The organism is Citrobacter europaeus (assembly GCA_020099315.1).
Taxonomy (GTDB): Bacteria; Pseudomonadota; Gammaproteobacteria; order Enterobacterales; family Enterobacteriaceae; genus Citrobacter; species Citrobacter europaeus.
In genome coordinates this window covers 4,953,694-5,069,036 of record CP083650.1, presented here as the reverse complement: position 1 = coordinate 5,069,036, position 115,343 = coordinate 4,953,694, and the positions used below count along the sequence as shown (strand labels likewise).

99 protein-coding genes, 5 tRNA genes, 3 rRNA genes, 3 pseudogenes and 1 other annotated feature (2 of these 111 only partly in view) are annotated in these 115,343 nt (G+C 51.7%); of the genes and pseudogenes, 58 read left to right on the top strand and 52 right to left on the bottom strand.

Annotation, left to right across the window (positions count from 1 at the left end; genetic code table 11):
- The 13 genes from rpoC to LA337_23715 all read right to left on the bottom strand — a co-directional run.
- A protein-coding gene (gene rpoC / locus LA337_23775; protein UBI16118.1) for a DNA-directed RNA polymerase subunit beta' crosses the window boundary here: on the bottom strand, positions 1–1,162 show its start. It extends 3,062 nt beyond the left edge of the window; the window shows 1,162 of its 4,224 coding nt (coding positions 1–1,162); it begins with the start codon at positions 1,160–1,162; its stop codon lies off the left edge, out of view.
- 76 nt (positions 1,163–1,238) lie between these two features.
- Positions 1,239–5,267: a DNA-directed RNA polymerase subunit beta gene (gene rpoB / locus LA337_23770; protein ID UBI16117.1), complete on the bottom strand. Its 4,029-nt coding sequence runs from the start codon at positions 5,265–5,267 to the stop codon at positions 1,239–1,241.
- 320 nt (positions 5,268–5,587) lie between these two features.
- Positions 5,588–5,953 carry a 50S ribosomal protein L7/L12 gene (gene rplL, locus LA337_23765; protein UBI16116.1) on the bottom strand — a complete coding sequence of 122 codons (366 nt, stop codon included), beginning with the start codon at positions 5,951–5,953 and terminating at the stop codon, positions 5,588–5,590.
- A 66-nt stretch (positions 5,954–6,019) separates the two neighbouring features.
- Positions 6,020–6,517 (bottom strand): 50S ribosomal protein L10, encoded by a 498-nt coding sequence (gene rplJ, locus LA337_23760; protein UBI16115.1) that lies wholly within the window; start codon positions 6,515–6,517, stop codon positions 6,020–6,022.
- A 414-nt stretch (positions 6,518–6,931) separates the two neighbouring features.
- Positions 6,932–7,639 carry a 50S ribosomal protein L1 gene (gene rplA / locus LA337_23755; protein UBI16114.1) on the bottom strand — a complete coding sequence of 236 codons (708 nt, stop codon included), beginning with the start codon at positions 7,637–7,639 and terminating at the stop codon, positions 6,932–6,934.
- Positions 7,640–7,642: 3 nt separating this feature from the next.
- Positions 7,643–8,071, bottom strand: a complete 429-nt coding sequence (gene rplK / locus LA337_23750) for a 50S ribosomal protein L11 (protein ID UBI16113.1) — start codon at positions 8,069–8,071, stop codon at positions 7,643–7,645.
- Positions 8,072–8,226: 155 nt separating this feature from the next.
- Positions 8,227–8,772: a transcription termination/antitermination protein NusG gene (gene nusG / locus LA337_23745; protein UBI16112.1), complete on the bottom strand. Its 546-nt coding sequence runs from the start codon at positions 8,770–8,772 to the stop codon at positions 8,227–8,229.
- Between the two features lies 1 nt (position 8,773).
- Positions 8,774–9,157 carry a preprotein translocase subunit SecE gene (gene secE / locus LA337_23740; GenBank protein ID UBI16111.1) on the bottom strand — a complete coding sequence of 128 codons (384 nt, stop codon included), beginning with the start codon at positions 9,155–9,157 and terminating at the stop codon, positions 8,774–8,776.
- Between the two features lie 230 nt (positions 9,158–9,387).
- Positions 9,388–10,572 (bottom strand): elongation factor Tu, encoded by a 1,185-nt coding sequence (gene tuf / locus LA337_23735; GenBank protein ID UBI16110.1) that lies wholly within the window; start codon positions 10,570–10,572, stop codon positions 9,388–9,390.
- Between the two features lie 118 nt (positions 10,573–10,690).
- Positions 10,691–10,766 (bottom strand) — tRNA-Thr (locus LA337_23730).
- A gap of 5 nt (positions 10,767–10,771) precedes the next feature.
- Positions 10,772–10,846 (bottom strand) — tRNA-Gly (locus tag LA337_23725).
- A 114-nt stretch (positions 10,847–10,960) separates the two neighbouring features.
- Positions 10,961–11,045: transfer RNA gene (locus tag LA337_23720), tRNA-Tyr, on the bottom strand.
- A gap of 8 nt (positions 11,046–11,053) precedes the next feature.
- A tRNA-Thr gene (locus tag LA337_23715) sits at positions 11,054–11,129 on the bottom strand.
- A gap of 19 nt (positions 11,130–11,148) precedes the next feature.
- Between LA337_23715 and LA337_23710 the strand changes: the two are divergent.
- Together LA337_23710 and coaA are read left to right on the top strand one after the other, a co-directional pair.
- Positions 11,149–11,217, top strand: a pseudogene (locus LA337_23710) (hypothetical protein).
- Positions 11,218–11,519: 302 nt separating this feature from the next.
- The gene (gene coaA, locus LA337_23705) at positions 11,520–12,470 is read left to right on the top strand and encodes a type I pantothenate kinase (protein UBI18546.1); all 951 of its coding nucleotides are present in this window, start codon (positions 11,520–11,522) and stop codon (positions 12,468–12,470) included.
- A gap of 32 nt (positions 12,471–12,502) precedes the next feature.
- Here coaA and birA read toward each other — a convergent pair whose 3' ends face one another.
- From birA to LA337_23675, 6 genes are all read right to left on the bottom strand, one after another.
- On the bottom strand, positions 12,503–13,465 hold the full coding sequence (gene birA / locus LA337_23700) for a bifunctional biotin--[acetyl-CoA-carboxylase] ligase/biotin operon repressor BirA (protein ID UBI16109.1): 963 nt from the start codon (positions 13,463–13,465) through the stop codon (positions 12,503–12,505).
- Positions 13,462–14,490: a UDP-N-acetylmuramate dehydrogenase gene (murB, locus tag LA337_23695; GenBank protein ID UBI16108.1), complete on the bottom strand. Its 1,029-nt coding sequence runs from the start codon at positions 14,488–14,490 to the stop codon at positions 13,462–13,464. Before murB ends, birA begins: the two co-directional genes overlap by 4 nt.
- Positions 14,491–14,624: 134 nt before the next feature.
- Positions 14,625–14,740, bottom strand: a 5S ribosomal RNA gene (gene rrf / locus LA337_23690).
- A gap of 199 nt (positions 14,741–14,939) precedes the next feature.
- A 23S ribosomal RNA gene (locus LA337_23685) occupies positions 14,940–17,847 on the bottom strand.
- Between the two features lie 211 nt (positions 17,848–18,058).
- Positions 18,059–18,134, bottom strand: a tRNA-Glu gene (locus LA337_23680).
- An 84-nt stretch (positions 18,135–18,218) separates the two neighbouring features.
- Positions 18,219–19,760, bottom strand: a 16S ribosomal RNA gene (locus LA337_23675).
- Together the 16S, 23S and 5S rRNA genes with 1 tRNA gene alongside form the textbook arrangement of a ribosomal RNA operon.
- A gap of 479 nt (positions 19,761–20,239) precedes the next feature.
- Here LA337_23675 and LA337_23670 point away from each other — a divergent pair.
- Positions 20,240–20,944, top strand: coding sequence for a FadR family transcriptional regulator (locus LA337_23670; protein UBI16107.1), 705 nt, complete (start codon positions 20,240–20,242; stop codon positions 20,942–20,944).
- Position 20,945: 1 nt separating this feature from the next.
- Positions 20,946–22,373 carry a multidrug transporter subunit MdtD gene (gene mdtD / locus LA337_23665; protein ID UBI16106.1) on the top strand — a complete coding sequence of 476 codons (1,428 nt, stop codon included), beginning with the start codon at positions 20,946–20,948 and terminating at the stop codon, positions 22,371–22,373.
- Here the strand turns inward: mdtD and rbsR are convergent.
- From rbsR to kup, 7 genes are all read right to left on the bottom strand, one after another.
- Positions 22,339–23,331 carry a ribose operon transcriptional repressor RbsR gene (gene rbsR, locus LA337_23660; protein ID UBI16105.1) on the bottom strand — a complete coding sequence of 331 codons (993 nt, stop codon included), beginning with the start codon at positions 23,329–23,331 and terminating at the stop codon, positions 22,339–22,341. The genes mdtD and rbsR overlap by 35 nt on opposite strands.
- Before the next feature lie 3 nt (positions 23,332–23,334).
- A complete protein-coding gene (gene rbsK / locus LA337_23655) occupies positions 23,335–24,264 on the bottom strand; it encodes a ribokinase (protein UBI16104.1) in 930 nt (309 codons plus the stop codon).
- Positions 24,265–24,405: 141 nt separating this feature from the next.
- Positions 24,406–25,296 (bottom strand): ribose ABC transporter substrate-binding protein RbsB, encoded by an 891-nt coding sequence (gene rbsB, locus LA337_23650; protein UBI16103.1) that lies wholly within the window; start codon positions 25,294–25,296, stop codon positions 24,406–24,408.
- A 24-nt stretch (positions 25,297–25,320) separates the two neighbouring features.
- Entirely contained in the window at positions 25,321–26,286 is a 966-nt protein-coding gene (rbsC, locus tag LA337_23645) for a ribose ABC transporter permease (protein ID UBI16102.1), read from the bottom strand.
- A 5-nt stretch (positions 26,287–26,291) separates the two neighbouring features.
- A complete protein-coding gene (gene rbsA, locus LA337_23640) occupies positions 26,292–27,797 on the bottom strand; it encodes a ribose ABC transporter ATP-binding protein RbsA (GenBank protein UBI16101.1) in 1,506 nt (501 codons plus the stop codon).
- Between the two features lie 7 nt (positions 27,798–27,804).
- The gene (gene rbsD / locus LA337_23635) at positions 27,805–28,224 is read right to left on the bottom strand and encodes a D-ribose pyranase (GenBank protein UBI16100.1); all 420 of its coding nucleotides are present in this window, start codon (positions 28,222–28,224) and stop codon (positions 27,805–27,807) included.
- Positions 28,225–28,416: 192 nt separating this feature from the next.
- Entirely contained in the window at positions 28,417–30,285 is a 1,869-nt protein-coding gene (gene kup / locus LA337_23630) for a low affinity potassium transporter Kup (protein ID UBI16099.1), read from the bottom strand.
- A gap of 330 nt (positions 30,286–30,615) precedes the next feature.
- Between kup and ravA the strand changes: the two genes are divergently transcribed.
- Together ravA and viaA are read left to right on the top strand one after the other, a co-directional pair.
- The gene (ravA, locus tag LA337_23625) at positions 30,616–32,112 is read left to right on the top strand and encodes an ATPase RavA (protein ID UBI16098.1); all 1,497 of its coding nucleotides are present in this window, start codon (positions 30,616–30,618) and stop codon (positions 32,110–32,112) included.
- On the top strand, positions 32,106–33,557 hold the full coding sequence (viaA, locus tag LA337_23620; GenBank protein UBI16097.1) for an ATPase RavA stimulator ViaA: 1,452 nt from the start codon (positions 32,106–32,108) through the stop codon (positions 33,555–33,557). Before ravA ends, viaA begins: the two co-directional genes overlap by 7 nt.
- A gap of 3 nt (positions 33,558–33,560) precedes the next feature.
- Here viaA and asnA read toward each other — a convergent pair whose 3' ends face one another.
- Positions 33,561–34,553, bottom strand: coding sequence for an aspartate--ammonia ligase (gene asnA / locus LA337_23615; GenBank protein UBI16096.1), 993 nt, complete (start codon positions 34,551–34,553; stop codon positions 33,561–33,563).
- A gap of 151 nt (positions 34,554–34,704) precedes the next feature.
- Here asnA and asnC point away from each other — a divergent pair, with 151 nt between their 5' ends.
- The 20 genes from asnC to phoU all read left to right on the top strand — a co-directional run bounded on the left by asnC (position 34,705) and on the right by phoU (position 55,274).
- Positions 34,705–35,163 (top strand): transcriptional regulator AsnC, encoded by a 459-nt coding sequence (gene asnC / locus LA337_23610; protein UBI16095.1) that lies wholly within the window; start codon positions 34,705–34,707, stop codon positions 35,161–35,163.
- An 88-nt stretch (positions 35,164–35,251) separates the two neighbouring features.
- The gene (mioC, locus tag LA337_23605) at positions 35,252–35,701 is read left to right on the top strand and encodes an FMN-binding protein MioC (GenBank protein ID UBI16094.1); all 450 of its coding nucleotides are present in this window, start codon (positions 35,252–35,254) and stop codon (positions 35,699–35,701) included.
- A 372-nt stretch (positions 35,702–36,073) separates the two neighbouring features.
- Positions 36,074–37,963, top strand: a complete 1,890-nt coding sequence (gene mnmG, locus LA337_23600; protein ID UBI16093.1) for a tRNA uridine-5-carboxymethylaminomethyl(34) synthesis enzyme MnmG — start codon at positions 36,074–36,076, stop codon at positions 37,961–37,963.
- Positions 37,964–38,065: 102 nt separating this feature from the next.
- The gene (gene rsmG, locus LA337_23595; GenBank protein ID UBI16092.1) at positions 38,066–38,689 is read left to right on the top strand and encodes a 16S rRNA (guanine(527)-N(7))-methyltransferase RsmG; all 624 of its coding nucleotides are present in this window, start codon (positions 38,066–38,068) and stop codon (positions 38,687–38,689) included.
- Positions 38,690–39,303: 614 nt separating this feature from the next.
- Positions 39,304–39,684 carry a F0F1 ATP synthase subunit I gene (atpI, locus tag LA337_23590; protein UBI16091.1) on the top strand — a complete coding sequence of 127 codons (381 nt, stop codon included), beginning with the start codon at positions 39,304–39,306 and terminating at the stop codon, positions 39,682–39,684.
- Between the two features lie 7 nt (positions 39,685–39,691).
- Complete coding sequence (gene atpB / locus LA337_23585) at positions 39,692–40,507, top strand: F0F1 ATP synthase subunit A (GenBank protein UBI16090.1); 816 nt, start codon at positions 39,692–39,694, stop codon at positions 40,505–40,507.
- 46 nt (positions 40,508–40,553) lie between these two features.
- Positions 40,554–40,793, top strand: coding sequence for a F0F1 ATP synthase subunit C (gene atpE, locus LA337_23580; protein UBI16089.1), 240 nt, complete (start codon positions 40,554–40,556; stop codon positions 40,791–40,793).
- Between the two features lie 59 nt (positions 40,794–40,852).
- Positions 40,853–41,323: a F0F1 ATP synthase subunit B gene (gene atpF, locus LA337_23575; protein ID UBI16088.1), complete on the top strand. Its 471-nt coding sequence runs from the start codon at positions 40,853–40,855 to the stop codon at positions 41,321–41,323.
- Between the two features lie 14 nt (positions 41,324–41,337).
- On the top strand, positions 41,338–41,871 hold the full coding sequence (gene atpH / locus LA337_23570; protein UBI16087.1) for a F0F1 ATP synthase subunit delta: 534 nt from the start codon (positions 41,338–41,340) through the stop codon (positions 41,869–41,871).
- Positions 41,872–41,883: 12 nt separating this feature from the next.
- Complete coding sequence (atpA, locus tag LA337_23565; GenBank protein ID UBI16086.1) at positions 41,884–43,425, top strand: F0F1 ATP synthase subunit alpha; 1,542 nt, start codon at positions 41,884–41,886, stop codon at positions 43,423–43,425.
- Between the two features lie 50 nt (positions 43,426–43,475).
- Entirely contained in the window at positions 43,476–44,339 is an 864-nt protein-coding gene (atpG, locus tag LA337_23560) for a F0F1 ATP synthase subunit gamma (protein UBI16085.1), read from the top strand.
- A 26-nt stretch (positions 44,340–44,365) separates the two neighbouring features.
- Positions 44,366–45,748, top strand: a complete 1,383-nt coding sequence (gene atpD, locus LA337_23555; protein ID UBI16084.1) for a F0F1 ATP synthase subunit beta — start codon at positions 44,366–44,368, stop codon at positions 45,746–45,748.
- 20 nt (positions 45,749–45,768) lie between these two features.
- Positions 45,769–46,188 (top strand): F0F1 ATP synthase subunit epsilon, encoded by a 420-nt coding sequence (gene atpC / locus LA337_23550; protein UBI16083.1) that lies wholly within the window; start codon positions 45,769–45,771, stop codon positions 46,186–46,188.
- A gap of 673 nt (positions 46,189–46,861) precedes the next feature.
- Complete coding sequence (gene glmU, locus LA337_23545) at positions 46,862–48,232, top strand: bifunctional UDP-N-acetylglucosamine diphosphorylase/glucosamine-1-phosphate N-acetyltransferase GlmU (GenBank protein ID UBI16082.1); 1,371 nt, start codon at positions 46,862–46,864, stop codon at positions 48,230–48,232.
- 224 nt (positions 48,233–48,456) lie between these two features.
- Positions 48,457–50,286 carry a glutamine--fructose-6-phosphate transaminase (isomerizing) gene (gene glmS / locus LA337_23540; GenBank protein ID UBI16081.1) on the top strand — a complete coding sequence of 610 codons (1,830 nt, stop codon included), beginning with the start codon at positions 48,457–48,459 and terminating at the stop codon, positions 50,284–50,286.
- Between the two features lie 335 nt (positions 50,287–50,621).
- Complete coding sequence (gene pstS, locus LA337_23535) at positions 50,622–51,662, top strand: phosphate ABC transporter substrate-binding protein PstS (protein ID UBI16080.1); 1,041 nt, start codon at positions 50,622–50,624, stop codon at positions 51,660–51,662.
- A gap of 192 nt (positions 51,663–51,854) precedes the next feature.
- Positions 51,855–52,814, top strand: a complete 960-nt coding sequence (gene pstC, locus LA337_23530) for a phosphate ABC transporter permease PstC (GenBank protein ID UBI16079.1) — start codon at positions 51,855–51,857, stop codon at positions 52,812–52,814.
- Positions 52,814–53,704 carry a phosphate ABC transporter permease PstA gene (gene pstA, locus LA337_23525; GenBank protein UBI16078.1) on the top strand — a complete coding sequence of 297 codons (891 nt, stop codon included), beginning with the start codon at positions 52,814–52,816 and terminating at the stop codon, positions 53,702–53,704. The genes pstC and pstA overlap by 1 nt, the downstream gene beginning before the upstream one ends.
- A 46-nt stretch (positions 53,705–53,750) precedes the next feature.
- Entirely contained in the window at positions 53,751–54,524 is a 774-nt protein-coding gene (gene pstB, locus LA337_23520) for a phosphate ABC transporter ATP-binding protein PstB (protein UBI16077.1), read from the top strand.
- 24 nt (positions 54,525–54,548) lie between these two features.
- Positions 54,549–55,274 carry a phosphate signaling complex protein PhoU gene (gene phoU / locus LA337_23515; protein ID UBI18545.1) on the top strand — a complete coding sequence of 242 codons (726 nt, stop codon included), beginning with the start codon at positions 54,549–54,551 and terminating at the stop codon, positions 55,272–55,274.
- A gap of 84 nt (positions 55,275–55,358) precedes the next feature.
- On the opposite strand, the gene yieH is transcribed toward phoU, so the two are convergent.
- Positions 55,359–56,024 carry a 6-phosphogluconate phosphatase gene (gene yieH, locus LA337_23510; GenBank protein ID UBI16076.1) on the bottom strand — a complete coding sequence of 222 codons (666 nt, stop codon included), beginning with the start codon at positions 56,022–56,024 and terminating at the stop codon, positions 55,359–55,361.
- Positions 56,025–56,191: 167 nt separating this feature from the next.
- On the opposite strand from yieH, the gene adeP reads away from it, so the two are divergent.
- From adeP to LA337_23485, 5 genes are all read left to right on the top strand, one after another.
- Entirely contained in the window at positions 56,192–57,529 is a 1,338-nt protein-coding gene (gene adeP / locus LA337_23505; protein ID UBI16075.1) for an adenine permease AdeP, read from the top strand.
- Between the two features lie 308 nt (positions 57,530–57,837).
- Entirely contained in the window at positions 57,838–59,544 is a 1,707-nt protein-coding gene (locus LA337_23500) for an aromatic amino acid lyase (protein ID UBI16074.1), read from the top strand.
- Entirely contained in the window at positions 59,541–61,121 is a 1,581-nt protein-coding gene (locus tag LA337_23495; protein ID UBI16073.1) for a flavocytochrome c, read from the top strand. The genes LA337_23500 and LA337_23495 overlap by 4 nt, the downstream gene beginning before the upstream one ends.
- Position 61,122: 1 nt before the next feature.
- A complete protein-coding gene (locus LA337_23490) occupies positions 61,123–61,536 on the top strand; it encodes a cytochrome c3 family protein (protein UBI16072.1) in 414 nt (137 codons plus the stop codon).
- Positions 61,537–61,593: 57 nt separating this feature from the next.
- On the top strand, positions 61,594–63,150 hold the full coding sequence (locus LA337_23485) for a thiosulfate reductase cytochrome B subunit (GenBank protein ID UBI16071.1): 1,557 nt from the start codon (positions 61,594–61,596) through the stop codon (positions 63,148–63,150).
- 40 nt (positions 63,151–63,190) lie between these two features.
- Here LA337_23485 and LA337_23480 read toward each other — a convergent pair whose 3' ends face one another.
- From LA337_23480 to LA337_23455, 6 genes are all read right to left on the bottom strand, one after another.
- Entirely contained in the window at positions 63,191–64,651 is a 1,461-nt protein-coding gene (locus LA337_23480) for a sigma 54-interacting transcriptional regulator (GenBank protein ID UBI16070.1), read from the bottom strand.
- A 217-nt stretch (positions 64,652–64,868) separates the two neighbouring features.
- Entirely contained in the window at positions 64,869–65,435 is a 567-nt protein-coding gene (locus LA337_23475; GenBank protein UBI16069.1) for an NAD(P)H-dependent oxidoreductase, read from the bottom strand.
- 30 nt (positions 65,436–65,465) lie between these two features.
- On the bottom strand, positions 65,466–66,215 hold the full coding sequence (locus LA337_23470) for a 4'-phosphopantetheinyl transferase superfamily protein (GenBank protein ID UBI16068.1): 750 nt from the start codon (positions 66,213–66,215) through the stop codon (positions 65,466–65,468).
- 166 nt (positions 66,216–66,381) lie between these two features.
- On the bottom strand, positions 66,382–67,341 hold the full coding sequence (yidZ, locus tag LA337_23465; protein ID UBI16067.1) for an HTH-type transcriptional regulator YidZ: 960 nt from the start codon (positions 67,339–67,341) through the stop codon (positions 66,382–66,384).
- The gene (locus LA337_23460) at positions 67,310–68,491 is read right to left on the bottom strand and encodes an MFS transporter (GenBank protein ID UBI16066.1); all 1,182 of its coding nucleotides are present in this window, start codon (positions 68,489–68,491) and stop codon (positions 67,310–67,312) included. Before LA337_23460 ends, yidZ begins: the two co-directional genes overlap by 32 nt.
- Positions 68,492–68,609: 118 nt before the next feature.
- Complete coding sequence (locus LA337_23455) at positions 68,610–70,241, bottom strand: hypothetical protein (protein UBI16065.1); 1,632 nt, start codon at positions 70,239–70,241, stop codon at positions 68,610–68,612.
- Positions 70,242–70,578: 337 nt separating this feature from the next.
- Here LA337_23455 and LA337_23450 point away from each other — a divergent pair, with 337 nt between their 5' ends.
- Positions 70,579–70,902, top strand: coding sequence for a hypothetical protein (locus tag LA337_23450; protein ID UBI18549.1), 324 nt, complete (start codon positions 70,579–70,581; stop codon positions 70,900–70,902).
- A gap of 24 nt (positions 70,903–70,926) precedes the next feature.
- Entirely contained in the window at positions 70,927–71,193 is a 267-nt protein-coding gene (locus tag LA337_23445) for a hypothetical protein (protein UBI16064.1), read from the top strand.
- 111 nt (positions 71,194–71,304) lie between these two features.
- Here LA337_23445 and mnmE read toward each other — a convergent pair whose 3' ends face one another.
- From mnmE to rpmH, 5 genes are all read right to left on the bottom strand, one after another.
- Complete coding sequence (mnmE, locus tag LA337_23440; protein ID UBI16063.1) at positions 71,305–72,669, bottom strand: tRNA uridine-5-carboxymethylaminomethyl(34) synthesis GTPase MnmE; 1,365 nt, start codon at positions 72,667–72,669, stop codon at positions 71,305–71,307.
- 107 nt (positions 72,670–72,776) lie between these two features.
- Positions 72,777–74,423 (bottom strand): membrane protein insertase YidC, encoded by a 1,647-nt coding sequence (gene yidC, locus LA337_23435; GenBank protein UBI16062.1) that lies wholly within the window; start codon positions 74,421–74,423, stop codon positions 72,777–72,779.
- A 2-nt stretch (positions 74,424–74,425) separates the two neighbouring features.
- Entirely contained in the window at positions 74,426–74,683 is a 258-nt protein-coding gene (gene yidD, locus LA337_23430; protein UBI16061.1) for a membrane protein insertion efficiency factor YidD, read from the bottom strand.
- Positions 74,647–75,006, bottom strand: coding sequence for a ribonuclease P protein component (gene rnpA / locus LA337_23425; GenBank protein UBI16060.1), 360 nt, complete (start codon positions 75,004–75,006; stop codon positions 74,647–74,649). Before rnpA ends, yidD begins: the two co-directional genes overlap by 37 nt.
- A 17-nt stretch (positions 75,007–75,023) precedes the next feature.
- On the bottom strand, positions 75,024–75,164 hold the full coding sequence (gene rpmH / locus LA337_23420) for a 50S ribosomal protein L34 (GenBank protein ID UBI16059.1): 141 nt from the start codon (positions 75,162–75,164) through the stop codon (positions 75,024–75,026).
- Positions 75,165–75,770: 606 nt separating this feature from the next.
- Between rpmH and dnaA the strand changes: the two genes are divergently transcribed.
- The 5 genes from dnaA to yidA all read left to right on the top strand — a co-directional run bounded on the left by dnaA (position 75,771) and on the right by yidA (position 82,891).
- Positions 75,771–77,174: a chromosomal replication initiator protein DnaA gene (gene dnaA, locus LA337_23415; protein UBI16058.1), complete on the top strand. Its 1,404-nt coding sequence runs from the start codon at positions 75,771–75,773 to the stop codon at positions 77,172–77,174.
- A gap of 4 nt (positions 77,175–77,178) precedes the next feature.
- Positions 77,179–78,279 (top strand): DNA polymerase III subunit beta, encoded by a 1,101-nt coding sequence (dnaN, locus tag LA337_23410; protein ID UBI16057.1) that lies wholly within the window; start codon positions 77,179–77,181, stop codon positions 78,277–78,279.
- Between the two features lie 138 nt (positions 78,280–78,417).
- Positions 78,418–79,491, top strand: coding sequence for a DNA replication/repair protein RecF (gene recF / locus LA337_23405; GenBank protein UBI16056.1), 1,074 nt, complete (start codon positions 78,418–78,420; stop codon positions 79,489–79,491).
- 28 nt (positions 79,492–79,519) lie between these two features.
- A complete protein-coding gene (gene gyrB, locus LA337_23400) occupies positions 79,520–81,934 on the top strand; it encodes a DNA topoisomerase (ATP-hydrolyzing) subunit B (protein UBI16055.1) in 2,415 nt (804 codons plus the stop codon).
- A 144-nt stretch (positions 81,935–82,078) separates the two neighbouring features.
- The gene (gene yidA, locus LA337_23395) at positions 82,079–82,891 is read left to right on the top strand and encodes a sugar-phosphatase (protein UBI16054.1); all 813 of its coding nucleotides are present in this window, start codon (positions 82,079–82,081) and stop codon (positions 82,889–82,891) included.
- A gap of 4 nt (positions 82,892–82,895) precedes the next feature.
- On the opposite strand, the gene cbrA is transcribed toward yidA, so the two are convergent.
- Positions 82,896–84,014: a colicin M resistance lipid reductase CbrA gene (cbrA, locus tag LA337_23390; protein UBI16053.1), complete on the bottom strand. Its 1,119-nt coding sequence runs from the start codon at positions 84,012–84,014 to the stop codon at positions 82,896–82,898.
- A gap of 100 nt (positions 84,015–84,114) precedes the next feature.
- On the opposite strand from cbrA, the gene LA337_23385 reads away from it, so the two are divergent.
- On the top strand, positions 84,115–85,341 hold the full coding sequence (locus LA337_23385) for a DUF3748 domain-containing protein (GenBank protein UBI16052.1): 1,227 nt from the start codon (positions 84,115–84,117) through the stop codon (positions 85,339–85,341).
- 1 nt (position 85,342) lies between these two features.
- On the opposite strand, the gene LA337_23380 is transcribed toward LA337_23385, so the two are convergent.
- The gene (locus tag LA337_23380) at positions 85,343–85,675 is read right to left on the bottom strand and encodes a YceK/YidQ family lipoprotein (GenBank protein UBI18544.1); all 333 of its coding nucleotides are present in this window, start codon (positions 85,673–85,675) and stop codon (positions 85,343–85,345) included.
- A 238-nt stretch (positions 85,676–85,913) separates the two neighbouring features.
- Positions 85,914–85,986, top strand: a sequence feature (ROSE (Repression Of Heat Shock gene Expression) occurs in the 5'-region of heat shock genes and acts as an RNA thermometer to modulate expression.).
- Here LA337_23380 and ibpA point away from each other — a divergent pair.
- The 3 genes from ibpA to LA337_23365 all read left to right on the top strand — a co-directional run bounded on the left by ibpA (position 85,980) and on the right by LA337_23365 (position 88,700).
- Positions 85,980–86,393 carry a heat shock chaperone IbpA gene (ibpA, locus tag LA337_23375; GenBank protein ID UBI16051.1) on the top strand — a complete coding sequence of 138 codons (414 nt, stop codon included), beginning with the start codon at positions 85,980–85,982 and terminating at the stop codon, positions 86,391–86,393. It overlaps the preceding feature by 7 nt.
- A 92-nt stretch (positions 86,394–86,485) precedes the next feature.
- Positions 86,486–86,914 (top strand): heat shock chaperone IbpB, encoded by a 429-nt coding sequence (gene ibpB, locus LA337_23370; protein UBI16050.1) that lies wholly within the window; start codon positions 86,486–86,488, stop codon positions 86,912–86,914.
- 124 nt (positions 86,915–87,038) lie between these two features.
- A complete protein-coding gene (locus LA337_23365; protein UBI16049.1) occupies positions 87,039–88,700 on the top strand; it encodes a putative transporter in 1,662 nt (553 codons plus the stop codon).
- Here LA337_23365 and LA337_23360 read toward each other — a convergent pair.
- The 3 genes from LA337_23360 to LA337_23350 are packed head-to-tail and all read right to left on the bottom strand — an operon-like array spanning position 88,697 to position 91,873.
- Positions 88,697–90,181, bottom strand: coding sequence for a sulfatase (locus LA337_23360; protein ID UBI16048.1), 1,485 nt, complete (start codon positions 90,179–90,181; stop codon positions 88,697–88,699). The genes LA337_23365 and LA337_23360 overlap by 4 nt on opposite strands.
- 9 nt (positions 90,182–90,190) lie before the next feature.
- Complete coding sequence (locus tag LA337_23355; GenBank protein ID UBI16047.1) at positions 90,191–90,520, bottom strand: PTS sugar transporter subunit IIB; 330 nt, start codon at positions 90,518–90,520, stop codon at positions 90,191–90,193.
- Between the two features lie 27 nt (positions 90,521–90,547).
- A complete protein-coding gene (locus LA337_23350; protein UBI16046.1) occupies positions 90,548–91,873 on the bottom strand; it encodes a PTS sugar transporter subunit IIC in 1,326 nt (441 codons plus the stop codon).
- Positions 91,874–92,314: 441 nt separating this feature from the next.
- Between LA337_23350 and LA337_23345 the strand changes: the two genes are divergently transcribed.
- A complete protein-coding gene (locus LA337_23345; GenBank protein ID UBI16045.1) occupies positions 92,315–93,730 on the top strand; it encodes an aryl-sulfate sulfotransferase in 1,416 nt (471 codons plus the stop codon).
- A gap of 98 nt (positions 93,731–93,828) precedes the next feature.
- Here LA337_23345 and LA337_23340 read toward each other — a convergent pair whose 3' ends face one another.
- A complete protein-coding gene (locus tag LA337_23340; GenBank protein ID UBI16044.1) occupies positions 93,829–94,692 on the bottom strand; it encodes an AraC family transcriptional regulator in 864 nt (287 codons plus the stop codon).
- A gap of 166 nt (positions 94,693–94,858) precedes the next feature.
- Between LA337_23340 and LA337_23335 the strand changes: the two genes are divergently transcribed.
- Complete coding sequence (locus LA337_23335; protein ID UBI16043.1) at positions 94,859–96,574, top strand: solute:sodium symporter family transporter; 1,716 nt, start codon at positions 94,859–94,861, stop codon at positions 96,572–96,574.
- A pseudogene (locus tag LA337_23330) lies at positions 96,571–97,527 on the top strand (sulfatase-like hydrolase/transferase). The gene LA337_23335 and the pseudogene LA337_23330 overlap by 4 nt, the downstream one beginning before the upstream one ends.
- Here LA337_23330 and LA337_23325 read toward each other — a convergent pair.
- Positions 97,432–97,686 (bottom strand): annotated as a pseudogene (locus LA337_23325) (hypothetical protein). The pseudogenes LA337_23330 and LA337_23325 sit on opposite strands and share 96 nt — an antisense overlap.
- Between LA337_23325 and LA337_23320 the strand changes: the two are divergent.
- Complete coding sequence (locus tag LA337_23320) at positions 97,654–98,064, top strand: DUF4976 domain-containing protein (GenBank protein ID UBI18543.1); 411 nt, start codon at positions 97,654–97,656, stop codon at positions 98,062–98,064. The pseudogene LA337_23325 and the gene LA337_23320 overlap by 33 nt on opposite strands.
- A 49-nt stretch (positions 98,065–98,113) precedes the next feature.
- Here the strand turns inward: LA337_23320 and LA337_23315 are convergent, their stop codons facing one another.
- Complete coding sequence (locus LA337_23315) at positions 98,114–98,563, bottom strand: hypothetical protein (protein UBI16042.1); 450 nt, start codon at positions 98,561–98,563, stop codon at positions 98,114–98,116.
- A 107-nt stretch (positions 98,564–98,670) separates the two neighbouring features.
- Between LA337_23315 and LA337_23310 the strand changes: the two genes are divergently transcribed.
- Genes LA337_23310 through LA337_23300 form a run of 3 tightly spaced genes read left to right on the top strand, consistent with a single transcriptional unit; the run spans position 98,671 to position 100,479 of the window.
- The gene (locus tag LA337_23310; protein UBI16041.1) at positions 98,671–99,018 is read left to right on the top strand and encodes a DUF202 domain-containing protein; all 348 of its coding nucleotides are present in this window, start codon (positions 98,671–98,673) and stop codon (positions 99,016–99,018) included.
- A complete protein-coding gene (locus tag LA337_23305; protein ID UBI16040.1) occupies positions 99,008–99,370 on the top strand; it encodes a DUF202 domain-containing protein in 363 nt (120 codons plus the stop codon). The genes LA337_23310 and LA337_23305 overlap by 11 nt, the downstream gene beginning before the upstream one ends.
- Positions 99,367–100,479, top strand: coding sequence for an anaerobic sulfatase maturase (locus tag LA337_23300; protein ID UBI16039.1), 1,113 nt, complete (start codon positions 99,367–99,369; stop codon positions 100,477–100,479). Before LA337_23305 ends, LA337_23300 begins: the two co-directional genes overlap by 4 nt.
- Positions 100,480–100,491: 12 nt before the next feature.
- Here LA337_23300 and dsdA read toward each other — a convergent pair whose 3' ends face one another.
- Complete coding sequence (dsdA, locus tag LA337_23295; protein UBI16038.1) at positions 100,492–101,814, bottom strand: D-serine ammonia-lyase; 1,323 nt, start codon at positions 101,812–101,814, stop codon at positions 100,492–100,494.
- A 17-nt stretch (positions 101,815–101,831) separates the two neighbouring features.
- A complete protein-coding gene (gene dsdX, locus LA337_23290; protein UBI16037.1) occupies positions 101,832–103,169 on the bottom strand; it encodes a D-serine transporter DsdX in 1,338 nt (445 codons plus the stop codon).
- Positions 103,170–103,398: 229 nt separating this feature from the next.
- On the opposite strand from dsdX, the gene dsdC reads away from it, so the two are divergent.
- Both dsdC and LA337_23280 read left to right on the top strand, forming a co-directional pair.
- Complete coding sequence (gene dsdC / locus LA337_23285; GenBank protein ID UBI18542.1) at positions 103,399–104,325, top strand: DNA-binding transcriptional regulator DsdC; 927 nt, start codon at positions 103,399–103,401, stop codon at positions 104,323–104,325.
- Between the two features lie 78 nt (positions 104,326–104,403).
- Positions 104,404–105,486 carry a cellulase family glycosylhydrolase gene (locus tag LA337_23280; GenBank protein ID UBI16036.1) on the top strand — a complete coding sequence of 361 codons (1,083 nt, stop codon included), beginning with the start codon at positions 104,404–104,406 and terminating at the stop codon, positions 105,484–105,486.
- On the opposite strand, the gene emrD is transcribed toward LA337_23280, so the two are convergent.
- The 3 genes from emrD to tisB form a co-directional block, all read right to left on the bottom strand.
- Entirely contained in the window at positions 105,413–106,597 is a 1,185-nt protein-coding gene (gene emrD / locus LA337_23275) for a multidrug efflux MFS transporter EmrD (GenBank protein UBI16035.1), read from the bottom strand. The two genes, LA337_23280 and emrD, sit on opposite strands and share 74 nt — an antisense overlap.
- A 192-nt stretch (positions 106,598–106,789) precedes the next feature.
- Complete coding sequence (locus LA337_23270) at positions 106,790–107,623, bottom strand: DMT family transporter (protein UBI16034.1); 834 nt, start codon at positions 107,621–107,623, stop codon at positions 106,790–106,792.
- 123 nt (positions 107,624–107,746) lie between these two features.
- The gene (tisB, locus tag LA337_23265; GenBank protein ID UBI16033.1) at positions 107,747–107,836 is read right to left on the bottom strand and encodes a type I toxin-antitoxin system toxin TisB; all 90 of its coding nucleotides are present in this window, start codon (positions 107,834–107,836) and stop codon (positions 107,747–107,749) included.
- Positions 107,837–108,357: 521 nt separating this feature from the next.
- Here tisB and ivbL point away from each other — a divergent pair.
- The 7 genes from ivbL to uhpT form a co-directional block, all read left to right on the top strand.
- Positions 108,358–108,459 (top strand): ilvB operon leader peptide IvbL, encoded by a 102-nt coding sequence (ivbL, locus tag LA337_23260; GenBank protein UBI16032.1) that lies wholly within the window; start codon positions 108,358–108,360, stop codon positions 108,457–108,459.
- A gap of 107 nt (positions 108,460–108,566) precedes the next feature.
- Positions 108,567–110,255: an acetolactate synthase large subunit gene (gene ilvB / locus LA337_23255; protein ID UBI16031.1), complete on the top strand. Its 1,689-nt coding sequence runs from the start codon at positions 108,567–108,569 to the stop codon at positions 110,253–110,255.
- A 3-nt stretch (positions 110,256–110,258) separates the two neighbouring features.
- Entirely contained in the window at positions 110,259–110,549 is a 291-nt protein-coding gene (gene ilvN / locus LA337_23250; protein UBI16030.1) for an acetolactate synthase small subunit, read from the top strand.
- Between the two features lie 73 nt (positions 110,550–110,622).
- Complete coding sequence (gene uhpA, locus LA337_23245) at positions 110,623–111,216, top strand: transcriptional regulator UhpA (protein ID UBI16029.1); 594 nt, start codon at positions 110,623–110,625, stop codon at positions 111,214–111,216.
- Positions 111,213–112,715 carry a signal transduction histidine-protein kinase/phosphatase UhpB gene (gene uhpB, locus LA337_23240; GenBank protein UBI16028.1) on the top strand — a complete coding sequence of 501 codons (1,503 nt, stop codon included), beginning with the start codon at positions 111,213–111,215 and terminating at the stop codon, positions 112,713–112,715. The genes uhpA and uhpB overlap by 4 nt, the downstream gene beginning before the upstream one ends.
- A gap of 9 nt (positions 112,716–112,724) precedes the next feature.
- On the top strand, positions 112,725–114,053 hold the full coding sequence (locus LA337_23235; GenBank protein UBI16027.1) for an MFS transporter: 1,329 nt from the start codon (positions 112,725–112,727) through the stop codon (positions 114,051–114,053).
- Positions 114,054–114,195: 142 nt separating this feature from the next.
- Positions 114,196–115,343: the 5' portion of a hexose-6-phosphate:phosphate antiporter gene (uhpT, locus tag LA337_23230; protein ID UBI16026.1), read on the top strand. The gene runs 244 nt beyond the window's last position; the window shows 1,148 of its 1,392 coding nt (coding positions 1–1,148); its start codon is at positions 114,196–114,198; its stop codon lies off the right edge, out of view.

Genomic DNA, 115,343 nt, shown 5'->3' with positions numbered 1-115,343 from the left:
GCAGTTCCAGCTTGCCGTAGATGAACGGTTTGAACAGTTCCAGTGCCATTTTCTTCGGCAGACCGCACTGATGCAGACGCAGGTATGGACCTACGGTGATTACAGAACGACCGGAGTAGTCAACACGCTTACCGAGCAGGTTCTGACGGAAACGACCCTGTTTACCTTTGATCATGTCGGCCAAAGATTTCAGAGGACGTTTGTTAGAACCGGTGATCGCACGACCGCGACGACCGTTATCCAGCAGGGCGTCAACCGCTTCCTGCAGCATACGTTTTTCGTTGCGTACGATGATGTCCGGCGCAGCCAGATCCAACAGACGTTTCAGACGGTTGTTACGGTTGATAACGCGACGATACAGATCGTTCAGATCCGATGTTGCGAAACGACCACCATCCAGCGGAACCAGCGGACGCAGATCTGGCGGCAGAACCGGCAGAACGGTCAGGATCATCCACTCTGGCTTGTTGCCAGACTGTACGAAGGCTTCCAGCAGTTTGATACGCTTGGTCAGCTTCTTACGCTTGGTTTCGGAGTTGGTTTCGTTCAGCTCTTCGCGCAGAGTTTCACACTCTTGCTCCAGATCCATGCTCTTCAGCAGGGCCTGAATGGCTTCCGCACCCATCTTCGCGTCGAATTCGTCACCGAACTCTTCCAGCGCGTCCAGATACTGCTCTTCAGTCAGGATCTGTTGACGTTCCAGGTTAGTCATACCGCCTTCGATAACAACATAAGATTCGAAGTACAGTACACGTTCGATATCGCGCAGCGGCATATCGAGCAGCAAACCGATACGGGACGGCAGAGATTTCAGGAACCAGATGTGAGCGGTCGGAGACGCCAGCTCGATGTGGCCCATACGCTCACGGCGTACTTTGGTCTGGGTCACTTCAACGCCGCACTTCTCACAGATCACACCACGGTGTTTCAGGCGCTTGTACTTACCGCACAGGCACTCATAGTCTTTTACCGGCCCAAAGATACGGGCGCAGAAAAGGCCGTCACGTTCAGGTTTGAACGTACGGTAGTTGATGGTTTCCGGCTTCTTAACTTCACCGAAAGACCATGAACGGATCATGTCTGGCGAAGCCAGAGCAATTTTGATCGCATCAAACTCTTCGGTTTTAGTCTGCGCTTTCAGAAACTTTAATAAATCTTTCACGGATTTGCTCCCGTCGGAGTTAGCACAATCTGGCGCTGGCTGTTACGCCAGCACCAGTGACCTGTTTGATCGAGAGTTACTCGTCTTCCAGCTCGATGTTGATACCCAGCGAACGAATCTCTTTCAACAGTACGTTGAAGGATTCTGGCATGCCTGGTTCCATCTGATGGTTGCCGTCCACGATGTTTTTATACATCTTAGTACGACCGTTCACGTCATCAGACTTAACGGTGAGCATTTCCTGCAGGGTGTATGCCGCGCCGTATGCTTCAAGCGCCCATACTTCCATCTCCCCGAAGCGCTGACCACCGAACTGCGCCTTACCACCCAGCGGCTGCTGAGTAACCAGGCTGTAAGAACCGGTAGAACGCGCATGCATCTTGTCATCAACCAGGTGGTTCAGTTTCAGCATGTACATGTAGCCAACGGTAACCTGGCGCTCGAACTGCTCACCGGTACGACCGTCGAACAGTGTGATCTGACCGGAAGTCGGCAGGCCACCCAGCTGTAACAGTTCCTTGATTTCAGACTCTTTCGCACCGTCGAATACCGGCGTTGCGATCGGCATACCTTTTTTCAGGTTTTCAGCCAGACGCAGAACTTCTTCATCGCTGAAGGTATTCAGGTCAACTTTCTGACGAACATCTGAACCCAGATCGTAAGCACGCTGGATGAATTCGCGCAGTTTCGCGACTTCTTGCTGCTGTTTCAGCATGGCGTTGATCTTATCGCCGATACCTTTAGCAGCCATACCCAGGTGGGTTTCAAGGATCTGACCGATGTTCATACGCGATGGTACGCCCAGCGGGTTCAGAACGATATCTACCGGCGTACCGTTAGCATCGTGTGGCATATCTTCGATCGGGTTGATCTTAGAGATTACACCCTTGTTACCGTGACGACCTGCCATCTTATCACCAGGCTGGATCCGACGTTTAACCGCCAGATAAACCTTAACAATCTTCAGCACACCCGGTGCCAGATCGTCGCCCTGAGTGATTTTACGGCGTTTCGCTTCGAGTTTTTTCTCGAACTCGTGTTTCAGTTCGTCGTACTGCTCAGCCAGTTGTTCCAGCTGATTCTGTTTCTCTTCGTCGGTCAGGCCGAGTTCTAACCAGCGGTCACGCGGCAGTTTGTCGAGCTTCTCAGCTTCAACACCACCGGAAACCAGCACAGCGTAGATACGGCTGAACAGGCCAGCTTCGAGGATCTGCAGTTCTTCAGACAGGTCTTTTTTCGCCTGCTTCAGCTGCATCTCTTCGATTTCCAGCGCACGTTTGTCTTTTTCTACGCCATCGCGAGTAAAGACCTGAACGTCGATAATCGTACCGGAAACACCGTTTGGCACGCGCAGAGAAGAGTCTTTAACGTCAGACGCTTTCTCACCGAAGATCGCACGCAGCAGCTTCTCTTCTGGCGTCAGTTGGGTTTCACCTTTCGGCGTTACCTTACCAACCAGAATGTCGCCACCGGTCACTTCCGCACCGATATAAACGATACCGGATTCATCCAGTTTGGAGAGCGCAGCTTCACCCACGTTCGGGATGTCAGCGGTGATCTCTTCTGGCCCCAGCTTGGTGTCACGGGACACACATGCCAGTTCCTGAATGTGGATGGTGGTGAAACGATCTTCCTGGACAACACGCTCGGATACGAGGATGGAGTCTTCGAAGTTGTAACCATTCCATGGCATGAATGCCACGCGCATGTTCTGACCCAGCGCCAGTTCACCGAGGTCGGTGGACGGACCGTCAGCCAGCACATCACCACGTTCAACCGGCTCGCCCAGAGATACGCAAGGCATCTGGTTGATACAGGTGTTCTGGTTAGAACGGGTGTATTTGGTCAGGTTATAGATGTCTATACCCGCTTCGCCCGGATACATCTCGTCTTCGTTAACTTTGATAACGATACGGGATGCGTCAACGTACTGTACGGTACCGCCACGTTTAGCAACTGCAGTAACACCGGAGTCAACGGCAACAGCACGTTCCATACCGGTACCAACCAGCGGCTTATCAGCACGCAGAGTCGGAACCGCCTGACGTTGCATGTTCGCACCCATCAATGCACGGTTGGCGTCATCGTGTTCCAGGAACGGGATCAGGGACGCACCGACGGATACCACCTGCTGGGTGGATACGTCCATGTAGTCAACCTGGTCACGGCTGAACAAGCTGGATTCGCCTTTGCTACGGCAGGTAACCAAATCTTCTACAAAGTGGCCTTCGTCATCCAGGTTGGAGTTCGCCTGAGCGATAACGTAGTTGCCTTCTTCGATAGCAGACAGGTAATGAATTTCGTCAGTTACAACACCGTCGGTCACTTTACGGTACGGAGTCTCGAGGAAGCCGTATTCGTTAGTCTGGGCGTACACGGACAGGGAGTTGATCAGACCGATGTTCGGACCTTCAGGCGTTTCGATTGGACATACGCGACCGTAGTGAGTCGGGTGTACGTCTCGAACTTCGAAGCCTGCGCGCTCACGGGTCAGACCGCCCGGGCCGAGTGCAGAGATACGACGTTTGTGCGTAATCTCAGACAGCGGGTTGTTCTGGTCCATAAACTGAGACAGCTGGCTGGAACCAAAGAACTCTTTCACTGCTGCAGAAATCGGCTTGGCGTTGATCATATCCTGAGGCATCAGGGTATCCAGATCGCCCAGAGACAGACGCTCTTTCACCGCACGCTCAACACGTACCAGGCCAACGCGGAACTGGTTTTCCGCCATTTCGCCTACGGAACGGATACGACGGTTGCCGAGGTGGTCGATATCATCGACTTCGCCCTTACCGTTACGGATATCGATGAGCTTCTTCATCACTTCGATGATGTCGTCTTTGCTCAGGATACCGGAACCTTCGATTTCGTCGCGCAGCAGAGAACGGTTGAACTTCATACGACCAACCGCAGACAGGTCATAGCGGTCTTCGGAGAAGAACAGGTTCTCGAACAGGCTTTCAGCAGCTTCACGAGTCGGCGGCTCACCAGGGCGCATCATGCGGTAGATTTCTACCAGCGCGCTCAGACGATCGTTGGTTGGGTCGACGCGTACAGTTTCTGAAATGTACGGACCGTGGTCCAGATCGTTAGTGAACAACGTTTCGATACGCTTGTGACCAGACTGGCTCAGCTTAGCCAGCAGATCCAGGCTCAGCTCCATGTTAGCTGCGCAGATCAGCTCGCCGGTAGATTCGTCAACGTAGTCTTTAGCCGCAACTTTGCCAGCAATGTATTCAACCGGAACTTCGATATGTTTGATATCGTCTTTTTCCAGTTGGCGAATGTGGCGCGCAGTGATGCGACGGCCTTTTTCGACGTAGACTTTGCCGTTAGCTTCAATGTCAAAGGAGGCGGTTTCACCACGCAGGCGTTCCGGCACCAGTTCCATCTGCAGCTTGTTGTCACGAATTTCGAAAACAACTTTCTCAAAGAACAGGTCAAGGATCTGCTCAGTGGTGTAGTTCAGCGCACGCAGAATAATGGTCGCAGGCAGTTTGCGGCGACGGTCAATACGTACGAACAGGTTGTCCTTCGGATCGAATTCGAAGTCCAGCCAGGAACCACGGTAAGGAATGATGCGCGCGTTATACAGCACTTTACCCGAAGAGTGGGTTTTACCTTTGTCGGAGTCAAAGAAGACGCCAGGACTACGGTGCAGCTGAGAAACGATAACACGCTCAGTACCGTTGATAACAAAGGTACCGTTGTCGGTCATGAGCGGAATTTCGCCCATGTAGACTTCTTGTTCTTTAATGTCTTTTACGGTGCCTTCCGGCGCTTCGCGCTCGTAGATCACCAGACGCAGTTTTACGCGCAGCGGTGCGGAATAGGTCACGCCACGGATCTGACATTCCTGAACGTCAAACACCGGTTCGCCAAGACGGTAGCTGACGTATTGCAGCTCGGAATTACCGCTGTAGCTCTGAATCGGGAAAACGGAACGGAAAGCTGCTTCCAGACCATACTGCCCTTCAGGATCTTGCTCGATGAACTTCTGAAACGAGTCAAGCTGGATAGAAAGGAGATAAGGTATGTCCAACACTTGTGGACGTTTACCAAAATCCTTACGAATACGTTTTTTCTCGGTATAGGAGTAAACCATTAGGGTTCCTCAGCTCGCTGACAAGTCGACCCATCTGTCCGACGAAGGGACAGTTTGTGCAACACTATTTTGTTGACCGGAAAATCGAATACTTTCCGCAATGCCTGTTGCTATCACGCTTAAACCATTTCATTGCGATTTACACAGAACTGACGCTCTGTCGCAGTATATTAAGACGTCGATAGAAACAAGCATTGAAAGGCACAGCAGTAGTCAAACAGTGTGAAATGCTACTGGCGCCTTACAGCGCAAAAAGGCTGGTGACTAAAAAGTCACCAGCCATCAGCCTAATTTCTTAGGCTGCAACCAGAAAAGTTGGCTTATTTAACTTCAACTTCAGCGCCAGCTTCTTCCAGAGATTTTTTCAGTGCTTCTGCGTCGTCTTTGCTCACGCCTTCTTTCAGCGCAGCCGGTGCAGATTCTACCAGGTCTTTAGCTTCTTTCAGACCCAGGCCAGTTGCGCCACGTACTGCTTTGATAACAGCAACTTTGTTAGCGCCAGCAGCTTTCAGAATTACGTCGAATTCAGTTTTTTCTTCAGCAGCTTCAGCCGGGCCTGCAGCTACAGCTACAGCAGCAGCAGCAGAAACACCGAATTTTTCTTCCATTGCAGAAATCAGTTCTACAACGTCCATTACGGACATAGTGGATACTGCTTCAATGATTTGATCTTTAGTGATAGACATTTAAATTGTTCCTGAAAATCAGAATAAGTTTATACGTAAGCAGATGCTTGAGAAAGATAACTGCGATTAAGCAGCTTCTTTCGCATCGCGTACAGCAGCCAGAGTACGAACCAGTTTGCCAGCCGAAGCTTCTTTCATGGTTGCCATCAGGCGTGCAATTGCTTCTTCGTAGGTCGGCAGAGTTGCCAGGCGATCGATATTCGATGCCGTAATCAACTCACCTTCAAAGGCTGCGGCTTTGACCTCAAATTTTGCATTCGCTTTCGCGAACTCTTTGAACAGACGAGCAGCAGCGCCCGGGTGTTCCATAGAGTATGCAATCAGGGTCGGACCAACAAACGTGTCTTTCAGGCACTCGAACTGAGTACCTTCAACGACGCGGCGCAGCAGGGTGTTACGAACAACACGCATGTATACGCCAGCTTCACGACCTGCTTTACGCAGTTCAGTCATTTTATCTACAGTTACGCCACGGGAATCCGCAACTACTGCAGACAGCGCGCCTTTGGCTACTTCGCTGACTTCAGCAACAATCGCTTGTTTGTCTTGAAGATTTAAAGCCATTAGCTTTGCTCCTGGATGTTTGCCGGAACTCATGTTCCGGAACTCACTTCACTCCCCCCAACGGAGAGAGCGTCTAAATACGGTGAGCAGAAACAAGCCAGAGTATCAGAAATAATCTTAGCGTTCTGTCACCGTCTACGCAGGGCATTAAGTTTCTTACGAAACACCTGCGGTCTTCGACGGAGGCCTGGATAGGCCAGGCTCCAACGAACAAATCTTGTCTATCTGTCGCTATTCAATCTGTGCCGGCGTTGACTGCCTTCGTTCACACCAGCCACATAGTTGACTATGCTCTCGGCGATTCACTCAGTTGTCGCCTTGCCACAGCCTGAATATCTCGGATATACGTCTGCAATTAGCAGAAACGTGGGGGTAAGATTGTAGACAAAATCACCGCCCACGTAAAGGCGAATATTAGTTCGCCACAGTCGCAGTCAGACCGGACTGATCAACGGCAACACCAGCACCCATGGTGGTGGAGATGCTAACTTTCTTGATGTACACGCCTTTTGCCTGAGTCGGTTTTGCTTTTTTCAGCGCAACCAGCAGAGCTTCCAGGTTTTCTTTCAGTTTGTCAGCGTCAAAATCCACTTTACCGATGGTGGTGTGGATGATGCCGTTTTTGTCGTTACGGTAACGAACCTGACCAGCTTTAGCGTTCTTAACTGCTTCAGCAACGTTAGGAGTTACAGTACCAACTTTCGGGTTTGGCATCAGGCCGCGCGGACCCAGAACCTGACCCAGCTGGCCAACAACGCGCATTGCATCCGGGGAAGCAATAACAACGTCAAAGTTCATTTCGCCTTTCTTGATCTGTTCAGCCAGATCTTCCATACCTACCAGCTCAGCGCCTGCAGCTTTAGCAGCTTCAGCGTTTGCGCCCTGGGTAAATACGGCTACGCGAACGGAACGGCCAGTACCGTGCGGCAGTACAGTTGCACCACGTACGTTCTGGTCAGATTTACGAGCGTCGATGCCGAGGTTAACAGCAACGTCCACGCTTTCTACGAATTTAGCAGTGGCCAGCTCTTTCAGCAGAGCAATAGCTTCGTTGATGTCGTACTGCTTAGTAGCATCAACTTTGTCACGGATCACGGACATGCGCTTGGTCAGTTTAGCCATTTCTTAGTCCTCCACTACCAGGCCCATGGAACGTGCAGTACCTTCAATGGAGCGAGTCATCGCTTCAATGTCGGAACCAGTCATGTCGGCAGCTTTGGTCTGCGCGATTTCCTGCAGCTGAGCGCGGGAAATTTTACCCACTTTGTCTTTGTTCGGCTTGCCGGAACCAGACTTGATACCAGCCGCTTTCTTCAGCAGAACTGCTGCCGGAGGCGTTTTGGTAACGAAAGTGAAAGAACGGTCAGCGTAAACGGTGATAACAACCGGGATCGGCAGACCTTTTTCCATGGAATCAGTTTTAGCGTTGAACGCTTTGCAGAATTCCATGATGTTCACGCCTTGTTGACCCAGTGCTGGACCTACCGGCGGACTCGGGTTAGCCATACCAGCTGCAACCTGCAGCTTGACATAGGCTTGGACTTTCTTAGCCATTCTAAATTCCTCTGATTGGGTTATAGCGCCTCAAGGAGGCTCCCCGTGATTAAATTCGTTTTACGGACAGGATCCATAAAAACAAAAGGCGCGAAATTGTATTCCAATCTCGCGCCTTGTGCAACGATTAAATCGTCGCTTTTTTGATCGGCGTATTAGGCTTTTTCAACCTGAGCGAAGTCCAGTTCAACCGGAGTCGCACGACCGAAGATAGATACGGAAACTTTCAGACGAGACTTCTCGTAGTCCACTTCTTCAACCACGCCATTAAAGTCAGCGAACGGACCGTCGCTAACGCGAACCATTTCACCTGGCTCAAACATCGTTTTCGGACGCGGCTTATCGCCAACCTGCTGCAGACGGTTCATGATCGCATCAACTTCTTTGTCGCTGATCGGCGCCGGACGGTCAGAAGTACCGCCGATAAAGCCCATCACACGCGGCACGCTACGCACCAGGTGCCAGCTTGCGTCATTCATCACCATCTGGACCAGTACATAGCCCGGGAAGAATTTACGTTCGCTCTTGCGACGCTGGCCACCACGGATTTCGACCACTTCTTCAGTCGGAACCATGACTTCGCCAAACAGCTCTTCCATATTTTGTAACTTGATATATTCGCGCAGCGACGTGGCTACGCGGCCTTCAAAACCGGAAAACGCCTGAACGACGTACCAGCGCTTTTTAGGGGCTTCAGACATCTTAGAACCTCAGGCCAGTGATAAAGGATACCAGGCGAACCAGAATACCATCCAGTCCCCACAGGATCAGTGACATTACTGCGGTAACCGCAGCCACAATTAATGTGGTGTGCAATGTTTCCTGGCGAGTTGGCCAAATGACCTTACGGACTTCGGTTCTCGCTTCACGGGCAAAAGCAACGGTCGCTTTACCTTTTGTTGTCAACAGCGCGACACCACCCGCTGCGGCAATCAGAATCACTACGGCCAGCGCACGCAGCGGCAGCATCATGTCACGATAGAGGTAGTTGCCAACGATAGCTACAAGCAGCAATACAGCGACAACAACCCACTTCATCGCTTCCAGGCCGCGCCCGCTTCCTTGAGCTTCGGTATTCGCACTCATAAACCAACCTGTCAGAAGTATTCTACAAACATTTTCACCCCGCGTAAGCGAGGCAATCCAAACCGAAATGCTCTGGTGCGTTTCGGACTAAACGCCCTCTTCAGAGCCTGTCTCAGCAATGATTATGACAAAAAAAATCACTGATGAGCCAGGTTCTGGTGTGAAAGCGTGCAAAAAGGGCATCAAATGATGCCCTTTTATTGCGCATTGCGTCAAATGTTATTCGGCAATTAGCTCATTACTTTGGCAACAACGCCCGCACCAACAGTACGGCCGCCTTCACGGATTGCGAAACGCAGACCGTCGTCCATCGCGATTGGGTGGATCAGGGTAACAACCATTTTGATGTTGTCGCCCGGCATTACCATCTCAACGCCTTCCGGCAGTTCGATGGTACCAGTCACGTCAGTAGTACGGAAGTAGAACTGCGGACGGTAGCCTTTGAAGAACGGAGTATGACGGCCGCCTTCGTCTTTGGACAGAATGTACACTTCAGATTCGAACTTGGTGTGCGGCTTGATAGAGCCCGGCTTAGCCAGTACCTGACCACGTTCGATTTCTTCACGTTTGATACCACGCAGCAGAACACCAACGTTCTCACCAGCACGGCCTTCGTCCAGCAGTTTGCGGAACATTTCAACGCCGGTACAAGTAGACTTAGCAGTGTCCTTGATACCAACGATTTCAACTTCTTCACCAACTTTGATGATACCGCGCTCTACACGACCGGTAACAACGGTACCACGACCGGAGATGGAGAATACGTCTTCGATAGGCAGCAGGAACGGCTTGTCAATCGCACGCTCTGGTTCTGGGATGTAAGAATCCAGGAAGCCAGCCAGTTCGATGATTTTCGCTTCCCACTCTGCGTCGCCTTCCAGCGCTTTCAGAGCAGAACCACGAACGATCGGAGTGTCGTCGCCCGGGAAATCGTACTGAGACAGAAGTTCACGAACTTCCATTTCTACCAGTTCCAGCAGCTCTTCGTCATCAACCATGTCGCATTTGTTCAGGAACACGATGATGTACGGAACGCCTACCTGACGACCCAGCAGGATGTGCTCACGAGTCTGCGGCATCGGGCCGTCAGTCGCAGCAACAACCAGGATCGCGCCGTCCATCTGCGCAGCACCGGTGATCATGTTTTTAACATAGTCGGCGTGGCCCGGGCAGTCTACGTGTGCGTAGTGGCGAGTCGGGGTGTCATATTCAACGTGAGAAGTGTTGATGGTGATACCACGTGCTTTTTCTTCCGGCGCGTTATCGATCTGATCGAATGCGCGAGCAGCACCGCCGTAGGTTTTAGCCAGTACGGTAGTGATTGCAGCGGTCAGCGTTGTTTTACCATGGTCAACGTGGCCGATAGTACCGACGTTAACGTGCGGTTTAGTACGTTCAAATTTTTCTTTAGACATCGATTGTCCCTCTAAGACACGGATAAATCGGTGATATCACCACATCAACCAGGCAATATGCCTGAGCTGTTGAATGCTTTTAAAAGTAAACAGAGAGAAACGGGAAGGAGAAGTGAAGTGGTGCTGATACCCAGAGTCGAACTGGGGACCTCACCCTTACCAAGGGTGCGCTCTACCAACTGAGCCATATCAGCACGTCTGGAGCGGGCAGCGGGAATCGAACCCGCATCATCAGCTTGGAAGGCTGAGGTAATAGCCATTATACGATGCCCGCATCCTGAAACTCGGCTACCCAGTTCTTTCTGTAACAAAAAAGAGATTTCTCTCTTTTCTGTTCGAGCTGATTAATTTTTTAACCAACTCAGGCGGCGATAACGCTGCCAGAAAGTGGTGGTGGGGGAAGGATTCGAACCTTCGAAGTCTGTGACGGCAGATTTACAGTCTGCTCCCTTTGGCCGCTCGGGAACCCCACCGGACTTGATGGTGCCGACTACCGGAATCGAACTGGTGACCTACTGATTACAAGTCAGTTGCTCTACCTACTGAGCTAAGTCGGCATCAAGTAGCGCGCATTTTATGGAGACATGCGCACTCATGCAACTAAAAAATTGCATAAAATGTTCTATCGCTCACATTTTGCACTATACGACCGATAAATAATCTATTTCCTCTTTAGATTGGACAAATTTCCAACGCCAGGCGCGTTCCCTGAGGGGCATTTTGCTCCGGCACGCAGTAATCAATAGAGAGAAAGTGCATCTTTATACATCTGGAATAGCCGTCACATTGCGTTTCAGGGGAAGATTTTTTCTTATTATTCCCTCCCATCTGGTGTTACCCTCCTGCCCATTGTCCAAATTAACTGAAATGTGCGTGCCATTGCGTACCGGGGATGATTTCGTTTTTTACCGCAGACCTGATATAGCAATGACAGCCAGACCATGCGTATGAGTATAAAAGAGCAAGCGTTAACGTCGCCTTACCTACAGTTTGATCGCAACCAGTGGGCTGCGCTTCGTGATTCCGTGCCGATGACCCTGACCGAGGAAGAGATTGCTCGTCTGAAAGGCATTAACGAAGACTTATCGCTGGAAGAAGTTGCCGAGATTTATTTGCCTCTATCGCGTTTGCTAAATTTTTACATCAGTTCGAACCTGCGACGTCAGGCTGTGCTGGAACAATTTTTAGGCACCAACGGCGAACGTATTCCTTATATTATTAGCATTGCTGGTAGCGTCGCTGTCGGCAAAAGTACAACTGCGCGTGTATTGCAGGCGCTGCTGAGTCGCTGGCCCGAGCATCGTAAGGTTGAGCTGATTACTACCGATGGTTTTCTTCATCCGAACCAGGTATTGAAAGAACGTGGGCTCATGAAGAAGAAAGGCTTCCCTCAGTCCTATGATATGCACCGTCTGGTTAAATTCGTTTCCGATCTGAAGTCTGGCGTCCCCAACGTTACGGCGCCGGTCTATTCTCATTTGATCTATGATGTGATCCCTGACGGTGACAAAACCGTTGCCCAGCCCGACATATTAATCCTCGAAGGGCTCAATGTATTACAAAGCGGGATGGACTATCCTCACGATCCACATCATGTATTTGTTTCTGACTTTGTCGACTTTTCTATTTATGTTGATGCGCCAGAAGAATTACTCCAGACGTGGTATATCAACCGCTTCCTGAAATTCCGCGAAGGGGCATTTACCAACCCAGACTCTTATTTCCATAACTATGCGAAATTGTCGGAAGACGAGGCAATCAACACCGCCACATCGCTTTGGAAAGAAATTAACTGGCTGAATTTAAAGCAGAATATTTTACCGACGCGTGAAAGAGCCAGCTTGATTATGACCAAAAGCGCCAATCATGCCGTTGAGCAAGTCAGGCTGCGTAAATAAATAAAAAAGGGGAGCCTCAGCTCCCCTTCTTATTATTCAGCACTTCTCAGCGATATTTCCCCACCCATCCAGGGTTTTATCACGCCATTTTGTTCAAGTAGTAATGCGCCTTGCGCATCTATTCCACGAGATATACCAAATATTTCTTTATCGCCAATAATGAGTTTTACCGGACGGTCGATAAAGTTGTCCAGCTTCTTCCAGCGGGACAGATACGGCGCCAGGCCCTCATGCTCAAACAGTATCAGGGCAGCGCGCAGCTCGCGGATCAACCGGGCAGCCAGAGTATTGCGGTCAATGTTAATACCCGCTTCCTGCAGGTTAATCCAGCCTTGATTAACCACATTCTCTTCAACCCGACGCATAGACATATTAATACCCGCGCCAATAACAATTTGCGCGGCATCGCCTGTCTTACCAGTGAGTTCAACCAGAATCCCTGCCAGTTTACGGTCGAGTAAATAGAGATCGTTGGGCCATTTTACACGGACTTTATCCGCACCCAGATCGCGCAAAACCTCAGCCATGACAATACCAATCACCAGGCTCAGGCCAATCGCGGCTGCCGGTCCTTGTTCCAGTCGCCAGAACATTGAAAGGTACAGATTGGCGCCAAAGGGAGAAAACCATTTACGTCCACGACGACCACGACCTGCATGCTGATACTCAGCGACGCAGGCATCCCCTGACTGCAGTTGACCAATTCGGTCCATCAGGTACTGATTGGTTGAATCGATAACTGGCAGGACCGTTATATTCCCGCCATCCAGTTGAGAATAAATACGCGATGAATCTAAAAGCTGGATAGGCTCAGGTAAGCTGTATCCTTTACCAGGGACCGTAAAGACATCAACCCCCCAGTCACGTAGCGTCTGGACATGTTTATTAATTGCCGCACGGCTCATTCCCAGCTTTTCGCCGAGTTGCTCACCGGAGTGAAATTCGCCATCGGCCAATAATGAAATAAGCGTCAGGGGGACGGTATTATCCTTCATGCAACGATCTCCACGGCATTCACTTCACCCTGCGGACCAATAAACCGGACTTCTGGCTCGAGCCAGACATTGAATTTCTCACCGACTTTTTGGCGTACGTGATGTGCAAGTTGCACCACATCCTGACTCGTCGCATGCTCTGCATTGATCAGCACGAGTGCCTGCTGCTGATGTACCGCTGCGCCACCAATGCGCATACCTTTTAGCTGGCACTGATCGATAAGCCAGCCAGCTGCCAGTTTCACAGAACCATCGGCCTGCGGGTAATGAGGCGCTGTAGGGAATTTTGCCAGGAGCTCCTGCGCAATATCTGCGGTGACAACCGGGTTTTTAAAGAAGCTTCCTGCATTACCGTTCACTTTTGGATCGGGCAGCTTTGTCGTGCGCATATGGCAAACAGAGTCAAAAACCTGCTGAGGTGTCACGGTGGCAGGATCCAGACGCGTCAGGTCACCGTAAGTCAAAACAGGCTGCCACTGTTTAGGCAAGCGCAGACCAACGGCGACAATAGCGAAACGATCCTGGTACTCATGCTTGAAGATGCTGTCACGGTAACCAAATCGACATTCTGCAGCGTTAACGCGCAGATGTTTGCCGGTCGAAAGCTCTACGCAGTCTACGTATTCACAGACGCGCTGCAGCTCTACGCCATAGGCACCAATATTCTGGATTGGCGATGAACCCACGCAGCCGGGGATAAGCGCCAAATTTTCCAGGCCAGGCATGTTGTGTTCCAACGTATAGCGCACCAACTGATGCCAGTTTTCACCCGCGCCTACGTGTAAATGCCACGCATCAGGTTGTTCAGTAATCTCTATCCCCTTGATACGGTTGACGATCACCGTTCCATGGAAGGTATCAAGAAACAGGACGTTACTCCCCTCGCCCAGGATCAGTACTGGATGATGTGATGCCTTGGCTGATTGCCAGGCATTCAATAATTGTTGCTCATTTTCGGCGCAGACAAGTTCGTTGGCTTGTTGATCGATGCCGAAGGTATTCCAGGCTTTAAGGGAGTGATTCATAGACGCTTTCCTGATGCAAAATCGCGCTTAGTTTACCGCATATGCCGCAGGATGGCTTGTGTTATGGAGGCTCAGGAACCACAGATAAAACAAAAGGCCCGGTCTTTCGACCGGGCCTTTCGCTTTTATTTGATGCCTGGCAGTTCCCTACTCTCGCATGGGGAGACCCCACACTACCATCGGCGCTACGGCGTTTCACTTCTGAGTTCGGCATGGGGTCAGGTGGGACCACCGCGCTACAGCCGCCAGGCAAATTCTTTGTGCTCTGTCCTGTGTCTTTTGGGCTGATACTGCGTTGGCTGCACTTGCGAACGTCAGTCACATACCAATGTATGCTCCTTTCGTCGCTTCACTTGCCGCCTTGTCTCAGCGCAAAATCCTTCGGACTTACTAATCTGTAATCTAAGCTGAAAATCTTCTCAAATCCGCCAAAACATCTTCGGCGTTGTAAGGTTAAGCCTCACGGTTCATTAGTATCGGTTAGCTCAATGTATCGCTACACTTACACACCCGACCTATCAACGTCATAGTCTTTAACGTTCCTTCAGGAGACTTATAGTCTCAGGGAGAACTCATCTCGGGGCAAGTTTCGTGCTTAGATGCTTTCAGCACTTATCTCTTCCGCATTTAGCTACCGGGCAATGCCATTGGCATGACAACCCGAACACCAGTGATGCGTCCACTCCGGTCCTCTCGTACTAGGAGCAGCCCCCCTCAATTCTCCAGCGCCCACGGCAGATAGGGACCGAACTGTCTCACGACGTTCTAAACCCAGCTCGCGTACCACTTTAAATGGCGAACAGCCATACCCTTGGGACCTACTTCAGCCCCAGGATGTGATGAGCCGACATCGAGGTGCCAAACACCGCCGTCGATATGAACTCTTGGGCGGTATCAGCCTGTTATCCCCGGAGTACCTTTTATCCGTTGAGCGATGGCCCTTCCATTCAGAACCACCGGATCACTAAGACCTGCTTTCGCACCTGCTCGAGCCGTCACTCTCGCAGTCAAGCTAGCTTATGCCTTTGCACTAACCTCCTGATGTCCGACCAGGATTAGCTAACCTTCGTGCTCCTCCGTTACTCTTTAGGAGGAGACCGCCCCAGTCAAACTACCCACCAGACACTGTCCGCAACCCGGATTACGGGTCTACGTTAGAACACCAGCCATTAAAGGGTGGTATTTCAAGGTTGGCTCCACGCAGACTGGCGTCCACGCTTCAAAGCCTCCCACCTATCCTACACATCAAGGACCAGTGTTCAGTGTCAAGCTATAGTAAAGGTTCACGGGGTCTTTCCGTCTTGCCGCGGGTACACTGCATCTTCACAGCGAGTTCAATTTCACTGAGTCTCGGGTGGAGACAGCCTGGCCATCATTACGCCATTCGTGCAGGTCGGAACTTACCCGACAAGGAATTTCGCTACCTTAGGACCGTTATAGTTACGGCCGCCGTTTACCGGGGCTTCGATCAAGAGCTTCTCCTTACGGATAACCCCATCAATTAACCTTCCGGCACCGGGCAGGCGTCACACCGTATACGTCCACTTTCGTGTTTGCACAGTGCTGTGTTTTTAATAAACAGTTGCAGCCAGCTGGTATCTTCGACTGATTTCAGCTCCATGAGCAAGTCACTTCACCTACCATCAGCGTGCCTTCTCCCGAAGTTACGGCACCATTTTGCCTAGTTCCTTCACCCGAGTTCTCTCAAGCGCCTTGGTATTCTCTACCTGACCACCTGTGTCGGTTTGGGGTACGATTTTGTGTTACCTGATGCTTAGAGGCTTTTCCTGGAAGCAGGGCATTTGTTACTTCAGCACCGTAGTGCCTCGTCATCACACCTCAGCGTTAACAGTGTTCCGGATTTACCTAAAACACCCGCCTACATGCTTAAACCGGGACAACCGTCGCCCGGCTAACATAGCCTTCTCCGTCCCCCCTTCGCAGTAACACCAAGTACAGGAATATTAACCTGTTTCCCATCGACTACGCCTTTCGGCCTCGCCTTAGGGGTCGACTCACCCTGCCCCGATTAACGTTGGACAGGAACCCTTGGTCTTCCGGCGTGCGGGTTTTTCACCCGCATTATCGTTACTTATGTCAGCATTCGCACTTCTGATACCTCCAGCATGCCTCACAGCACACCTTCAACGGCTTACAGAACGCTCCCCTACCCAACAACGCATAAGCGTCGCTGCCGCAGCTTCGGTGCATGGTTTAGCCCCGTTACATCTTCCGCGCAGGCCGACTCGACCAGTGAGCTATTACGCTTTCTTTAAATGATGGCTGCTTCTAAGCCAACATCCTGGCTGTCTGTGCCTTCCCACATCGTTTCCCACTTAACCATGACTTTGGGACCTTAGCTGGCGGTCTGGGTTGTTTCCCTCTTCACGACGGACGTTAGCACCCGCCGTGTGTCTCCCGTGATAACATTCTTCGGTATTCGCAGTTTGCATCGGGTTGGTAAGTCGGGATGACCCCCTAGCCGAAACAGTGCTCTACCCCCGAAGATGAGTTCACGAGGCGCTACCTAAATAGCTTTCGGGGAGAACCAGCTATCTCCCGGTTTGATTGGCCTTTCACCCCCAGCCACAAGTCATCCGCTAATTTTTCAACATTAGTCGGTTCGGTCCTCCAGTTAGTGTTACCCAACCTTCAACCTGCCCATGGCTAGATCACCGGGTTTCGGGTCTATACCCTGCAACTTAACGCCCAGTTAAGACTCGGTTTCCCTTCGGCTCCCCTATACGGTTAACCTTGCTACAGAATATAAGTCGCTGACCCATTATACAAAAGGTACGCAGTCACACCCCAAAGGGTGCTCCCACTGCTTGTACGTACACGGTTTCAGGTTCTTTTTCACTCCCCTCGCCGGGGTTCTTTTCGCCTTTCCCTCACGGTACTGGTTCACTATCGGTCAGTCAGGAGTATTTAGCCTTGGAGGATGGTCCCCCCATATTCAGACAGGATACCACGTGTCCCGCCCTACTCTTCGAGTTCACAACACATGCACTTTTGTGTACGGGGCTATCACCCTGTATCGCCGGACTTTCCAGACCGTTCCACTAACACACATGCTGATTCAGACTCTGGGCTGCTCCCCGTTCGCTCGCCGCTACTGGGGGAATCTCGGTTGATTTCTTTTCCTCGGGGTACTTAGATGTTTCAGTTCCCCCGGTTCGCTTCATTACGCTATGTATTCACGTAATGATAGTGTGACGGATCACACTGGGTTTCCCCATTCGGAAATCGCCGGTTATAACGGTTCATATCACCTTACCGACGCTTATCGCAGATTAGCACGTCCTTCATCGCCTCTGACTGCCAGGGCATCCACCGTGTACGCTTAGTCGCTTAACCTCACAACCCGAAGATGTTTCACTTCTGATTGCGAAAATTTGAGAGACTCGAACACACCATTTTTCATTTCTTATTACGGAGAAATGAAACAGTGTGTCGTTTCAATTTTCAGCTTGATCCAGATTTTTAAAGAGCAAATATCTCAAACATGACTCGGAAGTCAGTTTTGAGATATTAAGGTCGGCGACTTTCACTCACACATACCAGCAAGTGGCGTCCCCTAGGGGATTCGAACCCCTGTTACCGCCGTGAAAGGGCGGTGTCCTGGGCCTCTAGACGAAGGGGACGTGAAGTCTCAATCGCAAGACGCCTTGCTATTTACTTTTCATCAGACAATCTGTGTGAGCACTTCAAAGAACGTTTCTTTAAGGTAAGGAGGTGATCCAACCGCAGGTTCCCCTACGGTTACCTTGTTACGACTTCACCCCAGTCATGAATCACAAAGTGGTAAGCGCCCTCCCGAAGGTTAAGCTACCTACTTCTTTTGCAACCCACTCCCATGGTGTGACGGGCGGTGTGTACAAGGCCCGGGAACGTATTCACCGTGGCATTCTGATCCACGATTACTAGCGATTCCGACTTCATGGAGTCGAGTTGCAGACTCCAATCCGGACTACGACATACTTTATGAGGTCCGCTTGCTCTCGCGAGGTCGCTTCTCTTTGTATATGCCATTGTAGCACGTGTGTAGCCCTACTCGTAAGGGCCATGATGACTTGACGTCATCCCCACCTTCCTCCAGTTTATCACTGGCAGTCTCCTTTGAGTTCCCGACCGAATCGCTGGCAACAAAGGATAAGGGTTGCGCTCGTTGCGGGACTTAACCCAACATTTCACAACACGAGCTGACGACAGCCATGCAGCACCTGTCTCAGAGTTCCCGAAGGCACCAAAGCATCTCTGCTAAGTTCTCTGGATGTCAAGAGTAGGTAAGGTTCTTCGCGTTGCATCGAATTAAACCACATGCTCCACCGCTTGTGCGGGCCCCCGTCAATTCATTTGAGTTTTAACCTTGCGGCCGTACTCCCCAGGCGGTCGACTTAACGCGTTAGCTCCGGAAGCCACGCCTCAAGGGCACAACCTCCAAGTCGACATCGTTTACGGCGTGGACTACCAGGGTATCTAATCCTGTTTGCTCCCCACGCTTTCGCACCTGAGCGTCAGTCTTTGTCCAGGGGGCCGCCTTCGCCACCGGTATTCCTCCAGATCTCTACGCATTTCACCGCTACACCTGGAATTCTACCCCCCTCTACAAGACTCTAGCCTGCCAGTTTCGGATGCAGTTCCCAGGTTGAGCCCGGGGATTTCACATCCGACTTGACAGACCGCCTGCGTGCGCTTTACGCCCAGTAATTCCGATTAACGCTTGCACCCTCCGTATTACCGCGGCTGCTGGCACGGAGTTAGCCGGTGCTTCTTCTGCGAGTAACGTCAATCACCAAGGTTATTAACCTTAATGCCTTCCTCCTCGCTGAAAGTACTTTACAACCCGAAGGCCTTCTTCATACACGCGGCATGGCTGCATCAGGCTTGCGCCCATTGTGCAATATTCCCCACTGCTGCCTCCCGTAGGAGTCTGGACCGTGTCTCAGTTCCAGTGTGGCTGGTCATCCTCTCAGACCAGCTAGGGATCGTCGCCTAGGTGAGCCGTTACCCCACCTACTAGCTAATCCCATCTGGGCACATCCGATGGCAAGAGGCCCGAAGGTCCCCCTCTTTGGTCTTGCGACGTTATGCGGTATTAGCTACCGTTTCCAGTAGTTATCCCCCTCCATCGGGCAATTTCCCAGACATTACTCACCCGTCCGCCACTCGTCACCCAAGGAGCAAGCTCCTCTGTGCTACCGTTCGACTTGCATGTGTTAGGCCTGCCGCCAGCGTTCAATCTGAGCCATGATCAAACTCTTCAATTTAAGTTTGATGCTCGTGAATTAAACTTCGTAATGAATTACGTATGTTCACTCAAGAGACTTGGTATTCATTTTTCGTCTTGCGACGTTAAGAATCCGTATCTTCGAGTGCCCACACAGATTGTCTGATAAATTGTTAAAGAGCAGTGCCGCTTCGCTTTTTCTCAGCGGCGCGGGGTGTGCATATTACGCCATCCCGCTACGAAGTCAAGCATTTAATTTCGCTTTCTTCGCCGGAGTTCTCAGTGGAACCCCGCTGACCCGGCGGCTTGTAATCCGTTGTTCCGTGTCAGTGGAGGCGCATTATAGGGAGTTATTTCAGGCTGACAAGGGGAAATTTAAAATAACTTTCCGAGTGCGTGTTTTTTCATCAAAACCATCATTAACATGCCATAAAATAAGCAAATTGCCGTTTTTGCAGCCGCAATCACATTTCCTGGTGGCATACTAATGAATAAGAAAATAAGTAAGGAAGAACATTCATGCCGTTAAATGCCCAACAGCTAGCCGCACAGAAAAACCTGTCCTACGTTCTGGCCGAAAAGCTGGCTCAGCGAATATTAAAAGGTGAATACGCACCAGGCGCGATATTGCCTGGCGAAATAGAGCTGGGCGATCAGTTTGGCGTGAGTCGCACTGCGGTAAGAGAAGCGGTAAAAACGTTAACGGCAAAAGGTATGGTATTACCGCGCCCGCGTATTGGTACACGCGTCATGCCGCAAGCAAACTGGAACTTCCTCGATCAGGAACTGCTCACCTGGTGGATGACGGAAGATAATTTCCCACAGGTCATTAAACATTTTCTGGTGATGCGTATCAGCCTGGAGCCTCAGGCGTGTTCACTGGCGGCGACCATAGGCACGGCAGAACAGAAAGCGCATCTCAACACGCTGATGGAAGAGATGGTCGAGCTGAAAAGAAACTTCAGACGCGAGCGCTGGATTGAAGTTGATATTGCATGGCATGAACACATCTATGAAATGAGTGCGAATCCGTTCCTTATATCCTTTGCATCACTGTTTCATTCCGTTTACCAGACCTACTTTACTTCTATTACCTATAACGACGTGGTTAAACTGGATCTGCACCAGGCCATTGTTGATGCAATTGATGATAGCGATGGCGATCGCGCCTTCACTGCCTGTCAGGCATTGCTGATAGCACCAAACGTGCTACCGGATAAATAATATGTCAGAAAAGAAATCACGCAGTATGGCCGGGCTGCCGTGGATAGCAGCCATGGCCTTTTTTATGCAGGCACTAGACGCCACAATCCTCAATACCGCCTTACCCGCAATAGCACATAGTCTTAACCGCTCTCCGCTCGCCATGCAGTCGGCCATTATCAGCTACACCCTGACGGTCGCCATGCTTATCCCGGTGAGTGGATGGCTGGCAGACAGGTTCGGCACCCGGCGCGTCTTTATGATTGCCGTTAGCCTGTTTACATTGGGATCGCTGGCCTGTGCGCTGTCCAGCTCCCTAAGCGAACTGGTGATTTTCCGCATCATTCAGGGCATCGGCGGCGCCATGATGATGCCCGTTGCCCGTCTGGCATTATTGCGAGCTTACCCCCGCAGCGAACTGCTTCCCGTGCTTAACTTCGTAACCATGCCTGGACTTGTAGGGCCGATTTTAGGTCCGGTATTGGGCGGTGTACTGGTCACATGGGCTAGCTGGCACTGGATATTCCTGATTAATATTCCAATTGGCGTGGCAGGTATCTTCTATGCACGCAAATATATGCCGAACTTCACCACGCCGCGCCGCAGTTTTGATATGACCGGTTTCTTTCTGTTTGGTTTGAGCCTGGTGTTGTTTTCCAGCGGGGTAGAGCTTTTCGGTGAGAAGCTTGTCGCAACCTGGATAGCGCTCAGTATTATCCTTGCCAGCATTTTGTTACTGCTTGCCTACATTCGCCATGCGCGTCGTCACCCAACGCCGCTGATATCGCTTCCTATATTTAAAACCCGAACCTTTTCTGTCGGGATCGCCGGAAACCTCGCCACTCGTCTGGGTACAGGGTGCGTGCCTTTCTTAATGCCGCTGATGTTGCAGGTAGGCTTTGGTTACCCGGCGCTGATAGCCGGTTGCATGATGGCGCCAACGGCACTGGGATCAATACTGGCGAAATCAATGGTGACGCAGGTACTGCGCCGGCTCGGCTACAGGACCACACTGGTCGGCGTTACGGTGTTTATCGGCCTGATGATTGCGCAGTTCGCGCTGCAATCTCCCGCCATGCCGGTCTGGATGCTGATCCTACCGTTGTTCATTTTAGGTATGGCGATGTCCACCCAGTTTACCTCAATGAATACTATCACTTTAGCGGATCTGACCGATGAAAACGCCAGTAGCGGCAACAGCGTGCTGGCTGTCACTCAGCAGTTATCAATCAGTTTAGGGGTCGCCATCAGCGCCGCCGTTCTGCGAATCTATGAAGGTATGGAAGGAACCAATACGGTCGAGCAGTTCCACTACACCTTTATAACGATGGGCGCTATCACGGTAGTGTCTGCGCTGATGTTCATGCTGCTAAAAGCCAAAGATGGACGCAACCTGATTAAAGAGCGACATAAGCCTAAACCGACCCCCGCTCCATCAAAACAGGAGTAAGTTGCAGGCGCTGCTGCTGCAATGCGGGCTGCGCCATCCGATGAATTAACACATCGATGGCCAGTTCGCCCAGTTCATCTTTTGGTTGGTGAATGGTCGTCAGGGGTGGCGTCATATAGCGCGCCAGCTCGATATCGTCATAACCCACCACCGCCATATCCTGCGGAATACGCAATCCCGACTGGTACAGAGCCTGATACGCGCCGACCGCCATTGCATCATTGCCGGTAAAAACGGCCTGCGGTCGCTGTTTATGCGATAGCAACGTTTGCATAGCTTCAAAGCCGCCGCCGAACTCAAAGTCACCGGTAATCTCGTAGCCTTCCGGGACAGGCAAGCCCGCCCGCTTCATGGCCGCCCGATATCCTTCCAGACGTAAACGCGCCGGAGTTTTATCCAGCGGCCCGGTAATGCAGGCAATGCGCGTAAAACCTTTTTCGATAAGATGTTGCGTGGCTAAATCCCCGCCCAGCAGGGAGTTATCCTGAATCAGATCGCTTTCACCATCAAAAGGCGACCAGTCCATCATCACGGTTGGTATAGAAGGATAACGCTGCATTATCTCTCTGGAAGGCTGATGTGTTTCCGTACAGAGCAGCAGCAAACCGTCCACGCGTTTTTGCATCAGCGTTTCCAGATTACGGTTCATGCGCTGTTCATCGCCTTCGGTATTGCACAGCACCAGGCTGTAACCGCGCTCAAAACAGCTACGTTCAACGCCGCGCACCAGCTCAGAATAGAAGGGATTGGTACTGGCAGTGATTAACATGCCAATAGTGCGGGTCTGGTTTAACTTGAGACTACGCGCCAGCGCGGAGGGGGCATAGTTAAGCTCTTTAATCGCCGCTTGCACTTTGTCTGTGACAGACTCACTGACAAAGCGATCTTTATTAATGACGTGAGAAACCGTCGACGTGGAAACACCCGCCAGGCGGGCGACATCCTTCATTGTAGCCAAGCGTTACCTCTGCTGACTTAAAAACGCTTCTATTTCTTCGCGCCATGGAACGGAAGGCTGCGCACCTTTACGAGTGACCGCAATCGCCGCAGCGGCATGTGCAAAACGGATAGCTTCAGGCAGCGGAGTCTCTTCCAGTAACGCTGTAATTAACGCGCCGTTAAAGGTATCCCCAGCGGCAATGGTATCAACAGCGTCAACTTTAAACCCTGGCACACGCTGACCTTCACCCTTTACGCTGGCCCATACTCCGCGACTGCCTAAGGTAATCAGTACCGTATCGATCCCCTTCGCGTGCAATGCCTGCGCCGCTTTGGCCGCGTCTTCATCGTTTTCGACCCGGATCCCCGTCAGCTTTTCAGCCTCGGTTTCATTCGGGGTAATAATATCCACCAGCGCCAGCAGTTCGTCAGAAAGTTCACGTGCCGGAGCCGGATTCAGGGCAACCGTGGTCTTATTTTGATGTGCAATCTTTGCCGCAGCCAGTACGCTTTCGATCGGCGACTCTAACTGCATCAGTAAGGCTGACGCCTGCGCAATACGCTCATGCTGTGCTTCCACCAGAGCTGGCGAAAGCGCTGCGTTCGCACCAGCATGAATACCGATGACGTTCTCGCCTTCACCATTCACAAAGATCAACGCCACACCGGTCGATTCCCCCGAAATTACGCTAATCGGCGCAATATCGATATTATCTTTGGCTAACTGTTTACGAACACTTTCGCCAATATCATCATCGCCTGTACAGGCAATAAATGCGATATTCGCGCCACTACGACCCGCAGCAACAGCCTGATTCGCGCCTTTACCGCCAAATGCGACCTGATAATGGCTACCGGTTACGGTTTCACCAGGTGTCGGGAAAGAATTAAGATTAAGGATGTGATCGGCATTGATACTGCCAAGAACAACGAGGTTGCCTGCGGTTTTCATATTTGGTGTTCCAAGTCAAAGTGCGCCACCGGGTTAGGGTGGCGCGTGCCCTGCTTTTCTTTTTACGCTTTCATCCCCAAAACCAGATACGGGGATGGCGTATTTATGTCTCCATCAGGCCGCGAGCGACCTGAATCGGTATTACTGCTTGATGACCAGCTTCAGGTCAACCGGATATTTAGCCTGAACCTTCTCGCCTTTCAGGACCTTATCCGCAGTCTCAACGCCTTTGGCGCCGATCTGATCCGGCAACTGAGCAATGGTCGCAGCCAGTTTGCCATCATTTACTGCTTTTTCGCCATCTGGAGTGCCGTCAAATCCAACCACCATCACATCAGATTTACCCGCAGTTTGCAGTGCGCGCAGCGCGCCAAGCGCCATTTCATCGTTCTGGGCAAATACGGCCTGCACGTCAGGATGCGCGGTCAGCAGGTTCTGCATGACGTTCAGACCTTTGGTGCGGTCGAAGTCTGCCGGCTGGCTGGCCAGTACGTTAAATTTGTGTGCCGCAACGGCCTGCTGGAAACCTTCGCCACGCTCACGCGCCGCTGAAGTACCGGCAATACCCTGCAGTTCGATAACTTTAGCGCCTTCACCTGCTTTCTTCGCGATGTAATCACCCGCGATTTTGCCGCCCAGCACGTTATCAGACGCAATGTGGCTTACCACTTCGCCTTTGGACGCAACGCGGTCAAGGGTAATAACCGGAATTTTAGCCTGGTTAGCCATTTTCACAGCGTTACCAACGGCATCAGAGTCGGTCGGGTTGATCAGCAGAATTTTAGTTCCACGAACCGTTAAATCCTGAACGTTAGCCAGCTCTTTCGCCGGGTTGTTCTGTGAGTCCAGAATCACCAGGTTGTAGCCCAGCTTATCCGCCTCTTTTTGCGCCCCATCCTTCAGAGAAACAAAGAACGGGTTGTTGAGGGTGGAGACCACCAGCGCAATGGTATCTTTCGCCATCGCATTCGCGCTCACGGTGGCGCTCAGCGCAACAGCAGAAACCAGGGTAGCCAGTTTTTTCATGTTCATATTTAAGATGTCCTGTAATCGTTGTTACTGCTTTTTGTTGTCTACCAGTACCGCCAGCAAAATCACCACCGCTTTAACGATCATCTGGTAATAGGAGGATACACCTAACAAATTCAAACCATTATTGAGGAAACCAAGAATCAATGCGCCGATCAGCGTCCCAACAATACGTCCTTTACCACCCGCCAGGCTGGTACCGCCTAACACTACCGCTGCGATAGCATCCAGCTCATAGCCAGTGCCTGCCGTTGGTTGCGCAGAGGAGAGGCGAGCCACTTCAATGATGCCCGCCAGCGATGCCAGCAGACCGCACAGTGAGTAAACGATAATTTTGATTTTACTGACGCTGATACCGGACAGACGCGTTGCCGCTTCGTTACCGCCCAGCGCATAGATATAACGGCCCAGACGAGTGTGGTGCAGCATGTACCACGCCGCGAGGAAGACAACCCCCATGATCCACACAGGCGTCGGGACGCCTAACGGACGACCAATACCAAACCAGCCAAACAGATCGGCATTATCAGTAAACCCGGTATTTACCGGACTGCCGTTGGTGTAGACCATGGTTACACCGCGCAGCAGCAGCATCATCACCAGAGTTGCGATAAACGCCTGCACGCGGCCTTTTGCAACAATCACCCCGGTGACTGCGCCAATGGCAGCGCCGAGCGCCAGGGCCGCAGCAACAGCCACCAGCGCATTGACTTCAATCCCTACAATCGAAGCTGCAACCGCGCCGGTAAGCGCCAGCAAGGAACCGACTGACAGATCGATACCCGACGTCAGGATAACCAGCGTCATGCCGACGGCCATGATGGCGTTCACCGACGTTTGCTGGAGAATGTTGAACAGGTTATTAACGGTAAAAAAGTTAGGGCTCATGGTAGAAACAATCGCGATCAGCACTAGCAGAGCGATGAGCGACTTTTGCTCCAGAAGCCATGCTTTAGTGAAATAACGGCGACCAGAAACAGCCTGGGTAGTCATCTTTTTTACTCCTGATTCACGCGATTAAGCTTGCCCACAGCGGCAGCCATTAATACTTCCTGAGTGGCCTGCTCGCGAGTGAACTCACCGCCGAGATGCCCTTCATGCATAACGATAATTCGATCGCTCATGCCCAATACTTCTGGCATCTCAGAGGAGACCAGAATGATGCTCAGCCCATCAGCCTTAAACTGGTTGATAAGCTGATAGATTTCTTTCTTGGCCCCAACGTCAACGCCGCGCGTTGGTTCATCAAGGATCAGGACTTTGGGTCGAGTCATGAGACCGCGCGCAATGGCCACTTTCTGCTGGTTACCACCGGACAGCAGGCCGATAGCCTGTTCCATCGACGGCGTTTTAACATTGAACAGACGAATAAAATCACCTACCGCCTGCTGCTCATCTTTATGCTTCAGGCTTCCACCGGCGCGGCTGAAATAGCGCAGCGCGGTCAATGACATGTTCTCTTTCACCGACATGCCCAGCACTAAACCATCGCGTTTACGGTCTTCAGAAATATAGACGATGCCGTTAGCCAGTCCATCCTGCGGCGAACGGGTAACAACCTCATGGCCATCAAGCGTGACGTAGCCGCTGGTGCGTGGCAATGCGCCGTACAACACTTTCATCAGCTCAGTACGTCCGGCTCCCATCAGCCCTGATACGCCAAGGATCTCCCCTTTACGCAGCGTGAATGAAACATCGTTTACGCCAGGGCCACACAGATTATCGACCTTCAGGCGAATATCACCCGGCGCTTTTTCCAGGCGCGGGTACTGATCTTCCAGCTTACGTCCCACCATCATTTCAATCAGCGAGTCTTCGGTAAGCGAGGCGACTTCACGCTCGGCAATAAACTGCCCGTCGCGAAAAACGGTCACGTCATCGCAAATCTCGAAGATCTCTTTCATGCGGTGAGAAATATAGACAATGCCGCGTCCCTGGGATTTCAGTTCGCGAATGACGCGGAACAGAGATTCAGTTTCAGTATCGGTGAGCGCATCCGTCGGTTCATCCATAATGATGACCTTCGATTCAAAGCTCAGCACTTTGGCAATTTCGACCATCTGCTGATCGCCAATCGACAGCTCACCGACCAGCCTGTCGCTTTTAAAGCGCAGATTGAGTTTGGCGAGCAGCAAATCGGCTTCGGCGTACATCTTTTTCCAGTCAATTTTGCCAAAGCGATTCACAAACTCGCGGCCAAGAAAAATGTTCTCGGCGATAGTGAGTTGCGGGATCAGGTTCAGCTCCTGGTGGATGATACCGATTCCGGCTTCCTGGGAGGATTTCGGGCCGTTAAAGGTGGTCTCTTTCCCCAGCCATAATAAAGAGCCGGCATCACGGGTGTAGATCCCGGTCAGCACTTTCATCATGGTGGATTTGCCCGCGCCGTTTTCGCCCACCAGCGCCATTACGCGGCCAGGATAGACATTCAGCGCAGCGCCGGATAGCGCTTTTACGCCTGGGAACGCTTTATCGATCCCTTTGAGTTGCAGTAATGCGTTCATGATGGCCTCAGAACGTGACGCCAGCACAGAGAATGATATTCGCATACGGAGAACACTCTCCGCTGCGAATTACCGCCTGACTGTCTGCGGTTTGTTTTTTGAATTGTTCATGCGTGGTGTAACGAATTTCAATGGTGTTTCCCTGGTGTTGTTGCAGTTGCTCAATGAACTTAAGCAACGTTTCGTGGAGTTGCGGATTATGTTGTTTAATTTCCGACGCGAGAATGGCCGCCTCGACCTGCATTTCACGTGTAACCACATCCAGTACCTGCATAAAAGAAGGTACGCCCTGGGTTAATGCCATATCAATACGCGTTGTGCTGTTCGGGATGGGTAAACCTGCATCACACACCACCAGCGTATCGGTATGCCCCAGACGGGAGATCACCGTTGAAATTTCAGAGTTGAGTACCGTGCCTTTCTTCATTTTCTTTCCCCACTAGCGAAACGTTTCGCTGAAGATAAGTGTAGTGTGAAGAGTGGACAGAAAACCACCGTGACGTTACGAAAATGTGATCGTCATCGAAACGTTTCGCAAGGATTATCATTCGATGAAATGAAAACTGAGAGGGACAAAACAAAACGCCCCCTTTCGCGATGAAAGAGGGCGTCGATGAGATTAAATCTCGACCTGAGTACCGAGCTCAATAACCCGGTTCGGTGGGATTTCAAACTGGTCCGGCGCGCGCAGCGCGTTGCGCTGTAGCAGCAGATACAGCTTGCCGCGCAGACGCAGATACCATGGCCGCTTGCCAACAATCAACGACTCGTGCGACATGAAGAAAGAGGTTTCCATCATTCTACAGCTTAAACCTTCCAGACCGCAGCGATGGAACACTTCCTCAACGTTCGGCGTTTCGCGCCAACCGTAGCTGGCCACCACGCGCCAGAAGGTGGGCGATAATTGCTCAATCTGCACCCTACGCACGTTGTGAACATAGGGCGCATCTTCCGTGCGCAGCGTCAGCAGAATAACGCGCTCATGCAGCACCTTGTTATGTTTGAGGTTATGCAGAAGCGCAAACGGGATGACGTTCAATGCACGAGACATATACACCGCCGTTCCCGGCACGCGTACCGGTGGAGATTTCTCCAGAGAGGCAATCATCGCCTCCAGAGAATTGCCGTGCTCATGCATGCGACGCAGCAGACGGAAACGCTCGCTTTTCCAGGTGGTCATGATGGTGAACATCACCAGCCCCAGCGTCAGAGGCAGCCAACCGCCGGAAATCAGTTTATCGAGGTTCGCGGAGAACAGCGGAATATCGACGCACAAGAACGCCACCAGGATCAGGAAGACAAAGTATTTATTCCAGTGCCAGTTTTTGCGCGCCACGGTGGTCGACAAAATTGAGGTCAGCACCATCGTTCCCGTCACCGCAATTCCGTACGCAGCGGCCAGATTACTGGAGTGCTCAAAGCTCACAATCACGATAACCACCGCAAAATAGAGCATCCAGTTAACGAAAGGAATGTAGATCTGGCCAGATTCCATTTCCGAAGTATGAATGATACGCATCGGTGACAAATACCCCAGACGCACGGCCTGACGCGTCAGCGAGAAGACGCCAGAGATAACTGCCTGTGAAGCGATGACCGTTGCCAACGCGGCGAGGATCAGAAGCGGTATCAACGCCCAGTCCGGCGCCAGCAGGAAGAACGGGTTTTTGATCGCTTCAGGATGCTTTAACAGCAACGCCCCCTGACCAAAATAGTTCAGCACCAGCGAAGGTAATACCACGGAGAACCAAGCCAGGCGAATCGGCAACTTACCGAAGTGGCCCATATCTGCATACAGCGCTTCAACACCGGTGATCGACAGCACCACCGCACCCAGCGCTATAAAGGACAACGTTTTGAATTCGAGGAAGAAATGCACCGCCCAATACGGATTGAGCGCCTGCAGCACTTCCGGATTGCCAATAATACTGCGTACACCTAATACCGCGAGCGTCAGGAACCACAGCAGCATAATCGGCGCAAACAGCTTACCGACCATGCCGGTACCGTGTTTTTGAATCAAAAACAGCAGGGTCAGCACGATTATCGAGAGCGGAACAATCCAGGTGTCCAGTTGCGGGGCAACTATCTCCAGACCTTCAATCGCCGACATCACCGAGATGGCAGGTGTTATCACCACTTCTCCATAGAAGAAGCTGCCGCCAATCAACCCCATAATCACCAGCATGGAGGTGGTTCGCGCCGAGGTATTGCGCCCGGCCAATGACATCAGCGTCAGGATCCCGCCTTCTCCGGCGTTATCCGCGCGCATGACAAACGTCAGGTATTTAATGGAAACAACAAAGATAAGCAGCCAGAAAATCAGCGAGAGAAAGCCAAATACGGCATCACGTTCAACGCCAAAACCAAACTGGCCGGACAAACATTCACGAAGCGTATAAAGTGGGCTGGTACCAATATCACCGTAGACAACCCCAATGGCCGCAAGGGTAATCGCAGACAATGATTGTTTATTATCAGTGCTCATAGACTCGTCTTTCGTTTATACACATCATCTTTCAAGCCGCCTCCGCGTGGGCTGCATTCGTTATTCCCCCCATCCCCGGAGAAAACTCCATTGCCGCCTTGGTGCAGCTTGATTGATTTGGTGTATATATAAGAAATGTGTGCGTCGTCCCTTGGCCCACAAAAAGGCGCACAGTATGCACGATTAATCGCAAAATCGTACCCCTAAATGAGACCAGATTAATCTGGCTCAAAGAAAAATAAGCGCACCTTCAGTCTATTACTGCACTGGTGTGAAGCATCTATACTCGCAGTTTATGCAGTACATTTGGCGAAAGGACGCCACTTCATTATGGCTCACCCACATTTATTAGCGGAAAGAATTTCCCGTCTGAGCAATGCGCTGGAAAAGGGACTTTATGAACGTAGCCACGCTATTCGCCTGTGTCTGCTGGCTGCACTCAGCGGCGAGAGCGTTTTCTTATTAGGTCCTCCCGGGATTGCGAAAAGCTTAATTGCCCGCCGACTGAAATTTGCTTTTCAAAATGCTCGCGCCTTCGAATACCTGATGACGCGTTTCTCTACACCGGAAGAGGTTTTCGGCCCGCTGTCGATTCAAGCCCTTAAAGATGAAGGTCGCTATGAACGCTTAACCGCAGGCTATCTTCCTGAAGCTGAAATCGTCTTTCTCGACGAAATCTGGAAGGCGGGCCCGGCGATTCTTAACACCCTGCTAACCGCCATCAACGAACGCCACTTTCGTAACGGCGCGCATGAAGAGAAAATCCCGATGCGCTTGCTGGTGGCAGCCTCCAATGAACTGCCAGAAGCAGACAGCAGCCTGGAAGCACTGTACGACCGTATGCTGATTCGCCTGTGGCTGGATAAAGTTCAGGACAAAGCCAACTTCCGCTCGATGCTGTTAAGTCAGCAAGATGAAAGCGACAATCCGGTCCCGGCGTCGTTACAGGTGACGGATGAAGAGTATAACCAGTGGCAAAAGGACATTGGCGCCATCAAGCTTCCCGATCGCGTGTTTGAGCTTATTTTCACGTTGCGCCAGCAACTGGACACGCTACCGAATGCCCCTTATGTGTCCGATCGGCGCTGGAAAAAAGCCATTCGCTTACTCCAGGCCAGCGCCTTCTTTAGCGGACGTGATGCGGTAGTTCCGATCGACCTGATCCTGCTGAAAGATTGCCTGTGGTACGACGCGCAAAGCCTGAATCTGATGCAACAACAGCTGGAAATATTGATGACCGGACACGCATGGCAGCAGCAAGCCATGCTGACGCGACTGGGCGGTATTGTGCAGCGCCGCATTCAACTCCAGCAGCAGCAAAGCGACAAAACGGCGTTCACGGTGATCCGCCAGGGCGGCATGTTCAGCCGTCGCCCTCATTATGATTTACCGCCGGAAGCTACGTCTTCTGTCGTAACATTACTCCTGCAAAAGCCCTTAAAGCTGCATGACATGGAAGTTATCCATATTGCTTTCGAACGTGGCGCACTGGAGTTGTGGCTCACCAAAGGTGGTGAGATCCGCGGAAAATTAAACGGGATCGGTTTTGCCCAGACGCTGAACATGGAGGTGGATAGCGCGCAGCACCTGGTCGTGCGTGATGTCAGTTTACAAGGCTCTCGACTGGCATTGCCCGGTTCTTCACAAGAGAGTATGCCTGCAGAGATAAAACAAGAGCTCGAAGCACTTGATAACGAGTGGCACCAGCAGCACAGCGCATTTAGCGAGCAGCAAAAATGTCTGTTTATTCATAGCGACTGGTTAGGCCGCATTGAGGCCAGCCTGCAGGATGTCGGGGCGCAAATCCGCCAGGCGCAACAATGCTGACCCTTGATACACTCAACATCATGCTGGCAGTCAGTGAAGAGGCGATGATCGAAGAGATGATCGTCGCCCTGCTGGCTTCTCCAAAGATGGTGGTCTTTTTTAAAAAATTCCCCCGCCTCAAAAAAGCAATCGCTGAAGATATACCGCGCTGGCGTGAATCTTTGCGTAGCCGCCTTAAAGATACCCATGTGCCGCCGGAGTTGGCGGAAGAGGTCATTTGTTATCAGCAAAGCCAACTCCTCTCTCATGCGCAGTTTATCGTCCAGCTACCGCAAATATTGTCGCTATTGCACCGCCTCCATTCGCCGTGGGCCGGACAAGCGCAACAGTTGGTCAATGACAACGGCGCGTTTACGCCTGCCCTCCATACGCTTTTTCTTCAGCGCTGGCGCCTGAGTCTGGTGGTGCAAACCACAACCCTGAATCAGCAACTGCTGGAAGAAGAGCGCGAACATTTGCTCAGTGAAGTACAGGAACGGATGACCCTTAGCGGGCAACTGGAACCCGTACTGGCAGAAAATGACAACGCCGCAGGCCGGTTATGGGATATGAGCGCGGGTCAAATCAAGCGCGGTGATTATCAGTTGCTGGTTAAATATGGCGAATTCCTGACGCAACAGCCCGAACTCCAGCGTCTGGCTGAGCAGTTAGGCCGTTCCAGAGAAGCGAAATCCGTGCCGCGTAAAGATGCGCCAATGGAAACCTTCCGTACCCTGGTACGCGAACCGGCAACCGTACCGGAGCAGGTGGATGGCATCCAGCAAAGTGACGATATCCTGCGCTTGCTGCCGCCTGAACTGGCCACGCTGGGCATTACCGAACTGGAATACGAGTTCTACCGCCGGCTGGTGGAAAAGCAACTGCTGACCTACCGTCTGCACGGCGAAGCATGGCGCGAGAAAGTAACGGAACGTCCGGTGGTGCATCAGGATTTTGACGAGCAGCCGCGCGGGCCTTTTATCGTCTGCGTTGATACTTCGGGATCGATGGGCGGGTTCAATGAACAGTGTGCGAAAGCCTTTTGCCTGGCGCTAATGCGCGTTGCCCTTGCCGATAATCGGCGCTGTTTCATTATGCTGTTTTCAACAGAAGTGGTGCGCTATGAGCTGTCCGGTCCAGAGGGTATCGAACAGGCGATTCGTTTTTTAAGTCAGCGCTTTCGTGGCGGTACCGATATTGCCAGCTGTTTTCGCGCCATTATTGAGCGCATGCAGGGTCGGGAATGGTTTGATGCCGATGCGGTGGTTATCTCTGATTTTATCGCTCAGCGATTACCCGATGAGGTCGTCAGCAAAGTGGGGGAATTACAGCGGGTACACCAGCACCGTTTTCACGCGGTGGCGATGTCTGCACATGGCAAACCCGGCATCATGCGCATTTTCGATCATATCTGGCGCTTTGATACCGGGATGCGAAGCCGCCTGCTCAGACGCTGGCGGCGTTAATTATTACAGCAGAGAGGCGACGCTTTCACGTACCTGTGCCGGCCATACGCCACACTGAACCTGACCAATGTGCGGTAATTGCAGCAACAGCATGGTCAGACGCGACTGCCCAATGCCGCCACCAATTGTCTGCGGCATTTCACCGCGCAGCAGCGCCTGATGCCATTCCAGACTCAGGCGATCTTCATCACCGGTCAGAGACAGTTGGTGTTTCAGAGCGTCAGCATCGACACGGATCCCCATAGAAGACAGCTCAAACGCATCTTCCAGCACCGGGTTCCAGACCAGAATATCCCCGTTCAGACCGGCGTGACCCAGCTCGGACGCTGAACTCCAGTCATCATAATCCGGCGCACGTACATCGTGACGGTGACCGTCACTGAGCTTGCCGCCGATCCCCACCAGGAATACCGCGCCCAGCTCTTTAGCGATCGCACGTTCACGACCTTTTGCATCAAGATCCGGATAACGAGATAACAACTCCTGGCTATGAACAAAGTGGATCTGCTCTGGCAGGAACGGTGCCAGACCAAACTCTTTGCTAACCGCAGCCTCAGTAGCCTTAATACCCGCCCAGATAGCCTCTACCGTGCTTTTCAGAGTGGAGAATTGACGCTCACCGTCGCCCATCACGCGCTCCCAGTCCCACTGATCAACATACACTGAGTGCAGCGGGGAGAGGCGATCTTCATCGGGACGCAGGGCCTTCATGTGCGTGTACAGACCTTCACCTGCGCTAAAGTCGTGTTGTCCTAACGTTTGACGCTTCCACTTCGCCAGTGAATGAACCACTTCGAATTGAGCGTCTGGCAATGCTTTAACCTTCACCTGCACCGCTTTTTCACAGCCCGACAAGTTATCCTGCGTGCCATCTCCAACGCGGCTGAGGATCGGCGCCTGAACTTCGATCAGACCTAAACGCTCTTCCAGTTGACGAGAAAAATGAGATTTTACGAAGCTAATTTGACGTTGTTTGGCAATGTAAGCGGTTTTCATTATGTGTACTCCTGTGTCCTGTTGCCTATGATTAAGCAACAGAATGGAGGTAATATTCAATAATCAACAAACAAAAAGCCGACTTCGATTTTGATTCGTTAAAATAAACGTCTAAAATAGAGGGAATCATTAATCTACATAAGAAAAACCTATGGAAAATTATCAGATCGACAATCTGGACCGCGGCATTCTTGACGCCCTGATGGAAAATGCCCGTACCGCCTACGCAGAATTAGCCAAACAATTCGGCGTCAGCCCAGGAACAATTCACGTACGTGTAGAAAAGATGAAACAGGCCGGGATTATTACCGGCGCGCGGATTGATGTGAGTCCCAAACAGTTGGGCTATGACGTCGGCTGCTTTATCGGCATCATCTTGAAAAGTGCGAAAGACTATCCGTCAGCGCTGGCCAGACTGGAAAGCCTCGATGAAGTGACCGAAGCGTATTACACCACCGGGCACTACAGCATCTTTATTAAGGTGATGTGCAAGTCGATCGACGCGTTGCAGCAGGTACTTATCAACAAGATCCAAACAATTGACGAAATTCAGTCCACGGAAACCCTGATCGTCCTGCAAAACCCGATCATGCGTACCATCAAGCCGTGATCGCTTTTTTTAATACCCTGGTTTTCCACAGGTAGATCCCAGCTCGCTCACAGCGTACAATACGCCCTCTTTATAAAGGTGGGCGATCATGGCAGACATCACTCTTATCAGCGGTAGTACGCTTGGCAGTGCGGAATATGTAGCAGAACATCTGGCTGAAAAGCTGGACGACGCCGGTTTTTCCAGCGAAACACTGCATGGGCCAATGCTTGAAGAGGTTCCGACTGACGGCATCTGGCTGATTATTAGCTCTACGCACGGTGCGGGAGACATTCCTGACAACCTACAGCCTTTATATGATGCGTTACGCGAGCAAAAGCCGGACCTGTCACAAGTGCGGTTTGGCGCAATCGGGATCGGCAGTCGTGAATATGACACCTTTTGCGGCGCAATCGACAAGCTGGAAGCCGAATTGAAGGCCTGTGGAGCAAAACAGGTAGGCGAAACGCTCAGGATCAACGTACTGGAACATGAAATTCCGGAAGATCCGGCTGAAATTTGGCTGGGATCGTGGCATCCATTGCTCAGAGATTTGTAAAGATCGTACTTTTTTATGTGGATAACTCTGGTTAAAAGCTTGGATCAACCGGTAGTTATCCCAAGAACAACCGTTGTTCAGTTTTTGAGTTGTGTATAACCCTTCATTCTGATCCCAGCTTATACGGACCAGGATCACCGATCATTCACAGCTAATGATCCTCAGCAACCTGTTGATCTTATTCAAAGGATCGCCCTTATCCACAGAAACTTGCGATCCTAATAAGAGATCACAATAAAACAGATCTCTAAATAAAAAGATCTTCTTTTTAATACCCAGGATCCCAGGTCTTTCTCCATCGACTAAAGTTGAGTAGAATCCACGGCCCGGGCTTCAATCCATTTTCACACCGCGTTATGCGAGGCAATTACCATGTTTTATCAGGATCCTTTTGACGTCATCATCATTGGCGGGGGTCATGCAGGCACCGAGGCCGCAATGGCCGCGGCGCGAATGGGTCAACAGACTCTGCTTTTGACACACAATATCGACACTCTGGGGCAGATGAGCTGCAATCCGGCGATCGGCGGTATTGGGAAGGGACACCTGGTAAAAGAAGTGGATGCGCTTGGTGGGTTGATGGCAAAAGCGATCGACCATGCAGGTATCCAGTTTAGGATACTAAACGCAAGCAAAGGGCCAGCCGTTCGCGCTACCCGAGCTCAGGCCGATCGCGTGCTCTATCGCCAGGCGGTACGTACCGCGCTGGAGAATCAACCCAACCTGATGATCTTCCAACAGGCGGTTGAAGATCTGATTGTTGAAAACGATCGTGTTGTGGGCGCAGTGACCCAAATGGGACTGAAGTTCCGTGCCAAAGCGCTTGTATTAACCGTGGGGACTTTCCTCGACGGCAAAATTCATATTGGTCTGGATAACTACAGCGGTGGCCGTGCTGGCGATCCGCCGTCTATCCCGCTGTCACGTCGTCTGCGTGAACTGCCGCTGCGCGTCAGCCGCCTGAAAACGGGTACACCGCCGCGTATCGATGCGCGCACTATTGATTTCAGCGTGCTTGGCCAGCAAAACAGCGATAACCCGATGCCGGTCTTCTCATTCCTGGGCGATGCTTCTCAACATCCGCGCCAGATGCCGTGTTACATCACGCATACCAATGAGAGAACCCATGACGTGATCCGCAATAACCTCGATCGTAGCCCGATGTACGCCGGTGTGATCGAAGGAATCGGCCCGCGCTACTGCCCGTCGATCGAAGACAAAGTGATGCGCTTTGCCGATCGTAACCAGCATCAGATCTTCCTTGAACCGGAAGGACTGACGTCTAACGAAATTTACCCGAATGGCATCTCCACCAGCCTGCCGTTCGATGTGCAGATGCAAATTGTCCGCTCTATGCAGGGAATGGAAAATGCCAGAATCGTCCGCCCTGGCTACGCTATTGAGTATGATTTCTTCGATCCGCGCGACCTGAAACCTACTCTGGAAAGCAAATTCATCCAGGGGCTGTTCTTTGCGGGACAGATTAACGGTACAACCGGTTACGAAGAAGCCGCCGCGCAAGGCATGCTGGCTGGTCTGAACGCCGCACGCTTGTCTGCTGAGAAAGACGGCTGGGCACCGCGTCGCGATCAGGCTTATCTTGGCGTGCTGGTGGACGACCTGTGTACGCTGGGCACTAAAGAACCGTACCGCATGTTTACCTCACGCGCAGAATACCGTTTGATGCTGCGTGAAGATAACGCCGACCTGCGTCTGACCGAAATTGGTCGAGAACTGGGTCTGGTGGACGATGAGCGCTGGGCTCGCTTCAACGAGAAGCTGGAGCGCATCGAACAAGAACGCCAGCGTCTCAAATCAACCTGGGTAAACCCGTTAGCGGAATCTGCAGCAGAAGTGAATGCTCACCTGGCAACGCCTCTGTCACGTGAAGCCAGCGGTGAAGATCTGCTGCGTCGCCCGGATATGACCTATGCTCAGTTGACCTCTTTATCTGCGTTCGCACCAGCGCTTGACGATGCTCAGGCCGCGGAACAGGTTGAGATTCAGGTGAAATACGAAGGGTATATCGCCCGTCAGCAGGAAGAAATTGAAAGACAGCAGCGTAATGAGAACACCCTGTTGCCTGCAACGCTGGATTATCGCCAGGTCTCTGGCTTGTCGAATGAAGTCATCGCCAAACTGAACGATCACAAACCGGTATCGATCGGTCAGGCATCGCGCATTTCCGGCGTAACGCCTGCCGCCATCTCCATTCTGCTGGTATGGCTGAAAAAACAAGGTATGCTGCGCCGCAGCGCTTGATAACTCTCATTTGGCGGGGGCGCTTCGCTTGCCCGCCGTACAAATTTGTAGGCCCGATAAGCGAAAGCGCATCGGGCATTTGATTATTAACAGGTAACGACCGTGCTCAACAAACTCTCTCGTCTGCTGGCTGATGCCGGTATTTCTCTTACCGATCACCAGAAAAATCAGCTGATTGCGTATGTCGATATGCTGCACAAATGGAATAAAGCGTACAACCTGACGTCGGTGCGGGATCCCAACGAAATGCTGGTGCGCCATATTCTGGACAGCATTGTCGTCGCGCCGTATCTGAAGGGGGAGCGTTTTATCGATGTGGGTACGGGACCTGGCCTGCCGGGAATTCCGCTCTCTATCGTGCGCCCTGAAGCGCATTTCACACTGCTGGATAGCCTGGGAAAACGCGTCCGTTTCTTGCGTCAGGTGCAGCATGAGCTTGCGCTTACTAACATCACGCCTGTACAAAGCCGTGTTGAAGAATTCCCTTCAGAACCGCCGTTCGATGGGGTCATTAGCCGTGCTTTTGCATCACTCAATGATATGGTGAGCTGGTGCCATCATTTGCCAGGACCTGATGGACGTTTTTATGCGTTAAAAGGGCAGTTGCCTGCAGATGAAATTGACTCGCTGCCAGCAGAATTCAGCGTCGAGTCGGTTGAAAAATTACGCGTTCCGCAGTTGGAAGGCGAACGTCATTTGGTGGTTATTAAGCCAAACAAAATTTAATTTTTATCAAAAAAAATAGAAAAAAAACGGCAGTTCAGGTGTTAAAAGTCATAGGGAATAGTGTGGTTAAATGTCGTTACATTTCACCAATGCCTTACGGTTTTGCATCATAACTATAACGTACCGTTTTTTGTTAAAAGCGAAACAAGTCAGCTGTGAAAATATCAGTCTGCTAAAAATAGAACGTAAGAATCACCCGTTGTGTTAATTTTTTATTATAAATGTCAATGCGTGGTTTTTTTGTTGTTAGCTGTTGTTTTTTTAATAGTGGCTATTTTTACGCTTAAATATCAAAAAGATGAAAAGGCATCATTTGCCACGTAAATAAATTATGCGAAGGTGAATATGTTCAATATGTGATCTGGTGCACGCTTTGCCGCCAGTGTTTACGCGGCATTTGCAGTTTTGCATGATCGTTCACAGTTTGCCAAAAAGTGATAAATGTGGGGTAGCGAAAAATATTTAAACATTTATTCACTTTTTAGCTACTTATTGTTTGAAATCACGAAGCCGCACCGTATAATTTGACCGCTTTTTGATGCTTGACTCTAAGCCATAAAGAACGTTTTATACGACACGCGGCATACCTCGTAGGGAGCAGGAGTAAAAACGTGATGTCTATGTCGCTCTTGAGTCGAAACGTTGCTCGTAAGCTTTTGCTCACACAGCTTCTGGCGGTAATAGCAAGTGGATTGCTGTTTAGCCTCAAAGACCCTTTCTGGGGCATCTCCGCGTTGTGCGGTGGATTGGCAGTGTTACTGCCTAACGTGTTGTTTATGATATTTGCCTGGCGTCACCAGGCGCATACACCAGCTAAAGGTCGAGTAGCCTGGACGTTCGCTTTCGGCGAAGCCTTCAAGGTGTTAGCGATGCTGGTTTTGCTGGTGGTGGCGTTGGCTGTTTTGAAAGCGGTATTCATGCCGCTGATCGTTACGTGGGTTTTGGTGCTGGTGGTTCAGATACTGGCGCCGGCTGTAATTAACAACAAAGGGTAAAGGCATCATGGCTTCAGAAAATATGACGCCGCAGGATTACATAGGACACCATCTGAATAACCTTCAGTTGGACCTACGTACATTCTCGCTGGTGGATCCGCACAACCCCCCAGCCACCTTCTGGACGCTCAATATTGACTCCATTTTCTTCTCGGTGGTTCTGGGTCTGTTGTTCCTGCTTATGTTCCGTAGCGTAGCCAAAAAGGCGACCAGCGGCGTACCAGGTAAATTTCAGACCGCGATTGAGCTGGTAATCGGCTTTGTGCATGGTAGCGTGAAAGACATGTACCATGGCAAAAGCAAGCTGATTGCTCCGCTGGCCCTGACGATTTTCGTCTGGGTATTCCTGATGAACTTGATGGATTTGCTGCCTATCGACCTGCTGCCGTACATCGGTGAGCATATCTTTGGCCTGCCGGCTCTGCGTGTGGTTCCGTCTGCTGACGTGAACATCACCCTGTCGATGGCGCTGGGCGTATTTATCCTCATTCTGTTCTACAGCATCAAAATGAAAGGCATCGGTGGCTTCGCGAAAGAGTTGACGCTGCAGCCGTTCAATCACTGGGCGTTCATCCCTGTCAACTTAATCCTTGAAGGGGTAAGCCTGCTGTCCAAACCAATTTCTCTTGGTCTGCGACTGTTCGGCAACATGTATGCCGGTGAGCTGATTTTCATTCTGATTGCTGGTCTGTTGCCGTGGTGGTCACAGTGGATCCTGAATGTGCCATGGGCCATTTTCCACATACTGATTATCACGCTGCAAGCCTTCATATTTATGGTTCTGACGATTGTCTATCTGTCGATGGCATCTGAAGAGCATTAATTTACCAACACTACTACGTTTTAACTGAAACAAACTGGAGACTGTCATGGAAAACCTGAATATGGATCTGCTGTACATTGCTGCCGCTGTGATGATGGGTCTGGCGGCAATCGGTGCTGCGATCGGTATCGGCATCCTCGGGGGTAAATTCCTGGAAGGCGCAGCGCGTCAACCGGATCTGATTCCTCTGCTGCGTACTCAGTTCTTTATCGTTATGGGTCTGGTGGATGCAATCCCAATGATCGCTGTAGGTCTGGGTCTGTACGTGATGTTTGCTGTCGCGTAGTAAGCGTTGCTTGAATTAAGAGCAATATCAGAACGTTAACTAGATAGAGGCATTGTGCTGTGAATCTTAACGCAACAATCCTCGGCCAGGCCATCGCGTTTGTCCTGTTCGTTCTGTTCTGCATGAAGTACGTATGGCCGCCATTAATGGCTGCCATCGAAAAACGTCAAAAAGAAATTGCTGACGGCCTTGCTTCTGCAGAACGAGCACATAAGGATCTTGACCTTGCAAAGGCCAGCGCGACCGACCAGCTGAAAAAAGCGAAGGCGGAAGCTCAGGTAATCATCGAGCAGGCGAACAAACGCCGCGCTCAGATCCTGGACGAAGCTAAAACTGAAGCAGAGCAGGAACGTACTAAAATCGTGGCACAGGCGCAGGCGGAAATTGACGCCGAGCGTAAACGTGCTCGCGAAGAGCTGCGTAAGCAAGTTGCTATCCTGGCTGTTGCTGGCGCCGAGAAGATCATCGAACGTTCCGTGGATGAAGCTGCTAATAGCGACATCGTGGACAAACTTGTCGCTGAACTGTAAGGAGGGAGGGGCTGATGTCTGAATTTATTACGGTAGCTCGCCCCTACGCCAAAGCAGCTTTTGACTTTGCCGTTGAGCACCAAAGCGTTGACCGTTGGCAGGATATGCTGACGTTTGCCGCTGAGGTGACTAAAAACGAACAAATGGCAGAGCTTCTTTCTGGCGCACTGGCGCCGGAAACGCTCGCTGAGTCGTTTATCGCCGTGTGCGGTGAGCAGTTGGACGAAAGCGGCCAGAACCTGATTAGGGTAATGGCTGAAAATAACCGTCTGAATGCGCTCCCGGATGTTCTTGAGCAGTTTATTCACCTGCGTGCAGCCAGTGAGGCTATCTCTGAGGTAGAAGTCACTTCTGCCAATGCACTGAGTGATGAACAGCTTACGAAGATTAGTGCAGCGATGGAAAAACGTCTGTCACGCAAAGTTAAGCTGAATTGCAAAATCGATAAGTCTGTAATGGCAGGCGTAATCATCCGAGCGGGTGATATGGTCATTGATGGCAGCGTACGCGGCCGTCTTGAGCGCCTTGCAGACGTCTTGCAGTCTTAAGGGGACTGGAGCATGCAACTGAATTCCACCGAAATCAGCGAACTGATCAAGCAGCGCATTGCTCAGTTCAATGTTGTGAGCGAAGCTCATAACGAAGGTACTATTGTTTCTGTAAGTGACGGTGTTATCCGCATTCACGGCCTGGCCGATTGTATGCAGGGTGAGATGATCTCCCTGCCGGGTAACCGTTACGCTATCGCACTGAACCTGGAGCGCGACTCCGTAGGTGCAGTTGTGATGGGTCCATACGCTGACCTTGCCGAAGGCATGAAGGTTAAGTGTACGGGTCGTATTCTGGAAGTTCCGGTTGGCCGTGGCCTGCTGGGTCGTGTGGTGAACACTCTGGGTTCCCCGATTGACGGTAAAGGTCCGGTTGATAACGATGGCTTCTCGCCAATCGAAGTTATCGCACCAGGCGTAATCGAACGTCAGTCCGTCGACCAGCCAGTACAGACCGGTTATAAATCTGTTGATGCCATGATCCCAATCGGTCGTGGCCAGCGTGAGCTGATCATCGGTGACCGTCAGACAGGTAAAACTGCGATGGCAATCGACGCCATCATCAACCAGCGTGATTCCGGCATCAAATGTGTGTACGTGGCTATCGGCCAGAAAGCGTCCACCATTTCCAACGTGGTTCGTAAACTGGAAGAACACGGCGCACTGTCCAACACCATCGTTGTGGTGGCGACTGCGTCTGAATCTGCTGCACTGCAATACCTGGCGCCATATGCCGGTTGCGCAATGGGCGAATACTTCCGTGACCGCGGCGAAGATGCACTGATCGTTTACGATGACCTGTCTAAACAGGCTGTTGCTTACCGTCAGGTTTCCCTGCTGCTCCGTCGTCCGCCAGGACGTGAAGCATTCCCAGGCGACGTATTTTACCTCCACTCCCGTCTGCTGGAACGCGCATCCCGCGTAAACGCGGAATACGTTGAGAAGTTCACCAATGGTGAAGTGAAAGGTAAAACCGGCTCCCTGACCGCTCTGCCGATTATCGAAACCCAGGCGGGTGACGTTTCTGCGTTCGTTCCGACCAACGTAATTTCCATTACCGATGGTCAGATCTTCCTGGAAACCAACCTGTTCAACTCCGGTATTCGTCCGGCTGTTAACCCGGGTATCTCCGTATCTCGTGTAGGTGGCGCAGCGCAGACCAAGATCATCAAGAAACTGTCCGGTGGTATTCGTACCGCACTGGCGCAGTATCGTGAACTGGCAGCGTTTTCTCAGTTCGCTTCCGACCTGGATGAAGCTACGCGTAAGCAGCTGAGCCACGGTCAGAAAGTAACTGAACTGCTGAAGCAGAAACAGTATGCCCCAATGTCTGTAGCACAGCAGGGTGTGGTGCTGTTTGCGGCTGAACGCGGTTACCTCGAAGATGTGGAACTGGCGAAAATCGGTAGCTTCGAAGCCGCTCTGCTGGCTTACGTTGACCGTGACCACGCTCCGCTGATGCAAGAGATCAACCAGTCCGGTGGCTATAACGATGAAATCGAAGGCAAGCTGAAAGCTATCCTCGATTCCTTCAAGGCAACCCAGTCCTGGTAACGTCTGGCGGTCTGCTTTAGGGCGGACCGCAAGGCATTGAGGAGAAGCTCATGGCCGGCGCAAAAGAGATACGTAGTAAGATCGCAAGCGTCCAGAACACGCAGAAGATCACTAAAGCGATGGAGATGGTCGCCGCTTCCAAAATGCGTAAATCGCAGGATCGCATGGCGGCCAGCCGTCCTTATGCAGAGACCATGCGCAAAGTGATTGGTCACCTTGCGAATGGTAATCTGGAATATAAGCACCCTTACCTGGAAGAACGCGACGTTAAACGCGTGGGCTACCTGGTGGTGTCGACCGACCGTGGTCTGTGCGGTGGCTTGAATATTAACCTGTTCAAAAAGCTGCTGGCGGATATGAAAACATGGTCCGATAAAGGCGTTCAGTGCGATATCGCAATGATCGGCTCTAAGGGCGTGTCTTTCTTTAACTCCGTTGGCGGTAATGTGATTGCTCAGGTAACCGGTATGGGGGATAACCCTTCCCTGTCCGAACTGATCGGTCCGGTTAAAGTGATGCTGCAAGCCTACGATGAAGGTCGTCTGGACAGACTGTACGTTGTCAGCAACAAATTTATTAACACCATGTCTCAGACGCCAACCATCACCCAACTGCTGCCTCTGCCGGCATCAGATGATGATGAATTGAAGCGTAAATCCTGGGATTACCTGTATGAACCAGACCCGAAAGCGCTGCTGGATACCCTGCTGCGTCGTTATGTCGAGTCTCAGGTTTATCAGGGCGTGGTAGAAAACCTGGCCAGCGAGCAGGCCGCACGTATGGTGGCGATGAAAGCCGCGACCGACAATGGCGGCAGCCTGATTAAAGAGCTGCAGTTGGTATACAACAAAGCTCGTCAGGCCAGCATTACTCAGGAACTCACCGAAATCGTCGGTGGTGCATCCGCGGTATAACCAGGTTAATTCGTAGAGGATTCAAGATGGCTACTGGAAAAATTGTCCAGGTAATCGGCGCCGTGGTTGACGTCGAATTCCCTCAGGATGCCGTACCGCGCGTGTACGATGCTCTTGAGGTTATGAATGGTAAAGAGAGCCTGGTGCTGGAAGTTCAGCAGCAGCTCGGCGGCGGTATCGTACGTACCATCGCCATGGGTTCTTCCGACGGTCTGCGTCGTGGTCTGGAAGTTAAAGACCTCGAGCACCCGATCGAAGTCCCGGTAGGTAAAGCAACTCTGGGTCGTATCATGAACGTCCTGGGTCACCCGATCGACATGAAAGGCGATATCGGTGAAGAAGAGCGTTGGGCTATCCACCGCGCGGCTCCTTCCTATGAAGAGCTGTCCAGCTCTCAGGAACTGCTGGAAACCGGCATCAAAGTTATCGACCTGATGTGTCCGTTCGCTAAGGGCGGTAAAGTTGGTCTGTTCGGTGGTGCGGGTGTAGGTAAAACCGTAAACATGATGGAGCTGATCCGTAACATCGCGATCGAGCACTCCGGTTACTCCGTGTTTGCGGGCGTAGGTGAACGTACTCGTGAGGGTAACGATTTCTACCACGAAATGACCGACTCCAACGTTCTGGACAAAGTATCCCTGGTATATGGCCAGATGAACGAGCCGCCGGGAAACCGTCTGCGCGTTGCTCTGACCGGTCTGACCATGGCAGAGAAGTTCCGTGACGAAGGTCGTGACGTACTGCTGTTCGTCGATAACATCTATCGTTACACCCTGGCCGGTACTGAAGTATCTGCACTGCTGGGTCGTATGCCTTCAGCGGTAGGTTACCAGCCGACTCTGGCGGAAGAGATGGGCGTTCTGCAGGAACGTATCACCTCTACCAAAACCGGTTCTATCACCTCCGTTCAGGCGGTATACGTACCTGCGGATGACTTAACTGACCCATCCCCAGCAACCACCTTTGCTCACTTAGATGCAACCGTGGTACTGAGCCGTCAGATCGCATCTCTGGGTATTTACCCGGCAGTTGACCCGCTGGATTCCACCAGCCGTCAGTTGGATCCACTGGTTGTTGGTCAGGAACACTACGACACTGCGCGTGGCGTACAGTCCCTGCTGCAGCGTTATCAGGAACTGAAAGACATCATCGCCATCCTGGGTATGGATGAACTGTCTGAAGAAGATAAACTGGTGGTAGCACGTGCGCGTAAGATCCAGCGCTTCCTGTCCCAGCCGTTCTTCGTTGCGGAAGTATTCACCGGTTCTCCGGGTAAATACGTATCCCTGAAAGACACCATCCGTGGCTTTAAAGGCATCATGGAAGGCGAATACGACCACCTGCCAGAGCAGGCGTTCTACATGGTTGGTTCTATCGACGAAGCCGTGGAAAAAGCCAAAAAACTTTAACGCCTTAATCGGAGGGTGATATGGCAATGACTTACCACCTGGACGTCGTCAGTGCAGAGCAACAAATGTTCTCTGGTCTGGTCGAGAAAATCCAGGTAACGGGTAGTGAAGGTGAACTGGGTATTTTCCCGGGTCACGCACCGCTGCTCACCGCCATTAAGCCTGGTATGATCCGCATCGTTAAACAGTTCGGTCATGAAGAGTTTATCTATCTGTCCGGCGGCATTCTCGAAGTGCAGCCTGGCAGCGTGACCGTCCTGGCTGATACCGCGATTCGCGGACAGGATCTCGATGAAGCGAGAGCCCTGGAAGCGAAGCGTAAGGCTGAAGAGCACATCAAGAGCTCTCATGGTGACGTGGATTACGCTCAGGCATCTGCGGAACTGGCCAAAGCGATCGCGAAACTGCGCGTTATCGAGTTGACCAAAAAAGCGATGTAACACCGGCTTGAAAAGCACAAAAGCCAGTCTGGTTTCCAGGCTGGCTTTTTTTTTGGGTTTTGTTTCAGTAAGAGTGAAACTAAAAAGCTGTTTTATTATTTTGTGATTTACATCACAAAAATGTTGATCGGTTAAAAAATGAGGCGTAGACTTCTTTTTGTGATATATGTCACATAATTAATTCAGATAAAAACAGGATATCAACATGAAACTGATTAACAAAATCATCGCGCTTTTCAGCAGCATGGAAGTTTAGTCTTCCCTGAACTGCTCTGTGGCGCGATGCTTCATACGGTTACCTGCTCGCGCCATCTGTTAATAAATTCCCCTCCCCCGTATTATCATTTGTACTCTTTCCTTTTAAAACTGTATTTCTCCTGTCTGTTTTTTCTGCTTTTCACTGAATCACTTTAATAAAATTGTATTTTTCTTTTGTAGTTCTTTATTCATGCAGTAAAAAAACAGCAAAAACATTAACCTAAGGCTTTAATAAGAGCAGACTCCTGGTTTTTGGGAGACAAAAGACGCCGAAATAGATGAAAATAGACAGTTATCAGAGGGGAAATTTCCCCGATTGAACGTTTTATCTTCGGTCCATTTCACGCTGAAAAAAATGTAGTATTTTCAATGTGAAACGGTATAAATTCGTTCTCAAATTACAGTCAGGACGTGTATGTTGAATAATGCTATGAGCGTCGTGATCCTTGCCGCAGGCAAAGGCACGCGTATGTATTCCGATCTTCCTAAAGTGCTGCATACCCTCGCAGGAAAACCGATGGTTCAGCATGTCATTGATGCTGCTAATGAATTAGGTGCGACTCACGTACATCTGGTCTACGGGCACGGTGGTGATTTGCTCAAGCAGACGCTGAAAGATGGCAATCTAAACTGGGTTTTGCAGGTAGATCAGTTGGGCACCGGCCATGCAATGCAGCAGGCAGCGCCATTCTTTGGTGATGACGAAGACATTTTAATGCTCTATGGCGATGTGCCGCTGATCTCTACCGATACCTTGCGTCGCCTGCGTGAAGCCAAACCGCAGGGTGGCATTGGCTTGTTAACGGTAAAACTGGACGACCCGTCCGGTTATGGGCGTATTACGCGTGAAAACGGTAACGTCACCGGTATCGTTGAGCATAAAGATGCAACCGACGAGCAGCGGCAAATCCAGGAAATCAACACCGGTATTCTGATTGCCAATGGCGCAGACATGAAACGCTGGCTGTCCAAACTGACTAATAACAATGTGCAGGGTGAATACTACATCACCGATATCATTGCGATGGCATACCAGGAAGGGCGCGAAATTGCTGCGGTACATCCGGCACGTATTAGCGAAACGGAAGGGGTGAATAACCGTCTTCAATTATCCCGTCTGGAGCGCGTGTATCAGTCCGAGCAGGCAGAAAAACTGCTGTTAGCGGGCGTGATGCTGCGCGATCCTGCACGTTTTGATCTTCGCGGTACGCTTATTCACGGGCGCGATGTTGAAATTGATACTAACGTTATCATTGAAGGTAACGTAACCGTTGGGGATCGCGTCAAGATTGGCGCCGGCTGCATCATCAAAAACAGCGTTATTGGTGAAGGTTGTGAGCTTAGCCCATACAGTGTGGTTGAAGATGCCCATCTGGAAGCCGCTTGCACCATAGGCCCATTCGCGCGTCTGCGTCCGGGCGCTGAGCTGCAGGAAGGCGCGCACGTGGGTAACTTTGTCGAAATGAAAAAAGCGCGTCTGGGTAAAGGCTCCAAAGCCGGTCACCTGACCTATCTGGGCGATGCGGAAATTGGCGATAACGTGAACATCGGCGCGGGTACGATCACCTGCAACTACGATGGTGCCAATAAGTTTAAAACCATTATTGGTGATGATGTGTTTGTGGGTTCTGATACTCAGCTGGTGGCGCCTGTCACCGTGGGTAAAGGTGCGACGATTGCCGCAGGAACTACCGTAACGCGTAATGTTGCCGATAACGAACTGGTATTAAGCCGTGTACCTCAGGTCCATAAACAGGGCTGGCAGCGTCCGGTGAAGAAGAAGTAATTTATTTTGCCGGATGGCGGCCTACGTGCGGTGACGTTCTGTAGGCCTTATAAGCGTGAGCGCCATCAGGCAGACAAGAGATGAGGGGATAATATAATCCTCCGCTCAACAAGCAGTACCTAAAAAAATAACCCCACTCTCTACAAGGCTCGGGGCGCCCGGAAAGGGCAAATACAGGTCAGCGACAACGACAGGCACAATGCCTAAATTCGGAATCAAAAAATATGTGTGGAATTGTTGGCGCTATCGCGCAGCGTGATGTAGCTGAAATCCTTCTCGAAGGTTTACGTCGTCTGGAATATCGTGGTTATGACTCTGCTGGTCTGGCCGTTGTCGATGCTGAAGGCAATATGACCCGTCTGCGTCGTCTGGGTAAAGTGCAGATGCTGACTGCTGCTGCGGAAGAACATCCGCTGCATGGTGGTACAGGTATCGCTCATACCCGTTGGGCGACACACGGCGAACCTTCAGAAGCGAACGCGCATCCTCATGTTTCTGAACACATTGTCGTGGTGCATAACGGCATCATTGAAAACCATGAACCGCTGCGTGAACTGCTGAAAACCCGTGGTTACACCTTTGTTTCTGAAACAGACACCGAAGTGATTGCTCACCTGGTGCACTGGGAACTGGAACAGGGTGGTACGCTGCGTGAAGCCGTGCTGCGTACTATTCCGCAGCTGCGCGGTGCCTACGGCACGGTGATCATGGATACCCGTAACCCGGAAACCCTGCTGGCCGCTCGTTCTGGTAGCCCGTTGGTGATTGGGCTGGGTATGGGTGAGAACTTTATCGCTTCCGATCAGTTGGCGCTGCTGCCGGTAACCCGTCGCTTTATCTTCCTGGAAGAGGGTGACATTGCGGAAGTGACCCGTCGTTCGGTTACCATTTTCGACAAGTCTGGCGCGGAAGTGAAACGTCAGGATATCGAATCTAATCTGCAATACGATGCGGGCGAAAAAGGTATTTATCGCCACTACATGCAGAAAGAGATCTACGAACAGCCGAACGCAATTAAAAATACGCTGACCGGGCGCATTAGCCACGGTGAAGTGGATTTAAGCGAGCTGGGTTCGCATGCCAACGAGCTGCTGTCTCAGGTTGAGCATATCCAGATTATCGCCTGCGGTACGTCGTACAACTCAGGTATGGTATCGCGCTACTGGTTTGAATCGCTGGCGGGTATTCCTTGTGATGTCGAAATCGCTTCTGAGTTCCGCTATCGCAAATCTGCCGTGCGTCGTAACAGCCTGATGATCACCCTTTCCCAGTCAGGTGAAACGGCGGATACCCTGGCGGGTCTGCGCTTATCTAAAGAGCTGGGCTATCTGGGCTCGCTGGCTATCTGTAACGTCCCGGGATCTTCTCTGGTGCGTGAATCCGATCTGGCGATGATGACCAATGCCGGTACCGAAATCGGTGTGGCCTCCACGAAAGCCTTTACCACGCAACTGACCGTTCTGCTGATGCTGGTGGCGAAACTGTCTCGTCTGAAAGGCCTGGATGCGTCTATTGAGCAGGAAATCGTTCACGGACTGCAGGCGCTGCCGAGTCGTATTGAGCAGATGCTGTCTCAGGACAAACGCATTGCCGCTCTGGCTGAAGGTTTCTCTGACAAACACCATGCGCTGTTCCTTGGTCGTGGCGATCAGTACCCAATTGCGCTGGAAGGCGCGCTGAAGCTGAAAGAGATTTCTTATATTCACGCTGAAGCATATGCCGCAGGTGAACTGAAGCACGGTCCACTGGCGCTGATTGACGCTGATATGCCGGTTATCGTCGTGGCACCGAACAACGAACTGCTGGAAAAACTGAAATCCAACATTGAAGAAGTTCGCGCCCGTGGCGGCCAGCTGTACGTCTTCGCTGACCAGGATGCTGGCTTTACCAGCAGTGAAAACATGCACATCATCGAGATGCCGCATGTGGAAGAGGTAATTGCACCAATCTTCTACACCGTTCCGCTGCAGCTGCTGGCGTATCATGTGGCGCTGATTAAAGGCACTGACGTGGACCAGCCGCGTAACCTGGCGAAGTCGGTTACCGTAGAGTAATCCGTACTTAACTGAACTGAAAATGCCCTGCTACAAGCGGGGCATTATTTTTTCGCTTGTTCTGTTTTTAATCAATTATCCCGCCTGTTTTATGTGACAAACCGTCATCTTCAGCTACTGTTTGCAGTGTCATAAAAAGAAAATTTTAGCGAAATGTTATTGTCATGGTAATGACTAACGTTTTGTTTTAAATGCATTTTTATCTGAGAAACTTCACGTATTTTTCGTTGTCATAAAACTGTCATATTTCGTACATTTAACTGTCACCTGTTTGTCCTATTTTGCTCACAGTAGCAACTCAAACAACGATTTACGAAAACCGTGCAGGAGACATTATGAAAGTTATGCGTACCACTGTCGCAACTGTTGTCGCCGCGACCTTATCCATGAGCGCGTTCTCTGCGTTTGCAGCAGCGAGCCTGACAGGTGCAGGTGCAACCTTCCCTGCGCCAGTGTATGCCAAATGGGCAGATACCTATCAGAAAGAGACCGGTAGCAAAGTAAACTACCAGGGTATCGGCTCCTCCGGTGGTGTAAAACAAATCACAGCGAATACCGTTGATTTCGGTGCTTCAGATGCGCCGCTGTCTGACGAAAAACTCAATCAAGAAGGCCTGTTCCAGTTCCCGACCGTTATCGGTGGTGTGGTACTGGCAGTCAACATCCCTGGCCTGAAATCCGGCGAGCTGGTGCTGGACGGTAAAACGCTCGGCGACATCTACCTCGGTAAAATTAAGAAGTGGGATGATGAAGCCATCACCAAACTGAACCCGGGTCTGAAGCTGCCTTCGCAGAATATCGCCGTTGTGCGTCGTGCTGACGGTTCCGGTACGTCCTTTGTCTTCACCAGCTATCTGGCAAAAGTGAACGAAGAGTGGAAATCTAAAATTGGTTCCGGCTCTACCGTTAACTGGCCGACCGGTCTGGGCGGTAAAGGTAACGACGGTATCGCCGCGTTCGTCCAGCGTCTGCCGGGCTCTATTGGCTACGTTGAGTACGCTTACGCTAAGCAGAACAACCTGGCGTACACCAAGCTGGTCTCTGCTGATGGTAAACCGGTAAGCCCGACCGAAGAAAGCTTCGCTAATGCCGCAAAAGGCGCTGACTGGAGCAAAACCTTCGCTCAGGATCTGACTAACCAGAAAGGTGACGATGCGTGGCCTATCACTTCCACCACCTTCATCCTGGTGCATAAAGAGCAGAAGAAACCTGAGCAGGGCGCTGAAGTGCTGAAGTTCTTCGACTGGGCGTACAAAAATGGCGGCAAACAGGCTAATGACCTGGATTACGCCAGCCTGCCGGACAGCGTGGTTGAGCAGATTCGTGCTGCATGGAAGACCAACGTGAAAGACAGCAGCGGTAAAGCGCTGTACTAAATACCCGTCATACTTCGAGCCGCAGCTGTGTTGGCTGTGCTTGTTCACTCCAGTCACATAGTGAATCTATGCTCCTGGGGATCCACAAGCTTGCCGCCTTGCTGCAACTCGAATTATTTAGGGTATGGCATTACGTTAGCCGGGAAGCACGATAAAATGCGTGCTTCCTGGCCCAAACTTAAAGAGTGATTTATGGCTGCAACCAAGCCTGCTTTTAACCCACCGGGTAAAAAGGGTGACATGATATTCAGCGCGCTGGTAAAACTGGCTGCGCTGATTGTGCTATTGATGTTGGGTGGCATTATTGTCTCTCTGGTTATCTCCTCCTGGCCAAGCATTCAGAAATTTGGCTTCTCCTTTCTGTGGACTAAAGAATGGGATGCGCCAAACGACATCTATGGTGCATTAGTACCGATTTACGGTACGCTGGTCACCTCGCTTATCGCGCTGCTGATTGCCGTTCCGGTGAGTTTCGGCATTGCTTTATTCCTGACTGAACTTGCACCTGGCTGGCTGCGTCGCCCGCTGGGTATCGCTATTGAGCTGCTGGCGGCAATTCCAAGTATCGTGTACGGCATGTGGGGCCTGTTTATTTTTGCTCCGCTGTTTGCGACTTATTTCCAGGAACCGGTCGGGAACATCCTTTCCAACATTCCGTTTGTTGGCGCGCTGTTTGCTGGTCCGGCGTTTGGTATCGGTATTCTGGCTGCTGGCGTGATCCTCGCTATCATGATCATCCCGTACATTGCGGCGGTTATGCGCGATGTGTTCGAACAAACGCCGGTCCTGATGAAAGAGTCAGCCTACGGCATCGGTTGTACTACCTGGGAAGTTATCTGGCGCATCGTCCTGCCGTTCACCAAAAACGGTGTGATTGGCGGTGTGATGCTTGGTCTGGGTCGCGCGCTGGGTGAAACCATGGCGGTGACCTTTATCATCGGTAACACCTACCAGCTCGACAGTGCCTCGCTGTACATGCCTGGCAACAGTATTACCTCTGCGCTGGCGAATGAATTTGCCGAAGCGGAATCAGGGCTGCACGTTGCCGCGTTGATGGAACTGGGTCTGATTCTGTTTGTGATCACCTTCATCGTACTGGCGGCGTCTAAGTTCATGATCATGCGCCTTGCGAAGAACGAGGGGGCACGCTAATGGCTACGCTTGAAATGCAAAACACCGCTGCACTAGCGGAATCCCGCCGTAAAATGCAGGCGCGTCGTCGCCTGAAGAACCGCATCGCGCTGACGCTCTCTATGGCGACCATGGCGTTCGGTCTGTTCTGGCTTATCTGGATCCTGATGTCCACGATCACCCGCGGTATTGACGGTATGTCGCTGGCGTTGTTCACCGAAATGACGCCTCCGCCGAATACGGCGGGCGGTGGTCTGGCGAACGCCCTGGCCGGTAGCGGGCTGTTAATTCTGTGGGCGACCGTGTTTGGTACACCGCTTGGTATTATGGCGGGCATCTACCTGGCAGAGTATGGACGTAAGTCCTGGCTGGCTGAGGTCATCCGCTTTATCAACGACATCCTGTTGTCTGCGCCATCAATCGTAGTTGGCCTGTTTGTTTACACCATCGTGGTGGCAAAAATGGAGCACTTCTCCGGCTGGGCGGGCGTTATCGCGCTGGCGCTGCTGCAGGTGCCCATTGTTATTCGTACCACGGAGAACATGCTCAAGCTGGTGCCGGATAGCCTGCGTGAAGCTGCCTATGCACTGGGTACGCCGAAGTGGAAGATGATTTCTGCGATCACCCTGAAGGCGTCTGTCTCGGGCATTATTACAGGGGTTCTGCTGGCTATTGCACGTATCGCAGGTGAAACGGCTCCGCTGCTGTTTACGTCGCTCTCCAACCAGTTCTGGAGCACCGACATGATGCAGCCTATCGCTAACCTGCCGGTCACTATCTTTAAGTTTGCGATGAGCCCGTTTGCTGAGTGGCAGCAACTGGCCTGGGCCGGGGTGCTGATTATTACCCTGTGCGTACTGCTGCTGAACATTCTGGCGCGCGTCATTTTCGCGAAGAAGAAACACGGTTAATTTTTACGGCGTGGCTGATGCGGCGCCGGATGAGGAAGAGATTGAAATGAGTATGGTTGATACTGCCCCGGGTAAGATTCAGGTTCGTGATTTGAACTTCTACTATGGCAAATTCCATGCCCTGAAGAACATCAACCTGGATATTGCTAAAAACCAGGTAACGGCGTTTATCGGGCCGTCAGGCTGTGGTAAATCGACGCTGCTGCGTACATTCAACAAAATGTTTGAACTGTACCCGGAACAGCGTGCGGAAGGCGAAATCCTGCTGGATGGCGACAATATTCTCACTAACACTCAGGATATCGCTCTGCTGCGTGCCAAAGTGGGCATGGTATTCCAGAAGCCGACGCCGTTCCCGATGTCCATCTACGATAACATCGCTTTTGGGGTGCGTCTGTTTGAGAAACTCTCGCGTGCGGATATGGACGAACGTGTGCAGTGGGCGTTGACCAAGGCCGCACTGTGGAACGAAACCAAAGATAAATTACACCAGAGCGGGTACTCTCTCTCCGGTGGTCAGCAGCAGCGTCTGTGTATTGCGCGCGGTATCGCCATTCGTCCGGAAGTGCTTCTGCTTGATGAGCCGTGTTCAGCGCTCGACCCTATTTCTACCGGGCGCATTGAAGAGCTGATCACAGAGCTGAAACAAGATTACACCGTCGTTATCGTAACCCACAACATGCAGCAGGCTGCGCGTTGTTCCGATCACACGGCGTTTATGTACCTGGGCGAGTTGATTGAGTTCAGCAACACGGACGATCTGTTCACCAAGCCCGCGAAGAAACAAACTGAAGATTACATTACTGGCCGCTACGGTTGATATGCCCGGGCATCTGGAGAAATGATGGACAATTTAAACCTTAACAAACATATTTCCGGCCAGTTCAATGCAGAGCTGGAAAGCATCCGTACCCAGGTGATGACCATGGGCGGCATGGTCGAGCAGCAGCTTTCTGATGCGATTACCGCCATGCATAACCAGGACAGTGAGCTGGCGAAGCGCGTCATTGAAGGCGATAAGAACGTCAACATGATGGAAGTGGCGATCGACGAAGCCTGCGTACGTATCATCGCCAAGCGTCAGCCGACCGCCAGCGATCTGCGTCTGGTGATGGCAATAATCAAAACCATTGCTGAGCTGGAACGTATTGGCGACGTGGCGGACAAAATCTGCCGCACCGCGCTGGAGAAATTCTCGCAACAGCATCAACCGCTGCTGGTAAGCCTGGAGTCACTGGGCCGCCACACCGTACAAATGCTGCATGACGTGCTGGATGCGTTTGCGCGTATGGATCTCGACGAAGCGGTACGTATTTATCGCGAAGATAAGAAAGTCGACCAGGAATATGAAGGCATCGTGCGTCAGCTGATGACCTACATGATGGAAGATCCACGTACCATTCCAAGCGTGCTGACCGCGCTGTTCTGCGCCCGTTCCATCGAGCGTATCGGTGACCGCTGCCAGAATATCTGCGAATACATCTTCTACTTCGTGAAGGGACAGGACTTCCGTCATGTGGGCGGCGATGAGCTGGATAAGCTGCTGGCGGGCAAAGATCCGAAAGAGTGATAAAAACGCAGAAAGTAGGCCGGATAAGCGTCAGTGCCATCCGGCAATTGCCCGGTGGCGTAAGCTTACCGGGCCTACAAAAAATTACCGGGTAATATCCCAACCCCGCGCTTTCCACAATTCCGGCAACTGTGCCAGATCGGTAAACGTCGTGACTTTTGGATGATCGATCGGTTTGTTGTGCGGATCGGCGCAGAAATAGAACACTTCCATTCCCGCAGCAACCCCCGCCTGCGCGCCTGCACTGGAATCATCGACCAGAATGCAGTTCTCAACGTTAACGTCCATCGCTTTCGCCGCATGGAACATCAGGGCCGGATCGGGCTTCCAGCGCTGAATATCGTATCCGCTGAACAGTAAATCAGGGAAATGGTGCAACATGCCCAGTTTACCCAGTGAATGCTGCATTTTGCTGACCGGACCGTTGGACACTACGCACATGGGCACCGTCATACTGTCCAGTAGCACATTAGCGCCAGCGATCACCTCCAGTTCCGTATCGAACAGACGTGCGACCTCAGCGCGGTAGACCGGTTCTAAATCGGCTTTTGCCAGTTCGACACCGTGCTCTTCGTTGATAATGTCGATGATCTCGTACAGCTTTACCCCTTTGAAGCGTTTGAACGTTTCTTCAAGATCGAGCGTAATGCCGAACGCCTGGAACATGCTGACATACGCGCGAGAACAAATCACTTCACTGTCGACAAGGGTACCATCACAGTCAAAAAATACGGCTTCTATCTGGGACATGTCATTTCCGTTTTAACAAGTTTAACGTTTTCGTAATGCATTATTAGGCAACGCAATCGTTGCCGTATAAGCAAAATCAATGAAAAAAGTTGCTCATAACCCAACCCTATTGTCGCATTTTGGTATAGGATAGCGACGAATTTTCCCTCCTTGTTCGGAAATTGATAATGAGTCAACAACACACAACCCAGGCTTCTGGCCAGGGGATGCTGGAACGCGTGTTCAAACTGCACGAACATGGCACGACGGCACGGACCGAAGTGATCGCCGGTTTAACCACCTTCCTGACGATGGTTTATATCGTTTTTGTTAACCCGCAAATTCTTGGCGTGGCTGGCATGGATACCAGCGCCGTCTTTGTTACCACCTGCCTTATTGCTGCATTTGGTAGCATCCTGATGGGGCTATTTGCCAACCTGCCGGTCGCACTAGCGCCAGCTATGGGCCTGAACGCATTCTTTGCTTTCGTGGTCGTTGGCGCCATGGGCCTGTCATGGCAGATCGGTATGGGGGCTATCTTCTGGGGTGCGGTAGGTCTGCTGCTGCTGACCATTTTCCGCGTACGTTACTGGATGATAGCCAATATCCCGGTTAGCCTGCGCGTGGGGATCACCAGCGGTATTGGTCTGTTCATCGGCATGATGGGGCTGAAAAACGCCGGCGTTATCGTGGCGAACAAAGACACCCTGGTGTCCATCGGCAACCTGACCTCCCACAGCGTACTGCTCGGCATTCTGGGCTTCTTTATCATCGCGATTCTGGCGTCACGTAATATTCATGCGGCGGTGCTGATCTCCATCATTGTGACCACGCTGCTGGGCTGGATGCTGGGCGATGTTCATTACAACGGAATCGTCTCAGCGCCGCCGAGCGTAATGTCTGTTATCGGACATGTTGATCTGGCTGGTTCGTTTAACATTGGCCTGGCGGGTGTAATTTTCTCGTTCATGCTGGTCAACCTGTTCGACTCCTCCGGTACGTTGATTGGCGTCACGGATAAAGCTGGTCTGGCGGATGCGAAGGGCAAGTTCCCGCGCATGAAGCAGGCGTTGTATGTGGATAGCGTGTCGTCTGTTACCGGCGCGTTTATCGGGACGTCTTCCGTTACCGCGTATATTGAGTCTTCTTCCGGGGTTTCTGTCGGTGGACGTACTGGCCTGACAGCGGTAGTTGTTGGCTTGCTGTTCCTGCTGGTTATCTTCCTGTCGCCGCTGGCGGGAATGGTGCCGGGCTATGCTGCCGCAGGTGCGCTGATTTATGTTGGTGTGCTGATGACATCAAGCCTGTCGCGCGTGAAGTGGGATGACCTGACAGAAGCAGTTCCGGCGTTTATTACCGCCGTGATGATGCCGTTTAGCTTCTCGATTACCGAAGGTATCGCGCTGGGCTTTATTTCCTACTGTGTGATGAAAATCGGTACCGGACGTTTCCGCGATCTCAGCCCGTGCGTCATTGTTGTCGCGCTGCTGTTTGTGCTGAAGATTGTGTTTATCGACGCGCATTAATGTACACATGCTTCAGTCTTATGATTTAAGGCTGAAGCATAATTTTTTATCACTCATCTCCTGTCAGACCTGCAAATTATCTCTCTTCAATCAAAAGTCTTAAGTGATTTATTCACCGTCCTTCATTGTGATTTGCTAGCCGTGAACTGTTGCTTCATCTGGTGAATTATCTGTTAATAAATTGAAATGTTTTCATTTTGATTTTTTTGAAATATCAAAAATAGCCTTAATAAATGCAGGGGCTATTTCAACTTTCGCACAGGCTTTTTTCGTTACTGTTTCTTATCTCTATTAAAAGGAGTTTAGAAATGAAGAAGACTGTCATTGCGACGTTCTGCGTCTCCCTGTTTTTTCCGTTATTCGCGTATTCGGCTACCAGCGTAACGCTGGATGGTCATTCATTGACACTGGATGATGCCTGGGCCATCGCTCAAGGAGAAAAACAAGTCGACATCGCTTCAACTGCAATGGATCGCGTCGATAAAGCGAACAAACTTTTGATGATTGCTGCCGGTAAAGGGGTTCCTGTTTACGGGCTGACGGTAGGTGTCGGTCTCAACAAAGATAAATCATTGTTCGATGCGCATGGAAAATTGACGCCGGAAGTTATTCAGGCCTCACGTGAATTTAATATCAACGCTCTGCATGCACACGCAGCAGGTGTTGGGCCCGATATGCCGGATGAATTGGTTCGTCTGGCGATGGTGATCCGCCTTAATACGATGTTGACGGGAAATACAGGAGCCCAACCGCAGGTAGCCAAACTGTATCAGCAGTTCCTCAATAAGCATATTACTCCCGTCGTGCCCTCGCGCGGTTCCGTTGGTGAAGCTGATATAACGCTTGCATCACATATTGGCGACGTAATGATTGGTGAGTGGCGTGTTCGTGTGAAAGGCGTCGAGATGGATTCAGCGAAAGCCCTGAAACAGGCGGGCATTGAAAAGCTGGAACCGCTTGGTAAAGATGCTCTCTCAATTCTCTCTTCAAATGCGATATCAACAGCCTACTCCGCTCAGGCCTTACTGGAATCCCGCCAGATCATAAACGTTACACCTGTGGTCTATGGTTTATCTCTGGAGGCGCTTGATGGCAATGTTGCCCCATTCTTGTACCAAAGCTTAAGTGTGCGGCCTTTCCCTGGAATTCAGGATACTGCCGGAAGTATTCGTAATGTACTAACCGGTTCTTATCTTTGGCAGCATCAGGATGGACGACCTTTACAAGATCCGCTCTCTTTCCGTACGACAGTATTTGTTCTTAATGAAGCACGTCGCGAGTGGAATGAAGCCTGGCAAATGCTGGAAATTCAGATGAACAGCTCTGATGACAATCCGGCGGTGATCGTAAATGCCGATCGTTCGTTGGCGGAAAATAGCCAGGTTGAGCAGTACTTCGTGAGCGAAAAAGAGGCCAATGGCGAAACCCTCAGCGGCGCGATTTTCCCAACCTCTAATTTTGAACCTCTGCCTCTGGCGCTGGCAATTCAGAATCTGTCTTTAGCGATGGGGCATTTGGCGCATAACAGCGTACAGCGCACTTTGCATTTATCTGACGAGCATTTCACTGGATTGAGTCGCTTCCTTGCTTCTGACACCAATCAACAAGGACATGCTTTTGGGGCAATTCAGAAGCCACAGGTTGCGCTACTGGCTGATATTCGCGACCTGGTTAATCCGGTATCCCTTGATGGCCAACCGATGGCGGGCACGATTGAAGATACCTATACCAATAATCTCCGGGCGTCCAAACGCTTGAATCAGATCGCTGATGATATGCGTAGCATTTATGGTCTGGAATTGTTGCATGCCAGCCAGGCTATCGATCTAAGAAAACAAAAAAATCCTGACCTGAAGTTGGGAGAGATGACAGGCAAACTTTTTGCCGCTTATCGGGAAAAAGTACCGTTTGTTTCGCAGGATCGGATTTTCAGCGACAACATTGCAGATTCCTCTGCATTAGTCGCATCGTTTCCTGCCGGGACCCTGGTTAATACGCAAGCAGGGAGCAAATGACGAAAATGAAAAAAACCGTTAATGCATCGCGGCGGGCCTTTTTAACGAAAAGCACCATTCTGGCGACGGGAGGTGCGCTGACGGCGCTGGCGGGGAGTGCGCGAGCACAGCTGAGCAGCTGTCAGGCAACGGCGGTTCGTTACCATAAAATTTACGATGTGATTGTGGTGGGAAGTGGTTTTGCTGGGTTAGCTGCTGCGCTCGAAGCGGCCCAGGCAGGCCGCAGTGTACTGGTGATCGATAAAATGCCGGTTTTTGGCGGTAACTCTGCGATTAACGGTGGTGCCGTTGCGGTTGCGGGTTCTCCGTTGCAGGAAAAAGAGGGGATAGTTGACTCTCCTGAGCTGATGTTTAAAGACATGCTTAAAGCCGGGCGGGGGCTTAATGATAAAGATCAACTGAAAATTTTGGTCAGTAATACCATGGCTGCCTATGAGTTTACCCTGCAACATGGCGTGAAATATAAACCGTTTGTCCAGCATTTTGGCGGTCACTCGGTTCCCCGTACGCTGCAAACTGTCGAGAGCTCAGGGGCTGGTATCACCCGGCCCCTGAAAGAGTCTGCTGCAAAAATGGGGGTTGTTTTTCGTTCACGATGCAAGCTGGAATCTTTCCGACTAAACGGCGAGGGGCGAGTGGTTGGTCTGACTGTTCGTGATGGGTATCGTTTCCCTGATGAACAGACGGGTCAGATAAGGCACTACGGCGCACGATACGGCGTGGTGATGTGTTCTGGCGGTTTTTCTAACGATTTACGTTTTCGTAAAATGCAAAACCCCATGCTGGATGAGCGTGTCGACTCCACAAACCATCCTGGTGCGACGTCGGAATGTCTGGTGCAAATGCTACGTATTGGCGCAACACCAGTACAACTTGACCTTATTCAGCTAGGCCCCTGGTCTTCACCAGACGAACGCGGATTTGGTTACGTATCGCAGTTCAATACTATCTCCGGTTTTCCTAATGGAATCATGGTTAACCCACGTACTGGCCATCGCTTCACAAACGAACTTGCCGATCGTAAAGAGCGTGAAGAAGGGATTTTGGCACAAGTCGATGAAAAGGGAGATCCACTTTATCCCATCTGTTTTACCACCCTGGAAGGCGCAAAACAGGCACAAAGCCTGGGGCATGCCCTGCACTATGGCGTGGCCTGGCAATTTGACTCCCTGGAGTTGTTGGCTGCGCATTTCGGTATACCTTACGACGTGCTGACAGAAGAAGTAGATACCTACAATGCCGCCGTAGCCCGTAAGGGGGGCGATCGCATGAAGAAAGATGTGAGTCGTGCAGTTCCACTGGATAAAGGACCATTTGTCGCCGTACGTGTGTGGCCAAAAGTGCACTACATCATGGGTGGAGTACAGATAAATATGCGGACAGAGGTACTTAACGCTGCTGATAGTAAGCCGATCCCAGGTCTGTATGCTGCCGGAGAAGCAACTGCAGGTTCACATGGTGGAAGTCGTCTTGGTAGTTGTGCTGTGGCTGATTGTCTGGTTTTTGGTCGGATTGCAGGCGCCAGCGTTGCTTCTTCGAGCGCAGTGGGTGATGTATTTGATGTTGAGGGAATTTAACATGGCAAAGTTATGGATAGCCCTGTTGCTGCTTATTGGTGGTTTTTCCCAGGTTACAGCTGCGGCGGATGATGAGGCTGCTTTTCATCAGCAACTGAACACAATGACCGTTAAGCCTTATCACCATTCGCTGGAGGCAACCGGACGAGATACATCATGTCAGTTGTGCCATGGCGCCAGTACGCCAGTTGCGGCACCCAATGATAAGTCGTGCCTTAGTTGTCACGGTTCACGCGATCAGGTTGCCGAATTAACGCAACCTAATCCACAAGATAAAAATGCTGAGCCTAACCCGCATGACTCAATGCATTACGGAAAAGATGTTCCTTGTACTGCTTGTCATAACGAGCATAAACCCTCGGTAATTTATTGTAATAATTGCCATCTATTTAAATATCCGGATATGAAGCCATGAGGGAAATCATGCGCGGATTCTTAATAAGAGGCTTCTTTTTTTCTACTGTCAGGGGGGATGCCGCTGTCGGGATTTTCTGCGCCAATTCCGACACAACAACTCAATCAACCTTGTCTGGCATGTCACGCAGACGGAGATATCCAGGGCATATCGACGGATAAAGTGCAGGATAATTTATTCGTTTCACCAGATAAGTATCACGATAGCGTGCATGGCGAGGTGCCATGTATCGCTTGTCATCAGAGTAAACCCGGAAGCGAGGGATTTTCAGTTACCCCTCATGTTTTAAAAGCAGGAGCAGAGAAGAGTTGTGAAAGCTGTCATGGCGTAGTCATGCGCGATACGGTACATGCCGTACAGCAGAGTGTGCATAGTGAAAAGATTGCCAATGGCGAGTTCACCTGTACCTCGTGCCATAACGCACACACCATGACTGCTGGAGAACTAAATCATCCGGGTAAACAACGGGTTGCTGACGACAATTTAATGTGTACGAACTGTCATTCGCGGGCGGGGGTCTTTACGCAGTTGTCAGGGGGAAAAACCTCAACTACTCAGAATCTGGCGCACTCGGCGCTCCCTTATGCTTCTGAGCATCTCAACAGTTTACGCTGCATTGATTGTCATGCTGATATAGCCGATACCACCCTGCATCGAATTCTGCCTGCCTCGCAAGCTGTCAGTTGTGAACAGTGTCATGGAGATAGCGCGTTGCTGACGAGCCGACTGAAAACGTTCGCGCCGGATGAAAATGCACTGGCTGGAAGTCTTTTAGGGAAAGGGCTCTTTGATGAAAGTGTGCTGAGGGAAAAACTCGCGACGGTATCAACGTTACCACCGGTCGTTCGCCAGGTTGATGGTGCTTTGTTTACCAATACCTACATGATTGGTAATAATGGCAGTGGGCAGGCGGATAGTCTGGTGGCCTGGGGATTGGGCGGCCTTGTCGCTTTGTTAATCTGCCATGGTTTGGGACGAATCATCTTGTCTCACCGCGCTATCGATATGTCGATGGATAAACATTATCTTTATACGCTTCCTGTCCGTTGCTGGCACTGGCTGAATGCGCTCTGCTTTACTGCACTGATCGTTAGTGGTTTTGCACTACACTGGGTAAGTGCGCAATTCTCACTTTGGGTCGATGTGCATAATATTGCTGGTGTATCGTTATGTATTATTTGGCTGGGCTTCATCCTGGTGGCGATATGCGGTAACGGGCATCATTATCGAGTAAGCTGGCAAGGTTTTATGGGGCGGTTTACCCGGCAGACACGTTATTATCTATACGGTATTTTTCGTGGCGAATCCCATCCAGAGCAAGCATCGCCAGAGGCTAAATTCAATATCCTCCAACAACTTGGCTATATTGGCGTGATGTTTTTGTTGTTGCCGTCGTTGATAGTGACCGGATTATTCATGATGTATTCTGATCTTACTCCCGAAACGCTATTTTCGTTGCCGGGTAAGCAGGTTGTGGCCTGGCTCCATTATGGTCTGGCTGTGGTTATGATAGCCTTTATCATCGTGCATCTTTATTTATGCAGTACAGGAGATAAGCCAGGATCACTAATTAAAGGTATGATTGACGGTTTCCATCGTTCCAAAAAACTGTAGTAATGAAAATTCTCCCCTTTCCCATACCAGGGGAAGGGGATTAATCTTTAACAACTATGCCCAGCTTTTTTATTTTGCTGTAGAGGGTGTTACTGTTGACACCGAGTAGTTCTGCGGCCCCATCTTTACCTGATATTCTTCCCCCTGTCTGTTTTAATGCCTTTTGAATGTGCTGGCGTATAGCCTCATCAAGCGTGCTGATTGACAAAGTATTCCTCTCTCGGGGGATAATAATATTCAATTCATTAGCTGGGCAACGGAAGAACGCATTCTCTAATAATCCAATTAATTCTGTGATGTTGCCCGGCCAGTTATATTGCAATAATAATCGTAGAGCATCATCCCCTAACACTGGTAGAGTATGGTATTTATGTTGACCTGATAATTTCCTTAAATAATGTGTTAACAACAGAGGGATGTCATCATGGCGATACCGTAGGGGCGGTAAGGTGATTATCTGGCAGAGAATGTTAGCATACCGTTGATTTGTCAGATGGCCTTTAGATATATCGTAGATACCGGAGTTTTGTACCATTGAAAATGGTTGTGTTTGCGTAGCAATAATCTGCAACTGGCAATACTCGCGATAGCTTGCATGGAGTGCGAGTAGAAAAGTTTGCCAGCGCTCGGGAAATGACTTTATTTCTTTTACTAGTAAAGAACCTTGATGTAATATCAAAAACATAGCCATATTAGGTGTTTTATTCAAGTCTATGTTTATTGTTCTATCTACAACCCCACTTCTCATAATAACCAACTGGCCTTGAGGTGTTATCAATCCATAATAACCACTACGGTTGGTTTTTCGTTGTTGAAGTTCTGAGGCTAGTGTTGTTTTTCCTACACCTTCCTCGCCCAGTAGTAAAATAGGTTGCTCACTATTTGCTAATTTATCCAGCGACCTATATAACTGATACAGATGGGAATTGGTTTGACTGATGATAAATTTTTCATTCTCTTCTGGGACAGGAAGTTCTGATAGTGGAACTGGAGTATTATTCACTAAAAGATTTTGTCGTGACAAGGCAATAAAAGCCAGTAATGAGAGCTCTCCTCTCACAGATTCAAATAATTCAGCATGTTGAGGTGTAAAGGCATTTGCATGGTGGCTAAATATACCCATTGCACCAAGTCGTAAACCATCCAAATGCATGCGCATCAGGATAAGCGATTTGATATTACGAAAGCAGGTACTAACCACATATTCAGTCAACGGGCATTGGCTCAGATTGTCGATAACCTGAGTAGAAAAATTATCTGAGTGATTGAATTGTCGGGCAATGTTTTCAGGAATGGGGATGACATCCCTTTTCAATCGTGCCGTTTTATGCGTCGCCAATGCTAAAAACTGGATGCAACGAATATCACTACGGTAGTAGTTAAAGAAAATACCGTCACAAACTATTGAATCTGGTATCGATTGTAGGCAAGCATACATGGATTTCTCCAATTGTGTACTGCTACATAAAGCGGTCCTGAGATGTGAAAATGTCCTGTCCATGGCATATCCATTGTTCACGGTAGACAAAATGTCGGGAAAATATTAGAAATATTTATTGGTATAATTGCAACTGCAATGTCTGGTAACACTATGCCACAATAGTGAAGGAGAAAAAATAGACAAAAGTGAGTTATTGGATTGGTTTACGGAAATAAGAAAATAATCCAGAAGCATAGACACTTACTGGATTATTTAAGAGTACGAAGCAAATTTTCTTTTACGCTTTCACGCGCTGAATGTAGTCACCAAATGCGGTCAGCTGACCGGTCAGATGGTCCAGCGTACTTTGGTCGATCACTTCGCCCGTCTGCGGGTCAACTTTGTTCTGAATGACGCCGCCCATAAATTCAGGCTTGTTCATAACCATGGCGTCAAGGAACACCAGGATCTGACGCAGATGGTACTGGCAGCGCGCGCCGCCAATGGCGCCCATGGAGCTGGTCTGAATCAGCACTGGTTTGCCCGATAACGGCTGATCCGGCAGACGAGACAGCCAGTCGATAGCGTTCTTCAGTCCGCCGGGTACTGAATAGTTATATTCCGGCGTCACGATGACAACACCGTCAGCCTTCCTGATTTGCTCTGCCAGCGCTTCTACGCTTGCCGGAAAACCTTCTTCCTGCTGGAGATCGGCATCGTACAGTGGGATATCACCAATCGATGGTAACGCGTTCACTTCCATGCCCGCTGGAGCAATCTTAGGCAGCGTACGGGCAACCATTCCATTAAACGAACCTTTGCGCAGACTTCCCAGTAACGTAACAACATTCAATGTTTCAGACATGGTAACTCCTGTTTCATCATGAAGGTTAAATCAGCTAAGCGTATAGCTCTTCGCTGCGCATAATTGAGAGAATCGAATCAGACGACCCGTAGGCTCATTGGCGCGAGTCTGGATATCCGGCAAACTTTTCCAGTCCTGTTTACCATCAAACTCCCAAACCTTGAGTTTTTCAATGGTTGGCGTAACCGCAACCGACCACACCAGCACATCTTCCGCATCGCAAATGGCTTCAACCTGCGCAACGTGGGCACATTTCAGACGTCCTGCACCGGGTAAAAGCTGGAGTTCGCGCGGGTCGTCATTGCACACATCGCCGGTGAGTTTGAGTACGCTCTGGCGCAACGTAATGAGCTGCGCGCGTGCTTCGTTGGGGTCGTTTTGATTGTTGATCCACAGATTTTCGTTGCTGGAGAAGCGCCAGGTTTCCGCTGAATTCGGATTGTGAAAGCCGCGGGTAGCCCGCTGAAGCTCCAAATCCAGGCCGCACGTTCCTTCCGTCGTTAGCGCAACGCCGACGATATTCCCGGCATAAGAAATCGAAAACCCCGGCAGGTTCGTATCGCGAAAAACGGGTTTTCCTTTGGCCTGAGTAACAATCTCGGGCAGCGTGCTGGTGCCGTAAAGCATAAACATCAGTTCGGCGAGAAGACTTCGGGAAGCCAGGAAACGTGTTCGGCGATGAACGGGTAGATCTCTTGCTTCGATATGACATGGAGAAGGGAGGCGAGCTGAAACCAGGTGTCCCTCCGTAAGAATCCCTCTGGCAAAATGTGTCGCCATTTGTCGCTCCGTGAGTAATGGTCCGTGATAATTACCAGAGTAACATTTACGCGCCTTCCAGGCAGGCTTTGCTGCCCAAAAAGTAAGCTGAAATGGAATACATTACGCGATATTTACATTTCTGTTGCCAGAATAGTCGATTCAGCAACAAAGTGGCGGCGGATCGTCAGGACATATCGCGATAAAGCGCCTTGATCGTGTCTTTCAACCAGACGATCTTAGGATTATGACTGTTACGTTTATGCCAAAGAAGGGTGAAGGGTACGCGCATTTTTTCCAACTGCGCGGCATCAAAAGGCATTGGGCGCGCCACCAGCGGAAGCTGGTGGAGTTGGTTATAACGCTGGCAATAAACCGGAGCTGTGGCTATCAGCGCGTGTTCCGGCTGGGCGGCCATGAACAGCGATTGCTCAAAACCGGGCAGACATAACGCGATATTGCGCGCGCGCCCCATCTCTTGCAGTACTTCATCCAACGCCCAGGTATCGCTTTGCTCCCAGCTAATGCTGATGTGCGGATAGCGCAGAAAAGTGTCCAGATTCCACTCTTCCTGCAGTGCGGGATGATCTTCACGTAGCCAGACGCAGGGCAGATCGGAAAACAGCACTTCATGGTCGATCGACAGCGGCAATAAACTTAACAGTTCACGCGAGCGTGGATGGCTTTCACGCCCGGTAAAACCGATATCCACTTCGCCGCGAATAATCGCATCCAGCGAATCATAGTCCCAGTTGCGAATTTTGATCGTCGCCTGAGGATAACGCTGATAAATCTGCCTGGAAAGCGCGTTGAACATGATCATCACCAGCGGCGTTTCGGCCACCAGATCAAACTTTAGCCCGCGCGGCGCTTCATGGTGTGGCTTATCCAGCAACTGGTTGCTCATCTGCATCCACTCTGCCAGGTTCTGTTCCATGCTGACCATCAGCGGCGTTGGCGTTAGCCCCAGCGGGGTGTTTACAAACAGCGGATCGTCAAACCAGGCCCTTAACTTCGACAACGATTTACTCACCGCCGACGGCGTGACGTTCATCCGTTTGGCGGTTTTGGTGACGCTGCGCTCCTGCATCAACAGCTGCAGGCAGAGTAATAAATTAAGATCGAGACTGCTGAGGGATTTCTTCATGAGTTGGCGCGGACCGGTTAGGTGCAACAGTGATAATCAGCATGATACTCACTATGCTACAGCCAATCAGAATCCCGATCAGCATATTCAACGCATCAAGGCCGAGCACCGCCGCCAGCCAAATCCACAGCGAGGAACCGCAAACCTGCGCAATACCTAACGCCGAGCTGGCAACGCCCGCGCGCAGCGAGAACGGACCCAGTGCCTGGCTCATGGCGACACCAAAACCAACCGAGAACCCCGCGCAGATTAAAGTCAGCCCAAACAGCGTTACTGCGTGTGAGGCGGCAAGGGTTAACACCACACCTGCACACAGAAACAGCACCTGCGAGGTCAACATCAGAACGCGAGGCTTAAACACGCTCAGAGCGAATGGTGTGGAGAAAGAGACAGCCATGCTGATGCCTGCGGTCATGGCCATGGTGGTGGCGTACTCGCCGCGGTCGAAGCCCATCACTTCCATCAACAGCACTGGGGAGGTATTCACGAAGGTCAGGATCACCGACACGCTGAGGGTGGTAATAGCCAGGCGGCTTAAGAAAAAGCGGTTAACCAGAGATTCGGACAGATGATTCTTTTCCGCAGAGGGCGGGAGCATCGCTGGGCGCGATTCTCGCAGGACAAACACCGACAGCAGGCAAACAGCCACCCCCATACCGATCATCGTGTAGAACAGGCTCTGCCACGGGTATTTGAGCATGATCAGATGCCCCATCACTGGAGCCAGCACCGGCACAATACAGGTAATTCCGTTCAACAGCGACAGTACCTTCGCCCGGCGGCGATCGTCGAGCGTATCGCGCAGAATAGCGAAGGCCACCACATAGCAGCAACCTGCGCCTGTGCCCTGAATAAAGCGGCCAATAAGAAACGGCGTACCGCTTTCGGCGAATGAACACAGCGCAGAGGCGAAAATAAAGATGAGGGCGCCGACAATAGCGACGGGTTTGCGTCCTGACCGATCGGCAATTTTTCCCGCGAACAGCATCGCCGTCGCCATTCCCGCCAGATAAACCGAAAACGCGATATGCAGTTGCGCCTCGCTGGCCTGTAAATCGGCAGCAATACGGGGCAGCCCTACCAGATACATATCAATACCGGCGGGATAAAGTAACACCAGGGCGAAACTGCAGATTAGAAAGCGTGTCATAGCGACCTCATGAGGAATGTGGCGCTAAGCATACGGTCATAGAGTCAACTGCACGAGTTGCCATTTGGACAACAGTAATTTCCTGAAAGGAAATTACTGTTGTGGATGCGATAACGATTCACTCGTTCCCGGTATTCAGTGTGTATTCGCATTTTGCCCAAAGGGGTTTAATGGCATAGGCCGCACCGTTGAACGGAAATTCTGCGTTTTTAGTTTGTTGAGCGTGTAACAGGGTGTCAATTTCCGTATTGATAATTGCTTTCGCTTTGGAGTGATATCGCTGTAGTGAAATCTTGCTTAACTTATCGGGTAATCTCACAAAGCTGTAGTTTTTGGCGGTATCGTAAACACCGTCTTTGACCTTCATTTTACTGCCGGAAGGGATGCCCATTTTAAGGTCATAGCTTTTAAGTCCAGCAATCCGTTCTGCTACGGTGATTTTTTCCGTTCGCTTAATATTCTTGCTGATCAGCAGCACTTTATTTCGTTGGTACCAGGCCTCAAATATTTGCACTTTGCCCACGTTTTCTTCATACGAGCGCCGATTTGATTCAGGAAACAGAAAACTATTCGAGTTGTGGATTTTTTGCTCGTTCTCGGTGAGTGAAGCCACGTTATCTTTGTTTTGCAATGCTTGCTCTGCCTGGGGGCGATAAATATGCAGCAGGCGATCGGCAAGTGTAAGCACTGCGTCATAAAGGGTGTTCGATTGGATGAGTTCCAATAGGTTATGGCGATCTATCGTGATTTGGCAAAATTCGCGATCCCAATCGATGGACTCATGCTCTTTTTTTTCTTCATCCTTTTGAGTTTTATCAGGTGAGATGGTTGTAAATTTCCAGCGATAGGGCGTTGTCTGCGGTGTCTTCAAATACTGCAGGATGTCAAAAAGCCAGTGGTGAATATCAGTGGCGTAAACGCCGATATAAACGTTCAGGATACGCTGAGCATCATGTTCTGATTCTTGAGCGATCACACTATCAATAAATGGTTCACAACCCTGTTTTTCAAGATGTTGCTTGATGGTTTTATAATCATAGCTTTCACGTATTCCTCTGAAGGCTAATCCACCGGAGATCTCCGCGAAGGGTGCCAGCCATTGAGGGAGTGCGCTGTGTTTTTGCCGATAATCCGCAATGAGAAGGAAAACGGTCTCGGATAAAATCGCCACTCTATCGATAGAAAAATAGTTATCTAATTTTTCTAATAGTAGGTTGCCGTGTGAATGGGCGATGGAAAGATCCTGATGGCAATAGCCCTGCCGCATTTCTGTCGGAATGGCGGGGCAACCGGTTTGACAGCTGGTCAAAATGGCAAACAGATCGTCACGAATAAATTGCTCACGGAGGGTAATCTGATGCTGGTAGACCCCTCTGCGTTGCTCAGGTGGATGATTCATCTCCCCCCATGTCTTCAGGCTGACGTTACCTTTATCAAAACCGTCATACAGTGGGTTCATAAATGCGAGAGCATTCATAAGAGGAGCCTCTTTTTCCTCCTCTGCGCCCACGACATAGTTATCTGATTTGAAAATCTCATTAATTTTAGCACTTTGGGCTTGCAGCGCAGTGAGGACGCGATGTTGTTCTTCAAACCAATGGCGGTAGTCGGCAAGGGTATAAAGATGGCGAGCTTTAAAGATAAGAAGAAGTAACTGCTCGCTTATCGCCTCGTATATATCCGCAAATGGGAGGCGATCGCCAGAGAGAAAATCGCTGAAAACCTGTTTTTGATGATCGGAAAGGGCCATTGATTCTCCATTTTTTGTGACTCTCGTCACAAAATTAACATGCGAATGCCGTGCCGAAAAAAGAGAGAACCCGGGAGGTACAATCATGACATTCTTCGAAGCTGCTTTGAAAATTATCAGCCTTTTTTTATAAGTCAATATATAAAACTAATACCAAATAAAAAATAATTTATTGAACCAAATAAGGCAAGTAATAAAAATATGCGAATTCTTTTTATAATAAATACTATTTTACATCAAATTATATAATTTATTTTTTATTTTGATTTATTTGGTGTGTTGAATATCATTGATGTCAGCGAGGCATGAGCCCGTTACGTTGATAAAGGTGATAAATATGTTTAGCGATCTCTTTGATTATATTCGTGAAAATCCTATCAAGTCTCTCGCGGTCGTGGCGGTGACCGTCGCGACCGGTGGCGCGGCAGCGGTCATGGCACCAGCCATAGGCGCAGCGGCGAGTGCTGCGGGGTTGGGCGTGGCCGGTGGGACCTTAAGCGGTGCGGCGGCCTCTTCTGCTGGACTCGCTACGTTAGGCGGTGGGAGCCTGGCTTCTGGTGGCCTGGGTATGGCGGGAGGAAAGGCCGTCGTCACCACGGTTGGCGCGGTCATTGGAGGCAGCACCTCCGGCAGTGTTGCCAAATCCTTATCAACTGATTAATACATTATTTGGAGGCAATTAATTATGGGTATTGTTGCGGCAGGTTTACGCGAGTGGAACTATCAAAAAATTAATCGATTAACTCGCGCCGGTTTTAGCGACGGCACTATCGCCAGTGCGATTAACGATGATCTAATCGAGCGCAATATTGCGTTCCCCTCACCGTTAACTGGCGGGGATGTTGAGTCATACAAAAAATTATCGTTTCTTGCAGGTGAGCGCTCGTTGATTTCAGAGTCTAAAATTCGCGCACTCACCGACGAGTGCGGGGCTGACGCCATGGAATGCTGATCATTTGGAGCCGCGGAGAATCCGAAAAGCAGGGATTCTCCGCTTTTTTTGTGCCTGCTTTTCGTTTCTCGACCCACGCACGATCTCAAATGAAAAGCCAAAATTTAGAGCCTACTTACCAATACAGAAACTGGAGAAAATCCGTCCAAGCAGATCGTCGGAGGTAAATTCCCCGGTGATCTCACTGAGGTTCTGCTGCGCCAGACGTAGCTCCTCTGCCAGAAGTTCTCCGGCCCATGCTCCGAGCAGTTGGGCTTTGCCTTGCTCAAGATGTTCCGCCGCTTCTGCCAGCGCCTGCAGATGACGACGGCGCGCCAGAAAGCCGCCTTCCATATTGGTTTCAAAGCCCATGCTCTGCTTGAGATGATTACGCAGCACGTCAACGCCTTCCCCGGTACGCGCGGAGAGGCGAACCAGTGAGTGGCCATTTACTTCGCTAAGGCCCAGCGTCTCACCGGTAATGTCCGCTTTGTTACGCACTACGGTAATCGGCAGTTTAGCTGGCAGACGGGCAATAAAGTCTGGCCAGATGTCAGCCGGGTCTACGGCGTCGGTGGTGGTGCCATCAACCATAAACAGTACTCGGTCGGCCTGTTCGATTTCCTGCCAGGCTCGTTCGATACCAATGCGTTCAACTTCATCGCTGGCATCACGCAGACCGGCTGTGTCGATGATATGCAGCGGCATCCCGTCGATATGAATATGCTCACGCAGCACATCGCGGGTTGTCCCGGCGATGTCGGTGACAATGGCTGCCTCACGGCCAGCCAGGGCGTTTAACAGGCTTGATTTCCCGGCGTTAGGACGCCCGGCAATCACCACCTTCATCCCTTCGCGCAGCAGGCTGCCCTGACGCGCTTCGGCACGAACGGCATCAAGATCGCTGATAACGCTGTTGAGTTGCGCTTCAATCTTGCCGTCAGACAGGAAGTCGATTTCTTCATCCGGAAAGTCGATCGCCGCTTCCACATAGATGCGCAGGTGAGTGAGCGCTTCCACAAGATGATTTACCCGTGCGGAAAATGCGCCCTGCAACGAGTTTAGCGCCGAGCGAGCGGCTTGCTCTGAGCTGGCATCGATCAGGTCGGCAATCGCCTCTGCCTGGGCTAAATCGAGCTTATCATTGAGAAATGCGCGCTCGGAGAATTCACCTGGTCTGGCAATGCGCAGCCCGGGAATGGTCAGAATACGTTTGAGCAGCAGATCAAGAATCACCGGGCCGCCGTGGCCCTGAAGCTCTAAAACGTCTTCGCCGGTAAAGGAGTTCGGGCCGGGGAACCACAGGGCAATCCCCTGATCCAGCGCGCTGCCATCCGCGTCTTTAAACGGCAGATAGTCGGCATAACGCGGTTTTGGCAGTTTTCCCAGTACGGTTTCTGCGACTTCACGTGCCTTCAGGCCGGAGATACGCAGGATACCCACGCCACCACGTCCCGGAGGGGTGGCCTGAGCGACGATGGTGTCGTTATGGCTCATGGTTTGTCTCTTCTTAATACAATAAAAAAGGCGGTCTAAAATGACCGCCCTTTACTTTATGTTCCGTTTGCCGGATGGCGGCTTCGCCTAATCCGGCCTACACCGAATCAGGAGTTTTTCTTCTCGCGGCTATGCAGCCCACGCTTCTCCAGACCACGGTAAATCAGCTGCTGCTGAATAATGGTTACCAGGTTGCTGACGATATAGTACAGCACCAGACCTGACGGGAACCACAGGAAGAACACGGTGAAGATGACCGGCATAAAGGTCATGATCTTCTGCTGCATCGGGTCGGTCACGGTGGTCGGAGACATCTTCTGAATGAAGAACATCGTCACGCCCATCAGGATCGGCAGGATGTAGTACGGGTCCTGTGCGGACAGGTCATGGATCCACAGAGCGAACGGCGCATGACGCAGTTCAATGGAGCCCATCAGCATGTAGTACAACGCCAGGAAGATTGGCATCTGGATGATCAGCGGGAAGCAGCCGCCCAGCGGGTTAACCTTCTCAGCTTTGTACAGGGCCATCATCTCTTGGCTCTGACGCTGTTTGTCATCGCCCAGACGCTCACGCATAGCCTGAATCTTAGGCTGCAGCATACGCATCTTCGCCATGGAGGTGTACTGCGCTTTGGTCAGCGGGTACATGATGCCACGAACGATAAAGGTGATAACGATGATGGAGAAGCCCCAGTTACCCAGGAAGCTATGGATCCACTTCAGCAGTTTAAACAGCGGCTGAGAGATGAACCACAGCCAGCCGTAATCCACGGTCAGATCCAGGTGCGGTGCAACGGCCGCCATTTTATCCTGAATTTCCGGGCCGACCCACAGGGTGCTGGTCATCGCGCCAGTCTGGCCAGGCTGAACCAGTACCGGCTGTGATTTATAGCCGATAGCGGCAATGCCGTTACCCAGATTAGCGGTGTAGAAATTGTTGGTACCGTCGTTACGCGGAACCCATGCCGTTGCGAAATACTGTTGCAACATTGCGACCCAGCCGTCTTTAGCGTTGACGTTCAGGTTTTCGTTTTCAGCAATGGTGTCGAATTTGTATTTCTCATACTTCTCATCCGGCGTGGAGTACGCCGCGCCACGGAAAGTGTGCAGCGCAAAGTTGCTGCTCCCGGTGTCGCGATGAGATGGCAGATTGATGGATTGCTTCAGCTGACCAAAGGTGGAGACTTCCAGCGGTTTTTCGCCGGCGTTCTGCACGCTGTAGTTAACGTTGACAGCATATTCACCACGCTTGAGGACAAACGTTTTAGTGAATGTGTTACCCGCTGCGTCAGTATAGGTCATCGGGATCTGCAGTTCGTTCTGACCGTCAGCCAGTACAAACGCGTCTTTTTCGACGTTGTACAGCGGACGCGGGCCGTTAGCCGGGTTATCCGGGCCGTCACGACCTGTCAGGCCACTCTGTGCCTGGTAGATGAACTGTGGCGTGGTTTCCAGTAACTGGAACGGTTCGGTAGAACCGAGTTCTTTCGGGTAAGCTGGCAGTGAAGCCTGTTCCACATCACCACCACGGGTGTTGATGGTCAGATCAAGCACGTCAGTTTTAACCGTAATCAGTTTCCCCTGGCCACTGGCCGGTACGCCCTGGTCTGCGGCGCTACCCGCTGCGGTGGTCGTTGTCTGCGTGGTCTGTTGGGCCTGAGGTTGCGGGTTTTTATCCTGCTCCCAGGCTTGCCAGATCATGAAAGACACGAACAGCAAAGCGATGACTAAAAGATTGCGTTGCGAATCCATCGTTAGTGTTCTCTGGTATCAAATGGTCCGGGCGGGACGGGATCGTCACCACCAGGGTGTAAAGGGTGGCATTTTAATACGCGTTTCACCGTCAACCAACTGCCTTTTATCACTCCAAACCTGCGCAATGCCTCAATTCCGTAGCTCGAACAGGTTGGAGTGAAACGGCAATGCGGCCCAAGCAGCGGACTGATCAGGCGTTGATAGACCCGAATGAGGGCTATCAGGACCCGCGAGCCAGGCGACAATGGCGACGCCATAATTTTTCCAACGCTTCCGAGAGAGCACGGTTATCGAGGTCAGCAACCCCTTTTTTCGCCACCACCACGAAATCCATTGCTGGAAGCTCGTGCTGACGTAAACGGAAGCTTTCACGCGTCAGACGTTTAATCCGATTGCGTTCATGCGCACGCTTAACATTTTTCTTGGCGACTGTAAGACCGATACGGGGATGCCCCAGCGAATTCAGGCGGCCGAGGATGGTGATTTGCGGCGTGCCAGCCCGTTGTGGCTGCTGGAAGACGAATGTGAAATGAGTGGGAGTTAACAAACGTAACTCCCTGGGAAATGCGAGCTTAACCACTCAGGGGCTAGCTTTTATTACTTAGAAACGGTCAGACGAGAACGGCCTTTAGCACGACGACGTGCCAGAACCTGACGACCATTTTTATTAGCCATACGAGCACGGAAGCCGTGAGAACGGTTGCGCTTCAGTACAGACGGTTGAAAAGTGCGTTTCATGGCGATTTCTACCTAAACTTGAATAAATTCACTGACTTTTGCGTATACCCGAACGAGTTTCGAACGACTTACGCCACAGTGTGGGTGATTAAAGAGGCCGGATTGTAATAATTGTACACTCCGGAGTCAATTCTCTTTCCTTATTTCCCGCTTTTTTCCGCACGGTTTCGCGTAAAAAACAGGCAGCGTTGACGCCGTAAGGCGACCGTTACTCGCTGGGGGTAAGAATTATACGGGCTGGTGGATAAAGCGCAAGGATCGCACGGGATCTTTATTAGATCGTTTAAGCAGTAAAGCATCTTTACTCATTAATTTTTTCAATATGCGCGCTAAAACCTGCAGCACTTCTCCAGGATCGTTTACACTTAGCCGATTCTGGATCATCCTGTGGATAAATCGGGAAGAATCTGTGAGAAACAGAAGATCTCTTTCTCAGTTTACGCTATGATCCGCGGTCCCGATCGTTTCAATGGATCCTGATCGGGGAAAAATTGCAGATAGCAATTCGCACGTCACCCTTTGCATAGGGTCTTGTCGATGTGCGTCAACAATCATGAATGTTTCAGCCTTTGTCATTTATCGACTTTTGTTCGAGTGGAGTCCGCCGTGTCACTTTCGCTTTGGCAGCAGTGTCTTGCCCGATTGCAGGATGAGTTACCAGCCACAGAGTTCAGTATGTGGATACGCCCGTTGCAGGCGGAACTGAGCGATAACACGCTGGCTTTGTATGCGCCAAACCGTTTCGTGCTCGATTGGGTAAGGGATAAATACCTTAATAATATTAATGGATTACTCAATAACTTCTGTGGAGCGGATGCCCCACAGCTGCGCTTTGAAGTCGGTACTAAACCCGTCACGCAAACGCTGAAGACGCCGGTGAACAACGTTGTTGCGCCCGCTTACGTAGCGCAGCAAGTGCAACCGCAACGCGCCGCTCCGGCAGCGCGCCCAGGCTGGGATAACGTCCCGGCCCCGGCAGAACCTACCTATCGTTCTAACGTCAACGTCAAACACACGTTTGATAACTTCGTTGAAGGTAAATCTAACCAACTGGCGCGCGCGGCGGCACGTCAGGTGGCGGACAATCCTGGCGGCGCCTACAATCCGTTATTCCTTTATGGCGGTACGGGTCTGGGTAAAACTCACCTGCTGCACGCCGTCGGTAACGGCATAATGGCGCGTAAGCCAAACGCGAAAGTGGTGTATATGCACTCCGAGCGTTTTGTGCAGGATATGGTTAAAGCCCTGCAAAACAACGCGATCGAAGAGTTTAAACGCTACTACCGCTCCGTTGACGCGCTGCTGATTGACGATATCCAGTTCTTCGCGAATAAAGAACGATCGCAGGAAGAGTTTTTCCACACCTTTAACGCCCTGCTGGAAGGCAATCAGCAGATCATCCTGACCTCGGATCGCTATCCGAAGGAGATCAACGGCGTTGAAGATCGTCTGAAATCCCGCTTCGGCTGGGGACTGACTGTGGCGATCGAACCACCTGAGCTGGAAACGCGCGTCGCGATCCTGATGAAAAAAGCCGACGAAAACGACATTCGTCTGCCCGGGGAAGTGGCGTTCTTTATTGCCAAACGTCTACGCTCTAACGTGCGTGAACTGGAAGGCGCATTGAACCGCGTGATCGCCAACGCCAATTTTACCGGCCGGGCGATTACTATCGATTTCGTGCGTGAAGCGCTGCGCGATCTGCTGGCTTTGCAGGAAAAACTGGTCACCATCGACAATATTCAGAAGACGGTGGCGGAGTATTACAAAATCAAAATTGCGGATCTGCTTTCTAAGCGTCGATCTCGCTCGGTAGCTCGTCCGCGCCAGATGGCGATGGCGCTGGCAAAAGAGCTCACTAACCACAGTCTGCCGGAAATTGGCGACGCGTTTGGTGGGCGTGACCATACTACCGTGCTTCATGCCTGCCGCAAGATTGAGCAGTTGCGTGAAGAAAGCCATGATATTAAAGAAGATTTCTCCAATTTAATCAGAACATTATCTTCGTGACGCTATGAAATTTACCGTTGAACGTGAACATTTATTAAAACCGCTTCAGCAGGTCAGCGGCCCGCTGGGTGGACGTCCTACACTGCCTATTCTCGGAAACCTGCTGCTGCAGGTTGCTGACGGTGCGCTTTCGCTGACCGGTACCGATCTCGAAATGGAGATGGTGGCGCGCGTGGCGCTGATCCAGCCGCATGAACCTGGTGCGACCACCGTTCCGGCGCGTAAATTCTTCGATATTTGCCGCGGGTTGCCGGAAGGCGCGGAGATTGCCGTTCAACTGGAAGGCGACCGTATGCTGGTGCGTTCTGGTCGCAGCCGTTTCTCGCTGTCTACGCTGCCTGCTGCCGACTTCCCGAATCTGGACGACTGGCAGAGCGAAGTCGAATTTACCCTGCCGCAGGCTACGATGAAGCGTCTGATTGAAGCCACGCAGTTTTCGATGGCGCATCAGGACGTACGTTACTACTTAAACGGCATGCTGTTTGAAACCGAAGGGGAAGAGCTGCGTACCGTGGCGACCGACGGTCACCGCCTGGCGGTCTGTTCAATGCCTGTCGGTCAGCCGTTGCCAAGCCATTCGGTGATCGTACCGCGTAAAGGCGTGATTGAACTGATGCGTATGCTCGACGGCGGTGATAACCCGCTGCGCGTGCAGATTGGCAGCAACAACATTCGTGCGCACGTGGGCGACTTTATCTTCACTTCCAAGCTGGTTGACGGTCGGTTCCCGGATTATCGCCGCGTATTGCCGAAGAATCCGGACAAACATCTGGAAGCCGGTTGCGATATCCTCAAACAGGCATTTGCTCGTGCGGCGATCCTCTCTAACGAGAAATTCCGCGGCGTGCGTCTGTATGTCAGCGAAAACCAGCTCAAAATCACCGCCAACAACCCGGAGCAGGAAGAAGCAGAAGAAATTCTGGATGTCTCCTATCCTGGTACTGAGCTGGAAATCGGCTTTAACGTGAGCTACGTACTGGACGTTCTGAACGCGCTGAAGTGCGAGAACGTGCGTATTCTGCTGACCGATTCCGTATCGAGCGTACAGATTGAAGATGCAGCGTCACAATCTGCAGCCTATGTCGTCATGCCTATGCGCTTGTAAAGAATATCGGGCTATCTTACTTGTTATTCTGGCTCCGGGCAGTGCTCGCAATCCTCACGTACTTCAGTACGCTCCGGTTGCTGTGCGCTGGCCGTAACCAGACTAACTGCGACGATAACGCCCTGGTTATGAGTTGATATGTCGCTATCCCGACTCCTGATTAAAGATTTCCGCAATATTGAAAATGCGGATCTCGCTTTATCTCCCGGCTTTAACTTTCTGGTTGGCGCGAACGGCAGCGGCAAAACCAGCGTGCTGGAAGCCATCTATACGCTCGGCCACGGCCGGGCGTTTCGCAGTTTGCAGATTGGTCGCGTCATTCGCCACGAGCAGGAGTCGTTTGTTTTACACGGGCGTTTGCAAGGGGAAGAGCGTGAGACGTCGATTGGTCTGACGAAAGACAAACTGGGCGACAGCAAAGTGCGTATTGACGGCACTGACGGGCACAAGGTTGCAGAACTGGCGCACCTGATGCCGATGCAACTGATCACGCCAGAGGGGTTTACTTTACTCAATGGCGGCCCCAAATATAGAAGAGCATTCCTTGACTGGGGATGCTTTCACAATGAAGCCGGATTTTTCACCGCCTGGAGCAACCTGAAACGACTGCTCAAGCAGCGTAATGCGGCGCTGCGCCAGGTGAGTCGTTATGAGCAACTGCGCCCGTGGGATAAAGAACTGATCCCGCTGGCGGAACAAATCAGCACCTGGCGCGCGGAGTACAGCGCCGGTATCGCGCAGGATATGGCGGATACCTGCCAGCAGTTTCTTCCCGAGTTTTCTCTCTCCTTCTCATTCCAGCGCGGCTGGGAGAAAGAGACTGATTATGCCGAAGTGCTGGAACGCAGTTTTGAACGCGATCGCATGTTGACCTACACCGCGCACGGCCCGCATAAGGCGGATTTCCGCATTCGTGCCGACGGTGCGCCGGTGGAAGACACGTTGTCGCGTGGGCAGCTAAAGCTGCTGATGTGCGCCTTACGTCTGGCGCAAGGGGAGTTCCTGACCCGTGAAAGCGGACGGCGCTGCCTGTACCTGATAGATGATTTTGCCTCTGAACTGGATGACGCGCGTCGCGGGCTGCTGGCCAGCCGCTTAAAAGCCACGCAATCTCAGGTCTTTGTCAGCGCAATCAGCGCTGAACACGTTATAGACATGTCCGATGAAAATTCGAAGATGTTTACCGTGGAAAAGGGTAAAATAACGGATTAACCCAAGATAAAATGAGCGAGAAACGTTGATGTCGAATTCTTATGACTCCTCCAGTATCAAAGTCCTGAAAGGACTGGATGCGGTGCGTAAGCGCCCTGGTATGTATATCGGCGACACGGATGACGGCACCGGTCTGCACCACATGGTATTCGAGGTGGTAGATAACGCTATCGACGAAGCGCTCGCGGGTCACTGTAAAGATATCGTGGTAACGATTCACGCTGATAACTCCGTGTCCGTTACCGATGATGGCCGTGGTATCCCGACCGGTATTCACCCGGAAGAAGGCGTTTCGGCGGCAGAAGTTATCATGACCGTTCTGCACGCAGGCGGTAAATTCGATGATAACTCCTATAAAGTTTCCGGCGGTTTGCACGGCGTGGGTGTTTCTGTCGTTAACGCCTTGTCGCAGAAACTGGAGCTGGTGATTCGTCGTGAAGGCAAAGTGCATCAGCAAACTTACGTGCACGGTGTGCCGCAGGCGCCACTGGCGGTAACCGGCGAAACAGAACTGACCGGGACTCAGGTCCGTTTCTGGCCAAGCCACGAAACCTTTACTAATGTCGTTGAGTTTGAATACGACATTCTGGCGAAGCGTCTACGTGAGCTGTCCTTCCTGAACTCCGGCGTCTCTATTCGTCTGCGCGACAAGCGCGACGGCAAAGAAGATCATTTCCACTATGAAGGTGGCATTAAGGCGTTTGTTGAATACCTCAACAAAAATAAAACGCCGATCCACCCGAATATCTTCTACTTCTCCACTGAAAAAGACGGTATCGGCGTTGAAGTTGCGCTGCAGTGGAACGATGGTTTCCAGGAAAACATCTACTGTTTCACCAACAACATTCCACAGCGTGACGGCGGTACTCACCTTGCAGGCTTCCGTGCGGCGATGACCCGTACCCTGAACGCCTACATGGACAAAGAAGGCTACAGCAAAAAAGCGAAAGTCAGCGCCACCGGTGACGATGCCCGTGAAGGTCTGATTGCCGTTGTTTCTGTGAAAGTACCGGATCCGAAGTTCTCCTCACAGACCAAAGATAAGCTAGTCTCCTCTGAGGTGAAATCGGCGGTAGAACAGCAGATGAACGAACTGCTGAGCGAATACCTGCTGGAAAACCCATCTGACGCGAAAATCGTCGTTGGCAAAATTATCGATGCTGCGCGTGCCCGTGAAGCTGCACGCCGCGCGCGTGAAATGACCCGTCGTAAAGGCGCGCTGGACTTAGCCGGTCTGCCGGGCAAGCTGGCGGACTGTCAGGAACGCGACCCAGCCCACTCTGAACTGTATCTGGTGGAAGGGGACTCCGCGGGCGGATCTGCGAAGCAGGGCCGTAACCGTAAAAACCAGGCGATTCTGCCGCTGAAGGGTAAAATCCTCAACGTCGAGAAAGCGCGCTTTGACAAGATGCTCTCCTCTCAGGAAGTCGCGACGCTGATCACCGCGCTCGGCTGTGGCATCGGTCGTGACGAGTACAACCCGGACAAACTGCGTTATCACAGCATCATCATCATGACCGATGCGGACGTCGACGGCTCGCACATTCGTACGCTGCTGTTGACCTTCTTTTATCGTCAGATGCCGGAAATCGTTGAGCGCGGCCACGTTTACATTGCACAGCCACCGCTGTACAAAGTGAAAAAAGGCAAGCAGGAACAGTACATTAAAGATGACGAAGCGATGGATCAGTACCAAATTTCTATCGCTCTGGATGGCGCAACGCTGCATACCAATGCCAGCGCACCAGCCCTGGCGGGTGAAGCATTAGAAAAACTGGTTTCTGAATACAACGCGACGCAGAAAATGATCGGCCGTATGGAACGTCGTTTCCCGAAAGCGCTGCTGAAAGAACTGGTTTATCAACCGACGCTGGCTGAAGACTGCCTGTCTGATGAAGCGAAAGTGACGGCCTGGGTTTCCCAGTTGGTTAACGTGCTGAATGAAAAAGAAATGCACGGCAGCACCTGGAACAGCTTCGTGCGTAAAGACGCTGAACTGAACCTGTTCGAACCGGTGATCCGTGTGCGTACCCACGGTGTCGATACCGATTATCCGCTGGAGCATGAATTTGTGACCGGTGGCGAATACCGTCGTATTTGTACGCTCGGCGAGAAGCTGCGCGGGCTGATCGAAGACGATGCGTTTATCGAACGTGGCGAACGTCGTCAGCCAGTAGCAAGCTTTGAGCAGGCGCTGGAATGGTTGCAGAAAGAGTCTCGTCGTGGTCTCGCTATCCAGCGTTATAAAGGTCTGGGTGAGATGAACCCAGAACAGCTGTGGGAAACCACCATGGACCCGGAAAGCCGTCGCATGCTGCGCGTTACCGTGAAGGATGCGATCGCCGCCGACCAGCTGTTCACCACGCTGATGGGTGATGCCGTTGAACCTCGTCGTGCGTTTATCGAAGAAAACGCCCTGAAAGCGGCGAACATCGATATTTAACCTGCACCCGGGCCTGCTCCTGTAGGCCTGTGACCGATCGACAAAAGGGGAATCTCGATTCCCCTTTCTATCCCCCTTTTCGTAGCTGTTTTTTGAGCGGAATCGCGTTAGCATGAGGACGGACTCATTTCATCCGGGGAACTCATGGCTATCAAACTTATTGCTATCGACATGGATGGCACACTTCTGCTGCCCGATCACACCATTTCACCTGCGGTCAAAACGGCGATTGCCGCGGCGCGCGCGCGTGGCGTGAATGTGGTGCTGACTACGGGGCGCCCGTATGCCGGCGTTCATAGCTATCTGAAAGAACTACATATGGAACAACCCGGTGACTACTGCATTACCTATAACGGTGCGCTGGTGCAGAAAGCGGGGGATGGCAGTACCGTGGCGCAAACCGCGCTGAGCTATGATGATTATCGTTACCTGGAGCAACTCTCCCGGGAAGTTGGCTCGCATTTCCACGCCCTCGATCGCAATACGCTGTATACCGCGAACCGTGATATCAGCTACTACACGGTGCACGAATCGTTTGTTGCGACGATTCCGTTGGTGTTCTGCGAAGCCGAGAAAATGGATCCCGCAACCCAGTTTCTGAAAGTGATGATGATTGACGAGCCGGAGATCCTTGATAAAGCCATTTCGCGCATACCTGCGGAAGTAAAAGAGAAGTACACCGTGCTGAAAAGTGCGCCGTATTTCCTCGAAATCCTCGATAAACGCGTCAATAAAGGGACTGGCGTAAAATCGCTGGCCGATGCGTTGGGCATTAAAGCCGAAGAGGTGATGGCGATTGGCGATCAGGAAAACGACATTGCGATGATTGAATACGCAGGCGTGGGCGTTGCCATGGATAACGCTATTCCATCAGTCAAAGAAATCGCCAACTTTGTGACCAAATCCAACCTTGAAGATGGCGTCGCGTATGCCATTGAGAAGTTTGCGCTGCAATAAGATGTTATGGGCAAATGCTTCGCCGTATTTGCCCTGTTTCAGCTATGATTTGTGGTGCTGAATGGTCTCCTTGGGGAATGTGCGCCACGCCGCTGCGCATTATCCATTTACGGGAAAACGCCGATGTCAGGGCGCGACTTTTCAGGATTTTGCCATACAGTTTGAGGCGTAACTTGCGGGTGGCGTTGCGGTAGGCGTGATTCATATCTGGCGTATCCCGCAGGAGTACAGATTTGAGGATCTCCGCGCTGTCCAGCGCATAGCTAATCCCTTCCAGCGAACTGGCGCTGATAAATCCGGCCGCTTCACCAATCAAGAACGCGTTATCTTCGCCGCAGACGAAGTCTTTCCAGCGTGAGGGGAACAGCACCGTACATTTTTCGCTTTTCACCGGTTTGCCGAACTGGAAATGGAACGCTTCCAGCTTCTCTTTCAGCGCGTCAAAGCGCGCCTGGCCGTCCTTCATGGGGTACGCGCCGCCAAAGATAAAATAGCCGTCTTTGCTGATACTCCAGGAATAACAGTCGGTTGCGTCATTATCAAAAATACAGGAATAGAACGGGACAGGATGTTTTTCCGCAAACCATTGTTGAATAGCGACATATTTACGGATTTGGTGCTGGGGATAGAGATGACGGCGTACCAGTGAATTCGCTCCGTCGGCACCTACCAGATAACGCGCGGTGATCTGCTGCTCCCAACCGTCGGCGCGGAAGATTACATGCCATTTATCGCCCTCGCGCCAGATTTTCCGACACAGGCTGTCGTGGTACACCTGTACATCGTCAGGAATGAGCGATTTAAGCCATAAATCAAACGCATGGCGATTGATATTAATGTAGCTGCGTTGGTAGTTACGCGTCAAAGAAGCGGCAACATCAACCGTTTTAACGCTAAATATCTGCGGGTTGGCGATGACATTAACGGGTAAGGTTATCCCGTCGCGGATAAACGAACGCTGGGCATCCGGGGCCAGCAGACCGCCGCAGGGTTTGGTAAAACCTTCGTTGCCGCACTGGCGTTTTTTATCCAACGCGATCACGCGCATTTTTCCACTCAACTGCCGCGCCAGCGCTGCGCCTGCCGGGCCTAATCCGATAATCGCTACGTCAAAATGTTCCATCTTTCTGTCCGCAAAAAATGAAGATAGCGATACGCTAAAGCCTGAAAGTGAAGTGCTTGTGAAGTATGATTGCTCAAATCGTCTTGTATCAGGGCATCCCATGAAGCAAATCACCTTTACGCCGCGTAATCATCAGCTTACCAATATCAATACCTGGACACCGGACAGCCAGTGGCTGGTCTTTGATGTGCGCCCCTCCGGCGCCTCTTTTACCGGTGAAACAATTGAGCGCGTCAATATCCATACTGGCGAGCTGGAGGTGATTTACCGGGCTACTCAGGGATCGCACATTGGCGTGGTGACCGTTCATCCAAAGTCGGAAAAATATGTATTTATTCATGGGCCTGAAAATCCTGATGAAACATGGCATTACGACTTCCATCATCGGCGTGGGGTGATTGCTTCGCAGGCTGGGATGGAGAATCTGGATGCGATGGATATTACTGCGCCATATACGCCGGGCGCGCTGCGCGGCGGCAGTCATGTGCATGTTTTTAGCCCGAACGGCGAGTTTGTCAGTTTTACCTATAACGACCATGTGCTGCATGAGCGCTCTCCGGCGCTCGATTTACGCAACGTCGGCGTGGCTGCGCCGTATGGTCCGGTGAATGTTTCCTCGCAGCATCCCCGTGAATATAGCGGTAGCTACTGGTGCGTGCTGGTGAGTCAGACGACGCCAGCGCCAAAGCCGGGGAGCGATGAGATTAACCGCGCCTATGAAGAGGGCTGGGTGGGGGAAAACAGACTGGCGTTTATCGGCGATACGTTGTCCGCCTCTGGTGAGAAGGTGCCGGAGCTGTTTATTGTTGATTTGCCACAGGATGAAAGCGGCTGGAAACAGCCTGGCGACGAGCCGCTGGAGGGGACTGAGGCGACAATGCCTGCGCCGCCATCCGGCATAACTCAACGCCGCCTGACGTTTACCCATGAGCACGCCTTTCCTGGGCTGGTTAATCAGCCGCGCCACTGGGTGCGCAGTAATCCAGGAGCCTCTGAGATTGCGTTTTTAATGCGCGATGATCGTGGTGTTGTGCAACTGTGGCTGATTTCCCCACAAGGAGGGGAGCCGCGTCAGCTTACCCGCTGCGTCACGGATATTCAGTCAGCGTTCAACTGGCATCCGTCGGGGAAATGGCTGGGATTTGTACTGCAGAACAAAATCGCCTGTTGTGATGCTCTTACGGGAGAGATTGATTTTTTAACGGATCATCATGGCAACCCGCCGTCAGGCGACGCGATCGTCTTTTCTCCTGACGGTCAATGGGTTGCGTGGATGGAAGACGTCGAGGGTTTCCGCCAGTTATGGGTGACAGAAACCAGGCGCTAGCTTAAGGCGCGGTCATTTCAGCCGGGGGAATAACCGCGTTTGTGGCCTGCGTTCTCTCCTCGCTTTTTTCTACGCGGGATCTCACCGAGTTGTCTTTGCGAAAGAGATCCCACGGAAGCAATACCGTATCCAGTACGGCGGTAAACGGCATATCCAGAATCGCCAGCGACTTGGTTCCCCAGTTTGTATCACTTTCGCTAATCATTGTGGCGCTGGCGCGCGTGCCAGGATACGTCCCTTCCTTGCCTCCGGTATGCGACATAATGCTGGAACAGCCGCTCAAAAACGCCATCCCGCTGCACATTGCCAGTGTTACCAACATTTTTTTTATCATCATTTATTCATCTGTATTTATCGTGTTTGCATGGTGAGTTAAAGCGATCCGTTGCGAAAATAACATCACCATTTCGTCGCACTGTGGCGGCTATCGCGATTTAACGATAACAACTGCTTCCCCCAGTGTATGCAATAGACACCAAACTGCAAAAAAAGTCAGATGAATACGCTTGAAAAGTTTGTATTAAGACCCATTTTTAGAGTGTAGACAAATGAAGGGCATGCCTGATGGGTGTCCTGGCTACCTGACCTGTCCATGATGGAAGGTCGATTATTCTCGCTGATTTCAGGAGCTATTGATTATGCGTAACTTTGATTTATCCCCGCTGTACCGTTCTGCTATTGGTTTTGATCGCCTGTTTAACCTGCTGGAAAACAATCAGGGCCAGAGCAATGGCGGCTACCCTCCGTATAACGTTGAGCTGGTAGACGAAAACCATTACCGCATTGCGATTGCCGTTGCCGGTTTTGCTGAAAGCGAACTGGAAATTACTGCCCAGGACAATCTGCTGGTGGTGAAAGGCGCTCATGCGGACGATCAAAAAGAACGTACTTACCTGTATCAGGGCATTGCCGAGCGCAACTTCGAACGTAAGTTCCAGTTAGCGGAGAACATTCATGTTCGCGGCGCAAACCTGGTGAATGGTCTGCTGTATATCGATCTTGAGCGCGTGATTCCCGAAGCGAACAAGCCGCGCCGCATCGAAATCAACTAATTTTGTGGGCCGCTGCAGGCGGCCCTGCTAAGTCATCGGCTTGCCGTCAGGGAGCCGAAAAGTACCTACTCGCTTCTTAGAAGGAGATTATTATGCGTAACTACGATTTATCCCCACTGCTGCGTCAATGGATCGGTTTTGACAAACTAGCCAATGCCTTGCAAAACACCGGTGAAAGCCAGAGCTTCCCGCCATATAACATTGAAAAGAGCGATGATAACCACTACCGCATTACCCTTGCGTTAGCTGGTTTCCGCCAGGAAGATCTGGATATTCAACTGGAAGGCACGCGCCTGACCGTGAAAGGTACGCCGCAACAGCCGGAAAAAGAGACCAAATGGTTGCATCAGGGGCTGGTCACTCAGCCGTTCAGCCTGAGCTTCACGCTGGCTGAAAATATGGAGGTCTCCGGCGCAAGCTTCACTAACGGCTTGCTGCATATCGATTTGACCCGGAATGAACCTGAAACCATTGCTCCACAACGTATCGCCATCAGCGAACGTCCCGCATTAAATAGCTAAATAGCTCCATGCCTTTGCCCCGCCAGAAATGACGGGGCTTTTTTGTGCTTTACCACCCATACATTGCGACTGTACTCTGCGAGAATCCATTTACTTAATGATGTTATTCACAGGGAACAGGATAATGAGTGATATAGCATTGACGGTCAGCGTTCTGGCATTGGTGGCGGTTGTCGGATTATGGATCGGCAACATAAAAATACGTGGTGTTGGTTTTGGCATTGGAGGCGTGCTGTTCGGCGGCATTATTGTCGGGCATTTTGTCGATCAGGCAGGGATGACCCTGAGCGGCGACATGCTGCATTTTATTCAGGAATTTGGCCTGATTCTTTTCGTCTACACCATCGGTATTCAGGTGGGGCCGGGCTTTTTTGCGTCACTGCGCGTTTCCGGGCTGCGGCTGAATCTGTTTGCCGTACTGATTGTTATTATGGGTGGCCTGGTCACCGCGATCCTGCATAAGATTTTTGCCATTCCCCTTCCCGTGGTGCTGGGAATATTTTCCGGTGCGGTGACCAATACCCCGGCCTTAGGCGCGGGCCAGCAAATTCTGCGCGATCTGGGTACCCCTGCTGATGTAGTGGATCAGATGGGGATGAGCTATGCCATGGCCTATCCTTTTGGTATCTGTGGTATTTTGCTCACGATGTGGCTGATGCGCCTCATTTTTCGCGTTAACGTCGATGCCGAAGCCCATCAGCATGAATCTACGCTGACCAACGGACACGCGCTGATTCAGACGATGAACATCCGCGTGGAAAACCCAAACCTCAACAATATGGCGATTCAGGATGTCCCGATTCTGAACAGCGATAAAATCATCTGCTCGCGTTTGAAACGTGAAGAGACATTGATGGTGCCGTCGCCAGGGACAATTATCCAGATGGGCGACCTGTTACACCTGGTCGGTCAGCCTGGCGATCTGCACAACGCGCAGGTGGTGATTGGGCAGGAGGTGGACACATCGCTGTCGACGCGAGGTACCGATTTACGCGTTGAGCGCGTGGTGGTGACCAACGAACAGGTACTGGGTAAACGAATCCGCGACCTGCATTTCAAAGAGCGTTACGACGTGGTTATCTCCCGTTTGAACCGTGCGGGGGTTGAGCTCGTAGCCAGCAGCGACGCCAGCCTGCAATTCGGGGATATCCTCAATCTGGTGGGGCGTCCCGCGTCCATTGATGCCGTCGCCAATGTTGTCGGTAACGCGCAGCAAAAACTGCAGCAGGTGCAGATGCTGCCGGTATTTATTGGTATCGGGCTGGGTGTTCTTCTGGGTTCAATCCCACTGTTCATCCCGGGGTTCCCGGTGGCGTTAAAACTGGGTCTGGCCGGTGGGCCGCTGATCATGGCCTTGATCCTGGGGCGTATTGGCAGCATTGGTAAGCTGTACTGGTTTATGCCTCCCAGCGCTAACCTGGCGTTGCGAGAATTGGGGATTGTGCTGTTTCTCGCGGTAGTTGGTCTGAAGTCAGGCGGTGATTTTGTCGATACCCTGACGCAGGGCGATGGCCTGAGCTGGGTGGGCTACGGGATTTTCATTACTGCTATTCCGCTGATTACCGTGGGTTTGTTAGCTCGTCTATTTGTCAAAATGAACTACCTGACGCTGTGCGGCATGCTGGCTGGCTCAATGACCGATCCCCCTGCGCTGGCGTTTGCTAACAACCTGCATGCCACCAGCGGGGCGGCGGCGCTCTCCTACGCCACCGTTTACCCGCTGGTTATGTTCCTGAGGATTATCACGCCACAGCTGCTGGCGGTGATCTTCTGGGGGCTGGGTTAGACTGTTAAACCCAGCCGAATAAACTGCTCTGCCGGGGCGTCGCTTTCATGTAACAGGCGCACCAGCAGGGCAATCATCCGCGCCTCCACCTCTTTATCATCGATTGGCGTAAGCTGTTGCGGATCGGTGTGTAAATCGAACAACAAATTACCCGTGCGATTGATCCCTGGATATTTCTCACGCGACGGAATACGTAATGTTTTTACGCCTTTAGTGAAGCTAAAAGGAGGGGCCAGTGTGAACGACTGTAATTCCTTCACATCAAAGCGTGTGTTCATCTTGATGGGCATCAGGGTGTAGTTAGCGATGTCATTCTCACGTCCGGGTAGCGCGGCGCGCATATAGACATAGCGACCATCAGTGACATTGACATGCCCGCTGAATACGCCAAACAGTGCCGCATCACGCACAGGAGTGTCATCCTCAAGAATTTTCGCCAGTGGATGTCCTTGCACATCGGCAGGGATCGGTTGATTAAAGAACTCCAACAGCGTGGGGGCCCAGTCAATCATCTGTACCAGCGCGTTGCGATGAACTCCCCGTTGACCACCACGTGGATCCCAGATAAACAACGGATTGTTTGCCACTTCGTTATAGTACGGCATCTGGTTTTTGGCCCACCACCCATGCTCTGCGAGCAGAAAACCATGGTCGGTACCGACAATGAGCATCGTGTCGTGCCACATGTCAAAGCGGTCCATCATGTCGAGAATACGTCCCAGGTTGTGGTCGCACATCGACACCAATGCACGGTAGCGACAGCGAATATGCTCTACAGCCTGATCGCTCTCTTCCACCTTACCGCGTGGCCAGTCGTAATGCGGCCCCTCCCAGCTATCCTGATACAACGAGAGATAGGCTTCGGTGGTATAAAACGGCTCATGGGGATCGAACGTTTCAACCTGTAGTAACCAATTATCCTGTTGATGGTTTTTTTCAACAAACTCACAACCCGCAGTAAAAACACAAGATTGCGGGAAGTCTGCTTCTTGTTGGATATAGTCACGGTTGACCCAGTCTTGCCGCCATAACCCGGACTCACCGCCCCCAGTCTGTTTCTGTGGGACACGTAGTACCTCTGGAATGGTTGGATCTGCAACGCTGGCTTTCCAGTGATCGCCTTCCTGACCACGAATGATTTCCCACGTGTTATAGCGGTTGTGATAGTTACCGCCACCGTCCTCCCAGTAGTGCAGATGGTCGCTAATAAGATGCGTATAGATCCCCGCCTTTTTCAGCAACTCCGGCATTGAGTCATCAAATGGCTCCAGCGGCCCCCACTCCCTGTGCAAAAAGTTATGTCGACCAGTGTGCAGCTCTCGACGGGCGGGCATACAGGGCATGCTGCCAACATAACTGTTGTTGAACGTCGTACAGTGTGCTGCCAGGCGCTGAAAGTTAGGAGCCTGGGTTACCATATCGCCGTAAGGTGGCAGATAATGTTTATTCAGGCTGTCGAACAACAGGATAATTGCTTTCATCTGCGCTCCTTAACGGGGAGATAACAGGTGCGGGAAATGCGCCTCAATCACCGCATAGATCTGCTTACCGATAGTCTCTCCATCCATGATATTTTCGATGGGAATAAGGTACTGGCCATGGCGAGGATCCAGACTGACGACATCAATCAGTTTTTTAGAAATAGCATAGATATCTGCCCATTCAGTAAAGCCACCCACTTCGCCAGCGGCGGTATGTTCCATCGCAAATTCAAACTGAAAATCATATTTAGCCAGTGCTTTTTTTACGACCGTTTGCAACATTACGCTACTACCGACACCATAGCCGCAAACAAACAGAAGATTAATTTTGTCTTTCATGACGATATCCTTTTTATGCGAAGTTAGTTAGCCCGCGTAAGGGCCCAGATTGAATACAGAGGCGATCAGTTTCAGTAATTCACAAATGGCAGGCCATAATGTTGCCCAGTCAAATATACCGGTCCAGCCAACCCCTTCTGCTGCCAGGCCTGTTAAGGGAATTGCCCATACTGTGCCGAAGGTTTGAATAATCCCCAGCAGGAATGTACAAATGATAACGGAGCGATAACCCCCCATCCGGTTGGCTAAAACGCCAATGGGACCGCCGGAGAAGAAAAGGGGCACGAAACCAGGTAATACCATAATAGGGCTTTTGGTAATAAGCAGGATCCCCATAGAGAATATGGTGCCGAAGGTACAGAAGATGAATCCAAGCGTGGCTGCATTTGGTGAAAAAGGTAATAACGCGGCAACATCTACTGCCGGAATTGCATCGGGAATTAGACGATCTTGCCAACCCTTAAAGGAGGCATTTATTTCCCCAACCATCATTCTCACGCCCTGCAGGAGAATGACCATATACATAGAAAACTGCAGTCCGAGGTTAATCACATAGATATACCAGGGTTTGCCTTTTGCCATCAATTGAACATTTTCAATACCGGTCGACAGCAAAAATCCGCCGACGAACAGCGTCATCACAATGGCAATAGCGGTGACGTTATGGTTAAAAATCGCCAGCCAGCCGGGGAGCTTCATGTTTTCGGCATCCTGCTTTTCAGCATCGCCAAACAGGTGGGCGAATTTTGAAAAAAACCAGATCCCGAGCATCTGATTATGAGCGATAGTAAAACCGGCATTATTGGTGATTTTAGCAACGGGTTTAGCAATTAACGTTGTGGCAAAGGCCCAGAAAACACCCGTTAAAACACCCGCAATGATGATTGACTGTACCCAGCCAAAGCCCAACCAGAAGACGATCAACCAGAGTACGGCCTGCGAGTGGGAAACCCCGGTATTACCGGTTAAGAAAATCCCTTTTACTCGCGTATAGCGACCAAAAAGCACCAATAAAAGGTTGGTAAAAAACGCCAGTACGAAGACGTAACCGACGTAGCCAAAGTTATCCCCGAGGGCTATTTGGGTAGCCGCTTTCATGGCATATGAATCCATTAAATAACCATGAATACCGTAGGATTTACTAACGGCATCTGCGACAGGCTTAAAGGTGGCCGAAAATTGGAATCCGCCAAATAACACCATCATCAACCCGACCATCGCGCTGACCATGCCCGTTATAATTTTAATTGGCGGCTTTTTATCAAGGGCATAACCTAAACCCACTAACAAACCAATTAAGATAGCGGGCTCTGTTAAGAAAGATTGTATTACATCGATAAATTCAGAAAACATAACTCAGTCAACCTCCGTGATATCCGCTTCCAGATCAAAGTTGTTGGTGCTCATTCAATAACGGACGACTATTTATTTCTGCGACAGATTTTTATGAAAACAAAACCACCATAATAATCAAAATTGCTCAATAAAAGATTGGTTGTGATTTTTTGTGATTTAATTTGCAAAAATAAGAGATTGATAAATAAAGTGCATTAAAAATAATGTGTTATTTATTTTGTGAATTTTATTTTTATATGGATATGCGTGATGTTTATTTTTGATTTTATTTATATATAAAATGTGGATGTTTTATTGTTTTTTATTTTTGTTGATTATTGATTGTTGCACTTACAGTGTAAAAACATATCAGTGCATCGCCAGGTATACTCGGTTGCATGATAAAGCTTACTGTGGAAATAAGACTATTCCATAGACTAATAAATAAAGGACTGAAAAATGGATACAACCTATACTGTTAAACTTAACCCTTATGATCAAAATAAGCTCTGCGCATTAATTCAGTTAGATAATACAGAGGCGGTAAGATTTGATTATACTGTGCAGGGTAAAATATCTAATGCCGATTTTTATTACAGCACAGATGAATACTCTACTAATACTCAAATTATCGTTGTGGGTCTGTATGCTGACTATCTTAATACGATCACATTGAATATTTATAAGGCGGATAGTGAAACAACCACTTTCTCGGTAACAATCTCAACAGAGGGCCAGGACTACGGCGATGTGCCGCTGGCGCTGACAATCAATATTGATGACAGCGAGATGGCGGAAAACACCTTAGGCCAGGGCTGGTTTGTCACCAGTGCCTGGAATGGCTATGACATTAATGGCGATCTGCGCATTACCGGCCTCTTCCCCTGGATGTACGGTAACCTGAAGATCATCGACAATGCGTTGTGGTCAGCGTTAACCAGTGAAACGTATGACCCCGATAAGCATGCATTTGCCCCCGCCTTGTATCGTTTTAACCTGGCGGGTAACGTTTCGCAAACTTATACCGCACCTGCTGGTTATGGTTTTCATCACGACATCACTACGGATGGGAAAGGTAATATTTGGTTGTTGGGTTCGTTGCTGGATAACTGGAGTGATGAGCAAAAACTGGAGTGTGTAATTTATAAATATGACATCGCCAGTGGAGCGTTACTCTGGCAGCGTGATTACTCTCAGGAGTTTTTAGGGGCCACGGTGCTGGATAATACTGATACCAACGATGTGCATTTTAATAGCCTCGAATATGTAAAAGAAACCAATCAGTTAATCGTTAACTCACGTTCAAGCTGTACTATTATTGGCCTAAATATTGACTCTGGCGATCCTGAGTGGATTATTGATAATCCGGATTTCCCGGTGTTGGCTAGCCCAATCAATTTGAGTGTGGTGAATACCGACGATTTTAACTATCCCAACGGAGAGCATGCGGTCTTTATTACGCAAAACAGCAAGTACCAGGCCTGGAGGGGTGAAAATAAGTTCGTCCTTTCTCTGTTTAACAATAATTCCTGCGCGGATGAGAGTGGGAATGAGTTGGTTCGCATCATTGAATCTGATCCCGTCTCTTATACTTCAGCAGAGCTTGATTCCCTGCCTACTATTCTGGCTGTCGATTTAACCGCTTCAACGGTAGAGAGATTGGATCTGTTTAGTTTTCCTGGCCAACGTAGTGAGCTTACATCGTCGGTCTTTGATGTAGGTAATGACTATTACAATGTCTATTTTGGTGCAGAACAATCCTTCTTTGTCTTTGATACAGATAACAATATTGGCCTTTCTGTTTACAATATTGATACGGGATTAGGCTATCGTGGCCGCATCTTTACGTATGAGGAATTACGCTCACTGATCTAATGTTGTCATCTTTTTCGACATTATTTTGCTACTTTCAGGTGGACGTATCAAAAATGGTTGTCCACCTGGTATCTACGAATGATGCCGGGATTGTCATTTCACTTCTCATGTTTAAGCACTGCCGAGGGTGCATAGCCAAACTTGTGTTTAAAGGCTTTGCTGAAATGAAATGAGTCAAAAAAGTTAAGCATATCTGCCACCTGTCCGACCGTATTCCCTTCCTGCTTTAACAGTGATAGCGCCAGTTCCAGCCGGGCATCGAGATAATATTCCTTCGGTGTTTTACCGGTGTAACGTAAAAAAAGACGACGTAGCCAGGCTTCGCTGCAGGGGATGGTGGCCGCCATATCCGCCACGCTCCACCGCCTTTGCAGGCTGGCATGCAGAGTGGCAATCAGTTTTTCAATTTGTATCCGCTGTGGGTCTTTTTTACCTTCGGCGTAAATAAGACAAATCCATTGATAAATTATTTTTGTGAGAAAAGCGACGGCCAGATTATTTTTCATTGAGTCTTGTGACGTAATTAATCGCGAGACCTCGGCCAGTTCTTGATTATAAATATCACCATTATAAATAATGCTTTGCTGGCGTAACGGAATATCCATTACGCTGGTTGGAGTGAATTCCATCCAGTATTGTTCCCATACTAATCCTTCACAATGATAAGACTGAATGTCTGTTGGTTTTAAAAATATTATACAATTTCCGGTGAGGGTAATGTGTTCGCCGCCTTTTAGCAGGATTTTCCCACAGCCCTGGACGGTATAGACAGCAACCCATGAATTAGCTATCAGTGGCTTTTTCTTATCGCGTGGCCAAATAACCCGGTAATGTTCGTCGGCATAGGTGTGCCACAGCGAGATCAATGAAATTCCGCTTGAGATCACATTTTCGTTAATCAATAGGGGAATATTGTACGTAGTTTCGTTTTTTACATGCGAACTTTGCATCTTTCCATTCATTTTAATTTCCCGCCGGAGAATTATGCCCACAACCTGAACTTAACAGAAAAAATCCGTTCAGGGATATGACGTTTTTATTTTAAGAAATCTGACTGCCTGACCCGGTGCGTAATACCTCCGATTTTCCCTACCGCTGCCGGGACATAATGATAAAAAGGGCTATGAGATGAATACGCTACAAATTCTAAGCTTTGTGGGTTTTACGCTGCTGGTGGCGGTAATCACCTGGTGGAAGTTACGGAAAGCGGATACCGGATCGCAACAAGGATATTTTCTGGCGGGGCGATCGCTAAAAGCGCCGGTTATTGCTGCGTCGCTGATGCTAACGAATCTCTCGACGGAACAACTGGTAGGGTTAACCGGCCAGGCTTACCGCAGTGGAATGTCGGTAATGGCATGGGAAGTTATCTCAGCGATCCCGCTCATTTTTCTGGCGCTGATTTTTTTGCCGCGCTATCTGCAGCGCGGCATTGCTACTATTCCGGACTTTATTGAGGAGCGTTATGACAAAACGACCCGCATTATCATCGACTGCTGTTTTTTAATTGCCACGGGGATTTGTTTTCTGCCGATCATTTTGTATTCCGGCGCGCTTGCCTTTAACAGTATGTTTCATGTTACTGAAACCTTTGATATTTCCCAGCATACGGCAATTTGGTTGATGGCGGTGGTATTGGGGATTAGTGGTATTTTGTACGCCGTGGTCGGTGGGATGCGTGCCATCGCTATTGCCGATGTGATCAACGGTATCGGTCTGGTGATTGGCGGTCTGATGGTGCCACTGTTTGGCCTGATGGCAATGGGTAAAGGCAGCCTGAGCGAAGGGATTACGCGCTTAACGCAGGATCACAGCCAGATGTTGAATTCGATTGGCGGGAGCAACGACCCGGTACCTATCGGCGCGGCGCTGACCGGGCTTATTCTGGTGAATACCTTCTACTGGTGTACGAACCAGGGAATTGTTCAACGTACGCTGGCGTCAAAAAGCTTATCAGAGGGACAGAAAGGGGCCTTATTGACGGCGGTGTTGAAGATGCTGGATCCGCTGATTCTGGTATTGCCTGGCGTTATCGCCTTTCACCTTTTCCAGGATCTCCCAAAAGCGGATATGGCTTACCCGGCGCTGGTAAACAAAGTCATGCCGTTGCCGCTGATTGGCTTTTTCAGCGCCGTATTGTTCGGCGCGATCATCAGCGCGTTTTGCGGTTTTCTCAACAGCGCCTCGACACTCTTCAGCCTCGGTATTTATCGTCGACTGATTAACGAGCAGGCCAGCCCCGATAAACTGGTCAGCGTGGGACGTCGCTTTGGTTTTATCGTCGCGGTTATTTCTGTGCTGGTTGCGCCGTGGATTGCGTATGCGCCACAGGGGCTTTACAGCTGGATGAAACAACTCAACGGCATTTACAACGTACCATTGGTGACCATCGTTATTATGGGCTTCTTTTTCCCCCGCATCCCGGCGTTGGCGGCGAAGGTTGCGATGGGGCTGGGTATCGTCAGCTACATCACCATCAACTATCTGGTGAAATTCGAGTTCCACTTCCTCTACGTGCTGGCCTGTACCTTCTGCATCAACGTGGTGGTCATGCTGGCTATCGGTGTTATCAAGCCGCGTGCCACGCCGTTTAAATTCCATGATGCTTTCGCGGTCGACATGAAGCCGTGGAAAAACGCGAAGATCGCCTCTGTTGGCGTCCTGTTTGCGATGATTGGCGTTTATTCTGGTCTGGCGCAGTTTGGTGGTTACAACTCTCGTTGGCTGACAATCTTCAGCTACGCCATCACGGCAGCAGTAGTGATATACCTGATTTTCAGCAGTTGGCAGTCGCGGCGTATCTCTACTGAACACTGTGTCTCTGACGCTAAGGATAAAGCATGACCCGCCCTAATTTTCTGTTCATTATGACCGATACTCAGGCGACCAATATGGTCGGCTGCTACAGTGGTAAGCCGCTGAATACCAATAATATTGATAGTCTGGCGGCGGAAGGTATTCGCTTCAATTCCGCTTATACCTGCTCACCGGTCTGCACCCCGGCCCGCGCGGGGTTGTTTACCGGTATTTATGCCAACCAGTCTGGTCCGTGGACCAATAACGTCGCGCCGGGGAAAAACATTTCCACCATGGGGCGCTACTTCAAGGATGCGGGCTATCACACCTGCTACATCGGCAAGTGGCATCTCGACGGGCATGATTACTTTGGTACCGGCGAGTGTCCACCCGAGTGGGATGCCGACTACTGGTATGACGGGGCCAATTACCTGGCAGAACTGACGGATAAAGAGATCGGTTTGTGGCGTAACGGTCTGAACAGCGTGGAGGATTTGCTGGCCAACAATATCGACAAAACCTTCACCTGGGCGCATCGTATCAGCAACCGGGCGGTCGATTTCCTCCACCAGCCAGCGCGTAACGATGACCCCTTCCTGATGGTGATTTCCTACGACGAGCCGCATCACCCGTTTACCTGTCCGGTGGAGTATCTGCAGAAATATCAGGACTTTTACTACGATCTGGGCGCGAAAGCGCAGGATACTTTGTGCGATAAACCTGAGCATCATCGCCTGTGGTCGCAAGCGATGCCGTCTCCGGTGGGTGAAGACGGACGCTATCACCATCCACTCTATTTTGCCTGCAACGATTTTGTTGACGATCAGATTGGCCGGGTGATTGATGCCTTAACGCCAGAACAGCGGGAGAATACCTGGGTTATTTATACCTCCGATCACGGTGAGATGATGGGAGCGCATAAGCTCATCAGTAAGGGGGCGGCGATGTATGACGACATCACGCGAATTCCGCTGATTATGCGCCCGCCGCAGGGAGAACCGATGCAGGTAGACACGCCGGTCAGTCATATCGATCTGCTGCCGACGATGATGGCGCTGGCGGGCATTGAGCAGCCACAAATCCTGCCGGGTGAAAACATCCTTAACATTGAAAAGCCACGCGGCGTGATGGTGGAGTTCAACCGTTATGAGATTGAACATGACAGTTTTGGCGGATTTATTCCGGTACGCTGCTGGGTGACAGACGACTGGAAGCTGGTGCTGAATCTGTTTACCAGCGATGAGCTTTACGACAGACGAAACGATCCCGATGAGCTACACAACCTGATAGATTCGCCACAATTGGCCGACGTTCGCTGCCAGATGCACGATGCTCTGTTGGACTATATGGATAAAATCCGCGACCCGTTCCGTACCTACCAGTGGAGTTTACGTCCGTGGCGTCCGGACGCCGTACCGCGCTGGATGGGCGCTTTCCGCCCACGCCCGCAAGATGGCTATTCTCCGGTGGTACGCGATTACGACACCGGTTTACCAACCCAGGGCGTAAAAGTGGAGGAGAAAAAGCAGAAGTTCTGAGGGAACGCCCTGCCGGATCGGGTTCTCACGCCGCCATCCGGCAGGCTGGTCAAACTGGAGAAGCACCGCCGAGAAAGGAAAATATCAGCATGAGCAGAATGATGCCGCAGATAATGGCAATGCCAAAAAGCAGAGCATGAAAGGCAAGTGTCGCGCCGCCGAAGAACATTGCGCCATGAATACTCCAGCGATTTTCTTTACGCATGCCGCCGATAAACGCACATATCAGCGCGATGACGGCAAGGGCGATGCCGCTGTTATCCAGTATTTTATCGATATCAGTGGCAGTTTTTTTCGCAGCAGCGGGCGGTTGTTCCCCTTTCAGACCGGCAAGAATCCCTTTTTTAACGGCGGATACCTTCTCTGCCACCACGCTTTCCAACGCTGGCGGTGGGGCGGAAAAGGGGCCAAAAGAGAAATGGAAAATGCCGAGAATCAACGCAATGGCGCCAAATAGCATTCCCAGTGAACTACATTTGTTTTGCGATATGATGTCCATCAGACCTCCCTGTGCTGGTTCAGGTAGAGGGTATCAGCATTCCGCTGTACGAAATTCTGAAAATGACCAGACAACGTAGCTGAGCTATGAATGAAAAAGGAGTTTGGATGAAGATTTCCCGCCTTGGAGAAGCCCCGGATTATCGCTTCTCGCTGGCAAATGAACGTACCTTTTTGGCGTGGATCCGTACCGCGTTGGGATTTCTGGCGGCGGGCGTTGGTCTTGACCAACTGGCTCCGGATTTCGCCACGCCGGTCATTCGTGAGCTTTTGGCGCTGTTACTGTGTCTGTTTGCCGGTGGCCTGGCGATTTATGGTTACCTGCGCTGGCTGCGTAATGAGAGGGCAATGCGTCTGAAAGAGGATTTGCCGTATACCCATAGCCTGTTAATTATCAGCCTGATTTTGATGATCGTCGCGGTGATTGTCATGGGACTGGTACTGTATGCCGGATAGCCGTAAGTCGCGACGTATCGCCGACCCGGGATTACAACCGGAGCGAACATCGCTGGCCTGGTTTCGTACGCTGCTGGGCTATGGCGCGCTAATGGCGCTGGCGCTGAAGCACAACTGGCATCAGGCGGGCTTTCTGTTTTGGGTTTCAATTGTGGTGCTGGCGATGGTGGCCATCGTACTTTGGCGCTATACCCGTAGTCGTACCCTGATGGATGTTACGCATAGTGATTTTTCTGAATCTCGCGCGGTGCGTGACAAATTTATGATCTCCCTCGCGGTGTTATCCCTCGCAATACTGTTTGCTGTAACGCATGTTCGCCAACTTATTGCATTTATCGGGAATTTAGCATGACAGGATGTCAGGTCATGGCCAAGCCGGCCAGCTCTCGTTGTAACCTTGATTGTCGTTACTGTTTTTACATTGATAAACCCACTCAACCCGAAATGGATGATGCCACCTTAGAGACGTTTATTCGCCAGCATATTGCCGCGCAGCCGGGGTCTGAAGTGATGTTCGCCTGGCAGGGTGGAGAGCCAACCCTTTGTGGTATCGACTTTTTTCGCCGCGTAGTGACCTTGCAAAAACAGTACGGGCAAGGGAAGCAAATCCATAATGCTTTCCAGACCAACGGGATTTTGCTCAACGACGAATGGTGTCAGTTTTTACGTGAAAACGGCTGGCTGGTTGGGATTTCCCTGGATGGCCCTGCCGAGTTGCACGATGCGTATCGCGTTAACCGTAGTGGAAAACCGACTCACCATAAGGTGGTGGACGCCATTGCCAGGCTGCGTAAGCATCAGGTGGAGTTCAATCTGCTGGTGGTGGTTAATTCTCTGAACAGTCAGCGGCCCGGGTTGATGTATCACTACCTTCGCCAGCTTGGCACGCCGTTTTTGCAGTTCATTCCGCTGGTTGAATATGATGAAAAAGGCGAGCTTACCGCCGAATCTGTCCCGCCGCAGGCATGGGGAACCTTCCTGAATTCCGTCTTTGATATCTGGGTCAGAGAAGATATTGGTCGCGTATTCGTTCAGTTATTTGATTCAACCCTGGGCGTATGGTGCGGGCATCCGGCGCAGATGTGTTCGCTAAGCTCCACTTGCGGGCATGCGTTTGCTCTGGAAGCGAATGGCGATCTGTATCAATGCGATCACTATGTCTACCCTGATTTTCGCCTGGGTAATATTCATCACACGTCGCTGAGTGAGCTCAATGCCAGCCCGCAGGTAACGGCGTTTGGTCAGTCCAAGAAGGCCACGCTGAGTGCGGAATGTCAGGCGTGTTCGTTGTTACGCTTTTGCCATGGTGATTGTCCAAAGCATCGCGACAGCAGTGGAAAAAGTGCGATTTGCGGCGGGTACAGCGCTTTCTTCAACCATACCGCGCCGCATATGCGCGTGATGCGTGACCTGCTTAAGCAACATCGCTCACCGATGGAACTGATGGCGATGCTGCGTTAAGGTCAGCAACGTTTAACGCCCTTTGGCCAGATACTGCGCCATTTCTTCTTCAGGTACCATGCCGCCGCCGGTCGCCCACACCAGGTGGGTGGCGTTATTGAGCTGCTCTGCGCTGAAGCCGTGCATCTGCTGATAGTCAGCAGAGGCGCATACGCGTTGCGGACCGGCCATCCCGGCCAGCGCCGACGGCTCAAGGCGAATGCCTTCTTCCTGCGCCAGCCAGCCCAGCATGTCGTACATCGTCTGATCGTCCAGGGTGTACAGACCGTCGAGCAGACGTTCCATCGCCCGGCCAACAAAGCCGGACGCACGACCTACCGCCAGCCCATCCGCCGCCGTCAGGTTATCGATGCCGATATCCTGCACGGAAATCGTATCGTGCAGCCCGGTATAAATCCCCAGCAGCATGCAGGGGGAGTGGGTCGGTTCGGCGAAGAAGCAGTGCACGTTGTCGCCGAAGGCCAGCTTCAGGCCAAACGCCACGCCGCCAGGACCACCGCCGACGCCGCACGGCAGGTAAACAAACAGCGGATGGTCGGCATCCACCACGCGTCCTTGCTGGGCAAACTGCGCCTTCAGACGCTGGCCCGCGACCGCATAGCCTAAAAACAGCGTGCGGGAATTTTCATCATCGATAAAGAAACAGTTCGGATCGGATTCTGCCGCCTTACGACCCTGCTCAACCGCCACACCGTAATCTTCTTCATACTCCACTACCGTCACGCCGTGACTGCGCAGTTTGGCTTTTTTCCACGCGCGAGCGTCGGCAGACATATGCACCGTCACCTTAAAGCCGATACAGGCGCTCATAATGCCAATCGACATGCCGAGGTTGCCGGTGGAGCCTACCGCGATGCTGTACTGGCTGAAGAACTGTTTGAACTCAGGTGAAAGCAGAATGCTGTAATCGTCTTGTGTGGTCAGCAGACCGGCTTCCAGCGCCAGTTTTTCCGCGTGTGTCAGCACTTCATAAATACCACCACGCGCTTTAATTGAGCCGGAAATCGGCAGATGGCTGTCCTTCTTCAGCAGGATTTCTCCGCGGATAGGCTGCCCGTACTCTTTTACCAGCCGTTTTTGCATCGCCGGGATCGCGGCCAGCTCGGATTCGATAATGCCGCCGGTGGCTGCGGTTTCCGGGAATGCCTGCGCCAGATACGGCGCGAAGCGCGTCAGACGAGCATGGGCATCCTGAACATCGTGCTCGGTCAGGCCAACGTACGGTAAACCTTCCGCAAGAGAGGTGGTGCCAGGGTTAAACCAGGTCGTCTCCTTGAGAGCGACCAGGTCTTCCACTAAAGGATACTGGGCGATAAGTGTTTGAATATTTTCCATAGTCAGTCTCTTTGCGTTTAAATAATAAAGGAAAGCAGGAATGTGCAAACCAGTGCAATCACGGACGCGATAAATGTCGCGGTCGTATAGTATTTGAACGTCTCATTCAGGGTGGCGCCGCAGTACTGCTTCACCAGCCAGAAGAGGGAATCGGTCACGATCGTGCAGCCAATAGCGCCGGAGCCGATGGCAATGGCGATGATCTCCGGGCTAACGTTAGGATAGAGCGGCAGCATCGGTGCCACGATAGCCGTCGCCCCCATCATCGCCACCGTGGCGGAGCCCACTGCGGCATGCAGGATTAACGCCACCAGCCAGGCCAGCAGAATCGGGTGCATGTGCATGTTTGAGAGGATCAGTGCGAGGGTATCCGCCAGCCCGCTGCTCTTGAGGATAGCGTTGAATGCGCCGCCTGCGCCGATAATCAGCAAAATGTTAGCAATCGAGCCAAAACCGTTTTCGGTGTGGGTCAGTAGCGCCCCCATGCCGATATGCTGACGCAGACCGAGAATGTAGTAGGCCACGAAAACGGCAATAAACATCGCGGTGATCGGGTTACCGATAAACTCCAGCAGCGTATACACCGTGCTGCCTTTCGCCATGTTCAGCTCTGCGACGGTTTTTACCAGCATCAGGGCAATCGGCAGCAGAACGGTAAACAGCGTAGCGCCCAGCGACGGCAGTGTACTTTCGTCGCGCACTTTGAGGTCGGAAAATTCAGCCGGAACCGGTTTAAACGGCAGACGGTTACCGAGGAATTTCAGGTACAGCGGACCGCCGATCAGTGAGGCCATCAAACCGACCAGTAAACCGTAAACAATCACGGTACCAATGTCCGCACCCAGCTTATTCGCCACGAACAGGGCGGCCGGATGCGGCGGCACGACGCAGTGTACTGCCATCAGCGCCGTACACAGCGGAATCGCCAGCTTCAGGAGTGATGTATTGGTCTTTTTGGCAATCGAAAAAGCCAGTGGAATCAACAGCACCACGCCGACTTCAACAAACAGTGTGATCCCGCATATCAGTCCGACCAGTACCATAATGACGTCAGCGGAAAGCCAACGGCAGCGCTGCAGCGTCAGTCCGATGCGTTCGGCCGCGCCTGAGACTTCCATCATTTTGCCCAGAATGGTTCCAAGGCCGATAACCGCGGCGAGGAAGCCCAGCGTACCGCCGATGCCACTCTCAATGGCATTGACCATATCCAGCGGCCCCATACCCATCATCGTACCCACGAAGAAGCTGGCTAACAGCAGCGCCAGAAACGGGTGGAATTTGAACTTCACGATGGTCAAAACGATTAACACGATGCTTATCAGCAGCGTGCTCACAACCCAGATTTGAGAGTGCATAGCTCACCTTGCCCTGTGATTAATATAGGGGTATTGGACAAAAATAAGGCAGGGTCTGACAAACGATATAAATCCCCTTTCACATGAGCCAGATTGCATCAAATGAGTGATTTACGTCTAATTGCGTCTGGTTTTTGCGATATAGTTCACTTTGATTCATCTTTATGCTGATTTTTGCAGCGAACTTTTTTACACTCCGGCGAATGAATCAGGAGGACAAGAGGTGAGTATGGATCCCGTACGCGAGGTCAGAAATCGTCTGCTCAATGGCTGGCAGTTGTCAAAACTGTATACTTTTGAAGTGGCTGCGCGGCATCAGTCGTTTGCGCTGGCAGCAGACGAGCTGTCATTAAGTCCCAGCGCCGTCAGCCATCGGATTAATCAGCTGGAAGAGGAGTTAGGCATTCAACTGTTTGTCCGCTCGCACCGCAAAGTGGAACTCACCCACGAAGGCAAAAGGGTTTTTTGGGCGCTGAAATCGTCGCTGGACACGCTCAACCAGGAAATTCTTGATATCAAGAATCAGGAGCTCTCGGGGACGCTCACAGTCTACTCGCGGCCCTCTATCGCTCAGTGCTGGCTGGTTCCGGCGCTCGGTGATTTTACCCGCCGTTACCCGGCAATTTCACTGACTATCCTGACCGGCAATGACAACGTCAATCTGCAGCGTGCCGGGGTCGATCTGGCTATCTATTTTGACGACGCGCCTTCCGCGCAACTCACCCATCACTTCCTGATGGATGAAGAGATCCTGCCGGTATGCAGCCCGGACTACGCTCGACGCCATGACCTTACCGGATCGCTGGTGAATCTGCCGCACTGTACGCTGCTGCACGACAGACAGGCGTGGAGTAACGATTCCGGGACCGATGAATGGCACAGCTGGGCGCAGCATTTTGCAGCAAATCTGCCGACATCATCGGGAATTGGTTTCGATCGCTCTGATTTAGCGGTCATTGCGGCAATGAACCATATCGGCGTGGCGATGGGCCGAAGGCGGCTGGTGCAAAAACGTCTCGACAGCGGAGAGCTGGTCGCGCCTTTTGGCGATATGGCGCTGAAATGCCATCAGCACTACTACATCACCACGCTGCCCGGCAGGCAGTGGCCGAAAATCGAGGCGTTTATTGGCTGGCTACAGGAGCAGGTTAATTAGGCAGGTCGCGAATATTTTTTACGCTTTCTCTCTACACGGAAAGTGAAAAAGCATGCTAAATACGTGATATCACTCCTGATGATTTGCGTAAGGACGACCGTGTTAAAGCCGATTGTTTCCCTTTTGCTGTTAGCCAGCGCCACCGTATATGCCACGCAACCTGCGCTGACGGCGGCGCAGTATGCCCAGCAGCTTGGCGTTGGGATGGACGTAGACTGGGCGCGGACCGATCGGGGTATACGTGAATTCGATCCGCTGGTGGTGCGGGATTTTAAGGCGAAAGGGTTGACCCACGTGCGCATTCGCGTGGCGGGAGAGCCCACGGAGGCGCGGCTTATACACTTGCGTAAACTGGTGGAAGCCTGTGAGCAGTATGGCGTGATCCCGATAATCGCCTATCAGGCTGACGAATATAAAAAAGACCCCAGCGCCGGTAACGAAAAAGAGGTGGTTAACTGGTGGGTGGCGGTGGCGCATTACTTTGGTCAAAGCTCGCCGTTGCTGGGTTTCGACCTGATATTTGAACCCTCTGATAAGCTCAACCATAATCAGGCGTCGCTCAATCGGGTGTATGATAAAACCATTCGTAACATCCATGCCATCGACCCGCAGCGGATGATTTTCATCGCGCCGCGACTGCGTGCTGCACCGGAAGATTTGCTTAACCTGAAACTGCCGCCGCAAAGTCAGAATACCGTGCTGGCCCAATGGCATATTTTTCCGTGGGGACCGCTGAAAAATAACGGCAAATACCCGTGGACCTCAGGGACTGCGGCAGAAAAGGCCGCTATTCGCGCCCGCATCAATACCGCCGTTCATTGGCAGCAGAAAACTGGTCATGTCAGTTGGGTAGGAGACTGGTCGCCAGGAGAAACCATCAGGAACGCGCCTTCAGCCTCACAAATGGCGTTTGCCCGCTTTATGGCGTGCGAGCTGAAGAAAGCGAAAATTCCCTATGCTATCAATGCGGATACACAGTTCTATGATGGCGAGGAGGGTGCCTGGCGTCCGACGCTGGAGCCGCTGCTGACGACGATGATCGCGCCTGAATGCGAAAAGCCCGGCGATAAGCCGGGCCATCATACGCTTAAACCGCCTGTCCCTGATGCGACACGCGTGACGCCAGTGGAATCCAGCAAACAAAAATCAGCAGCCCCATAAGGGTCATCAACAATCCCAGACTGGCTTGTCCGGTCTGCGGCAGCATGGCAGAGAACCACGCCAGCACGCCGGAACCAATGTTTTGTAATCCCCCGACCAGCGCGCCGGCAGTGCCTGCCAGGAATGGGAAAGGTTCCATTGCGCCGCTGGTTGCCAGCGGAAACAGCATTCCGGCACCGAAGAAAAACAGCGCGGCGGGAACCAGCAGCGTCCAGACGTTCATCACGTCGAACAGCCCAGGGATCCACATCATCAAACCGGCGACCAGACAGCAGATAACCGACTGCCACATCAGCGTCGAGAAACGCTTGTTCGGGCGACCGGCGAACCAGGCGCCGAAAAACGCCGCCGGGATGGGCAGAATAAACAGGATACTGACCACCATACTGCTCAGACCGAGCCGTGCGCCCAACAATACCCCGGAGCAGGCTTCGAAGACCGCAACGCCTGCCAGACCACCGATCAGCATCAGCACGTAACAGGTGAAAGCGCTGTTGCCAAACAGCGTTTTATAGCTGGCGATAAGCCGTGGGCGCGGGGCACCTGCAGGGCGCGTTTCCGGCATCCAGCGCGCCATGCTAAACGTGACGCCCGCGCACAGAACCAACAGGAAGATGTAGCACGCGCGCCAGTTCCACAGGGTATCCAGCATGCCGCCAATCAATGGCGCCAGCAGTGGGCTGACCAGAATCCCCATGTTTAACAAACTATTCGCGTGGCGCAACTGCGAGCCTTCGTACAGATCGCGCGGTAAGGTTCTCGCCATCACACCGCCGACGCCCGTTCCCATCCCCTGAATTGCACTGGCGATAATCAGTACCGTCAGGCTGTGAGTGGTAATCGCGACCAGCGTGGCCAGCATAAAAATAGACATTCCGGCGAGGATCACCGGGCGGCGGCCAACGCGATCGGAAAGCGGGCCGTAAAACAGTTGTGACAGGCCGTAGGTCAACAGGTAGGCGGCCATCACACTTTGCACCGCCCCTTCGCGAACGTTCAGTTCACGCGCCATATCAGCAATTGCGGGGATATAAATGGTTTGCGCCATCTGACCTACCGCCACCAGTAATACCAACATCAACAACAAATTGACGCTTCTATGCCTTTTCATTTCGCTGATTACTTTTAAAAAAGAGAAAAAAGAAGAATAAGGTGCTGCACTTTCCCGTAAATGCGCGTGGAATCTACCACAACAGAAAAAGAAGGCCAGATAGTAGGCTGGAATGTTTAGGGGGTGGACGGCAGGAAATGTAAACAAAAAGCGGCAACAAATGTTGCCGGATTGCATCGGGTTACAGCACGATCAAGACAAACGTAGTAATACCGCGCCTACGGCAATGCCTGCGGCCGCGACAAGACGTATTCCGGCAACCTTTTCTTTCAGCAGCAACCACGCGAGCAGAGCGCCAAACAGAATGGATGTTTCACGCAGCGCCGCGACTACAGCCAACGGAGCCTGGGTCATGGCCCATAGCGCCAGACCGTAAGAACCCATCGTGCCAATCCCGCCAAGAATACCTTTCTTCCACTGCTGTACCAGATAGCGCGACGCTTCCCGGCGCCTGGCGATCATCGCCCAGGTGAGCAGGCAAGAGCCGTTCAGAAAGAAGGTCCACAGCGTATAACCCAGCGCGGTTTCTGATAAGCGTACGCCGGTGCCATCAACCAGCGTGTAACCGGCGATAAAGCAGGCATTAATGAGCGCCAGTACGATCCCGCGTTGCGAGCTGCTGCGTCCGTTAAATGCCATACCGAGAATGGCCAGACAGATCGTGGCAATCCCCACCCACGCCAGCATAGACAGACTATCCCCAAGGAACAGAACGCTGATAATTGCGACCAGCAGCGGCGCTGTACCGCGCATTAACGGATAGGTCTGGCTCATATCCGAAACCTGATAGGTTTTGGCGACCAGGACCGTATACACCACTTGTAGCGCGGTTGAGACGGCCAAAAACGGCAGGCTGGCGGCGGAAGGTTGAGGCGCGAAGGGTAAGCAGATCAATGCCATAATCGCTGCTGAGCCGCTAACGCCGATCGCCGAATACAGTTTATCGTTTCCAGCTTTGACGATGGCGTTCCAGTTGGCGTGCAGCAGCGCGGCGAACAGCAAAATGCAGAAAACAGAAAGCGTCATGGTGGAATTCTTCCCTGAGAATGTCATAAAAACGTAACATATTGGCGCGACACAAGCACCAGGGAGAAGGTGAAAGGGGAGCGGAGTGTTACCCGCCCCCCTTTGGTGCGACTTGAATCTGAATTACTTAATGTATTTCAGAACGGCATCAAGGAGTTGCAGTGCTGCAACAATGAGTTTGAGGATAAGAATAGCGATATCCACGAGGCTCATACGCTCTCCTTTTGGTACAAGGAGCACGGTGCTGACGTACCTCGCCGCTGCCTGTTGCCAGCACCTTTGTTGACATAACACAGTGTGCTCACACGGGGGTTAAGGCGCTGACGGCACCACCCGTTTCAGCCAGGACTTTGATGCGCCGGTTTACGATGCGGCCCCCGTATAACACATTGCGTACCGAGACATTATAGATAAATACTGTATAAATTAACAGTATTTTATGGACGTTACGCCATTCATGTCCCATACTCAAAACCATCAAAATTCGTGCCGAAATTGCGTGTTCTTCGCAGAACGCGTATACTTTTTTCGTTGACATAACACAGTGTGTTCGGCGGCTACCAACCGCACAGCGCTGAAAAAACCTCGCTCCGGCGGGGTTTTTTGTTTTTCGGCCAGGTCCTGTGAAATGTGATCGTTGACGCATTTTTATGCAGATGAAAATTTTTCCATTGTCACGCTGAAAAACCTGTGTTTGTATAAATCCAGTTAATCAACAAACAGACAGGTCCCTAATGAACCCTTCCATGCTGACTGCGACCCTACTAAAAACTGCGCCATCTCGCGCAGCGGTCGTCGTGCGTGTGGTGGTGGTGGTCGTCGGCAATGCGCCGTAGGGTCCGAATCAACACACGATTCCAAAACCCCGCCGGCGCAAACCGGGCGGGGTTTTTCGTTTCAGAGACCTGCCCGGAGCAAAGGCCCAGAATAAAAGGACTGGAGCATGGCAAGTTCGGGCATAACATCCAAGCGTACGCGTTTTACGGGCGCAGAATTCATCGTTTATTTCCTGGAACGCCAGGGCATTCAGGTTGTTACCGGTATTCCCGGCGGATCGATTCTTCCCGTCTATGACGCCTTAAGCCAAAGCACGCAAATCCGTCATATCCTGGCGCGCCACGAGCAGGGCGCAGGGTTTATCGCGCAGGGAATGGCGCGAACCGATGGCAAACCCGCCGTCTGTATGGCCTGCAGCGGACCGGGCGCAACCAACCTGGTAACCGCCATTGCCGACGCGCGTCTGGATTCCATCCCGTTGGTGTGTATCACCGGGCAGGTTCCGGCTTCGATGATCGGTACCGACGCCTTCCAGGAAGTCGACACCTACGGCATCTCTATCCCCATCACTAAGCACAACTATCTGGTCCGCCATATCAGTGAATTACCCCAGGTTATGAGCGATGCGTTCCGCATTGCGCAGTCCGGACGTCCAGGCCCGGTGTGGATAGACATTCCTAAGGATATTCAAACTGCCGTTTTTGATATTGAAGAGATGCCGGAGCCCGCGCAGAAAATGGCGGCGCCAGCGTTCAGCCAGGACAGCATTCGCGATGCCGCAGCCATGATTAACGCCGCACAGCGCCCGGTGCTGTACCTCGGCGGCGGCGTGATTAACGCGCCTGAGCGCGTGCGTGAACTGGCAGAAAAAGCGACGCTGCCTACCACCATGACCTTAATGGCGCTCGGTATACTGCCGAAAGCGCATCCGCTGTCGTTAGGTATGCTGGGCATGCACGGCGCGCGCAGCACCAACTTTATTCTGCAAGAAGCGGATTTACTGATTGTTCTGGGCGCACGTTTTGATGACCGGGCGATTGGTAAAACCGAGCAGTTCTGCCCGAACGCTAAAATCATCCATGTGGATATCGACCGCGCGGAGCTGGGTAAAATCAAACAGCCGCACGTGGCGATTCAGGCTGATGTCGATGAGGTTCTGGCGCAATTGATCCCATTAATTGACGCGCAGCCGCGAGAGCCGTGGCATCAAATGGTGGCCGATTTACAACGCGAATTCCCTTGCACTATTCCGCAGGAACGCGACCCGCTCAGCCACTATGGATTGATCAACGCCGTGGCTGCCTGCGTGGATGACAGCGCCATTATCACCACCGATGTAGGCCAGCATCAGATGTGGGCGGCACAGGCTTACCCGCTGAATCGTCCGCGTCAGTGGCTGACCTCCGGCGGTCTGGGAACCATGGGCTTTGGTCTGCCGGCGGCAATTGGCGCGGCGCTGGCCAACCCGGACAAAAAAGTGCTGTGCTTTTCTGGTGACGGCAGCCTGATGATGAATATTCAGGAAATGGCGACCGCCAGCGAAAATCAGCTGGATATTAAAATTATCCTGATGAATAACGAAGCGTTGGGTCTGGTGTATCAGCAGCAAAGTTTGTTCTATAAGCAGGGCGTTTTTGCGGCGACCTATCCGGGGATGATTAACTTTATGCAGATAGCCGCCGGGTTTGGTCTCGAAACCTGCGATCTGAATAACGAGGCGGACCCGCAGGCAGCGCTGCAGGAAATTATTACTCGCCCTGGACCTGCGCTGATTCACGTGCGCATTGATGCCGAACAAAAAGTGTACCCGATGGTGCCGCCGGGTGCGGCAAACACAGAAATGGTGGGGGAATAAGCCATGCAACAGCAGACTCATGACAACGTAATCCTGGAACTCACCGTGCGCAACCATCCGGGCGTAATGACTCACGTCTGCGGGCTGTTTGCCCGCCGCGCGTTCAACGTGGAAGGCATTCTCTGTCTACCGATTCAGGAAAGCGATAAGAGCCGCATATGGCTACTGGTCAACGACGATCAACGTCTGGAGCAGATGATAAGCCAGATAGACAAGCTGGAAGATGTGGTGAAAGTGGCCCGCAACCAGTCCGACCCGTCGATGTTTAACAAAATCACCGTGTTCTTTGAGTAGTTCGCTCAAGACTTGAACAGCCACGCGCTTATCGTTAAGGTAAGCGCGTTTTTTTATCCGCCAGGACAAACCCATGATCACCATCGCCCTTATCGACGACCACACTATCGTTCGCTCCGGCTTTGCCCAACTGCTGGGGCTGGAACCTGATTTGCAGGTTGTGGCTGAGTTTGGCTCAGGCAGCGAGGCGTTGGCGGGATTACCGGGACGCGGCGTGCAGGTGTGTATCTGTGATATCTCGATGCCCGATATCTCCGGCCTTGAACTGTTGAGTCAGTTGCCAAAGGGAATGGCGATTATCATGCTCTCCGTCCATGACAGCCCGGCGCTGGTGGAGCAGGCACTGAACGCGGGCGCACGTGGTTTCCTTTCTAAACGCTGCAGCCCGGATGAGCTGATCGCGGCGGTGCATACCGTGGCGACCGGTGGTTGCTATTTGACGCCGGACATCGCCGTCAAACTGGCGGCCGGTCGTCAGGATCCGCTGACTAAACGCGAACGTCAGGTGGCGGAAAAACTGGCGCAAGGCATGGCGGTGAAAGAGATTGCCGCCGAGCTGGGGCTGTCTCCGAAGACGGTACATGTGCATCGCGCCAACCTGATGGAAAAGCTCGACGTCAGCAACGACGTGGAACTGGCTCGCCGGATGTTTGACGGCTGGCAATGAACACGCTCTGTTCCCGGTTAATCACCGTTGTTGCCTGCTTTTTTATTTTCTCTGCCGCGTGGTTTTGCCTGTGGAGCATCAGCCTGCATCTGGTTGAGCGCCCGGAACTGGCGGTGCTGCTGTTTCCGTTTGGCCTGCGTCTGGGGCTGATGCTGCAATGTCCGCGCGGCTACTGGCCGGTGCTGCTGGGCGCGGAATGGCTGCTTCTTTTCTGGCTGACACAGGAAGTGGCGCTGGCCCATTTGCCACTTTTGATGATCGGAAGCGCCCTCACGCTACTCCCGGTGATGCTGATTTCGCGATACCGCCATCAGCGCGACTGGCGCACGCTGCTGTTGCAGGGCGCGGCGCTGACGGCGGCGGCATTGCTACAATCGTTGCCCTGGATTGGGCAAGGCGAAGAGGCGTGGAACGCGCTGTTGCTGACGCTCACCGGCGGATTAACGCTGGCGCCGATCTGCCTGGTGTTCTGGCACTATCTGACCAGCACGACCTGGCTGCCGCTGGGCCCGGCGGTGGTGTCGCAGCCTGTGAACTGGCGAGGGCGGCACCTGGTCTGGTATCTGCTGCTGTTTAGCGTCAGTCTGTGGTTGCAGCTTGGCCTGCCGGATGAATTGTCACGCTTCACGCCGTTTTGTCTCGCGTTGCCGATCATTGCGCTCGCCTGGCACTATGGCTGGCAGGGGGCGCTGATTGCGACGCTAATGAACGCCATCGCGCTGATTGCCAGCCAGACCTGGCACGATCATCCCGTCGATTTACTGCTCTCGCTGCTGGCGCAAAGCCTGACCGGGCTACTGCTCGGCGCGGGCATTCAGCGTCTGCGCGAGCTTAACCAGTCGCTGCAAAACGAATTAGCGCGCAACCACCGTCTGGCTGAACGCCTGCTGGAGACCGAAGAGAGCGTGCGCCGGGACGTGGCGCGCGAACTGCACGACGATATCGGCCAGACCATCACCGCCATTCGCACGCAGGCGGGTATTGTCCAGCGCCTGGCCCCGGAAAACGCAGGGGTGAAGCGCAGTGGGGCGCACATCGAACAACTTTCTCTCGGCGTGTACGATTCAGTACGTCGCTTGTTAGGCCGCCTGCGACCACGTCAACTGGACGATCTCACGCTGGAGCAGGCCATCCGCTCACTGATGCGCGAAATGGAGCTGGAAAGCCGCGGCATCGTCAGCCATCTCGACTGGCGAATTGATGAATCTGTGCTCAGCGAAAGCCAGCGCGTAACGCTGTTTCGCGTTTGTCAGGAAGGGTTGAACAACATCGTGAAGCACGCCAACGCCAGCGCGGTGACGCTTCAAGGCTGGCAACAGGATGAACGGTTGATGCTGGTGATTGAGGACGACGGCAGCGGCCTGCCGCCGGGGTCGAATCAGCAGGGATTTGGCCTTACGGGGATGCGCGAACGCATTAGCGCCCTCGGCGGTAAGCTCACGATTTCCTGTACGCACGGCACGCGTGTCAGCGTGTCGTTACCCCAGCGATATGTGTAAGGCGCAGTCATGTTTTCGTTTTTAAAAGCCCCGGCCAGTGCGCCGCTCATTACTGATAAGCGTGAGGTGGATGCCCGCTACCGCTACTGGCGGCGGCATATTCTGACCACCATTTGGCTCGGCTACGCGCTGTTCTATTTCACACGCAAGAGCTTCAACGCCGCCGTACCGGATATTCTCACCAGCGGTGTGCTGACTCGTAGCGACATTGGGCTGCTGGCGACGCTGTTTTACATCACCTACGGCCTGTCGAAGTTTGTTTCCGGTATCGTCAGCGACCGCTCCAACGCCCGCTATTTTATGGGTATCGGGCTGATTGCCACCGGCGTGGTGAACATTCTGTTTGGATTTTCCACCTCGCTATGGGCTTTTGCGGTGCTGTGGGCGCTGAACGCCTTTTTCCAGGGCTGGGGATCGCCGGTCTGCGCGCGTTTATTGACCGCGTGGTATTCGCGTACCGAGCGCGGCGGCTGGTGGGCGCTGTGGAATACCGCGCACAACGTCGGCGGGGCGCTGATCCCCATCGTGATGGCGGCGACGGCGCTGCACTACGGCTGGCGCGCCGGGATGACCATCGCCGGGCTGCTGGCGATTGTAGTAGGGATTTTTCTCTGCTGGCGGCTACGCGACAGGCCGCAGGCAATTGGCCTGCCACCGGTTGGCGACTGGCGGCATGATGAACTGGAGATCGCCCAGCAGCAGGAAGGCGCAGGGCTGAGCCGCAAAGAGATCCTCACCCGCTATGTGCTACTGAATCCTTATATCTGGCTGCTGTCGCTGTGTTATGTGCTGGTGTACGTTGTGCGCGCCGCGATCAATGACTGGGGTAATCTGTATATGTCGGAGACGCTCGGCGTGGATCTGGTGACCGCCAATACCGCCGTGACGATGTTTGAGCTGGGCGGATTTGTTGGCGCGCTGGTGGCGGGTTGGGGTTCTGACAAGCTGTTTAACGGCAACCGTGGTCCAATGAACCTGATTTTCGCTGCCGGGATTTTGCTCTCGGTGGGCTCGTTGTGGCTGATGCCGTTCGCCAGCTACGTGATGCAGGCAGCGTGCTTTTTCACCACTGGATTCTTCGTCTTCGGCCCGCAGATGCTGATAGGCATGGCGGCGGCGGAGTGCTCGCACAAAGAGGCGGCGGGCGCGGCAACCGGGTTTGTCGGACTGTTTGCTTATCTGGGGGCATCGCTCTCCGGCTGGCCGCTGGCGAAGGTGATGGAGGTCTGGCACTGGACAGGATTCTTTGTGGTGATCGCCATTGCGGCGGGGATTTCCGCGCTGTTGCTGCTGCCGTTTTTAAACGCCCAGGCCCCGCGCGATCTTAACGAAGCGTGATGTACCTCACCTTTTTGCCCTGAGTGGGGCAAAACTAAGAAATTTTCCCGGTTTCACCTGGACGCTGTCTCAGGCGCGTCTTCCGGCTGATTTTTACAATGCCTGCCATTCGCAGGTATAAAAATTAGCTCGGGAGTGTCAAATGCTGGCCTTTCTAAACCAGGTGCGCAAGCCGACCCTGGATCTGCCGCTTGATGTGCGGCGCAAAATGTGGTTCAAACCGTTCATGCAGTCCTATCTGGTGGTCTTTATCGGCTACCTGACCATGTACCTGATCCGCAAAAACTTCAACATCGCGCAGAATGACATGATCTCCACCTACGGGCTGAGCATGACGCAACTGGGGATGATTGGCCTGGGCTTCTCTATCACCTATGGCGTGGGTAAAACGCTGGTTTCCTACTACGCGGACGGTAAAAACACCAAGCAGTTCCTGCCGTTTATGCTGATCCTCTCCGCCATCTGTATGCTCGGCTTCAGCGCCAGCATGGGTGCGGGTTCAATCAGCCTGTTTTTGATGATCGCCTTCTACGCGCTGAGCGGTTTCTTCCAGAGTACCGGCGGCTCGTGTAGCTATTCCACCATCACCAAATGGACGCCGCGTCGCAAGCGGGGTTCTTACCTCGGCATGTGGAACATCTCTCACAACCTTGGCGGTGCGGGTGCGGCGGGCGTGGCACTGTTTGGCGCGAACTATCTGTTCGACGGTCACGTCATCGGGATGTTTATCTTCCCGTCAATTATTGCCCTGATAGTCGGCTTTATCGGCCTGCGCTACGGCAGCGATTCCCCGGAGTCATACGGCCTCGGTAAAGCCGAAGAGCTGTTCGGCGAGGAGATCAGCGAAGAGGACAAAGAGACCGAAGAAAACGAGATGACTAAATGGCAGATCTTTGTTGAGTACGTGCTGAAAAACAAAGTGATCTGGCTGTTATGTTTCTCGAACATCTTCCTGTACGTGGTGCGTATCGGTATTGACCAGTGGTCCACCGTCTACGCTTTCCAGGAGTTGAAGCTCTCCAAAGAAGTGGCGATTCAGGGCTTTACCCTGTTTGAAGTGGGCGCGCTGGTCGGCACGCTGCTGTGGGGCTGGCTCTCTGACCTGGCGAATGGCCGCCGTGCGCTGGTGGCCTGCGTGGCGCTGGCGTTGATTATCGCCACCCTGGGCGTTTATCAACACGCCAGCAACCAGTATGTCTATCTGGCTTCGCTGTTTGCGCTGGGCTTCCTGGTGTTCGGTCCTCAGTTGTTAATCGGCGTTGCGGCAGTCGGATTTGTGCCGAAAAAAGC

Excerpts from the sequence above, each read along its gene's own strand:
- coaA (UBI18546.1), top strand. The coding sequence starts at position 11,520 with ATGAGTATAAAAGAGCAAGCGTTAACGTCGCCTTACCTACAGTTTGAT.
- secE (UBI16111.1), bottom strand. The coding sequence starts at position 9,157 with ATGAGTGCGAATACCGAAGCTCAAGGAAGCGGGCGCGGCCTGGAAGCG.
- pstB (UBI16077.1), top strand. The coding sequence starts at position 53,751 with ATGAGTATGGTTGATACTGCCCCGGGTAAGATTCAGGTTCGTGATTTG.
- LA337_23345 (UBI16045.1), top strand. The coding sequence starts at position 92,315 with ATGGATACAACCTATACTGTTAAACTTAACCCTTATGATCAAAATAAG.
- ilvN (UBI16030.1), top strand. The coding sequence starts at position 110,259 with ATGCAACAGCAGACTCATGACAACGTAATCCTGGAACTCACCGTGCGC.
- LA337_23335 (UBI16043.1), top strand. The coding sequence starts at position 94,859 with ATGAATACGCTACAAATTCTAAGCTTTGTGGGTTTTACGCTGCTGGTG.
- ilvB (UBI16031.1), top strand. The coding sequence starts at position 108,567 with ATGGCAAGTTCGGGCATAACATCCAAGCGTACGCGTTTTACGGGCGCA.
- LA337_23480 (UBI16070.1), bottom strand. The coding sequence starts at position 64,651 with ATGGACAGGACATTTTCACATCTCAGGACCGCTTTATGTAGCAGTACA.
- rbsB (UBI16103.1), bottom strand. The coding sequence starts at position 25,296 with ATGAACATGAAAAAACTGGCTACCCTGGTTTCTGCTGTTGCGCTGAGC.
- rpmH (UBI16059.1), bottom strand. The coding sequence starts at position 75,164 with ATGAAACGCACTTTTCAACCGTCTGTACTGAAGCGCAACCGTTCTCAC.
- cbrA (UBI16053.1), bottom strand. The coding sequence starts at position 84,014 with ATGGAACATTTTGACGTAGCGATTATCGGATTAGGCCCGGCAGGCGCA.
- nusG (UBI16112.1), bottom strand. The coding sequence starts at position 8,772 with ATGTCTGAAGCCCCTAAAAAGCGCTGGTACGTCGTTCAGGCGTTTTCC.
- rbsK (UBI16104.1), bottom strand. The coding sequence starts at position 24,264 with ATGAAAACCGCAGGCAACCTCGTTGTTCTTGGCAGTATCAATGCCGAT.
- gyrB (UBI16055.1), top strand. The coding sequence starts at position 79,520 with ATGTCGAATTCTTATGACTCCTCCAGTATCAAAGTCCTGAAAGGACTG.
- recF (UBI16056.1), top strand. The coding sequence starts at position 78,418 with ATGTCGCTATCCCGACTCCTGATTAAAGATTTCCGCAATATTGAAAAT.
- LA337_23475 (UBI16069.1), bottom strand. The coding sequence starts at position 65,435 with ATGTCTGAAACATTGAATGTTGTTACGTTACTGGGAAGTCTGCGCAAA.
- LA337_23460 (UBI16066.1), bottom strand. The coding sequence starts at position 68,491 with ATGACACGCTTTCTAATCTGCAGTTTCGCCCTGGTGTTACTTTATCCC.
- LA337_23365 (UBI16049.1), top strand. The coding sequence starts at position 87,039 with ATGAGTGATATAGCATTGACGGTCAGCGTTCTGGCATTGGTGGCGGTT.
- atpD (UBI16084.1), top strand. The coding sequence starts at position 44,366 with ATGGCTACTGGAAAAATTGTCCAGGTAATCGGCGCCGTGGTTGACGTC.
- yieH (UBI16076.1), bottom strand. The coding sequence starts at position 56,024 with ATGTCCCAGATAGAAGCCGTATTTTTTGACTGTGATGGTACCCTTGTC.
- LA337_23270 (UBI16034.1), bottom strand. The coding sequence starts at position 107,623 with ATGACGCTTTCTGTTTTCTGCATTTTGCTGTTCGCCGCGCTGCTGCAC.
- LA337_23305 (UBI16040.1), top strand. The coding sequence starts at position 99,008 with ATGCCGGATAGCCGTAAGTCGCGACGTATCGCCGACCCGGGATTACAA.
- rplJ (UBI16115.1), bottom strand. The coding sequence starts at position 6,517 with ATGGCTTTAAATCTTCAAGACAAACAAGCGATTGTTGCTGAAGTCAGC.
- atpB (UBI16090.1), top strand. The coding sequence starts at position 39,692 with ATGGCTTCAGAAAATATGACGCCGCAGGATTACATAGGACACCATCTG.
- ibpB (UBI16050.1), top strand. The coding sequence starts at position 86,486 with ATGCGTAACTACGATTTATCCCCACTGCTGCGTCAATGGATCGGTTTT.
- LA337_23380 (UBI18544.1), bottom strand. The coding sequence starts at position 85,675 with ATGATAAAAAAAATGTTGGTAACACTGGCAATGTGCAGCGGGATGGCG.
- pstS (UBI16080.1), top strand. The coding sequence starts at position 50,622 with ATGAAAGTTATGCGTACCACTGTCGCAACTGTTGTCGCCGCGACCTTA.
- murB (UBI16108.1), bottom strand. The coding sequence starts at position 14,490 with ATGAATCACTCCCTTAAAGCCTGGAATACCTTCGGCATCGATCAACAA.
- ibpA (UBI16051.1), top strand. The coding sequence starts at position 85,980 with ATGCGTAACTTTGATTTATCCCCGCTGTACCGTTCTGCTATTGGTTTT.
- atpG (UBI16085.1), top strand. The coding sequence starts at position 43,476 with ATGGCCGGCGCAAAAGAGATACGTAGTAAGATCGCAAGCGTCCAGAAC.
- mioC (UBI16094.1), top strand. The coding sequence starts at position 35,252 with ATGGCAGACATCACTCTTATCAGCGGTAGTACGCTTGGCAGTGCGGAA.
- atpH (UBI16087.1), top strand. The coding sequence starts at position 41,338 with ATGTCTGAATTTATTACGGTAGCTCGCCCCTACGCCAAAGCAGCTTTT.
- asnA (UBI16096.1), bottom strand. The coding sequence starts at position 34,553 with ATGAAAACCGCTTACATTGCCAAACAACGTCAAATTAGCTTCGTAAAA.
- LA337_23355 (UBI16047.1), bottom strand. The coding sequence starts at position 90,520 with ATGAAAGACAAAATTAATCTTCTGTTTGTTTGCGGCTATGGTGTCGGT.
- uhpA (UBI16029.1), top strand. The coding sequence starts at position 110,623 with ATGATCACCATCGCCCTTATCGACGACCACACTATCGTTCGCTCCGGC.
- LA337_23235 (UBI16027.1), top strand. The coding sequence starts at position 112,725 with ATGTTTTCGTTTTTAAAAGCCCCGGCCAGTGCGCCGCTCATTACTGAT.
- asnC (UBI16095.1), top strand. The coding sequence starts at position 34,705 with ATGGAAAATTATCAGATCGACAATCTGGACCGCGGCATTCTTGACGCC.
- LA337_23300 (UBI16039.1), top strand. The coding sequence starts at position 99,367 with ATGACAGGATGTCAGGTCATGGCCAAGCCGGCCAGCTCTCGTTGTAAC.
- birA (UBI16109.1), bottom strand. The coding sequence starts at position 13,465 with ATGAAGGATAATACCGTCCCCCTGACGCTTATTTCATTATTGGCCGAT.
- rbsC (UBI16102.1), bottom strand. The coding sequence starts at position 26,286 with ATGACTACCCAGGCTGTTTCTGGTCGCCGTTATTTCACTAAAGCATGG.
- adeP (UBI16075.1), top strand. The coding sequence starts at position 56,192 with ATGAGTCAACAACACACAACCCAGGCTTCTGGCCAGGGGATGCTGGAA.
- ivbL (UBI16032.1), top strand. The coding sequence starts at position 108,358 with ATGAACCCTTCCATGCTGACTGCGACCCTACTAAAAACTGCGCCATCT.
- yidZ (UBI16067.1), bottom strand. The coding sequence starts at position 67,341 with ATGAAGAAATCCCTCAGCAGTCTCGATCTTAATTTATTACTCTGCCTG.
- LA337_23315 (UBI16042.1), bottom strand. The coding sequence starts at position 98,563 with ATGGACATCATATCGCAAAACAAATGTAGTTCACTGGGAATGCTATTT.
- atpC (UBI16083.1), top strand. The coding sequence starts at position 45,769 with ATGGCAATGACTTACCACCTGGACGTCGTCAGTGCAGAGCAACAAATG.
- glmS (UBI16081.1), top strand. The coding sequence starts at position 48,457 with ATGTGTGGAATTGTTGGCGCTATCGCGCAGCGTGATGTAGCTGAAATC.
- uhpB (UBI16028.1), top strand. The coding sequence starts at position 111,213 with ATGAACACGCTCTGTTCCCGGTTAATCACCGTTGTTGCCTGCTTTTTT.
- dsdA (UBI16038.1), bottom strand. The coding sequence starts at position 101,814 with ATGGAAAATATTCAAACACTTATCGCCCAGTATCCTTTAGTGGAAGAC.
- LA337_23310 (UBI16041.1), top strand. The coding sequence starts at position 98,671 with ATGAAGATTTCCCGCCTTGGAGAAGCCCCGGATTATCGCTTCTCGCTG.
- tuf (UBI16110.1), bottom strand. The coding sequence starts at position 10,572 with ATGTCTAAAGAAAAATTTGAACGTACTAAACCGCACGTTAACGTCGGT.
- LA337_23670 (UBI16107.1), top strand. The coding sequence starts at position 20,240 with ATGCCGTTAAATGCCCAACAGCTAGCCGCACAGAAAAACCTGTCCTAC.
- emrD (UBI16035.1), bottom strand. The coding sequence starts at position 106,597 with ATGAAAAGGCATAGAAGCGTCAATTTGTTGTTGATGTTGGTATTACTG.
- glmU (UBI16082.1), top strand. The coding sequence starts at position 46,862 with ATGTTGAATAATGCTATGAGCGTCGTGATCCTTGCCGCAGGCAAAGGC.
- yidA (UBI16054.1), top strand. The coding sequence starts at position 82,079 with ATGGCTATCAAACTTATTGCTATCGACATGGATGGCACACTTCTGCTG.
- atpE (UBI16089.1), top strand. The coding sequence starts at position 40,554 with ATGGAAAACCTGAATATGGATCTGCTGTACATTGCTGCCGCTGTGATG.
- phoU (UBI18545.1), top strand. The coding sequence starts at position 54,549 with ATGGACAATTTAAACCTTAACAAACATATTTCCGGCCAGTTCAATGCA.
- rbsA (UBI16101.1), bottom strand. The coding sequence starts at position 27,797 with ATGAACGCATTACTGCAACTCAAAGGGATCGATAAAGCGTTCCCAGGC.
- rplL (UBI16116.1), bottom strand. The coding sequence starts at position 5,953 with ATGTCTATCACTAAAGATCAAATCATTGAAGCAGTATCCACTATGTCC.
- LA337_23350 (UBI16046.1), bottom strand. The coding sequence starts at position 91,873 with ATGTTTTCTGAATTTATCGATGTAATACAATCTTTCTTAACAGAGCCC.
- viaA (UBI16097.1), top strand. The coding sequence starts at position 32,106 with ATGCTGACCCTTGATACACTCAACATCATGCTGGCAGTCAGTGAAGAG.
- dsdX (UBI16037.1), bottom strand. The coding sequence starts at position 103,169 with ATGCACTCTCAAATCTGGGTTGTGAGCACGCTGCTGATAAGCATCGTG.
- pstA (UBI16078.1), top strand. The coding sequence starts at position 52,814 with ATGGCTACGCTTGAAATGCAAAACACCGCTGCACTAGCGGAATCCCGC.
- dsdC (UBI18542.1), top strand. The coding sequence starts at position 103,399 with ATGGATCCCGTACGCGAGGTCAGAAATCGTCTGCTCAATGGCTGGCAG.
- mnmG (UBI16093.1), top strand. The coding sequence starts at position 36,074 with ATGTTTTATCAGGATCCTTTTGACGTCATCATCATTGGCGGGGGTCAT.
- atpA (UBI16086.1), top strand. The coding sequence starts at position 41,884 with ATGCAACTGAATTCCACCGAAATCAGCGAACTGATCAAGCAGCGCATT.
- LA337_23490 (UBI16072.1), top strand. The coding sequence starts at position 61,123 with ATGGCAAAGTTATGGATAGCCCTGTTGCTGCTTATTGGTGGTTTTTCC.
- LA337_23385 (UBI16052.1), top strand. The coding sequence starts at position 84,115 with ATGAAGCAAATCACCTTTACGCCGCGTAATCATCAGCTTACCAATATC.
- rplK (UBI16113.1), bottom strand. The coding sequence starts at position 8,071 with ATGGCTAAGAAAGTCCAAGCCTATGTCAAGCTGCAGGTTGCAGCTGGT.
- yidD (UBI16061.1), bottom strand. The coding sequence starts at position 74,683 with ATGGCGTCGCCATTGTCGCCTGGCTCGCGGGTCCTGATAGCCCTCATT.
- LA337_23495 (UBI16073.1), top strand. The coding sequence starts at position 59,541 with ATGACGAAAATGAAAAAAACCGTTAATGCATCGCGGCGGGCCTTTTTA.
- pstC (UBI16079.1), top strand. The coding sequence starts at position 51,855 with ATGGCTGCAACCAAGCCTGCTTTTAACCCACCGGGTAAAAAGGGTGAC.
- rplA (UBI16114.1), bottom strand. The coding sequence starts at position 7,639 with ATGGCTAAACTGACCAAGCGCATGTCCGTGATCCGTGACAAAGTTGAT.
- yidC (UBI16062.1), bottom strand. The coding sequence starts at position 74,423 with ATGGATTCGCAACGCAATCTTTTAGTCATCGCTTTGCTGTTCGTGTCT.
- LA337_23340 (UBI16044.1), bottom strand. The coding sequence starts at position 94,692 with ATGAATGGAAAGATGCAAAGTTCGCATGTAAAAAACGAAACTACGTAC.
- LA337_23280 (UBI16036.1), top strand. The coding sequence starts at position 104,404 with ATGATTTGCGTAAGGACGACCGTGTTAAAGCCGATTGTTTCCCTTTTG.
- LA337_23445 (UBI16064.1), top strand. The coding sequence starts at position 70,927 with ATGGGTATTGTTGCGGCAGGTTTACGCGAGTGGAACTATCAAAAAATT.
- kup (UBI16099.1), bottom strand. The coding sequence starts at position 30,285 with ATGAGCACTGATAATAAACAATCATTGTCTGCGATTACCCTTGCGGCC.
- tisB (UBI16033.1), bottom strand. The coding sequence starts at position 107,836 with ATGAGCCTCGTGGATATCGCTATTCTTATCCTCAAACTCATTGTTGCA.
- rpoB (UBI16117.1), bottom strand. The coding sequence starts at position 5,267 with ATGGTTTACTCCTATACCGAGAAAAAACGTATTCGTAAGGATTTTGGT.
- rbsD (UBI16100.1), bottom strand. The coding sequence starts at position 28,224 with ATGAAGAAAGGCACGGTACTCAACTCTGAAATTTCAACGGTGATCTCC.
- LA337_23450 (UBI18549.1), top strand. The coding sequence starts at position 70,579 with ATGTTTAGCGATCTCTTTGATTATATTCGTGAAAATCCTATCAAGTCT.
- mnmE (UBI16063.1), bottom strand. The coding sequence starts at position 72,669 with ATGAGCCATAACGACACCATCGTCGCTCAGGCCACCCCTCCGGGACGT.
- mdtD (UBI16106.1), top strand. The coding sequence starts at position 20,946 with ATGTCAGAAAAGAAATCACGCAGTATGGCCGGGCTGCCGTGGATAGCA.
- atpI (UBI16091.1), top strand. The coding sequence starts at position 39,304 with ATGTCTATGTCGCTCTTGAGTCGAAACGTTGCTCGTAAGCTTTTGCTC.
- LA337_23485 (UBI16071.1), top strand. The coding sequence starts at position 61,594 with ATGCCGCTGTCGGGATTTTCTGCGCCAATTCCGACACAACAACTCAAT.
- LA337_23320 (UBI18543.1), top strand. The coding sequence starts at position 97,654 with ATGGTGGAGTTCAACCGTTATGAGATTGAACATGACAGTTTTGGCGGA.
- ravA (UBI16098.1), top strand. The coding sequence starts at position 30,616 with ATGGCTCACCCACATTTATTAGCGGAAAGAATTTCCCGTCTGAGCAAT.
- LA337_23360 (UBI16048.1), bottom strand. The coding sequence starts at position 90,181 with ATGAAAGCAATTATCCTGTTGTTCGACAGCCTGAATAAACATTATCTG.
- dnaN (UBI16057.1), top strand. The coding sequence starts at position 77,179 with ATGAAATTTACCGTTGAACGTGAACATTTATTAAAACCGCTTCAGCAG.
- LA337_23455 (UBI16065.1), bottom strand. The coding sequence starts at position 70,241 with ATGGCCCTTTCCGATCATCAAAAACAGGTTTTCAGCGATTTTCTCTCT.
- LA337_23470 (UBI16068.1), bottom strand. The coding sequence starts at position 66,215 with ATGGCGACACATTTTGCCAGAGGGATTCTTACGGAGGGACACCTGGTT.
- LA337_23500 (UBI16074.1), top strand. The coding sequence starts at position 57,838 with ATGAAGAAGACTGTCATTGCGACGTTCTGCGTCTCCCTGTTTTTTCCG.